This is a genomic window from Micromonospora sp. NPDC003197, assembly GCF_053590565.1.
Map to the genome: position 1 here is coordinate 1 of NZ_JBSFTE010000023.1, position 108,939 is coordinate 108,939.

Annotated in this window: 92 protein-coding genes, 1 tRNA gene and 1 pseudogene; 52 read left to right on the forward strand and 42 right to left on the reverse strand. The window is 67.7% G+C overall.

Translation table 11 applies throughout. The annotated features are described in order from the left end of the window. Positions 1-877 precede the first annotated feature (877 nt). On the reverse strand, positions 878-1,324 hold the full coding sequence (locus ACWDV4_RS22685; protein ID WP_449981962.1) for a DUF6228 family protein: 447 nt from the start codon (positions 1,322-1,324) through the stop codon (positions 878-880). Between the two features lie 282 nt (positions 1,325-1,606). Here ACWDV4_RS22685 and ACWDV4_RS22690 point away from each other — a divergent pair, with 282 nt between their 5' ends. The 4 genes from ACWDV4_RS22690 (at position 1,607) to ACWDV4_RS22705 (ending at position 7,255) form a co-directional block, all read left to right on the forward strand. Continuing rightward, on the forward strand, positions 1,607-1,918 hold the full coding sequence (locus ACWDV4_RS22690) for a hypothetical protein (RefSeq protein WP_449981963.1): 312 nt from the start codon (positions 1,607-1,609) through the stop codon (positions 1,916-1,918). 620 nt (positions 1,919-2,538) lie between these two features. Further along, positions 2,539-3,528, forward strand: coding sequence for a DNA adenine methylase (locus tag ACWDV4_RS22695; protein ID WP_449981965.1), 990 nt, complete (start codon positions 2,539-2,541; stop codon positions 3,526-3,528). A 164-nt stretch (positions 3,529-3,692) separates the two neighbouring features. Then, positions 3,693-5,792, forward strand: coding sequence for an ATP-binding protein (locus ACWDV4_RS22700; RefSeq protein WP_449982148.1), 2,100 nt, complete (start codon positions 3,693-3,695; stop codon positions 5,790-5,792). 272 nt (positions 5,793-6,064) lie between these two features. Beyond that, the gene (locus ACWDV4_RS22705) at positions 6,065-7,255 is read left to right on the forward strand and encodes a hypothetical protein (RefSeq protein ID WP_449981967.1); all 1,191 of its coding nucleotides are present in this window, start codon (positions 6,065-6,067) and stop codon (positions 7,253-7,255) included. Between the two features lie 94 nt (positions 7,256-7,349). Here the strand turns inward: ACWDV4_RS22705 and ACWDV4_RS22710 are convergent, their stop codons facing one another. Both ACWDV4_RS22710 and ACWDV4_RS22715 read right to left on the reverse strand, forming a co-directional pair. Next, positions 7,350-8,012: a YdcF family protein gene (locus tag ACWDV4_RS22710; RefSeq protein WP_449981969.1), complete on the reverse strand. Its 663-nt coding sequence runs from the start codon at positions 8,010-8,012 to the stop codon at positions 7,350-7,352. Positions 8,013-8,022: 10 nt separating this feature from the next. Then, a complete protein-coding gene (locus tag ACWDV4_RS22715) occupies positions 8,023-8,787 on the reverse strand; it encodes a GntR family transcriptional regulator (protein WP_449981971.1) in 765 nt (254 codons plus the stop codon). 522 nt (positions 8,788-9,309) lie between these two features. Between ACWDV4_RS22715 and ACWDV4_RS22720 the strand changes: the two genes are divergently transcribed. The 3 genes from ACWDV4_RS22720 (at position 9,310) to ACWDV4_RS22730 (ending at position 10,894) form a co-directional block, all read left to right on the forward strand. Then, positions 9,310-9,582, forward strand: coding sequence for a hypothetical protein (locus ACWDV4_RS22720; protein ID WP_449981973.1), 273 nt, complete (start codon positions 9,310-9,312; stop codon positions 9,580-9,582). Beyond that, positions 9,575-9,817 carry a hypothetical protein gene (locus ACWDV4_RS22725; protein ID WP_449981975.1) on the forward strand — a complete coding sequence of 81 codons (243 nt, stop codon included), beginning with the start codon at positions 9,575-9,577 and terminating at the stop codon, positions 9,815-9,817. The genes ACWDV4_RS22720 and ACWDV4_RS22725 overlap by 8 nt, the downstream gene beginning before the upstream one ends. Positions 9,818-10,168: 351 nt before the next feature. After that, entirely contained in the window at positions 10,169-10,894 is a 726-nt protein-coding gene (locus ACWDV4_RS22730) for a GntR family transcriptional regulator (RefSeq protein WP_449981977.1), read from the forward strand. 86 nt (positions 10,895-10,980) lie between these two features. Here the strand turns inward: ACWDV4_RS22730 and ACWDV4_RS22735 are convergent, their stop codons facing one another. Then, the gene (locus ACWDV4_RS22735) at positions 10,981-11,532 is read right to left on the reverse strand and encodes a hypothetical protein (RefSeq protein ID WP_449981979.1); all 552 of its coding nucleotides are present in this window, start codon (positions 11,530-11,532) and stop codon (positions 10,981-10,983) included. A 159-nt stretch (positions 11,533-11,691) separates the two neighbouring features. Between ACWDV4_RS22735 and ACWDV4_RS22740 the strand changes: the two genes are divergently transcribed. The 7 genes from ACWDV4_RS22740 to ACWDV4_RS22770 all read left to right on the forward strand — a co-directional run bounded on the left by ACWDV4_RS22740 (position 11,692) and on the right by ACWDV4_RS22770 (position 18,779). Next, positions 11,692-12,114, forward strand: coding sequence for a hypothetical protein (locus tag ACWDV4_RS22740; protein ID WP_449981981.1), 423 nt, complete (start codon positions 11,692-11,694; stop codon positions 12,112-12,114). Between the two features lie 404 nt (positions 12,115-12,518). Continuing rightward, positions 12,519-13,949 carry an FtsK/SpoIIIE domain-containing protein gene (locus ACWDV4_RS22745; protein WP_449981983.1) on the forward strand — a complete coding sequence of 477 codons (1,431 nt, stop codon included), beginning with the start codon at positions 12,519-12,521 and terminating at the stop codon, positions 13,947-13,949. Beyond that, positions 13,946-14,617 carry a DUF2637 domain-containing protein gene (locus ACWDV4_RS22750; protein ID WP_449981985.1) on the forward strand — a complete coding sequence of 224 codons (672 nt, stop codon included), beginning with the start codon at positions 13,946-13,948 and terminating at the stop codon, positions 14,615-14,617. The genes ACWDV4_RS22745 and ACWDV4_RS22750 overlap by 4 nt, the downstream gene beginning before the upstream one ends. Then, positions 14,614-16,404, forward strand: coding sequence for a replication initiator (locus tag ACWDV4_RS22755; RefSeq protein WP_449981987.1), 1,791 nt, complete (start codon positions 14,614-14,616; stop codon positions 16,402-16,404). Before ACWDV4_RS22750 ends, ACWDV4_RS22755 begins: the two co-directional genes overlap by 4 nt. 23 nt (positions 16,405-16,427) lie before the next feature. Beyond that, entirely contained in the window at positions 16,428-16,613 is a 186-nt protein-coding gene (locus tag ACWDV4_RS22760) for a helix-turn-helix transcriptional regulator (protein WP_449981989.1), read from the forward strand. Continuing rightward, the gene (locus ACWDV4_RS22765) at positions 16,610-18,007 is read left to right on the forward strand and encodes a tyrosine-type recombinase/integrase (RefSeq protein ID WP_449981991.1); all 1,398 of its coding nucleotides are present in this window, start codon (positions 16,610-16,612) and stop codon (positions 18,005-18,007) included. Before ACWDV4_RS22760 ends, ACWDV4_RS22765 begins: the two co-directional genes overlap by 4 nt. A 58-nt stretch (positions 18,008-18,065) precedes the next feature. Further along, a complete protein-coding gene (locus ACWDV4_RS22770; protein ID WP_449981993.1) occupies positions 18,066-18,779 on the forward strand; it encodes a hypothetical protein in 714 nt (237 codons plus the stop codon). 252 nt (positions 18,780-19,031) lie between these two features. Here ACWDV4_RS22770 and ACWDV4_RS22775 read toward each other — a convergent pair. Together ACWDV4_RS22775 and ACWDV4_RS22780 are read right to left on the reverse strand one after the other, a co-directional pair. Then, a tRNA-Arg gene (locus tag ACWDV4_RS22775) sits at positions 19,032-19,104 on the reverse strand. 450 nt (positions 19,105-19,554) lie between these two features. Then, on the reverse strand, positions 19,555-20,127 hold the full coding sequence (locus ACWDV4_RS22780; RefSeq protein ID WP_449981995.1) for a TetR family transcriptional regulator: 573 nt from the start codon (positions 20,125-20,127) through the stop codon (positions 19,555-19,557). A 99-nt stretch (positions 20,128-20,226) separates the two neighbouring features. On the opposite strand from ACWDV4_RS22780, the gene ACWDV4_RS22785 reads away from it, so the two are divergent. From ACWDV4_RS22785 to ACWDV4_RS22800, 4 genes are all read left to right on the forward strand, one after another. After that, complete coding sequence (locus ACWDV4_RS22785; RefSeq protein ID WP_449981996.1) at positions 20,227-21,711, forward strand: aldehyde dehydrogenase family protein; 1,485 nt, start codon at positions 20,227-20,229, stop codon at positions 21,709-21,711. Positions 21,712-22,414: 703 nt separating this feature from the next. After that, positions 22,415-23,101 carry an SDR family NAD(P)-dependent oxidoreductase gene (locus ACWDV4_RS22790; RefSeq protein ID WP_449981998.1) on the forward strand — a complete coding sequence of 229 codons (687 nt, stop codon included), beginning with the start codon at positions 22,415-22,417 and terminating at the stop codon, positions 23,099-23,101. Positions 23,102-23,291: 190 nt separating this feature from the next. Further along, on the forward strand, positions 23,292-23,684 hold the full coding sequence (locus tag ACWDV4_RS22795; RefSeq protein WP_449982000.1) for an ester cyclase: 393 nt from the start codon (positions 23,292-23,294) through the stop codon (positions 23,682-23,684). Positions 23,685-23,937: 253 nt separating this feature from the next. Beyond that, on the forward strand, positions 23,938-24,594 hold the full coding sequence (locus ACWDV4_RS22800; RefSeq protein ID WP_449982002.1) for an NADPH-dependent F420 reductase: 657 nt from the start codon (positions 23,938-23,940) through the stop codon (positions 24,592-24,594). A gap of 132 nt (positions 24,595-24,726) precedes the next feature. Here the strand turns inward: ACWDV4_RS22800 and ACWDV4_RS22805 are convergent, their stop codons facing one another. Beyond that, positions 24,727-25,584, reverse strand: a complete 858-nt coding sequence (locus ACWDV4_RS22805; RefSeq protein ID WP_449982004.1) for an ergot alkaloid biosynthesis protein — start codon at positions 25,582-25,584, stop codon at positions 24,727-24,729. Further along, positions 25,581-25,997: a nuclear transport factor 2 family protein gene (locus ACWDV4_RS22810; protein ID WP_449982006.1), complete on the reverse strand. Its 417-nt coding sequence runs from the start codon at positions 25,995-25,997 to the stop codon at positions 25,581-25,583. Before ACWDV4_RS22810 ends, ACWDV4_RS22805 begins: the two co-directional genes overlap by 4 nt. Before the next feature lie 106 nt (positions 25,998-26,103). On the opposite strand from ACWDV4_RS22810, the gene ACWDV4_RS22815 reads away from it, so the two are divergent. Beyond that, the gene (locus tag ACWDV4_RS22815; protein ID WP_449982008.1) at positions 26,104-26,664 is read left to right on the forward strand and encodes a TetR/AcrR family transcriptional regulator; all 561 of its coding nucleotides are present in this window, start codon (positions 26,104-26,106) and stop codon (positions 26,662-26,664) included. A gap of 199 nt (positions 26,665-26,863) precedes the next feature. On the opposite strand, the gene ACWDV4_RS22820 is transcribed toward ACWDV4_RS22815, so the two are convergent. Further along, positions 26,864-27,745, reverse strand: a complete 882-nt coding sequence (locus ACWDV4_RS22820; protein WP_449982010.1) for a LysR family transcriptional regulator — start codon at positions 27,743-27,745, stop codon at positions 26,864-26,866. A gap of 101 nt (positions 27,746-27,846) precedes the next feature. Between ACWDV4_RS22820 and ACWDV4_RS22825 the strand changes: the two genes are divergently transcribed. The 3 genes from ACWDV4_RS22825 to ACWDV4_RS22835 all read left to right on the forward strand — a co-directional run bounded on the left by ACWDV4_RS22825 (position 27,847) and on the right by ACWDV4_RS22835 (position 29,764). Next, complete coding sequence (locus tag ACWDV4_RS22825; protein ID WP_449982012.1) at positions 27,847-28,245, forward strand: hypothetical protein; 399 nt, start codon at positions 27,847-27,849, stop codon at positions 28,243-28,245. A 26-nt stretch (positions 28,246-28,271) separates the two neighbouring features. Then, complete coding sequence (locus tag ACWDV4_RS22830; protein WP_449982014.1) at positions 28,272-29,210, forward strand: MBL fold metallo-hydrolase; 939 nt, start codon at positions 28,272-28,274, stop codon at positions 29,208-29,210. Between the two features lie 119 nt (positions 29,211-29,329). Next, the gene (locus ACWDV4_RS22835; protein ID WP_449982016.1) at positions 29,330-29,764 is read left to right on the forward strand and encodes an MmcQ/YjbR family DNA-binding protein; all 435 of its coding nucleotides are present in this window, start codon (positions 29,330-29,332) and stop codon (positions 29,762-29,764) included. A gap of 45 nt (positions 29,765-29,809) precedes the next feature. Here the strand turns inward: ACWDV4_RS22835 and ACWDV4_RS22840 are convergent, their stop codons facing one another. Beyond that, positions 29,810-30,772, reverse strand: a complete 963-nt coding sequence (locus tag ACWDV4_RS22840) for a helix-turn-helix transcriptional regulator (RefSeq protein WP_449982018.1) — start codon at positions 30,770-30,772, stop codon at positions 29,810-29,812. Positions 30,773-30,835: 63 nt separating this feature from the next. Here ACWDV4_RS22840 and ACWDV4_RS22845 point away from each other — a divergent pair, with 63 nt between their 5' ends. After that, positions 30,836-31,984: an epoxide hydrolase family protein gene (locus ACWDV4_RS22845; protein WP_449982020.1), complete on the forward strand. Its 1,149-nt coding sequence runs from the start codon at positions 30,836-30,838 to the stop codon at positions 31,982-31,984. 1 nt (position 31,985) lies between these two features. Beyond that, positions 31,986-33,116, forward strand: coding sequence for a winged helix DNA-binding domain-containing protein (locus ACWDV4_RS22850; RefSeq protein WP_449982022.1), 1,131 nt, complete (start codon positions 31,986-31,988; stop codon positions 33,114-33,116). Positions 33,117-33,141: 25 nt separating this feature from the next. Here the strand turns inward: ACWDV4_RS22850 and ACWDV4_RS22855 are convergent, their stop codons facing one another. From ACWDV4_RS22855 to ACWDV4_RS22870, 4 genes are read right to left on the reverse strand one after another with little or no spacing between them, the layout of a single operon-like run. Continuing rightward, positions 33,142-34,380 carry an RNA polymerase sigma factor gene (locus ACWDV4_RS22855; protein ID WP_449982024.1) on the reverse strand — a complete coding sequence of 413 codons (1,239 nt, stop codon included), beginning with the start codon at positions 34,378-34,380 and terminating at the stop codon, positions 33,142-33,144. A gap of 19 nt (positions 34,381-34,399) precedes the next feature. Beyond that, positions 34,400-34,771: a YciI family protein gene (locus ACWDV4_RS22860; protein WP_449982026.1), complete on the reverse strand. Its 372-nt coding sequence runs from the start codon at positions 34,769-34,771 to the stop codon at positions 34,400-34,402. 41 nt (positions 34,772-34,812) lie between these two features. Next, the gene (locus tag ACWDV4_RS22865) at positions 34,813-35,520 is read right to left on the reverse strand and encodes a DUF998 domain-containing protein (protein WP_449982027.1); all 708 of its coding nucleotides are present in this window, start codon (positions 35,518-35,520) and stop codon (positions 34,813-34,815) included. A gap of 22 nt (positions 35,521-35,542) precedes the next feature. Beyond that, positions 35,543-35,992 carry a hypothetical protein gene (locus tag ACWDV4_RS22870; RefSeq protein ID WP_449982029.1) on the reverse strand — a complete coding sequence of 150 codons (450 nt, stop codon included), beginning with the start codon at positions 35,990-35,992 and terminating at the stop codon, positions 35,543-35,545. Between the two features lie 243 nt (positions 35,993-36,235). Between ACWDV4_RS22870 and ACWDV4_RS22875 the strand changes: the two genes are divergently transcribed. Beyond that, positions 36,236-37,921: a right-handed parallel beta-helix repeat-containing protein gene (locus ACWDV4_RS22875; RefSeq protein WP_449982031.1), complete on the forward strand. Its 1,686-nt coding sequence runs from the start codon at positions 36,236-36,238 to the stop codon at positions 37,919-37,921. A gap of 264 nt (positions 37,922-38,185) precedes the next feature. Next, the gene (locus ACWDV4_RS22880; protein WP_449982033.1) at positions 38,186-39,865 is read left to right on the forward strand and encodes a protein kinase domain-containing protein; all 1,680 of its coding nucleotides are present in this window, start codon (positions 38,186-38,188) and stop codon (positions 39,863-39,865) included. Positions 39,866-39,917: 52 nt separating this feature from the next. Here the strand turns inward: ACWDV4_RS22880 and ACWDV4_RS22885 are convergent, their stop codons facing one another. The 5 genes from ACWDV4_RS22885 to ACWDV4_RS22905 all read right to left on the reverse strand — a co-directional run bounded on the left by ACWDV4_RS22885 (position 39,918) and on the right by ACWDV4_RS22905 (position 47,964). After that, the gene (locus tag ACWDV4_RS22885) at positions 39,918-42,050 is read right to left on the reverse strand and encodes a transglutaminase family protein (protein WP_449982035.1); all 2,133 of its coding nucleotides are present in this window, start codon (positions 42,048-42,050) and stop codon (positions 39,918-39,920) included. After that, positions 42,041-43,192: a DUF58 domain-containing protein gene (locus tag ACWDV4_RS22890; RefSeq protein ID WP_449982037.1), complete on the reverse strand. Its 1,152-nt coding sequence runs from the start codon at positions 43,190-43,192 to the stop codon at positions 42,041-42,043. Before ACWDV4_RS22890 ends, ACWDV4_RS22885 begins: the two co-directional genes overlap by 10 nt. Continuing rightward, positions 43,192-44,169: an AAA family ATPase gene (locus tag ACWDV4_RS22895; RefSeq protein ID WP_449982039.1), complete on the reverse strand. Its 978-nt coding sequence runs from the start codon at positions 44,167-44,169 to the stop codon at positions 43,192-43,194. Before ACWDV4_RS22895 ends, ACWDV4_RS22890 begins: the two co-directional genes overlap by 1 nt. 79 nt (positions 44,170-44,248) lie before the next feature. Then, entirely contained in the window at positions 44,249-46,855 is a 2,607-nt protein-coding gene (locus ACWDV4_RS22900; RefSeq protein ID WP_449982041.1) for a fibronectin type III domain-containing protein, read from the reverse strand. Between the two features lie 188 nt (positions 46,856-47,043). Next, positions 47,044-47,964 (reverse strand): hypothetical protein, encoded by a 921-nt coding sequence (locus tag ACWDV4_RS22905; RefSeq protein WP_449982042.1) that lies wholly within the window; start codon positions 47,962-47,964, stop codon positions 47,044-47,046. A 146-nt stretch (positions 47,965-48,110) separates the two neighbouring features. Here ACWDV4_RS22905 and ACWDV4_RS22910 point away from each other — a divergent pair, with 146 nt between their 5' ends. Together ACWDV4_RS22910 and ACWDV4_RS22915 are read left to right on the forward strand one after the other, a co-directional pair. Next, the gene (locus tag ACWDV4_RS22910; RefSeq protein ID WP_449982044.1) at positions 48,111-49,751 is read left to right on the forward strand and encodes a DUF5722 domain-containing protein; all 1,641 of its coding nucleotides are present in this window, start codon (positions 48,111-48,113) and stop codon (positions 49,749-49,751) included. 102 nt (positions 49,752-49,853) lie between these two features. Then, complete coding sequence (locus ACWDV4_RS22915) at positions 49,854-50,561, forward strand: HD domain-containing protein (RefSeq protein WP_449982150.1); 708 nt, start codon at positions 49,854-49,856, stop codon at positions 50,559-50,561. Between the two features lie 100 nt (positions 50,562-50,661). Here the strand turns inward: ACWDV4_RS22915 and ACWDV4_RS22920 are convergent, their stop codons facing one another. Genes ACWDV4_RS22920 through ACWDV4_RS22945 form a run of 6 tightly spaced genes read right to left on the reverse strand, consistent with a single transcriptional unit; the run spans position 50,662 to position 59,621 of the window. Beyond that, complete coding sequence (locus ACWDV4_RS22920) at positions 50,662-51,840, reverse strand: VWA domain-containing protein (RefSeq protein WP_449982047.1); 1,179 nt, start codon at positions 51,838-51,840, stop codon at positions 50,662-50,664. Further along, a complete protein-coding gene (locus tag ACWDV4_RS22925; protein WP_449982050.1) occupies positions 51,837-54,158 on the reverse strand; it encodes a DUF5682 family protein in 2,322 nt (773 codons plus the stop codon). Before ACWDV4_RS22925 ends, ACWDV4_RS22920 begins: the two co-directional genes overlap by 4 nt. Then, the gene (locus tag ACWDV4_RS22930; protein ID WP_449982052.1) at positions 54,151-55,212 is read right to left on the reverse strand and encodes an ATP-binding protein; all 1,062 of its coding nucleotides are present in this window, start codon (positions 55,210-55,212) and stop codon (positions 54,151-54,153) included. The genes ACWDV4_RS22925 and ACWDV4_RS22930 overlap by 8 nt, the downstream gene beginning before the upstream one ends. Beyond that, a complete protein-coding gene (locus ACWDV4_RS22935; protein ID WP_449982054.1) occupies positions 55,209-58,148 on the reverse strand; it encodes a DUF5691 domain-containing protein in 2,940 nt (979 codons plus the stop codon). Before ACWDV4_RS22935 ends, ACWDV4_RS22930 begins: the two co-directional genes overlap by 4 nt. Positions 58,149-58,188: 40 nt before the next feature. Continuing rightward, complete coding sequence (locus tag ACWDV4_RS22940; RefSeq protein WP_449982056.1) at positions 58,189-58,416, reverse strand: ferredoxin; 228 nt, start codon at positions 58,414-58,416, stop codon at positions 58,189-58,191. Next, positions 58,413-59,621 carry a cytochrome P450 gene (locus ACWDV4_RS22945; RefSeq protein WP_449982059.1) on the reverse strand — a complete coding sequence of 403 codons (1,209 nt, stop codon included), beginning with the start codon at positions 59,619-59,621 and terminating at the stop codon, positions 58,413-58,415. The genes ACWDV4_RS22940 and ACWDV4_RS22945 overlap by 4 nt, the downstream gene beginning before the upstream one ends. Positions 59,622-59,831: 210 nt before the next feature. Here ACWDV4_RS22945 and ACWDV4_RS22950 point away from each other — a divergent pair, with 210 nt between their 5' ends. Then, positions 59,832-60,761, forward strand: coding sequence for an endonuclease/exonuclease/phosphatase family protein (locus tag ACWDV4_RS22950; protein WP_449982062.1), 930 nt, complete (start codon positions 59,832-59,834; stop codon positions 60,759-60,761). 40 nt (positions 60,762-60,801) lie between these two features. Here ACWDV4_RS22950 and ACWDV4_RS22955 read toward each other — a convergent pair whose 3' ends face one another. Both ACWDV4_RS22955 and ACWDV4_RS22960 read right to left on the reverse strand, forming a co-directional pair. Continuing rightward, on the reverse strand, positions 60,802-61,281 hold the full coding sequence (locus ACWDV4_RS22955) for an SUKH-3 domain-containing protein (protein WP_449982065.1): 480 nt from the start codon (positions 61,279-61,281) through the stop codon (positions 60,802-60,804). 33 nt (positions 61,282-61,314) lie between these two features. Beyond that, positions 61,315-64,986 (reverse strand): YwqJ-related putative deaminase, encoded by a 3,672-nt coding sequence (locus tag ACWDV4_RS22960; protein WP_449982067.1) that lies wholly within the window; start codon positions 64,984-64,986, stop codon positions 61,315-61,317. A 190-nt stretch (positions 64,987-65,176) separates the two neighbouring features. On the opposite strand from ACWDV4_RS22960, the gene ACWDV4_RS22965 reads away from it, so the two are divergent. Beyond that, the gene (locus tag ACWDV4_RS22965) at positions 65,177-65,791 is read left to right on the forward strand and encodes an NUDIX hydrolase (protein ID WP_449982152.1); all 615 of its coding nucleotides are present in this window, start codon (positions 65,177-65,179) and stop codon (positions 65,789-65,791) included. A 43-nt stretch (positions 65,792-65,834) separates the two neighbouring features. On the opposite strand, the gene ACWDV4_RS22970 is transcribed toward ACWDV4_RS22965, so the two are convergent. After that, positions 65,835-66,557, reverse strand: coding sequence for a methyltransferase domain-containing protein (locus tag ACWDV4_RS22970; RefSeq protein WP_449982070.1), 723 nt, complete (start codon positions 66,555-66,557; stop codon positions 65,835-65,837). 98 nt (positions 66,558-66,655) lie between these two features. Then, a complete protein-coding gene (locus ACWDV4_RS22975) occupies positions 66,656-68,293 on the reverse strand; it encodes an ABC-F family ATP-binding cassette domain-containing protein (RefSeq protein ID WP_449982073.1) in 1,638 nt (545 codons plus the stop codon). Positions 68,294-68,382: 89 nt separating this feature from the next. On the opposite strand from ACWDV4_RS22975, the gene ACWDV4_RS22980 reads away from it, so the two are divergent. The 5 genes from ACWDV4_RS22980 to ACWDV4_RS23000 all read left to right on the forward strand — a co-directional run bounded on the left by ACWDV4_RS22980 (position 68,383) and on the right by ACWDV4_RS23000 (position 72,246). Next, on the forward strand, positions 68,383-69,135 hold the full coding sequence (locus ACWDV4_RS22980) for an ROK family protein (protein WP_449982075.1): 753 nt from the start codon (positions 68,383-68,385) through the stop codon (positions 69,133-69,135). Between the two features lie 99 nt (positions 69,136-69,234). Further along, on the forward strand, positions 69,235-69,603 hold the full coding sequence (locus tag ACWDV4_RS22985; protein WP_449982078.1) for a tetratricopeptide repeat protein: 369 nt from the start codon (positions 69,235-69,237) through the stop codon (positions 69,601-69,603). A gap of 179 nt (positions 69,604-69,782) precedes the next feature. Next, a complete protein-coding gene (locus ACWDV4_RS22990; protein WP_184534436.1) occupies positions 69,783-70,037 on the forward strand; it encodes a Smr/MutS family protein in 255 nt (84 codons plus the stop codon). A 187-nt stretch (positions 70,038-70,224) separates the two neighbouring features. Further along, entirely contained in the window at positions 70,225-71,178 is a 954-nt protein-coding gene (locus ACWDV4_RS22995) for an FAD-dependent oxidoreductase (RefSeq protein ID WP_449982081.1), read from the forward strand. Positions 71,179-71,442: 264 nt separating this feature from the next. After that, positions 71,443-72,246: an SCO2525 family SAM-dependent methyltransferase gene (locus ACWDV4_RS23000; protein ID WP_449982084.1), complete on the forward strand. Its 804-nt coding sequence runs from the start codon at positions 71,443-71,445 to the stop codon at positions 72,244-72,246. A gap of 81 nt (positions 72,247-72,327) precedes the next feature. Here ACWDV4_RS23000 and ACWDV4_RS23005 read toward each other — a convergent pair whose 3' ends face one another. Further along, positions 72,328-73,242 (reverse strand): DUF6879 family protein, encoded by a 915-nt coding sequence (locus ACWDV4_RS23005; RefSeq protein WP_449982085.1) that lies wholly within the window; start codon positions 73,240-73,242, stop codon positions 72,328-72,330. A 609-nt stretch (positions 73,243-73,851) separates the two neighbouring features. Further along, the gene (locus tag ACWDV4_RS23010; protein WP_449982155.1) at positions 73,852-76,248 is read right to left on the reverse strand and encodes a M28 family peptidase; all 2,397 of its coding nucleotides are present in this window, start codon (positions 76,246-76,248) and stop codon (positions 73,852-73,854) included. A 101-nt stretch (positions 76,249-76,349) separates the two neighbouring features. Between ACWDV4_RS23010 and ACWDV4_RS23015 the strand changes: the two genes are divergently transcribed. From ACWDV4_RS23015 to ACWDV4_RS23050, 8 genes are all read left to right on the forward strand, one after another. Beyond that, positions 76,350-76,730, forward strand: a complete 381-nt coding sequence (locus ACWDV4_RS23015) for a hypothetical protein (protein ID WP_449982088.1) — start codon at positions 76,350-76,352, stop codon at positions 76,728-76,730. Between the two features lie 118 nt (positions 76,731-76,848). After that, the gene (locus tag ACWDV4_RS23020; RefSeq protein ID WP_449982091.1) at positions 76,849-78,075 is read left to right on the forward strand and encodes a PP2C family protein-serine/threonine phosphatase; all 1,227 of its coding nucleotides are present in this window, start codon (positions 76,849-76,851) and stop codon (positions 78,073-78,075) included. Continuing rightward, positions 78,075-79,784, forward strand: coding sequence for a sensor histidine kinase (locus tag ACWDV4_RS23025; protein ID WP_449982158.1), 1,710 nt, complete (start codon positions 78,075-78,077; stop codon positions 79,782-79,784). The genes ACWDV4_RS23020 and ACWDV4_RS23025 overlap by 1 nt, the downstream gene beginning before the upstream one ends. Beyond that, positions 79,781-80,233 (forward strand): response regulator, encoded by a 453-nt coding sequence (locus ACWDV4_RS23030; RefSeq protein ID WP_449982094.1) that lies wholly within the window; start codon positions 79,781-79,783, stop codon positions 80,231-80,233. Before ACWDV4_RS23025 ends, ACWDV4_RS23030 begins: the two co-directional genes overlap by 4 nt. Positions 80,234-80,237: 4 nt before the next feature. Beyond that, entirely contained in the window at positions 80,238-81,080 is an 843-nt protein-coding gene (locus tag ACWDV4_RS23035; protein WP_449982097.1) for an inositol monophosphatase family protein, read from the forward strand. A gap of 158 nt (positions 81,081-81,238) precedes the next feature. Continuing rightward, positions 81,239-82,213, forward strand: coding sequence for a coiled-coil domain-containing protein (locus tag ACWDV4_RS23040; RefSeq protein ID WP_449982161.1), 975 nt, complete (start codon positions 81,239-81,241; stop codon positions 82,211-82,213). A 36-nt stretch (positions 82,214-82,249) separates the two neighbouring features. Continuing rightward, a complete protein-coding gene (locus ACWDV4_RS23045) occupies positions 82,250-83,812 on the forward strand; it encodes a fused MFS/spermidine synthase (protein WP_449982099.1) in 1,563 nt (520 codons plus the stop codon). A gap of 72 nt (positions 83,813-83,884) precedes the next feature. Further along, a complete protein-coding gene (locus tag ACWDV4_RS23050; RefSeq protein ID WP_449982101.1) occupies positions 83,885-85,549 on the forward strand; it encodes a protein kinase domain-containing protein in 1,665 nt (554 codons plus the stop codon). A 113-nt stretch (positions 85,550-85,662) separates the two neighbouring features. On the opposite strand, the gene ACWDV4_RS23055 is transcribed toward ACWDV4_RS23050, so the two are convergent. Next, on the reverse strand, positions 85,663-86,337 hold the full coding sequence (locus ACWDV4_RS23055) for a potassium channel family protein (protein WP_449982104.1): 675 nt from the start codon (positions 86,335-86,337) through the stop codon (positions 85,663-85,665). Beyond that, positions 86,327-87,661 (reverse strand): TrkH family potassium uptake protein, encoded by a 1,335-nt coding sequence (locus ACWDV4_RS23060; protein WP_449982164.1) that lies wholly within the window; start codon positions 87,659-87,661, stop codon positions 86,327-86,329. The genes ACWDV4_RS23055 and ACWDV4_RS23060 overlap by 11 nt, the downstream gene beginning before the upstream one ends. A gap of 762 nt (positions 87,662-88,423) precedes the next feature. On the opposite strand from ACWDV4_RS23060, the gene ACWDV4_RS23065 reads away from it, so the two are divergent. Both ACWDV4_RS23065 and ACWDV4_RS23070 read left to right on the forward strand, forming a co-directional pair. Further along, positions 88,424-89,218, forward strand: coding sequence for a helix-turn-helix domain-containing protein (locus ACWDV4_RS23065; RefSeq protein WP_449982106.1), 795 nt, complete (start codon positions 88,424-88,426; stop codon positions 89,216-89,218). After that, positions 89,209-89,397: a DUF397 domain-containing protein gene (locus ACWDV4_RS23070; RefSeq protein WP_184534423.1), complete on the forward strand. Its 189-nt coding sequence runs from the start codon at positions 89,209-89,211 to the stop codon at positions 89,395-89,397. The genes ACWDV4_RS23065 and ACWDV4_RS23070 overlap by 10 nt, the downstream gene beginning before the upstream one ends. A gap of 245 nt (positions 89,398-89,642) precedes the next feature. On the opposite strand, the gene ACWDV4_RS23075 is transcribed toward ACWDV4_RS23070, so the two are convergent. After that, complete coding sequence (locus tag ACWDV4_RS23075) at positions 89,643-90,026, reverse strand: MmcQ/YjbR family DNA-binding protein (protein ID WP_449982109.1); 384 nt, start codon at positions 90,024-90,026, stop codon at positions 89,643-89,645. A gap of 429 nt (positions 90,027-90,455) precedes the next feature. Between ACWDV4_RS23075 and ACWDV4_RS23080 the strand changes: the two genes are divergently transcribed. Next, entirely contained in the window at positions 90,456-92,657 is a 2,202-nt protein-coding gene (locus ACWDV4_RS23080) for a DEAD/DEAH box helicase (protein ID WP_449982112.1), read from the forward strand. Between the two features lie 110 nt (positions 92,658-92,767). On the opposite strand, the gene ACWDV4_RS23085 is transcribed toward ACWDV4_RS23080, so the two are convergent. Further along, complete coding sequence (locus ACWDV4_RS23085) at positions 92,768-93,730, reverse strand: NlpC/P60 family protein (protein WP_449982114.1); 963 nt, start codon at positions 93,728-93,730, stop codon at positions 92,768-92,770. 159 nt (positions 93,731-93,889) lie between these two features. Between ACWDV4_RS23085 and ACWDV4_RS23090 the strand changes: the two genes are divergently transcribed. After that, entirely contained in the window at positions 93,890-94,834 is a 945-nt protein-coding gene (locus ACWDV4_RS23090; RefSeq protein ID WP_449982117.1) for a hypothetical protein, read from the forward strand. 9 nt (positions 94,835-94,843) lie between these two features. On the opposite strand, the gene ACWDV4_RS23095 is transcribed toward ACWDV4_RS23090, so the two are convergent. The 3 genes from ACWDV4_RS23095 to ACWDV4_RS23105 form a co-directional block, all read right to left on the reverse strand. Continuing rightward, positions 94,844-95,296 (reverse strand): helix-turn-helix domain-containing protein, encoded by a 453-nt coding sequence (locus ACWDV4_RS23095; protein ID WP_449982166.1) that lies wholly within the window; start codon positions 95,294-95,296, stop codon positions 94,844-94,846. A 256-nt stretch (positions 95,297-95,552) separates the two neighbouring features. Continuing rightward, on the reverse strand, positions 95,553-96,743 hold the full coding sequence (locus ACWDV4_RS23100) for a class I SAM-dependent methyltransferase (protein WP_449982120.1): 1,191 nt from the start codon (positions 96,741-96,743) through the stop codon (positions 95,553-95,555). 191 nt (positions 96,744-96,934) lie between these two features. Further along, positions 96,935-98,641, reverse strand: coding sequence for a DEAD/DEAH box helicase (locus tag ACWDV4_RS23105; protein ID WP_449982122.1), 1,707 nt, complete (start codon positions 98,639-98,641; stop codon positions 96,935-96,937). A 322-nt stretch (positions 98,642-98,963) separates the two neighbouring features. Between ACWDV4_RS23105 and ACWDV4_RS23110 the strand changes: the two genes are divergently transcribed. Next, positions 98,964-99,719 carry a ferritin-like fold-containing protein gene (locus tag ACWDV4_RS23110; protein ID WP_449982125.1) on the forward strand — a complete coding sequence of 252 codons (756 nt, stop codon included), beginning with the start codon at positions 98,964-98,966 and terminating at the stop codon, positions 99,717-99,719. A 110-nt stretch (positions 99,720-99,829) separates the two neighbouring features. On the opposite strand, the gene ACWDV4_RS23115 is transcribed toward ACWDV4_RS23110, so the two are convergent. Continuing rightward, a complete protein-coding gene (locus ACWDV4_RS23115) occupies positions 99,830-100,054 on the reverse strand; it encodes a DUF3107 domain-containing protein (protein WP_449982128.1) in 225 nt (74 codons plus the stop codon). Between the two features lie 65 nt (positions 100,055-100,119). Next, entirely contained in the window at positions 100,120-100,758 is a 639-nt protein-coding gene (locus ACWDV4_RS23120) for a TetR/AcrR family transcriptional regulator (RefSeq protein ID WP_449982131.1), read from the reverse strand. Positions 100,759-101,922: 1,164 nt separating this feature from the next. Here ACWDV4_RS23120 and ACWDV4_RS23125 point away from each other — a divergent pair. From ACWDV4_RS23125 to moeZ, 4 genes and pseudogenes are all read left to right on the forward strand, one after another. Continuing rightward, a pseudogene (locus ACWDV4_RS23125) lies at positions 101,923-103,404 on the forward strand (hypothetical protein); the annotation flags it as partial. A 147-nt stretch (positions 103,405-103,551) separates the two neighbouring features. Next, positions 103,552-104,412, forward strand: a complete 861-nt coding sequence (locus ACWDV4_RS23130; RefSeq protein ID WP_449982133.1) for a DUF3152 domain-containing protein — start codon at positions 103,552-103,554, stop codon at positions 104,410-104,412. A gap of 524 nt (positions 104,413-104,936) precedes the next feature. Then, positions 104,937-105,527, forward strand: a complete 591-nt coding sequence (locus ACWDV4_RS23135) for a DUF3152 domain-containing protein (protein WP_449982136.1) — start codon at positions 104,937-104,939, stop codon at positions 105,525-105,527. Between the two features lie 154 nt (positions 105,528-105,681). After that, a complete protein-coding gene (gene moeZ / locus ACWDV4_RS23140; protein ID WP_449982139.1) occupies positions 105,682-106,863 on the forward strand; it encodes an adenylyltransferase/sulfurtransferase MoeZ in 1,182 nt (393 codons plus the stop codon). Between the two features lie 51 nt (positions 106,864-106,914). Here the strand turns inward: moeZ and ACWDV4_RS23145 are convergent, their stop codons facing one another. Further along, complete coding sequence (locus ACWDV4_RS23145) at positions 106,915-107,538, reverse strand: hypothetical protein (protein ID WP_449982142.1); 624 nt, start codon at positions 107,536-107,538, stop codon at positions 106,915-106,917. Positions 107,539-107,548: 10 nt separating this feature from the next. Then, positions 107,549-108,793, reverse strand: a complete 1,245-nt coding sequence (locus ACWDV4_RS23150) for a glutamate-5-semialdehyde dehydrogenase (protein ID WP_449982145.1) — start codon at positions 108,791-108,793, stop codon at positions 107,549-107,551. Positions 108,794-108,939 lie beyond the last annotated feature (146 nt).

Consider the following 108,939-nt stretch of genomic DNA (forward strand, 5'->3'; position numbering starts at 1 on the left):
AGGACTCTCGACAAGCCCTATTTTCCCTGATCAGAAGGCACTTCTTCGTTTCCGGTCCACTCCTTGGACAGCCCTTAACGAAGGGCCGAGGTTAGCGGCCCAAAATCACTGCGTGCATTTTGCGTGACTGGCGACAAACAGCGGTTGAGGGCGGCCTGCAGCTGTCCACAAGGCCAAACCGACTGGGAAGCGTATCCGCTGTTCAGGTGGCGTTTTTGCTGATCTTCGAGGTGCCCCCGGCAGGAATCGAACCTGCGACACACGGTTTAGGAATGGAGTACGACTCAGCCGGTGTGCGGCCCTCTGACCTGCTGAAACGATTCGTGCTCAGCCGCTCGCTTACAAGATCAGTCCGTAAATAGTCCGTAGCACTCCGAGCACACGTCTTGCAGCTCAGCGATTCACGTAGCCCGGGTATGCGGCGACTTGTCCGTTGTTCCGCTCGACCAAGAGGTAGCCATCCTGGGTCCGAATGGTCTCTCCTGACCGCACGAAGACTGGCTGGTCCAAGACGAAGTGCCCCCACCGACTGATCAGCGTCAGGCGATCCGCCTGCTCGCGAGCTGTCCGCCACCTCATACAGCTGAAGATCATGCGCCTTTTCTATGTTTCGACCCCCTCTACGTCAACAGGCCAAAGGGGTCCAGTTTCAGACGCCGCAGCAGGGCCCAACTTCAGACGACGTCGACACGACTGAGGCAACGCGACGGCCATGGGCCGTGACCTGGGTGTTCGTGTTGTCCGCTTGGCCAGTCGATCAAGACTGTTGCACGTACTCTGCACGCCGTTCAGCCTGGTGAAACTGGGCAGCTTCCGGCCGTGGGCAACTCGACTTTACGGCTTTCGGCAATGCCTCGGCCCTGCCAGGCACGGTCTCCTAGCCGGGCTGTGGCCGGAGGAAGTGCGCCAGGTCGGCGGCCAGATGCGTCATCTCCTCACCGGCCTCAAGCTTGAAGACGACTCGCGCAGACCAGCGAGTGTTGTCCAGGTAGAGGCCCGACGCTCGGAGTGTCACCCCAAGCGACACGTAGCCCCGCCCGTCGTGACATGCGTCGAGCTCAAGCTCGTCTTCGAGCGACCGCCACCGGCGGACCCCGTCCCAGCCGGACCAGTCAGCCGCGAGCGTCTCGACGAACTTCGTCATGCCGACATGGTGCTGCCCGACAAACAGACGCTCGAACTGCGCGACGGTCGAGGCGGTCATGTCGCCATCGTGTAGCTCGGTCGCGGCCGTGTAGACGTACCCCTCGCCGAACAAGTCCTCAAGAGGATGGATGGCCCATCGCGGACCGCTGGGCTGTGCAAGGACGAAGGGTTCGCTCATGGCAAGGAAGTATCGCCGGTTTCTTACGCTTCCGCTTCGGGGGTTTCCCGCTCGCTGCTGGCATCTCAGGCGCTACCGCTCGCGGCTGCACGGCACGTACGGCTTCCCGCCCCGGCCCAGTCGGGGCCGGGGCGGCTTCGCGTACCGCTGGCTTACCACGTACCTCGGCCACGTACTCCGGTGGCAAGCCGCGCAGCGGCGCGGCAGCGATCGCCCCGACCACGGCGGCGGGTAACCACCCTCGCGATCGTCACGGCCGTCACTGGTTGGGATCATCGTGGGATGCGGACAGAGGGCGATGAACTCGAAGCCGTGGCGCGGCTGTGGAACGTCCACTTGCGGGCTGACTTCCCGGATCGTCTGAGGGGCGTAGACCTGCTTGGCGTCGACATGGTGATGCTCGACGCCGACATTGCGGGCTGTGTCAGCACCTGGTTGGGCAATCGAGGCCGCCTGGACAGAGGACGCCAGGAGGTTCTCGCCCGCTGCGTGGCTGACCTTGATCGCGTCTTACTGATCCTGGTCGGCCAGCAAGAGCGCGCATACTACGGCCGGTTGCGGACCATGGCCGTGGCGATGCTTGGGATGCAGTAGAGAGTGGCTCTCGCCGCTGTCGCTGAAGGACTGCCCGGAGCAGACCTGATTGTGTCGCGACGCGTGACGGTGCGGCTCGCTGCGCCGGCCGATGCCGGCCGGAGGCCGCCAGCAGGCCGAGCGCGGGCGGGCCGGTGCGCCGCGCTTGCGCGGTGCCTTGATCCTAATGAGAACGTTTCGGCAGTGCTGGAAGTAGACATGTACCAAACATGGGACCAGACAAGTAGCGCAGCCTAGAGTCTGCCTCTGACCTGGGCGATGGTCACGCCTTTGCGGACCCCGCCAGGCAGGCTACTACCTGCAACGCCTTGCGGGGATTCGCCGAGACACTGGCGACTTGGGACGAATCCTGGAGTGCCCGTTGCGTGCCCGACGCCGATCTGTGCGCATGATGACCGCTGACAGTTGAGCACGCAGGCCGGGGCGCATCCATCCGGCGCGGTGCCCCGGATATCCTGTCCGTCCCAACGGGCGCACTACGGGCGCTGCTAAGCCGAGCTGACGTGCCGAGCCGGCTCCCTGTGTCGAGCCTGCCGCTTGCCGGCGGTGTCCAACACTGCGCCGGACCGATATGATCTCGATCGTCCGCGGCAGATACCGTGCGTTGGAAGGGACGTCCAATGGATCGGGAGCGGAAGAAGCCCCTGCGGCGGAAGTCGTGGCCTCCCGACACTGTGTTGGATAAGCCAGCGCCTCTTGCAGACGAGGCTCTGTATGCCCGTTCTGTGATCAGTCCGCTCCGCTACCCCGGAGCCAAGAGGCAGCTTGTGGCTGTGATTGAAGCACTGATCAGGGCGAACGTCCCGCCACCTCGTTTAGTGATCGAGCCATTCTGTGGCGGCGCCACCACGACTCTTCGACTCCTTGGTACTGGCTTGGTGCAACACGGCGTGCTAGCTGATATCGACCCGCTAGTTACTGCTTTTTGGAAGACAGCAGCCTTCGACTCGCATTGGTTGATCGATGCCATGCAAGAGGAGCCGATAACGGTCGCGCGGTGGGACTGGTGGCGTGCTAGCGATCCGCAAACATGCAGAGACCGGGCGCTCAAGTGCCTCTTCCTCAACAGAACGACCTTCTCAGGCATCCTGCACGGACATGCTGGGCCTATCGGCGGGCGCTCACAGAAGTCTGCCTACAAGATCGATTGCCGCTTCGGCATCGAGGGCCTGAAGCGTCGAATCGAGGGGGTGGCGGACCTTGCATCGACTGGTCGCCTGCTAGACGTCTGGGAGGCAGACTGGCGTGTGGCACTAGCACGCATCCCGACCACCTTCGGGATGCTGGAACCAGACGAGATCGTGGTCTACCTCGATCCGCCTTATGTAGACAAGGCGGCGTGGCTCTATCAATGGTCATTCCGCAGCGACGAGCATGCTCGGCTGGCCGAAGCCCTTACAGCCACCTCGTCCTATCGCTGGTTACTCTCGTATGACGATACGACGACAGTGCGTGACCTGTATTGCGATAGGCCGGGCGAGACGACGCTGCACGTCTCACACCGCTACACCGCAGCCGGATCTGAGACTCGCACCGTCAAGGACGAGCTGCTCGTGACCAACTTCCCCACGATTCCCGAATCTGGCAGGTACCGCGTTCTATCGTCCTAGCGCAGGCGGAAGGCTATTTCAAGCCCTGCTTCAATGATTCGCGGCTCCTCACGTGTCGGATATTCGACATCGTAGATGGTGGTCTTCACTGGTAGACAGGTGTGGCTATGTATGTGCATGCGGCACATGTAAGCCACCACCACAGGGAGCAATGCGTGACCAACATGTCCGGCATCGCGGGGGCCGCGGTAGCTGGGGGCAATCCCCTCACGGACCTCTTGTCAGGGGCGACGCGGCTGGGCGGAATTTACCACTTGAACTATGATCGAGCTACGGTCATAACCGATGACTTCGTTAAAATATCGGCAGGCGGGGTTCCTCGAAACGGCTTCCTGTTGGCGGCAGCGACTGTGCCGACCCACGAAACAGAGCTACCGCTGGACGATGCTGAAGTGATTTTGCTTCGCGTGCGGGATACTGCTCAGCTCCCCAACGAAAGCGAGCTGATCGCAACCCGTCTAGCGGCAATGCGGGATGCAGACGTCCGTGAAATGAAGCCAGATAAGGTGGTAGACAATCTGACCTCGGGTCAAATTGAAATGTCTGCGTTCGACTGCGACGTTTTAGGAACCTTTTATAGTGACACTGTTGCGCGTCGACCTTTTATTCAGTGGGGCGCCGATATCGACAACGTTTATGCGGGAGCGCGATATTTCGTCTACGTTCCGTCTGCTGAAGTCCTGTCGCTCATTGCGTCATATCCGCTAGTGACTGAAGAGGAGGTAGAGAAGGAACTTGTCCCGGACTTGATTGAGCTGGGGGTTGTTCGGTTCGCCTCCACGCGCCGCCGGGCGATCGACGCAAAAATGGACAAGGTTCCCGTCCGTGTAAGGGTGACGGACTTTATCTCTCGCAAAACTGCCGTTCTTGGAATGACTCGTGCCGGTAAATCCAACACCAACAAAACTATTTGTACCGCGGTATTCGAGTATGCTGCCCGATCTGGAAAAAAAATCGGGCAGCTTATCTTCGACCCGCAAGGCGAGTACGCCAACGTCAATGACCAGGACAAAACGGGGCTGCGTTTGTTGGGCTTCGGCACCGATTTGGTAAAGATATATAAGATGAGGCCAGACCCCGCATCGGGGCAAGAGTTCCCCTTGGCAGTCAATTTTTACGATACTAACGAGCTGCCGACTGTCTGGGGACTAATCCAGGACGACCTCGCGGATCAGAATGCCGGATATGCTAATGCATTCAAGACGGCGAAGATTCTTGAGCCGAACCGTGCGGATTACCCGGCAGGCAAGCCCGGCGATGGTGAGTTTTACGGTGATCGCGATAGCGCATGGCGTGGCCGTTTGGCTTTCTATGGGCTCCTAAGCAAGGCGGGATTTGCGGGGCCAAGCAAGGGATTTAGCACTCGTTTCAAGATGAGCCGGCAAATTCGCGAGGCGCTTGAAGCCGACGTACCAGGCGTTGTGCGAGTTGTTAACTCCCAACAAGCAGTCTGCGCCGTTGATTCTGCTGCTGCCGCTCGCCACGTAATGATTTGGTTATCGCGACGGATAAAGGAAGTAATCACCGATGCAGTTCCTGCCCAGTATCAGGGTCTAGATTTTAGTAGTTGGCGGGACTGCGATCCGTTCAAGGCAATCCTGGACGTGTTCGACGCAGAAGTTGGCACCATTATTCTTAACCGCGTCCGGCTTCTCGTGGATTACCACGACCCTAAGGGCCGAGGAGACCTAGCCGACCGTGTCTGGGAGGACCTGGTTGCAGGGAAGCTTGTCATCATTGATCTCTCGATCGGCTCCGAGCGAGTAACCAAGATGCTCTCGGAACGTCTCGTATTTCGATTGATCGACAAGGCAAATCAGCGCTTTCGTGAGAATGAGAAAAACGTGCCCATTCAAATAATAGTTGAAGAGGCGCACAATTTGTTTGACCGCGAAAAGTCAGGCAAGTCCACCGTCCATGAGGATCCCTGGGTGAGACTTGCCAAGGAAGCAGCCAAATACGGGATGGGCCTGGTTTACGCCACTCAAGAAGTTACCAGCGTCGACAAGCGCATCCTCTCTAACACTTCGAACTGGGTCGTTGCTCATCTCAATTCCGATAACGAGACGCGCGAGCTGTCGCACTACTATGATTTCGCCGTATTCGCCGAGAGCCTCCGCAAGGTAGAAGATAAGGGTTACGCTCGCGTAAAGACATTCTCGGGAAAATACATCGTTCCAGTGCATATCGCGAAGTTCGACCACGCAATGATAAATAGAGCGCGGGCTGTGGCTGGCTTGCCTTCTGTCGAGATCAAAGCGTAAGGGACGCCACTGTGCCGTACCCTCAAGAGCGTGCATCCAGGATCGCTCATGTGCCAACTGCTATGAGCCCTGCGGTTAGCGAGGCGTTAAAGAGATGGGTCACTCCGTCGGTTACACCCCCCAAGGATCGACCGCACATCACTAGCCGATGCAAGCCAATCGAGTCGCTAGTTGGAGATCGGCGACCTGATCCGAGCTTTGCAATCGCTTTTGACGGGTCGAATCAAGAGGTTGAAGCGCGAGCCGGCTACCCCTCAGTTCGGGTAGGATTTATGCAGATTGCCGGCGTATATGTGGACATCCCGCGGTTTCTGAATGCAAACAGCACTGGTTTGATTAATGCGAGGGAGCTGGAGCGCTCTCAAAAATCGCAAACTGTCAACAGCGTTCTTCCTGGATCAAGTGTATATATCGAGGGAATGACCGGTAAAGCGAGTTGGCGAGTGGAACTCGCAAGGTCCTTTGCAGGTGCAGGGATCGAAGACTTCGGGACTAGGTTCACCCTCGCGGACGCGTTAATGACTATTCATGGCGCGCCCGGTCGCCCTGCCACCTCTTTGGTTCTGGCTAAATGCCCAAGCTGCGGCTCATCTGGCACGCCTGTCCAACGTGTGACCAAAGCGGGTGGAAATTGTAGCGAGGCGAGTTGTGGCGATCGGATGGAGCTAACTGATGTGCTCCGCCTTTACGAAGAGTATGCCGAAGAAGGCGAGAATGTTCTTCCCCTTACTCGCGCAATGAATATTGCGGAGCGATTGTTGCTTGTCTCCTACCTAGACGGCTTTTACAGAATGTCGCCTCAAAGCCTCTCCAATGGCATCTTCATCACTGATGGACCTCTAGCGGTTTATGGCCCTATAGCTCCGATGAAGACTCGATTTCGTGAGTACTGGGAGGCGCTTTGCACGGAGCTTGAGTCACGGGACATCGCCCCTCCCCTCGTGGTAGGCATCGAAAAGACCGGCAGGTTCGCCGATCACGCTCAGGCTATTCGCGATTTTATTCCTGAGGGTCATGTCATGATGCTCGACACGCCATACATCAATAAATATGTAACCATTCAGACTGAAGCTCATTACTATGGGAGAGATGAGTTCTACGGAAGGCGTTTTATTTATAGAACAAGAACAGGGGAAGTTCTAGTCGTGACCGTGCCTAGAGTTCCCGGCGGGCCTCCTTACGAAAAGCCAGAGAAGAGGCCTGATGGAACGTTCTCGTACAGGGCATCTGAAGACTTCGCCTCGTATCCGACATTGAAGGCGACTCTGGAAGTTCTTGATTTACTCCAGACGCGCCTTTACCCGAACGCGGTCATCCCGGTCGCGCTGGCACATTCCGCTTCATCGCTTCCGCTAGGCACCGGGCGGAGTGTCCTTACTTTGCTTGCGCAGCAGAGCCTCGGTGTGCCACAAAACAGCATTAGCCTCAGCCGATTTAGGGCGCAAGGGCCCCGGCATCGCTAGCTGGAGTACTCTCCCTCAATGTGCGTGGCGCATGCAAGCGGACGTCGTAGACGCCAGTGAAGGAGCAAGCGCCATGTAAGCGGTGGCAATTAACCTATTGAATGAGCCTGTTGGTGTAACCGGCGTCTGCAAGGCGGGCGTAGGCGGCTCGTACCTCGGCGGGTACGTCCTGGGGGATGGCGAAACCAAGTTCGGCGTACTTGTCTATGCGTTGGGTGTCGCCGACGAGCATGTCTATGACCTTGGTGGCGTTGCCGATGCTGGTCACGTACTCATCGAGCGTGAGCGGGTGTGACGCGCAGATGACGTCGACCTCTGGCCAGAGCTTCTTGCAGGTGGCGTAGGCGCGGCGCTGCTGGTACGGGCGGGACATCAGGATCACGGATTGTGTCTCGACCTGGTGCTCGGCCAGTAGGGCGCGGGTGAACTCGATGTTCTGGCCGGTGTTCCTGGCTGCGGTCTCGATGAGGATCGCATCGGCCGGTACGCCGTGCTCAATGGCGTACTCGCGGTAGTGGACGGCCTCGCCTTTGGGGAACTGTTCGATGGTGGTGGGCGCGTTGGCGCCGGTGAAGACGAGTAGCGGGTACATCTTCTGGTGGAAGAGGTCGGTGGCGACCTTGGCGACACCGAGGTCATGGCTGCCCAGGCCGATTCCGACATCGCATGGCCGGGTCTGGTGGTGCATGTTGTGGTAATCCCACAGGCACTCGACGTCTGCGCGGTGGGCTGACGGGATGACCGTGGGCATCGTCATGGCTTGGCTTTCAGTCAGGAATCTTGAAGGTGTACGACCAGGTGAAGCGGGATGCGGCGTGTACTCCCCGGGCGAACTCGACCGGTTGACCCTCACCCGTGAACGTGGTGCGATGCAGGATCATGACCGGCTCACCTGCAGGTAGTTGTAGCAGTTGAACCTCGTCCGGTGTGGGCATACGTGCGCGGACGGTCTCGGTGATCTGATCCGGCTCCAAGCCTCGGTCGGTGAGGATTGCGAATCCGCCACCGCGACCGGCTGGGCCGGGGGTCGGGTCGACCAGTGCTGTTCCTTCGACGTCCTCGGGTCGGTAGTAGCTGGTCAGGGTATGCGTGGGACTATCCGCTTCCTTGACGAGTCGGGCACGTTCATAGACGGGCGCTCCTGCCGGGATGCCCAAGGCTTCGGCGACCTCGGAGTCAGCTTCGGTCATCCGTACGGTTTGGGTTTGATCTCCTGGTGCCCAGGCGCGACCGGTCGCTTCCCGGTCGGCGGCGAACGCAACGAGGCCAGACTTCCACTTGCTCTTGGCGTATCGCTCGATGCCGAGCCGCTTCATAGGGACCTGTGGCCGGATGACGGTTCCCCGACGGCGGACCGGTGTCACCAGCCCTTCGGCTTCGAGAACCCGTACGGCTTGCCGCACGGTGTTGATGTTGACGCCGTGGGCTGCGGCAATCTCGTTCTGCTTGGGTAGCGTGCCGCCCTCGGGATAGTCGCCACGCTGGATGGCTTGACGCAGGAGGCCCGCCAGCTCTCGGTAGCCGATGCTCACCTGTTCCTCCTCGTCATGAGCCAGCTGAAGCTATCACCGTCAGGCTGAATGCTAGACGATCCACCATTAGAGCTAGCTCTATTGACAGAAGGATGCGCTTTGCTGTCCTATAGAGCTAGTTCTAACGCTCTGCGTCTGGGGAGAGTCTGATGCTTGTTGCTCCGGTAGCTCCGGTTATGTCTGGTCTGGCATTGACTGGTCTCGGCTCAGGCGCGTCTAGCCTTCCTGGCCCAGACGCCGTGTCGACGCCACCCACTTTGCCGGCCTGCTCCTTCTGCGCGGGTGCGGGGTGGAAGTACGTCGTGCAGCGGTTGGCGCTTCGGGTGATGGCGCAGGCTGCGCGGCCGGGGCGGGCGTTGGCTCGCCGGTCGTGTCTGGACTGTGGTGGGTCTGGCCGCCTGGCGGCCGCGTGAGCTGGCACCGGGATGGGTGCTGGAGATGCGGCCGTGAGGGGGCTCAGTGTGGCCGCAGGGGAGCCCGCCCGTCCCGGTGCCATCCAACTTTCTCGGATTGGGGTAGCGGGTGACACCGGAGCCAGGTGATGTGCTGCGGATCGACGGCGCTGCGTCTGTGCAGTTCCGTGGCGAGTGCGCGTTGATCTTTCGGGTGATCTCGGTGTGCAAGAAGGACACCTACCGGGGCTGGGCATGGATCACGGGTTACGTGCTGGATCAGGCCGGTCTCGCGGTGGAGAAGCGGGAGATCTTCGTTATGAAGTCCGGCCTTCGGCCCGTCGTCCGCAACCCTGCCGCCGGCACGCCGGCCGCGAAGGTGGTGCGGGGTCGCCGTGTTTGACATTCGGGTACGTCTTGGCGAGGTGTATCGCCTTTCCGCCACCGACAGGTACCACCCGGAGGACGGGCCGACTGCGCTGCGGGTGACCGGGGTACGTCTGGTGACCAACCGGCCGGAGTCGCACAGCTGGGTGTGGCTGGAAGGGTTCAAGGTCCTTCCCGGCGGAAAGCTCGGCGCGCAGGTGCAGGTGTTGGTGCGCGCGTCGGCCCTGTCGCCGTTGGCTGTCCAGTCGTGAGCGTCTACCTGTCCGCCGCCGTGCGTGCTGAGTTGGCGGCGGCGCAGGGCCAGCTTGACCGGCACACGCCGTCGAGCGGGGATGGCCGGTGTGCGGGCTGCGGCGAGGTCGGGCCGTGCGCGTTGCGGCGGGCGGCGTTGCGGGTGTTCGGTCGGTACGGGTGTATGCCTCGGCGGTGGCCGGGTGCTTCCCGTCCGGAGTTGATCGCGGGAGGTAGCTCCTGGTCGGGGTGGCTGAGCCCTCCGGCTGGGGATGTGCCGCCGAACGGCTGACCTGGGTTGTGCTGTCATGTTGCGAGCATCTACGCTCCTGTATTGACATTATGTGATCTTTGCTGCTGGGGGGCTTGTGATGGCGTACGAGGTTCCGACTCCGAAGTACCTGCGGGTGTTGAACACCCTGCGGGGCCGGATCGAGGACGACACGTACCCGCCTGGTGCGGCCCTGCCCTCGGAAAGTCAGCTCTGTACGGAGTTCGGGGTGTCCCGCCCGACGGTGCTCAAGGCGCTCGGCATCTTGAAGCAGGACGGGTGGATCGAGTCCCAGCAGGGCCGGGGAAGTTTCGTGCGGGGTCGCCCGCCGTCGGGCCGTACCTCGCCGCAGTACGCGCGGGACGCGGTCGAGCTGGACGAGTCAGCTGATACGGAGATCCTGCATGTCGGCCCGGTGCTGGCCTCGGCCCGGATCGCCGCCGAGTTGAACATCCCGGAAGGCACCCCGGTGTACGAGCGGCGTCGCCGTACGGTGTCGCAGTTCGGGCCGGTGGACCTGGTGGCGACGTTCGTGCCGGTGGACATCGCCGTCGGTACGGGGATCACCAAACCTGAGCCAATCGACGGTGGCCTGCTGGAACACATCGCCCGGCTCAAGAGCCTGCGGGGCGACTACGCCACCGAACGGATGACCGCCCGCCGGGTCAGCAAAGACGAAGCCGAAGCCCTCGCCGTACCCGCTGATGAGCCGGTGCTCAGCGCGGTAATCACGGTCTTTCAGGCATCCGGCGAACCCATCATGACCTCGGTGTTGGTGATGCCGGGCAGTCGGCACGAGATCGAGGACACCTACCCCCTGTCCTGATTAGTTGATCAGGCGGGGAGCCGACTACATGCGCAACTTCCGTCAGGTGAACCGCCTTCGTTCGCCGCGAATCCAGCGACGTACTTTCAGCGAGCTGCGCCGGGATCTGCATGGCCACGAGCTGGATCAACGTTCCACTGCCGGGGGAGATCGCTGTCACAGAAGGTGCAGACGAAGTCGTCTTCCTTGACCACGTTGTTTTCCTGGCATCTTGGGCAGCGGCGGAAGATGAAGGCGGCGGTGAAGGCCCTCGGCCGGCGACGAAGGCCGGCTCGGTCCAAAGCTGCTGCAACGGCTGGCCACGACTGAATATCGGGACAGTAGCCGGTGGACTGGTTGGTGACCTCACTGACGGCCCAGCCGCCCGGTTGGGCCACAAAGGTGATCTCCCCGGCGCTGAGCACGTCACGACCTCCGGCGCATGCCACGTGTTCGCTGCGCCGAGGTGCCAAACGAAGTACGCCATCGCCGTCAATCACGAACGTGAACGGCTCCGCTAAATCTCGGATGCCAACCGATCCGGCCCAGTCGTTGAACTCGCTCGGGCAGCGGATCAGGCGGCCTTCGCCAGCGGGCAGCGCTGCGGCAAGTACATCGGCAGGCCCCACATAGCGATACCGCCACGCCTGCTCAGTCACGCGTCAACCCTAGCCCTGGACCAAGGGCCCACTCCTGATGTGACAGTCCACTATCGGTGAATTCTTCTCGCAACCCTTGCTTGTGTTTACATGCTGACGTAACTTGGTAAACCAACCGGATGTCAGAAGGCATCTGGCGATGGCGCTTGGAGGTTGCACGTGGTTCCGCTGACGTTGAAGGTGCCGGTTCCGTTCGACTACGTCTTCCCGGCTGGGGCGCTGTGTCTCGGGGTGGATGCGCAGGTGGACTTTGACCGGCGTGGTGAGCCGGATAACCAGGCTCGGGACAAGGAGACGGGTGAGCGGGTGTGGGTGGTTCGGGTGCTGGATCTGGACCCGGATGCGGGGAAGTTCGGTCGGTCTACTGAGGTCAAGGTGAAGGTGATCGCGCCGCATCAGCCGGTTCCTCCGGCGTCGGCGGTGCCGGGTTACCCGCCGGCTATCCAGTTCGAGGGTCTGACGCTGACTCCGTATGTGGATTCGCAGCGGTGCAAGTCGTCGGGGCAGTGCAAGGCGCGGATGGCGTATTCGCTGCGGGCTACGGCGATCAAGCCGGCCGCTGTCGCTGCCGCTGCTGCCTGACCAGTTTCACAACGCGGGGCGGGCCGTTTCCCCGCCAAGAGTCCCGGCCCGTCCCGCGCCTGAACCCACCCCTCAGCTTGTGAAGGAGGGCCTTATGCCCACCGTAGTTCACCCTGCCCCCGATCACTCCTCTGAGCGCTTCCCGCCGCTGTCGGGCCTGTGGTCGTGATGCGCCGTACTCGTTTCGTGTGGTTGCGGCACGCGGTCCGTGAGGTCGAAGCCGTCCTACGTCGCGTGGTGGGTTTGTCGCCGGCTTCGGCTCGGGTGGTGGCGATCTACTGCCCGCACTGTGAGGAGTGGGTGAAGCCTCGCCGGTTTGATCTGCGGCGGATGGCCTGCCGTACGTGTCTGGCGACGTTGGCTCGGCCGCGCCGCTCCCGGGTCGTGTGGGGTGGTGACTGGTCGTGCCGTTGATCAATGTGATTCCGGGGGAGAAGGTCCCGGTCGCACCGATGAACGTACGGCTTCCGGCGTGGCGGATTCCGGGCTGGCTGCTGGTCTTCTGGTGGCTGCTACGGGGCCTGGTCCGCCTGTCGGTGTTGGCCGTCCGCTACTGGTGGCTGACCCTGCCAACTCTTGCCGCCGGCTGGGTCTGGGTCCGGTTCGGCTGGCCCGTGCTCGTAGGCGTGGCCTTGGCCGTGACCGGTGGGTGTGCCGCGTGGTGGCGGTGGCATCCGGTGTCATGGCTGCGGTTCGGCTGGTATCCGATCGTGGCCCGGTGGCGTCGCCTGTGGGTCTACCGACGCGGATGGGCGTCAGTGATGGCCACCTGCGGGTTGGCAACGGCGTTCGCCGGAGATCGCTACGTGCCCCAACTCCTCGCGGTGCGGTGTGACCGGTTCGGGGATCGGGTGACGGTACGGATGCTGCCCGGTCAGATTCCGGATGACTGGGGGCAGGCCGCGGAATGTCTCGCCTACGCGTTCCGGCTTCGTGAGGGCCGGGCGCAGTCGACGAGCCGGCCGGATCGGGTGGTGTTGCACTTCGTCCGCCGCGACCCCCTGGCCTCGATGGTGAAGCCGTTGCCAGTACCTGAAGTGCCAGACCTGGATGGCCTGCCCCTCGGCCGGCGGGAAGACGGGGACCTGTATCGGCTGAGGTTGGCCGGGTCGCATGTGCTGATTGCGGGGGCGACGAACTCCGGTAAGGGCTCGGTGATCTGGTCCCTGATCCGTGCCCTGGCCGGTGGGGTCCGGGCGGGCCTGGTGGAGTTGTGGGCGTTCGACCCCAAGGGCGGCATGGAACTCGCTGCTGGGGTGCCGTTGTTCGCCCGGTTTGCCTACGACGATCCGGACAGCATGGCCGGGGTCTTGGAAGAGGCCGTGAAACGGATGCGGCAACGCGCCGCCCAGTTGCGCGGGGTCACCCGCCAACACACGCCGACCGTGGATGAGCCGCTGATCGTCCTGGTCGTCGACGAGCTGGCCGCACTGACCGCGTATCTGACTGATCGGAAGGTCCGCGACCGAATCCGGGAGGCTCTTGGACTGCTGTTGTCGCAGGGCCGGGCGGTGGGTGTGCATGTGGTGGCGGCGTTGCAGGACCCGCGTAAGGACGTGCTGCCGTTCCGGGACCTGTTCCCGACCCGGATCGCGTTGCGGCTGACCGAGCCGGAACAGGTGGACATGGTCCTCGGCGACGGTGCCCGCAACCGAGGCGCGATCTGTGACCGGATTCCGGAGACCTCACCGGGGGTGGGCTACGTCGCGCTGGACGGTGTGCGGGAACCGGTGCGGGTCCGGTTCTCCTACCTCACCGACACCGATATCCGCGATCTCGGCCGCGACTATCGGCGACTGGACGACACCGACACCGGGCGGGAGGTGGCGGCGTGAAGACCACCGCGACCAGCATCGGTGACCGGTTCGAGGGCGTGGTCCTGGTCCTCATCCTCCTCATCGTCGGCGGACTCGCGGGCGCGGCGTCGTTCACCCACGTCCACGACTGGACCATGACCCACTCGCCCCCAGGTACGGGGGACTGGTTCGGCTGGGCCAACGCCGCCATCTCCGAACTCATCCCGATTGCCGCACTGCTCACCATCCGCAAACGGCGACGCACCGGCGGCCCAGTCGGCTACCCGATGTTCCTGCTCGTCGCCGCCGTGGCCCTGTCCCTGTCCGCACAACTGGCGGTAGCCAAGCCTGGCCTGTCCGGGTGGCTGCTGTCCGCCGTACCCGCCCTGGCGTTCCTCGGCCTGTCGAAACTCGTCCTCAACGTCAAACCGACGCCACCCGTCGACGCGGAACCGAACCCGGTTGATCTGGTCCCAGTCGAGGACAACGACACGGAAGAACTGCCCCCGGTACAGGTCGAGCAGGACACCAACGAGGTCGAAGAGCACGAGGGGCGGGACAGTCTGCCCGTCGACCAGGTGGTGACGCTCGATCTAGTCCGCCGGGAGCCTGACCGGCCCGGACTGGTCCCGGTCCCCGCGACCGCCTTCGCCCCGCGTAACGGCACCCGGTTCAACCCTTCGGCACCTGCGGAGGCCACCCCATGACCGAACCAACCATCGCGATCCCGGCCGGGGAACCACCTCGGCCGGGATCCCGGGCCGACCGGATGCGTATGCCCCTGGCCAAGGACGCGCTCAAACGCCTCGCTGAGGAAAACGGCGTGTGTGTCCGGCCGCTGGCGCTGCGGCGTACCGACACCGTGACCGGGGTGACCGAAGTCGTCGAGGTCCCCTGCGGCGCGACCCTGGCCGTGAAGTGCAAGCCGTGCGCGGAACGCAACCGGCGGCTACGCATCCAGCAGATCCGCGAGGGCTGGCACCTGGCCGACGAACCCGCCATCCGTCCCGATGAGCCGGGTGAGGATGTGCTCGCCCTGGTGCGGGTTAGGGCGCACATGGAGTTCGAACGCGAAGCACTCAACTACCAGCCAATGCACCCCGACCAGCGCGCCGCGCTGATCGCCGAACTCGACGCCGGCATCATCGAGCTGGATGAGGCCCTGGCCGAAACCAACCTACGCGGCCACCTCACCCCGAAAGAACGGGATGAGCGGCCTCGGCGGAAACGGTCCACGAAACGGCGGCAGGATTCACCCGACCTGCCCCGGCTGCCCGTCGACCCGCGCACCGTGGGCCGGGCCTACAGCGGGAAGGCTGGCAAGACTCACCGGCCGTCGATGCTGGTCACGCTCACCCTCGGCTCACACGGGCCGGTGCACTCCCACCTACGACGCGGTGCCTACATCGCCCCGTGCGAGTGCGGGGAACGGCACGGCCAACACGATGACGTGCTCGGCACCCCCGTCGACCCGACCAGCTACGACTACCGACGCGCGGCCCTGGACGCGATCCACTTCGCCCGGGTGCTGGATCGGTGGTGGCAGAACGTCCGCCGTGCGGCCGGCTGGAACGTCCAATACGCCGGAGCGGTCGAGCTGCAACGCCGACTGGCCCCGCACGCTCACTTCGCCATCCGGGGCACCCTCCCGCGTCGCCTGTTGAAGCAGATCGCCACCGCCACGTATCACCAGGTGTGGTGGCCCGCCTTCGACCGGCTGAAGTACCCGGTCGACAAGCCGCCCGTGTGGGACGTCGACCAACAGGCGTACGTCGACCCCAAGACGAAACAGCCGCTACCCACCTGGGCGGAAGCACTCGACGAACTGGAGGAACCCGACAGTCGCCCCGCCTACGTCGCCCGACTTGGACGGATCGACGCACGCGGCATCGAACAGGGCACCAAAGACGCCGAACGCTCCATCCGCTACGTCACCAAGTACGTCACCAAGTACGTCACCAAAGACCTGACCGACCAGGCCAAACCCCGAACCGACCCGCAGAAGGCCCACTTCGACCGGATCCACGCCGAACTCTCGATCCTGCCCTGCTCGCCGACCTGCGCGAACTGGCTTCTCTACGGCGTCCAGCCCGATGGGGTCAGGGCAGGCCTGACCCCCGGCCGCTGCACGGGGAAGGTTCACCAGCGGTCCACACTCGGCTTCACCGGCCGACGGGTCCTCGTCTCCCGACAGTGGTCCGGCAAGACCCTGGCCGACCACAGGGCGGACAACCGGGCCTGGGTCCGCGCCATCCTCGCCGGCGGCATGGCCGACACCGAAGAACACGACCAGGCCGTGACCGAACCGGACGGGCCACAGCGATACCGCTTCGAGTTGGCCCGACCCGAAGACCCCGACGTCCCACCCCTGGAACACCGCATCATGCGCGCCGTCTCCGCACGCATCCGCTGGCGCGCAGACCTCAACACCGCCCGACAACGAACATCCGCCGCTGTTTCGGCAACCGCAACACCCCTCGCCCCCGCAGCCTGATCATCCGGAGGACTCCACCCCTTATGGAAAGTGAGCTGTTGACCGTTCCGCAGGTGCTCGACGTGCTCAACGGCGTGTCCCGACCCACCTTCTACCGATGGCGTGAGCTGGGCATCGCGCCGGAGTGCATCAAGCTCCCCAATGGTGAGCTACGTATCGAGCGGCGCGACCTTCGGGCGTGGTTGGAACAGCACCGGGAGGCGGCGTGAGGTCGCGCGAGGTCCGGATTCGCGGGATTCAGGTCAACGCGCTGGCGGGCAGGAAGAAGTCGTACACGGTCCGGTGGGTTGTCGGCATCGAGCCGAAGTCGCGGACGTTCAGCACTCGGGCGCTGGCTGACAACTTCCGGTCCGACCTGATGCAGGCGGCGAATCGTGGTGAGGCGTTCGACCAGGATTCCGGGCTGCCAGAGTCGCTGCTCAAGCCGGAAGAGGCGGTGACCTGGCTTGGCTTCGTACTCCGGTATATCGACATGAAGTGGCCAGGTGCCGCCGCCAAGTCGCGGGAGAGCACGACGGACGCGCTGGCTACCGTGACCGGCGTACTGGTCCGGGACCTGGCCGACCGGCCTAATCCGGCGTTGCTGCGGCGGGCGCTTCGGGAGTACGAGTTTCCGCCGGCCGCTCGGCAACTCGATCGGCCGGCGGATATCGCGGCTGCCCTGCGTTGGCTCGGCAAAGCGTCGCTGCCGTTGCCCGCGCTGGCGGAATCCGCGGTGGTACGCCCTGCGCTGGATGCGTTGGGGCTGCGGATGGATGGGCTTTCGGCAGCCGCGACGACGACCAGGCGGCGACGCTCTGTCTTCTACAACGTGCTTCAGTACGCGGTCGAGTTGGAACTGCTCGACTTCAATCCGGTGGACAAGCTGCGGGTTCGGTCGACCAGGCGCAAGGTGGTCGGCGAGGTCGACCGGCGGGTGGTGGTGAACGTTCGGCAAGCGCGGGAGCTACTGGCGGGCGTGACGTACGTCGGTACCCGTGGGAAGGAGGGGCGTCGGGGGGAGCGGTTGCGGGCGTTCTTCGCCTGTCTCTACTTCGCGGCGTTGCGGCCGAGTGAGGCGCTGGGCCTTCGGCAGCGTGACTGTCACCTGCCCGAGCAGGGGTGGGGTCTGCTGACGGTGGAGAAGTCCCGTCCGGCGGCCGGGAAGCGGTACACCGACAGCGGGGAAGTGCACGATGACCGGGGCTTGAAGCACCGGGGCGAGACGGAAGCGCGTGAGGTGCCCATCCCGCCGGAGCTGGTGGCGATTCTGCGGGAGCACATCGACCGGTTTGGCGTCGGCTCGGACGGGCGGCTGTTTCGTAGCGGGCGCGGGAACGTGGTGGCGTCGTCGACGTACTCCCGGGTGTGGGACGAGGCACGGGCGTTGAGCCTGCCCCCGGATCGGGTGGCTTCTCCGCTGGCCGGGCGTCCGTACGACCTGCGGCATGCGGCGGTGTCGCTCTGGCTGAACTCCGGTGTTCCGGCAACCGACGTCGCCGCGCGTGCCGGTCACTCGGTCGATGTGCTGTTGAAGGTGTACGCGAAGTGCCTCGACGGGGACCGTGGCCGGATGAACGAGCGCATCGAGGGGCGGCACTCAGCGGATGACGATCACGAATAAAGTGCAGGGCGGTCGTAGCGGGTGCTGCGACCCCCTTCGCTGATCGGAAGTTAGCGCTATGGCCTCACAGGCATGGTTCTACCGGGACCATGAGTTCCCGCCTGGCAAGGAACTCTTTCGTAGTGACCGCAGGTTTCACCTGTTGGCCTATTCGGCCAGCCACAGCCAACTGCTGCTCCGAAGTAACCCTCCGTACGGCGACGACGATCGAACCGATCCTGAGACGACGATCGACGTGCTTTTCAAGCCGATCGAAGCCGTTCAACTACGGCAGTCGTGGACCGGACTGGTGATCAGATGTGCCGACGCGGACGAAGCTGAGCAGGTCAGGGCATCGTTACCCGACATCAAATGGGAAGGGCTGCACGTCCTCATCCTGCAGAGCCCAGACCAGCGGCAGAGCGGCTACGTGGTCAGCATGGCCGTCGGTTGGCACGAGGGAATTCTTCCCCGGATGCAACCGAGCTTCTATACCAGCATGCTGCCGGGCGACCGGTGGAACACCAGGCCACTCCATGGAGTAGATGTGGGCCTGAACATGGCCTCAGTGCAGGACTTACTCGACGCACTGGGAGCCGATGGCTACCCACCGTCCCGCCGAGAGCGTTCTCGCATTGTCTATGTTCTGATGGCTCGCTTCAGCGATTGGGGCGGGGAGAAAGTCTCCGGTGTAGGGGTCTTCCTGACTGAGGCCGACGCGGAGGAAGCTCGGGCGATGTTCACGCCGAAGGTCGATGACTGCTGGATCGAGACACTTCCCGTTGCCATGTGACGTGGTCTCGGGCTACTCAGCGCGGAGGAGGACGGAAGTTGATCACGGGTAGGGTGCGCGAGGTCGTGGCTGAGGCTGCGGCCTCGTTGCATTTGTGCCGTCTGACCTGCGGAAACTCGACCAAGATCATTGCACGTATTTTGCACGACTGGCGACAAACGGCGGCTGAGGGCGGCCTACGGCTGCCCACAAGGTCAACTCGACTTGGAAGCGTATCCGCTGGTCAGGCCGTGTTTTTGCTGATCTTCGAGGTGCCCCCGGCAGGAATCGAACCTGCGACACACGGTTTAGGAAACCGATGCTCTATCCCCTGAGCTACGAGGGCGCGAGGGCCTAGTCTAGCGACCTGGGGGTTCACCTGGGGTGGCAGGGAGTGGCCCAGGTTCACCCATGTTCCCCGTACCGCCGTTCTCCCAGCCCAGGACCACACCCGGAGCACACGAACCCCGGTTTGCGACCGGCGGTCGGCCGCGGTGACCCGCGTTGGCGCCGGTTGGCATCCGCTGGAGAGTACAAACCGCGCACATCATCGAAGATCATGATGCCATCGGCTCCCCGGCTGAGGAGTCAGCTGGGGAATGGGCGCTGAGGCGGCAACCCTCCGCGGCCTCGGGCGCTGACTCAGGCCACGATACGGACACAGGGCAGCGTTGGGCATGAGTCCCGCACGAGGCTCCGCGTCCGGATCAGCCACGGGCTGCGCTCGATCCGCTCTCGATCAGCGCGGCAACCCTGGGCCCCAGCACGGGATTCAAATCTGCGACACACGGATTAGCTAAGCCGGGACCAACGCGCGGCGGACCGTCTCCGCGAGAGCGCGCTTGCGCCGCTCGTGGACGGCCGGTTCTTCATCTGGCGTCGCCGTGGTCTCCAGGCTGATCGCCGACCAGGCCTGCGCGATGTTGGTGATCATGGCAAGCACATCCTCCGGGGCGACATCCGGCACGATCCGCCCGTTCGCCTGCGCGGCGCGAACGGACTCCAGCCTCGCCTCGTTGTGGTCCACCAGATGCGCGAACAGGGCACCGGTCGGCACGCGCTCAAGCCGTGCCCACGCGGCCAGCCGGGTGAGCAGCGGGCGAGAGAGGTGCGCGTCGTAGAGGCGTGCGGCGTATCCCGGCAGGTCGTCCGCGTCGAGCGGCACGGCGTTGACGATCTCGAGCACGTGCAGGTCGAGCACCGTGTCGAACAGCTTGTCCTTGCTCGTGTACCAAGCGTACATCTGGGCCTTGTTGACCTGGGCGGCCTCGACGATGCGGTCCACCCGCGCCCCCGCGACGCCATGTTCGGCGAACTCCGCCGTCGCCGCCTCGAGAAGCCTGCGCTTCGACTCATCCGCTCTTCCCATGCCCCCAACTGTACTAACAAGTTCGTTTGACGCCTGCATCGATCGGGCCTACGGTTGCAACCAACCAGTTAACAAACGAGTTGGTTTTTTGGAGTGACTGTGTCCGACATCCAGCTAGACCCCACCATCGTCCGCCCGGTTCCCGAGCTGCTCGAGCGTGGCCCACTGAAGCTGTTCATCGACGGCGAGTGGGTTGCCGCCAGCACCGGCGAGACGTTCGAGTCGATCGATCCAGCCACCGGCGAGGTCCTCACCACCATCGCGAAGGGATCGGCCGACGACGTCGACCGTGCGGTGCGCGCCGCGCGCCGCGCGTTCGAGGACCCATCGTGGTCGGAGATGGCCCCGTACCAGCGCAGCCGGATCCTGCTGCAGATCGCCGACGTGCTCGAAGCCCACACCGACGAGCTCGCCACGCTGAACTCGCGGGACATGGGCGGCCCGTTCTGGCTGACCCGCTTGGAGATCGGCCTCGCCGTCGAGGTGTTCCGCCACTACGCGGGATGGCCCACGAAGCTCTACGGGCAGGTCGCGCCCTCCGATCCCTCCTCGTTCAACTACGTGCTGCGCCAGCCGCTCGGCGTCGTCGCCGCGATCACCGCGTGGAACGGTCCCTCCCTGCAGCCCTCCTGGAAGATCGCCCCGGCACTGGCCACGGGCAACACCGTGGTGCACAAGCCCGCCGACTGGTCGTCCCTGTCGGCCGTGCGCTTCGCCGAGCTGCTCGCCGAGACCGACCTGCCCCGCGGCGTGTTCAACCTCGTCACCGGCGACGGCGCGGGAACCGGCGAGGCCCTCGTCCGGCACCCTGGTGTCAACAAGATCACCTTCACCGGCTCGACCCCCGTCGGCCGGCACATCGCGGAGGTCGCGAGCGCGGACTTCAAGCACGTCACGCTCGAGCTCGGCGGCAAGGGCCCGGTGATCGTCTTCGCCGACGCCGACCTGTCGCAGGCAGCGCGGGCCGCCGCGCTCGGCTTCTGCCTGGGATCGGGTCAGGGCTGCGTGGCCGGCAGCCGCATCTTTGTGCACTCCTCGGTAAAGGACGAGTTCCGCGCGTTGCTGCTCGAGGAGATGCGCTCCTTCACCCTCGGGGATCCGTTCGACCCCGCCAGCCAGATGGGTCCGCTCGTGAGCAGGCCGCATTACGACCGTGTGAAGGGCTACCTCGACGCCGCCCGCCAGCACGGCGCGACGGTCTCGTCGGTAGGCACTACCGACTCGGGCCTCTACCTGGCACCGACGCTGATCGAGAACACCACCAACGACGCGCTGACCTCCCGCGAGGAGATCTTCGGGCCGGTCGCGTCGCTCATGGAGTTCGCCGACTTCGACGAGGCGATCAGGGCCGGCAATGACACCGTGTACGGTCTGTCGGCGACGGTGTTCACCCGCAACCTGGAGACCGCGCACCGCGCCGCCCGGCTGCTCGACGCGGGAACCGTCTGGATCAACACCGCCAACGAGGTGACCGCGGGCGCCATGCCGTTCGGCGGGTTCAAGCAGTCCGGCATCGGCCGCGAGCACGGCACGCAGGTGCTCGACGCCTACACCGAAGTTAAGTCTGTGATAGTGCGCTACTGATCGACCGGTGTCACGGACAGCAGCGTGATCAAACTCAGAAAACGGCGGAAGCCCAGGTCGGTGACCTGGGCTTCCGTTCCGAGCTGCTGACGGAATCGAACCATCGATCTACGCATTACGAGTCGGTGGCCCGGCACTGGTCCGCCGCCTGGTCCTCGTACCCGACACGGTGTCCCGGTTTCTCCGCACCACCAGGGGCATCACCGACTGGTTCTTCGACCCCGCCGGCCGGGTCGCCGCCGGTTGGGTCGCCGCCGCCGATCGCAGCAGGGCGCGGCGTAGCTCCCGCTGAGCGCCATCACTCGGCCGGCTCATGCCCATCGCGCTGGTGAGGAACTCGGCGACGCACCTTCGTAACCGTGTCGCCAGAAGAGCCCGCCAGCTGACCTCGGCGGCCCGGTCGAGGACCGGCTGTTCGTCGAAGGCCCGCAGCCTCCCGGTGATCGGCCTGTTACTGCACGTGCGGCCAGCTTGATCGCTCGGTACGGGAGTGACCCAGGTCGCCAACTGATCGGTACAGAATGTGCTACGGTATTCCTCGAACCGAACCGATCAGTACAAAAATCGGGCGTGGGGTGACCCGCTTGCGGCGGGACTTCCCCGCTGCAAGGCCTGACAGCTGGTCGCTCGCACCGAACCCAAGCCTGTGGCCGTTCCTGGCCAGAAAGGCGGCTCGCCTGAGCCGCAACCCGAGAGGACACGTATGGCCGTCACGTTGATCACCGGCGCAAACAAGGGCATTGGTTTTGCGACCGCCGAACAGCTCCTCGAGCTGGGTCACACCGTCTACATCGGAGCACGTGACGTCCAGCGGGGCGAGGAGGCTGCGGCGGTACTGGGAGCGCGATTCCTGCAGCTTGACGTGACCGACGACGCGTCAGTGAACAAGGCGCTGGCAACTATTGATTCGGATGAGGGGCGACTCGACGTTCTGGTCCACAACGCGGGAATCTCCGAGAACGGAGTGATCGATGGACCAACTGCCCTGCGGGTGTTCGACACCAACGTGGTCGGGATCGTCCGAGTAACGGAGGCGGCACTGCCTTTGTTGCGTAGATCCGCTAATCCCACGGTGGTCACGGTTTCAAGCAGTGCTGGATCCTTCTGGGCGGTGAACAACCCCGACCGGCCGGAGTTCAATCTGCCGTTCCCGCTCTACTCGGCGTCCAAATCGGCCGCCACCATGATCACTATCCAGTACGCCAAGTCGCAGCCGGGAATCAAGTTCAACGCAATCGAGCCCGGTTTCACCGCCACCGACCTGACCGCCGGGCTTGGCGGCGGAAGGCCGCCGGCGGAAAGCGCCAGGATGGTCGTGCGCTTGGCGACGCTCGCCACGGACGGCCCGACCGGGACATTTCAAGACGATCTCGGGGACCTGAACTGGTAGGCGCGCAGGGGCCACCAATCGCCCACTGCTGGGTCTCAAAGCTCTCGTTCTGCAGGGGCTCGCACGAGTCACGGTAAGGGCAACCCCGCCGTGTCCATCAATGCGCAAACGCTCGAATTCTGGCGTGTGTCGCATGAAAACAAGATTCGACCGACCCCGTATGGGTCTGTTACCTGGGAGGAAAACCTTCATGTCTGAGAACGATCTGCGCAGTTGGTACCTACGCTACGTCGCGGCGCTCAACGCCCATGAGTTCGACGGAATGGACGAGTTCATCAATGACCAGGTCATGCTGAACGGCGAGCCGGGCACCCGAGACGACGTCCTCGCGGTTCAGAAGCACGACGTCGATGCCGTTCCGAACCTTCGCTGGGAGGTCAAGGAGCTGCTATTCGATCGTGACCGGATCGCTGTGCGCGCGATCAACACCGGCACTCCGGTGAAGGAGTGGCTCGGTGTGCCCCCTTCCGGTGCCTCATTCGAGATTGTCGAATACGCCATCTACCAGGTCAAGGATGGTCGATTCGTGCAAATGACGGCTCTGCACGACTCGGCCGAGATGCATCGGCAACTGACCGCTTGATGAGGTCGAGGGTCGGCCTCCCGGGGCACCTAGTCGGCGCACCGGGATCTCTGCCGCGTCCGCTCGACTCGATACGCGTCGAGCGGACGCGGCGCGGCTGAGTAGCAGCAAGGCTGGACGGAAGATCCTGCTGTGATCCGGTCGGGTGCGAGCGGCGCTTGCTGACCCACCGCCGCATGCTGCGCTTGAGCCAGTAAGTGCGGTAAAGAAACTCGACTGACAAACGTCCCACAATCCTTGAGGTGGAACCCCTATGACAACCATTGGCATCATCGGCGCAGGCGAGGTCGGCAGTCAGATTGCGCGTGCGGCAATTTCGGTCGGATACTCCGTCGTCATCGCCAACTCGCGGGGGCCCAGGACGCTGGAAAGCCTCATTGCCGAGTTGGGCCCGTCAGCGCGCGCGGCGTATGCTAGGGACGCCGCAGCGGCCGGCGATTTCGCCATTATCGCGGTGCCCCTCAAAGTCGTCAACAACATGCCAGTCGAGGAGCTTGCGAACAAGGTAGTGCTGGATACGAACAACTACATGGTCTGGCGCGACGGGAACATTCCGGTAATCGACTCGGGCGAAAAGACAGTCCACGAGCTGCGCCAAGAACAGCTCCCCACTTCGAAGATTGCCAAAGCATTCACCCACATCCAGGCTCCCCGACTTCTCACCTCTGGTCGACCTGCCGGGGCCCCCGACCGGCTGGCACTATCAGTCTCTAGTAATTTCCCCGAAGCTGTTGCCCTTGTCAGGCGTTTGTACGACCAGTTCGGATTCGACACCGTGGACAACAGTCCGCTCAGTGAGTCGTGGCGCTCCGGTCCCGGTACACCCGCGTGGAACCGTTCCGTGCCCGGGCAGAGCCGCGAGGAGTTGGTCCTCAATCTGAAACGAGCGAGGCCTGTAACTGTGAGGTGATGCTGCGCAGCCTTGCGGCGCGTCAAGCAGCTCCGCTGAGATGGCCGGTGCCGCCGAACAGGTCACCGGTCGGCCAGCGCGTTCATCCGTTCCCGCATTGCCGAACGATGCGGGAACGGATGAACTTCGGGGTCAGGCCCGCAGTGACGACAGGCCCTCCGGGGTCGGGAGCCCGCCGGACAGCCGGCTGCGACAGAAGTCCCGGAATGACCGGGGCTGGCGTCCGGTCACGTCCGCCACGGTGGTAGTGATCCGGTCCTCCGCGCCGTTGGCGACCGCCGTGTCCAGGCCGGCGAGGAAGCGGGCGTAGTCGGGCAGAAGGCCATGCCCCTCGTGGTACGCCGCGAGCGCATCCTCGTCGATGGCACGGTGTCGGACCGGCCATCCGCCGATTTCGGTGAGGGTGGCCGCGATGTCGGCATAGCTCAGCGGCTCGGGGCCGGTGATGACGTGCTCGGTGTTGTGGGGCGTCGGGTCCACGAGGGCGTGGACCGCCACCTCGGCGATGTCGCCCGGATCGACGAACCCGACGCGGGCGTCGCCGGTCGCACTGACGATTTCGCCACGTTCCAGGGCACTTTTCGCGTGCGGGTGGTCACCCACAAAGTTCTCCATGAACCAGGACGGTCGCAGCACCGCCCACTCGGGGATCATCTCGCCGAGCAGGGCTTGCACCTTTCCCAGCCCGGTAGTGCCGGCTTCGATCGCCGAGGCGCTGAGCAGGACTGCCCGTCGTACTCCTGCTCGCTGGGCCAGGTCCAGGAAGGGCAGCATGATCGGTGCTGGGTCAGCCTCACCGACGGGCGGGATCAGGTACAGCGCCGTCGTGCTGTCCAGCGCGGGGGCGTGGGTGCTCCGGTCGTACCAGTCGAAACGGACGTCTCCGGCGGCTGCCCGGCGGCTGGCGACGCGGGCCGGGTGGGCGGTGGCGGCAAGTTTCGCGGCGACGAGCCGGCCGGTCGTTCCGGTACCTCCGATGAGGAGGATCATGCGGGCACCAGCCCTTCGCTGAACAGCTCCCGCACGGCCAGCGGGTTCCAGTAGTCGCGGTAGTGCACGATCCGCCCGTCGCGGATGGTCAGGACGGCGATGTACCGCAGTTGGTACGACCGGCCGGTGGCGACGACAACACCAGAGGCGGTGAACTCGGTGACGATTACCGCCGGATCCGCGGTCTCGTGCAAGTTGACATCGAAGATCTCGCGAATGTCGAGGGTCTGGGGGTAGTCGATCAGGTAATCGTGCAGCGCGGCTCGGCCAGCCACCCGGCTCGGCTGCCCGTCCGACGCAAACGGAAACTCCATCACGCCGTCATCGGCGAACAGTGCGAGGAATCCCGTCATGTCCTTGGCGATCAAAAGGTCTATGGCCTGGTGGAACAGGTCGGTGGCAGGGTTCGGCATGTCATCCCTTCCTGGTCGGTGGCCGTTCCGCGCTGATCTACCATTGCGGACGGCCGGTCCGCTTCCACCATAGCGGACCGTCGGTCCGGTTGTAGGGGAGGTGGATGTGCGAGCCGACGCGGCACGTAATCGGGACGCGCTGCTGGCCGCGGCCGAGCGACTGTTCGAGGCCGCGACCGACCCCGACCAGATCTCCATGGACGACGTCGCCAACGCCGCCGGAGTGGGCAAGGGCACACTGTTTCGCCACTTCGGAGACCGGGCGAGACTGGTCCGCGCCCTCTACGACAAACGCGGCGAGCAACTGCGGGCGGCAATCGCGACGGACCGGCCGGGCGATTCGCCCGTCGAACGGGCCGTGGCACTGCTCCACGGGCTGGTCCGATTCAAGCGGGACAACCGGGTGCTCACCCTGGCCCTGGAAAACGCGGGCAACGGCAGCCCTTACCGCGCCGAGTCGTACGAGGACTGGCATGCCCTCCTGGCCTCCCTGGTATCCGAAGCCCGGGGCCCGGAATCGGCGGACTACCTCGCCCACGCCCTGCTCGCCGCCGTCCGGAGCGACCTCGTGGAGCACCTACGCGACTGGCCCGACGAGCGCTGGGAAGCGGGGCTGACCGCACTAGCCTGGTCGGTGCTCGCCGCCCCCCACTCCGCCACGAGCTGACCGCCCCCCACTCCGCCACGAACTGACCGCGCACCAAGGCCGCCGCTGTCGGTCCATCCCAGCGATCCCCACACGTACCGCATTCCATCGATGTTCCTCGCGGTGCGCATCTGGCTGTAGCCGTTCCAGGTGCTGTCCCGTGGCTCCGTTCAAGGGCAGAGCTGTGATGGCCAACTTCGAACTTCGATGACGTACGGAATCAGTCGCGGCCCTTGTGAGCCTGGCGTGCGGTGGCCGTGGCGATGTCGACAAAGCCGTGCACGAGTGACCTCCGGTCGCGACGGCGCCACGCGACGACGAGCGGACTCGGCGCGACTCCGTCGACCGGGACGACGACGATGCCGGGCACGCGGTTGATGGTCAGCGGGGCGAGCCCGATCGAGTCCGACCACAGAACGGCCTGTATGCACTCGCGTACGGTCCGCACAACGGTGTCGGCCCCGTCCGCAGGCTCGCGACCACCGGCCCAGTAGCCCGCCCACAGTGGATCGGCAGTGTCCGGGACGCGGAACCAGCGACGGTTCCGCAGGTCGTCCAGCTGCAACCGCTCCCGAGACGCGAGCGGATCCGTCTCACGCATCACAACCCCGACCGGGTCCCGGCGGATTTCGGCGACCGCGACTGCGGCGGCTTTGAACGGGCCACGGGTGAGGGCGACGTCGGCCAGGCCGCGGTCGACACCCACGGTGGGGTCGGTGAGGTCGCCTTCGACAATGCGGATCTCGACGCCCGGGTATCGGGAGCGGAACACGTCGATCAGTGCGCTGCCGGCGCGGTCCACGCTGTCAGCCAGCGTCCCGATGGTGATGGTGCGCACCTCGGCGGCCGGCGTCACCAGCGACGGCAGGGACTCGATCCGGGCGAGCAGCTCGCGAGCCTCAGGCAGCAGCGCGTGGCCGGCCTGTGTCAAGGCCATCCCGTGCACCGAACGCGTGAACAACTCGACGCCGAGTTCGATTTCGAGCTGCTGAATCGCCCTGCTCAAGGGCGGCTGCGAGATGTGCAGCCGGGCCGCCGCCCGGCCCACGTTGCGCTCCTCCGCCACCGCAACGAAGTAGCCCAGAGAGCGCATATCCACCATCCCGCGACCATACCCTGAGGGTATTGCTCTTCTCGATCAGGTGTTGGACCACGACGCGCGACCGGGGGTCCAATCAAAGAGTGATCCACACGAAGAAAGACATGTTGAACGAACGGACGGAACGCGGCATCGCGGTCTACGCCGAGACCTTTGGCGTCACCCCCGGAGAGCTGCCGGGCCTGTTCTCTGACCGGGTGGGTAGCCAGTTCGCCGCGGAGGCCATCCTCGCGGCCGGTGGCCCGGCCTGGCACGACCCGTCGCTCGACGACCGGAGCCGCAGTGTCGCGATCCTCACCGCGCTGATCTGTGAGGGCGTGCGAGGCGATCGGCTCACCACACACCTGGAGCGAGCGGTCCGGGTCGGGCTCGACCAGCCGGCCCTCGAGGTCCTCACCGTTCTCCTGTCGCTGTATGTGGGCCAGGCGCGCACATCCGTGGCGGCCGAGGAGATCCGCCACTTCTTCCTGTACCCGGATAGTTCCGAAACCGCCGCCCCGTAAGCACTGTCGGAAAGGCACGAAAGATCATGATCTACGTTTGGACCGGCGTCGCGCTCGTGGGTATCGCCGCCTCGCTCATCGCCATCCGGTCGTTTCGGCCTGCGCCCCTTCCGGCGCCGGCGCCGTGGACAGGGCCGCTGCCGGACGCGTCACCCCCGGCCGAGATGGCGATCTACCAACTTCCGACCGGAACGTACGAGAATCGGGCGTTCCTGGCGTACCGCGGAGGAGCGTTCAGCGAACGGCGCAAGTTCGCCGCCACCGCCGTACTCGTCCAGCATCCGGCCGGCGACCTGCTGATCGATGCCGGATTCGGCGCGAACGTCGACGCGCACATCGCGACCCTGCCGGCGTACCGGCGCAGCCCGCACGAACTCGGCTCCACGGTTCGAGACCAGCTGCGGGCGAAGGACTATGACATGGCCCGGCTGAAGGGCGTCGTCATCACGCACGCCCACTGGGACCACGTCAGTGGCCTGGACGAACTTGACGCCCCGATCTGGCTGAACCCGGCGGAAGGCCGATACGTCGACCGCGCCACGGACGCCGCTGTGTTCCGAGACGTGGCAAGCCATCACCAGATCCACCACTACACCTTCGACGGACCGCCGTACCTCGGCTTCCCCAGCAGCCACGACGTCCACGGCGACGGTTCGGTGGTCATCGTGGAGGCGGGGGGCCACACGGATGGCTCGGTCGTGGTCTTCGTCAACCTTCCCGATGGCCGCCGGTACGCCTTCATCGGCGACCTGACGTGGCAGATGGAGGGGGTGACGCTCCGGGCGGAGCGCCCGAAGATGCTGCGGATGCTGGCAGACGTCAATCCGGCGCAGGTGCGGGAGGGTCTCCAGCGCATCATTGCCCTGGCGGACCAGATGCATGTGGTGCCGGCCCACGACGTGCCCGCCTACGATCCGATCCCGCAGTGGATCTCCGCGTCCGCCACGCATCCGAACCAGTCCTGATCGCGAAATCGTCAGCCCCCGACACGATGCGGCTGCGTCACTCGGCTCCCGCGCCGACCGTCGCTGGCGCGGCGGCTAGCCTGTGCCGATGCAAGATTTGGTATCCGAGAGTGAAGTCGATGGCTGACGCCGACGATGTCCGCCACCTGGCACTCGCACTGCCGCACGTGGCCGAGGTCGAGAGCGACGGCTTCGACTTCCGGGTCGGGAACAAAGGCTTCGTCTGGTCCTATCCCGAGCGGGTACCGGGCGGGCCGCGTGTCATTCGGACCGACATCGCGGTGCTGTACGTCGGCGACGAGGCGGAGAAGCAGGCGCTGCTGCTCGGCGAGCCGGAGATCTTCTTCACGACGCCCGCCTACGACGGGGTGCCCCTGGTCATGCTGCGGCTCGCACAGGTGAGCTTCGATCGCCTGACCGAGCTTGTCACCGACGCGTGGCGGATGCGCGCTCCGGACACACTCGCCATCGACCTCGACGACAGCGCCGACAGCGCCGACCTCGACGACAGCGCCAAGCTGCCGAACCCGCAGTCGCGTACAGCCGATCGGTAGGCCGACGCGGCGCGGGCCTGGCGGCCTGCGGCGCGAGGGCTGCTTCTACGTCGCTTCGACAGCGTGCAGACATCGGGCAGCCTGTACGCGGAGCGCGGCGGCGAGTTCCGCCGGACCGTCGATCAGGGTGAAGTCGGCGTCGATCGAGGTGATCATCCAGACCAGTCCCTGCGGGGTGTCGGCGCCGACGTGCAGCAAACAGCTCCGGTCGTCAACGGTCTCGACGACGCCCATGCCGGGCCAGATCCGCTCGTTGACCGCCTCAGCGGACTCGTGCAGCGAGACTGTCGCCTGGTAGAGCCAGGTCCGTGACGACAGCTGGTGCGAAAGATACGTCGCCACGTCACCGTCGGGAGGTTGGCGGGGCGCAAACCGGGGGCCGGTCGGCGTACGCGGCGTCATCCGGTCTACCCGGAAGGTTCGCCAGTCGTCGCGGTCGGTATCCCAGGCGACCAGGTACCAGTGTCGGCCGAAACTGACCAGGCTGTGCGGTTCGACCGAGCGAATCGTGTCGCCCGTACGTGGGCTGGTGTAGTCGAAGCGTAGTCGCTCGTGTCGGCGGCAGGCATCGGCTATCGCCATCAGGCTGTCCGGGTTGACCTGCGGCCCGACGGTGCCGCCGACCCGTACGGTTGCCTGCTGCAATGTGTTCACCCGGTGTCGCAGCCGTGACGGCAGTACCTGTTCGAGCTTGGTGAGTGCCCGCAGCGAGGTCTCCTCGATTCCGGTGACCGAACCGCCGGCCGCCGTCCGCAGCCCCACCGCCACCGCGACAGCCTCGTCGTCGTCCAGCAGCAGCGGGGGCAGCGACGCGCCCGCGCCGAGCTGGTAGCCGGCAGTGCCCTGAACCGCGTGTACGGGGTAGCCGAGTTCGCGTAGCCGCTCCACGTCGCGGCGGACCGTGCGGGTGGTGACGCCTAACCGGTCGGCGAGTTCCGTGCCGGACCAGTCGCGATGCGTCTGCAGCAGCGCCAGCAGTTTGAGCAGCCGAGCGGACGTGTCACGCATGAGTAAGAGGTTGCCAGTTCCTTAGGACTTCAGTAGTCCTAAGGGTTTTCTAGCGTCGTACCCATGACAACCACCACCCAGGACATCCGTCCCTTCCACATTGATATTCCGCAGGCGCAGCTGGACGAACTGAAAGCGCGGCTGGCCAATGCGCGGTGGCCGGAGGAGCTGCCGGGCGTGGGCTGGAGCCGGGGCGTGCCGCTTGAGTATTTGAAGGGCCTCGCCGAATATTGGGGCACCACCTACGACTGGCGGGGGCACGAGGCGGCACTCAATGCGTACCCGCAGTATGTCGCGACCATCGACGGGCAGAACGTCCACTTCCTGCACGTACGCTCCCCCCAGCCGGATGCCACGCCGTTGCTGCTGCTGCACGGCTGGCCAGGTGGGATGGTGGACTTTCTCGACGTTATCGGGCCGCTGTCGGAGCCGAGCGCCCACGGCGGGGACCCCGCCGATGCCTTCCACCTGGTCATTCCGTCCCTGCCGGGGTTCGGGTTCTCCACACCCCTGGCCGGGCCGGGCATGGGCTCAGCCAGGATGGCTGAAGTCCTCGCGCAGCTGATGTCCCGGCTCGGATACGAGCGGTACGGCGTCCAGGGCTATGACACGGGCTCGTGGGTCGCCCCCGAGATGGGCAAGCAGAACCCGGACCAGGTCGTCGGTATCCACGTCAACGCCATGATCACCTTCCCGGTCGGTACTGAGGGCGAGATGGATGGTCTTACCGAGACCGAACAGCAGCGCTGGCAGGCAATGCAGAACTTCAACGACGGCTACCTACAGTGCAATTCCAAGCGGCCGCAGACAGTGGCGTACGCCCTGCACGATTCGCCGGTCGGTCAGCTTGCCTGGATCGTGGAGAAGTTCAAGGAGCTGACCGACCCAGCGGACGGGCTGCCCGAGGACAGCATCGACCGTGATCGCATCCTGACCGACGTCTCGCTGTACTGGCTGACCGGCACGGCCGGATCGGCGGCGCAGATCTACTACGAGGAGATCACCGCTAGCGACTGGGCGGCAAGTCAGCGTGGGACGGTGCCGACCGGCGTGCTGGTCTCCGCCCACGATGTGACCATCCGCCGCTGGGCCGAGCGAGACCACAACGTCGTGCATTGGACGGAGCTCGACCGGGGTGGCCACTTCCTCGCGATGGAGGCCCCGGACCTGCTGGTCAACGACGTGCGCGAGTTCTTCCGGAAGGTGCGCTGACATGGGCGCCCGCAGGCCGGTACGACCGGGTGTCAACGTGCTGAGCCTGCGGGCGCTCAACCGGGCGGTGCTGGCCCGGCAGCTTCTACTGCGCCGGGCGGACCTGCCGGTGGTCGCGGCCGTCGAGCGGGTGCTCGGGCTGAACGCGCAGGGCCCGAACGGGCCGTACGTCGCTTTGTGGACCCGGCTGGAGCGGTTCGCGATTCGCGACCTGACCGCGGCGATCGAAGACCGGTCGTTGGTGCGGTCGACGATGATGCGGGCCACCCAGCACCTGATGTCCGTACCGGATTTCCGGTTGGTCCGGCCGGTGCTCGCGCCGCTGCTGCGCCGGGTTCAGCGCAACGCGTTCGGTCGCCGTACCGTCGGCGTCGACCTGGCCGGGTTGGTCACCGAGGCACGGGAACTGCTCGCGGACGGACGGGTGTTGACCCGACCCGAGCTGGGTCGGCTGCTCGTGGCCCAGCGGCCCGGGGCCGATGCGGCCGCGCTCGGCTGGAGCGTGCAATATCTCGAACCCCTGATACACCCCGCTCCGAGCGGCACCTGGCGCACCTACGGCGCGACGCCCTTTGTCCGCGCCGACTGGACCGGCGTACGACCGGAGACCACAGCCGAGGAAAGGCGTCAGATGGTGCGGCGCTACCTGGCGGCGTTCGGGCCGGCGACCGTTGCCGACGCCCGGGCCTGGTCCGGCGTGAGCGGGTTGCGTGAGGTGTTCGAGCAACTGCGGCCAGAGCTGCGGGTATACGCCGACGAGTCGGGCCGCGAGCTGTTCGACCTGCCGGACGCGCCAATGCCCGCCGCCGACCTACCGGTACCGGTGCGGTTTCTACCCGAGTTCGACGCGCCAGTGTTGGCCTACGCGGATCGGAACCGGATGATGACCGATCAGGTACGCAGCCAGGTCTGTGTCGGCGCTGGAGTCTCGCCCAGCGTTCTCGTCGACGGTACGGTCGCCGCCACCTGGTCGGTGTCCGGCTCGGTCGACACCGCCACGCTGACCGTTGAGCTGCTCCGCCCGTTGTCGATGGCGGATCGCGTCGAGGTCGAGGCCGAAGCCGACCGGTTGCTTACCTTCACCAACCCGGAGGCCACCCAGCGCGACATCCGGATAACGCAGCCGCAATGACCGCCCGGGATCGGAACGACGCTGCCTATGGTTCGTTGCCGAGACGGTCGGCGCGGTGCAGAAGATGACGACGTTCGGGCATGCTCAGGGTCAACCGGGCGGCCTGCCGGTAGGCGCTTCGGGCCGCCACCTGATCCCCGGCGAGGTCCAGCAGGTGTGCGCGGACGGCATGAAGACGATGGTGGTTGCCGAGACCGTCGAGATCCCGGAGCTGGTCGAGCCCCGCCCGGGGGCCCTGCACCATGGCCACCGCAACGGCCCGGTTCAGGGTGACCATCGGGCTGTCGTCGTACCGCTGGAGCAGGGTGTAGAGCGCGAGGATCTGCGGCCAGTCGGTGTCCGCGGGGCGTGCGGCGGCGTCGTGCAGGGCGGCGATCGCCGCCTGGATCTGGTACGGCCCCAGCCGTGTCCTGCCCATCGAACTGTCGAGCAGGGCGGTGCCCTCCTCGATGAGTCGGCGGTCCCACCGTTCCCGGTCCTGCTCGGCGATGGGAACGGCCGTCCCGTCGGCGGCGACCCGGGCCGGTCGGCGGGCCTCGGTGAGCAGCAGCAGTGCGGTAAGCCCGGCGACCTCGCCATCGTCGGGCAGGGCGTGCCGCAGCAGGCGGGCCAGCCGGATGGCCTCGCCACTGAGGTCGACGCGGGTCAGCTCCTCGCCGGCCGTGGCCACGTACCCCTCGTTGAAGATCAGGTAGATCACCCGCAGGACCGCGCGAAGCCGGGCCTCGACCTCGCTGCCGGCGGGCATCCGGAACGCGGCGCCGGACTTCGCCACGGTGGCCTTGGCCCGGCTGATCCGCTGCCCCATGGTGGCGGCGGGTACGAGGAACCCCCGCGCGATCTCCTCGGTGGTGAGTCCGCCCACGGCGCGCAACGTCAATGCGACCTGCGACGCCGCCGACAGCGACGGATGGCAACAGAGGAAGAGCAGCAGCAGGCTGTCGTCCTCGGGTTGCCGGACCGCGTCCGCAGCGGGGGCCAGGAACCGGTCCGGCGGGATGGCGACGTGTAGCTGTTCCTCCCGGCGCTGCCGGGCGAGCTGGCTGTGCAGCATGTCGGTCATGGCCCGGGAGGCGACCCGGATCAGCCAGCCACGCGGCTTCTCCGGCACCCCGTCGACCGGCCACTGCCTGGCGGCGGCCAGCAGCGCCTCCTGGACGGCGTCCTCGGCGACGTCGAATCGGCCGTAGCGCCGTACCAACGCACCGAGGACCTGCGGCGCCTCCCGACGTAACAGGTCCTCGGTGGGTGGATCCAGGTGCATCAGTTGATCCCCAGGTGCATCAGTCGTCGCCGCCGAAGTCGACCTGCATGACTGGCCGGACCTCGATCGTCTCACCGGTGAAGTCGACGACCCGCGCGGCGATCTCCACCGCCCGGTCGTAGCTGGCCACGTCGACGATGCTGAAGCTGACCAGGGTCTCCTTCGCCTCGACGTACGGGCCGTCGGTGGCCACCGGCGACCCACCGACCTTGCGTACGGTCCGGGTGTGCGACGGGTCCGCCAAGCCCTCCGAGCCGACCCACTCCCCGGACGCGGTCAACTCCTTCTCGAACTGGGCGTAGAAGTCGCAGATCCGCTGGACCTCCTCGGCGCTGACGTCTTCCTCGGTCCAGGTGCTGGCGCTGGTGTACGCCATCAGCAGGTACTTCATCGCAGCTCTCCTCTCCGTACCCAAGGGTGGCAGGACCCTGGTTACCGGGGGTGACGGGGCTCGCCGGACCGGGGGACCCGGCCGGAACGGAGGGATCCACACAGCGCGGCCAGCCAGCCGAAGGCCACGACACCTCCGATCGCCATTCGGATGCTCACCCCGTCGGCCATGGGTAGGGACAGCAGCACCAACAACGTCAGTGCGACTGCGGCGTTACCCACCGCCCAGCCGTGTCTCTGCAGGGTGGCCAGACGTACCGCGAACACCACCATTGCGATGATCAGGGCGTTGTAGCCGATCGCGGCGCTGGCGGAGTGGGCGATCCCGTGCCAGCTCATTGTCGCGACGGGCCCGTCGGGGGTGCCGGCCGGATACCCGTTCTCGGCATCGGGCACGAAGCTGCCCGCAGCGATCAGACCGATCCCGAACAGGGCGATCAGTCGAGGCACCCAGACCCGGCCCCGCCCAGACGGGAGCCGGTGGCGCACGCCACGAGAGGCGGCCACGACCAGCAGCCCGGTCAGGGCGAAGGTGGCCACCTGTACCCAACCGTGGTCTCCGGTGGCGAGCATGCTGATCGGGTGCCGGCCGAGGTCGAAGTCTGGGTGGGCTACCAGTTGAACCGCTACCAGGGTGGCGAACAGCGGCCCGGCGAGCAGGCCGGCGGCGAGCAGCCGGTCGGGCCGGAGCGAGCGTGTGCGGGGTGCGTCGTCGGCCCCCGCTGCTCGCTGGCTCGTTTCTGTCGTCATCGTCGGACGCCTTCGGTGTGGCTCAGGCGTCGGTACGGGTCATGGTCGACGGGTAGCCGCCACCACCGGGGTAGACCCACGCGCCGTCCATCACGCGGTCGCCATCGGTGAACGTTCCGGTGAACTTCGCTGGCGAGCCCTTCTCCCCGCCCCAGATGTGCAGGGTGTCCCCGTCGAGTTCGTACACGTAGTCCAGCGTGTTGCCGGTGCTGTCGTAGAACCGCGAGTACACGTCCGCGCTGGGCTGCTCGCCGAACGGGCGCAGGTGGCCGATCATCTCGACCCCGTGGATCCGCTGCCCGTACTGCTCCAGTTCCACCCGCTGGATCAGGAAGTAGCCACCCGCCATCCACTCGTAGCTGACCGTCCCGACCGCCCCACCGGTGACCGTCCAGGTGCCCACCAGGCGGTCGAGGGCCCGTACCTGGGTGCTGGGCTCCGGGGTGGCCTGGACGTACTGCTCATCCGACATGGTCTGCTCCATCCGCGTCACTTGCCTCTTACGCGGATACATCCGAGCCGGCCACGCCGTTTCGACATGCACGGAGAAGTTTTTTGGAATCCACCCCGACGGTGGGCGGCAAGACCGTGCCCGTGGGGAGGAACACGATGCGTCGATGCGGGCCGGCACAGTCTACTCGCGACAGTGAATGCTCGGCGGCACTATGCTGGCGGGCAAGACGTCGTAGGGTCCCAGCTGATACCGGTCGGAGCGATGGCGCGCACTCTTCTCGTGGCCCCCCAGCAGCGCGGCGCGTACGCCACTCTGGGCGCGGCGCTGGCCGCCGCGTCGTCGGGGGTGACGATCCTGGTCACCCCGGGCACGTACCACGAGGCCCTGTTCGTGGTCGACATGTCAGTCCGGGTGGCGGTGGCTGACGACTCCGGCACGGTCGAACTCGACGCACGCGGCCTGCCACATCCGGCGTTCGACGTCCGCAACGGCGAGCTCTCGATCGAAGGGCTGACCATCCGGGCCGGGGACCATCCAGCGATTGCCGGTAGGCGCTCCACGATCTCGATCAAGCAGTGCGAGGTCTCCAGCGGATACGACGCGGCGATCGACGTCCGGGACCGCAGCCGATGCGACGCGCTCCGGACGAGGATCACCGGGGGCCAGTTCGGGTTCCTCTTCGAGGACTCCGGCGGCACCGTGCAGGACTGCGAAGTGAGCGACGTCGACGACGGCGTGATCGCCCGACTCGGTGCCGACCCGCACATCCGGGCCAGCACGATCAGCCGCTGCCAGCGTCGTGGCATCTACGTCTACCAACTGGGCCGACCGGTGATCGAGGGCTGTGAGATCTCCCAGGTCGGTGCCGTCGGGGTGGAGATCGCGCACGAAAGCGCGCCGGTCCTGCGGCGGTGCTGGATCCACGACACCCAGGGGGTGGCGATCCAGGTGGGCCGGGGCTGCGCGGGTGAGATCGACAGCTGCCGGGTGGAGAACGTCCGGTCGCCCGGCATCGAGGTCGCGCCGGACGCCAGTACCCGGGTCACCGGCACCGGCGATGATCGGGCCGGTCGGCCGGACGCCGGCGAGGACAGCCGCGACCAGGCAGTGTTGGGCTCGTTGCTGGCCGAGTTGGACGCAATGGTCGGGCTGGCCGCAGTCAAGGCCCAGGTCCGAGGGCTGATCGACGAGTTGCAGGTGAACGAGTGGCGGCGCGGTGCCGGCCTGGCCGTGGAGCAGACCGGCCACCATCTCATCTTCGCGGGCGCACCGGGCACCGGAAAGACCACAGTGGCTCGGCTGTATGGCCGCCTGCTCGCCGTGCTGGGGGTGCTGCCCAGCGGCGCCTTCCGGGAAGTCGCCCGGCGTGACCTGGTCGGCCAGTACCTCGGCCAGACTGCGATCAAGACGGCGGCGGCCTTCGAGGAGGCGGCCGGCGGCGTGCTCTTCATCGACGAGGCGTACACGTTGTCCCGGGCCGGTCTACGCGGTGACTTCGGCCAGGAGTCGATCGACACGCTGGTCAAGTTGATGGAGGACCACCGGGACAACGTGGCGGTGATTGCCGCCGGCTACACCGTGGAGATGACCGACTTCCTCTCCACCAATCCGGGACTCGCCTCCCGGTTCTCCAAGACCATCGAGTTCGAGAACTACCACTCCGAGGAACTGGTCCTGATCATTACCCGGCTCGCCCGGGCCGCCGACTACGAGTTCGTCGTCGAGACGCAGCCGCTGCTGCGCGAGCACTTCGAGCGGCTCCGGCACGAACCGAACTTTGGCAACGCACGCGAGGCCCGTCGGCTGTTTGAGGCGGTACGCCAGGCACAGGCCCAACGGTTGCGGGGGAGCGGGCAGCGGCCGACGATCGAGGCACTGCGCCAGCTCACCGTCGCCGACCTCACCGTGGCGATAGAGGAGAGTCAGCAGGCCGGTCCGTCATCCTGAATGATTACGCGGTTTGTCAGCCTGCGTGGCTGAGCGGCTCGTCGGTGTCGAGCAGGGTGAGGTAGACCCCGAAGAGTGCTCCTAATGGGACCTTGAGTAAACCGGTGGGACCACTACCATCGGATCAGCGCGTGCGCTCGGGCAGCCGATGGCCGGCCCGGGTGGTTCCGATGACAGGAGCGTCAACGTGTCGGATGGCGAGGGCGGACCCATGGGCCCAGCGGTAGCGGCGACCACCGGTGACCGCAGGTCGGGCCGAGCCTGATGAGCGTCGGCCCGCCCCGGAACGCCCCGACGATATCCGGCTACCGGATCCAGGAACGCATCCGCCGAGGGCCGGACGCGACGGTGTACCGGGCACTTACCGAGGACGGCGACGAACCGGTGGCGCTCAAGGTGCTCCGTACCGAGACCGCACAGGTCACCGAACTGGCCCTGCTGCCCCGGCTACCCGCGCACCCACACCTGGTACGTGTCCTCGACACCGGTCGTACCGACGATGGGCGACCGTATCTGGCGATGGCGTACCACCCGGATGGCTCGTACGCCGACGTGCTCGCCCGGCGCGGTCCGCTGCCGGTGGCCGAGGCGGTACGGGTCGCCGTCGCCGTCGCGGAGGCGCTCCAGGTGATCCACGACGCGGGGCTGATCCACCGCGACGTGACCCCGGACAACATCCTGTCTGGGGCGACCGGTCCGGTGCTGGCCGACTTCGGCATCGCGGCCGATCCCGACGAACTGGCCGGCACCGTCGCCCTCGACCGGCTCACCCCGCCACACGCCGCCCCGGAGGCGCTGCGCCGGCAGCGGCAGGACACCCGATCCGACATCTACAGCCTCGCCTCCACCCTCTGGACCCTGCTCGCCGGGCATCCGCCGTTCGCAGTGGCGGGTGACCGGACCCCGGATCCGTTCGCCTATCGGGAGGACACCCTGCACCGGCCGGTGCCGCCGGTGCCCCGAGGGGATGTGCCGGCCGGGTTGCAGACGTTGTTGGCCCGGGGGATGGCCAAGGAACCGGAGGCACGGTTCGGCAGCGCCGCCGAGTTTGCCGTTGCCCTGGCGGACCCGGCTACCCTGGCGGACCCCGCTACCCTGGCAGACCCCGCGAGTCTGTCGGACCACTCGGCTCCGGTGGCCCCGGTGGCGCGTACCGGATCGCTGCCACGTACCGGACCGGTCATCGAGGTGCCAGCCGCTGGCAGTACGCCCACCGGCAGCACCGGGGGCGGCCGGCAGGGATCGATCCGCCCACCGGATCGGGGCGACCCAAGCCGGCCGCTGGTTCCGGCGGAACCTTCCCCCGCACCTGCCGTATCCACACCGGCCGCATCCGCACCTGCCGTACCTGCACCGGCCGCATCCGCACCTGCCGTACCTGCACCGGCTGCACCCGTACCTGCCGTAGCCACACCTGCCGAACCGGAAACGGGTATGGCTGACAGCGGCGGGGTACCGATGCGGGAGGCGGTAGTCGTACCACCGGCCCGGTCGGCCAGCCGCGCCCCACGGTGGCCCAGCCGCTGGGCCACCCACCGTGCTGTTGCCACCATGATCGGGCTCGCCCTCGGTGCGGCCACCGTGCTGCTGGTCATTCGGCCTGGCACCGCGCCCCAGGCCGATCCGGAGCCGACCCCCTCGGCGTCGCAGAATCCGCTGGCCGCGCCCCGGCAGGTCGGGCTCAGCGACGAGCGGATCGCGGTGACCCTGACCTGGCAGGACGGCAGTGGCGGACAGGCACCGTCCTATGTGGTCGGCGGCCCGGTTGGTCGGCCACCGTCGACCCTAGCCAACGGTGCCGCCGGGGTCACCTCGGTCCGGGTCAACGGGCTGAACCCGACCGTCGACTACTGCTTCGTGGTCGTCGCGGTGCTCTCGGTCGACGAGGTGGCGCACTCCGAGGAGGTATGCACCCGCCGGTCCGCGCCGGGGCCGAGCCGCTGACCCGTACTCCCAGACACCGGTCCGGCAGCACTGAAAGCGCGGAGACGTCGACCTAGCGCCACCAGAGCGGTCGCGGATCGAGCCACCAAATCCACCGCCGGAGCCCACCCGCCCGGCGGCGCAGGATCCGCAGGTAGGCGCGTACCTCGGCGGTTGCCCGGAAGGCGGTCTCCCGGTCCGGTTCGACGCCCGCGAACGCCACCGCGTTCACGGTGCCGGCGAGCGCAGCGAGCCGACCCGGCGGGGCAGCCCACCCACCCGGCCCGCTCGCAACAGCAGCGACGGCCAGGTCGGCGACCTCGTCCGCGACCAGCGCGGGGTCGGGTGCCCGGCCGGCCAGGCGCAGCCCGTCGCAGAGTTCGGCCCAGGCGCCGAGGACCCGGCGGCCGGGATCGGCGTGGCCGAACCGCCGGGCGGTACGCCGTAGCCGTAACGCGACGACCAGGCCCGCCAGCACCACCGGTACGGCGAAACCACCGATGAACGGTACGAACGGCGACCCGGATCCGGCGGGTACGGGCCCAGCCCGTACCTCGTCGCGAGGCTCCTCGTCGGGTAACGTGGCGGCCTCGTCCGGCCCTCGGCTCGGCTCGGTCAGCGGAGCCGGCTGCTCCTCGACGACCTGGTTCCCGGTCGTGGACGCCACCGGGGTCGGGTCGAAGCCGATCCAGCCCACCCCGGCGAAATAGACCTCTGGCCAGGCCAGCGCGTCGCCGGTGTGCACCAGGTAGCGGTCGCCGCCGAGCGGCTGGCCAGGCTGGAAACCCACCACCACCCGGGTCGGTAGTCCCAGTGCCCGACCGAGTACGGCGAACGCCGTGGCGAACTGTTCGGAGGTGCCCCGGCCGCCGCCGGCTGACACGGGCCGGGTCAGGAACCGGTCGAGGCTCGGATATCCGTTGCCGCCCGGGGCCTGGGGATCGAAGCGGTACTGCCTACGCAGGTAGTCGGCGAGCCGTACCGCCTGCTGGTGGGGTGCCCCGGTGCCGGCCGCGAGCTGGGCCAGCTCGAACAGGCGGGCGGGCCAGCCCGGGGGCAGCAGACGGTACCGGTCGTAGTCGGGGTCGGAAGGGAGCCGGGCTGCGGCCAACTCGTCGGGAGTCCACACCGGAACTTTCGCCTCGACCGTGTAGTGGGCCCCGGTGGTGAGCCCGTCCGGCAGCGCCACCGTCGCCGAGTCCCGGTCCACGGCGATCCGTACCCCGTGTATCTCGCGGGCACCGTCGGGGACCGGTAGCCATCCTCCGGTGAGGGCGGCGACGGTCACCTCCTGCCGTACCGGGGTGGTGCGGGGTGCCGGATCCGGTGCGGCGGGCAGCCGCGTCCCCGCCGCCCGGTAGCTGGGTGCGGGCAGCCAGGTGATGCCGGTGAAGTCGGGCAGGGTGACCCAGCGGAGGCGGTACGGGTGGCTGGTGCGTACCTCCAGCAGCGGGCGCTGCGGGTCGGCTGCCCAGCCGGAGAGCAGGCTGAGCGGGTTGACCTGTTCGGCATGTCGGAACGGCGGCTGGACGTATGTTCGCAGGTCGGGGGGCTGCCGGACGCCGGCCAGCAGCGGCGATCCGACGAGGACCACGGCCACGGCCAGCAGGGCGGCGAGCCCGGTCGTGCCGAGCAGGGCACTCCGGGGGCCGGCGTATCCGCTGGCCACACCGAGGAGAAGGGCCAGCGCGCCGACCAGGAGCACGGCGGGCCCGTACGCCGGCCGGGGCTCGGGGCCGACCATGATCAGCATGCCGAGGAAGAGCACGACCGGGGGCAGCGTGGCGGTGGCCGGCCTTTGGCTGCGCAGCAGACTGACGGCGGTGGCCGCAGCCAGCCAGGTGGCGCAGAGCGGCAGCGCGACCGTGTCCATGGTGGATTCGAGCGGGGTGGCGTTGGTGAGGATCCGTGCCCCCGAGCCCCGTACGGCGGTGAGCGTGGCGACGAGTAGCGCTCCGTCAGGGCGGGGCAGCCAGACGGCCAACGCCAGCAGCCCGGCGGCGAGCCCGGCGAGCCCCGCCAGCAGCGCGGCAGCGGGCGGCATCCGTAGCGCACGCGCCCCGGCCACCAGGGCGGCCCCGCCCGCTGCGGCGAGCGGCAACAGGATTGGCAGCGGTCCCGGCGCGTAGCTGGCCGTGATCGGCAGGGCCGCCGTCGCGCACGCCGTGGCCGCCGCCACGGTGGCGACCAGCTCTCTCACGCCCATCGCACCGGCCGATCCCATCGACTCGCGAACTCCACCGCGTTGCTGGCGCTGACCAGGGCGACGTCGCGCGGTGGTGCTGGCCGAACGGTGGTCGGGCCGAGCGCCACCACCATCACCTGCGGATATCCGTCGGCTGCGGCGACGGCCGGTGCCAGATCCACGTCCGAGCCGGTGACCAGGATGAACGCATCCCGGCGCGGCCCGTCACTGCGGGTACGGCGTACCGCCCCGGCCAGATCCACCCCGGCCACCGGTCGTACCTGGGCCAGCAGGTCCAGCCCGGTGCTGGTCGTCGCGGCCACGCCCCGGGCCGACGCCAGGTGCAGGCTCACCGGCGTGCCGGAGTCCAGGGTGCTGACCAGCAGCGATGCGGCCACCTCGATGGCCTCCTCGATCAGCTCCGGGTGCCCCTGGTACGCCTCGGCCCGGTCGTCGAGCAGCAGTACGACCTGGGGCAGCGCAGTGTCCACGTACTCCCGGACCATCAGCTCACCCACCCTGGCGCTGGTGCGCCAGTGCACATGCCGCAGGTCGTCGCCGGTGCGGTATTCCCGCAGCGCGTGGAACGCGATGCTGCCGTGCCGGGCACCGTCCACCGTGCCGTCGAGGTTGGGCGCGATCCCGGCCGGCAGGGCGCGTAGCCGATGCCAGCGCGGTCGTACCACCAGCTGGTCGCTGGGGCCGACCCGCTGCTGAATCCGGCAGAGCCCCAGCGGGTCGGTACGGGCGATCCGTAGCGGGCCCACGGTGAACACCCCACGCCGATCGGTGGGCAGCGGATAGGTCAACCGGGTCGGCATGCCGCCCCGCACCCGGATGGCTGGTATCGGGACGATCCGATCCCGCCCCTGCTGACCTGCCGGCCCGTCGAGCACATCGGTGGCCGTGAACCGGCGGGTCCGGCCGGAGACGGTGTGGACGTCCAACACCACCTGGCAACCTCCGCCCCGGTGCGTCCGGGCCGGGCGCAGGGTGCGATCCACCGACAGTCGGGGCGGCCAGCCGACCCAGCCGGCAGCGACACCGACGGCCACCAGTCCCACACCACCCAGCACGGGCAACTCCCGGTAGCCGACGACCAGGCCGAGGACGAGCAGCAGCGTGCTGACCGCGAGCACCGTCCAACCGCGTACGGTCGGCATCAACGGGCGGCCGACACCGGGTGGGGTGCGGCCACCTCGGCGACGATCCCAGCCATTACGTCGGTGCCGGTCTGCCCGCGTAGTGCGGCGTCGGGGGTGATCAGCAACCGGTGTGCGCACACGGTCGGGGCCAGGGCCTTGACGTCCTCGGGCAGCACATAGCCCCGGCCAGCGCCGAGCGCATAGGCGCGGGCACCACGGGCCAGTGCCACGCACGCCCGGGGGGAGAGGCCGACCCGGATGTCGGAATGACGCCGGCTGGCGACCGCGATTCGCCGGATGTAACCGTAGATCTCGTCGTGTACGTCGACCCGTTGTGCGAGCTCCGCCAACCGGGCCACCGCAGCGGTGTCGAGGACCGGCTCGATCCGTTCCGGAGAGCGCTCCGCGTCGCCCCGCATCACCTCCAGCTCGGCTGCCTCGTCCGGATATCCGATCGACAGCTTCATCAGGAACCGGTCCAGTTGGGCCTCGGGAAGCCGGTAGGTGCCGTCCATCTCGACCGGGTTCTGTGTGGCGACCACCAGGAACGGTCGGGGCACCGGGTGACGTACCCCGTCGACGGTGACGAACCGTTCCTCCATCACCTCCAGCAGTGCCGACTGGGTCTTCGGGGACGCCCGGTTGATCTCGTCAGCGATGACGATGTTGGCGAACACCGGGCCAGGGTGGAACTCGAAGCCGCCACTGGCCTGGTGGTAGATGGTCACCCCGGAGACGTCCGACGGCAGCAGGTCCGGGGTGAACTGGATCCGCCGCCACTGCCCGGTCACGGCGGCAGCCATCGCCCGGGCCAGGGTCGTCTTACCCACCCCGGGTACGTCCTCGATCAGCAGGTGCCCCTGCGCGACGAGCGCGGTCACCGCCAACCGGATCGTCTCCGTCTTACCGAGCAGCACGGTGGCGATGGCGTCGGTGAGGCCGGCGAGCGCCGTGGCGGCCTCACCGACCTCGTCAGGGTTGGGGGGTGGCGGCACGGTGCTCCTCGAATCGGTCAGAAACAGGTCGGTCGGTCGCTGGGTCGGTCAGAAACAGGTCGGTCGGACGCTGGGTCGGTCAGCAACGGGGCAGGGCATTGACGTCGTCACCGTTGTCGAGGGTCACCCAGACCCAGGCGATGTATCCGCCGGTGGTCAGCCGTAGCCACTGGTCGCTCGCCTTGTGGCGGTTGTAGACCCCGGCCGCCAGGTGCTCCCCGGTGACCCGGCAGGTCGCCACGATCCGGCTGCCCGGCATCAGCCGCCGCAGCTCGGTGCCGGGCAGCCAACGGGCGCGGGGGAAGACCCGGATGCCCCCGGTCGAGGTGCAGTAGCCCGGGTCCGGATTGGTCGGCGCATCCTGGCAGGTGACCACCCCACCCAACTGTGGGTAGTCGGTGGTCACCGTGGCGGTGGCCTCGCCGGTTCCCATCGGGTTACGCGCCTGGACCGTCACCTTGTAGCGGGTGCGGGCGGCCAGCCCGGTCACCGTGGCGGTGCCGCAGCCGGTCGCGGAGCGCCCGCCCGCTGTGGTGGTGCAGGTGGCGGTGATGCCGCCGTTGGAGACGGTGAACCGGACCCGCACCGACGAGGCGGTGACCGACACGTCGGTGATCTGGACGACCGGTGCGGTCGCGGCGGTCACCGCCCCGGAGCCGGCAGCACCTTCACCGGCCGCGTTGACCGCGGACACCGTCACCCGGGTCAGCCCGGTGGCCGCCACGGTCAGCCGGCGCGCCCCGCCGGCCGTACTGCCCAGCGGCTGACCGTCGCCGGTCCGTACCTGGTATTGCTGTACCGGTCGGCCGTTGGCTGCAGCCGCTGTCCAGGTGATCTCGTAACGGTCCGGGCCGACCTGCCGCCCGGCCACCGCACCGGGCCGCCCCGGTACGGCGTACGGCACCACCTCGTTGCTGAGTGGACTGGCCGGAGCGGCTCCGCCCGCGTCGTTGCGTGCGGTCACCGTGAACCGGTAGCGGTGGCCGGCAGCCAGGCCGGCGAACTCGGCCGACGTGCCGGTGACCGTCTGCGGCGGATCGCTGCCCGCGTCGCCGTTGCGCAGCGGAACGACCACGTAGTCCCGGGCACCGGGGACTGCGGCCCAGGTCACGGTGACCCGCCCGGGAGCGGCCGACGCGGTGGGCGTACCGGCCGATGCCGGCACCCGGTCGACCGGGACGACCGGCCCGGAGAGCGCGGGCGGCCCCCAGCCGTGCCGGTTGTGCGCGGTCACCCGGAACCGGTACGTCTGACCGTTGCGCAGGCCACCGATGGTGGTGGACAGGGTGCGGCCGGCCACTCGGGTGCTGCCACCCGCCCACTCGACGCGGTAGCCGTCGACGGGTGCGGAACCGGCGGCGGCTCGTCCCCACTGCAGGTCGATCCGCCCGTCGCCGGCCAGTGCGGTCACCGGCACCGGTGGGCCCGGTGGTTCGGTGCCCGGCTCACCGGATTCGCCCGGCGGGTCGCTCCCGCTCGGTGTCGGCCGTGGGCTCGGGGTGCCCGTACCGGTGTCCGGGGTGGGGGTGGGGCTGGCGGTCGGATCACCCGGCCCGGGGACGGTCGCCTTCGGCCCGTACTTGTCGACGACCTTCACCGCGCCGCGACTGTCCACCACACAGGCGACCGGGGCGTCCGCCGAGTTGATGAAGAGGTGCTGCTCGCGTACCTGCAACTCCAGGTCGCCCTGCGCTTGCGGCATCCGTACCGGTGTGGCTTCGGTGCCGGCCAGGTCGAGCACCCGAACCGTGCCCGACGGCTGGTCGGGGACGTAGACCCGACCGGAGAACGGCAGCGCTGGCTGGTCCGTACGTTGCCCGGTGGGCAGTGGCAGTCGGTGTACCGGGCCACCCCGGTCGGTGTTCTCGACCGCGACGATGGCCCCGGCCTGCGGGACGGTCACGGCGGCGAGCGCGCCGACCGTGCGCTCCGGGACCAGCGCGCCACGAAGCTGTACCGGTGCGGTCACCCGGTGGATCTGCGGGCCGGATACCACCACGAGTTGGTCACCGCCCCGGTCGACCGCCAGCACACCGCGATCGAGCACGCTGATCGCCAGCTCCTGACCGGGAGCGGCGACCGGCACAGTACGCCGTATCTCGACCTTTCCCCCGCTGGCCGCATCGATCGCGACCACGGTGCCCTGCTCGGGTAGCCCGAGCCAGAGCGTGCCCGAGGCGTCGAACGCACCCCCCACCAGCGGTGCGGGTAGTTGCAGGGGCTCGCCGCGCGCCTGGAGGTTGGCTGGGTCGACTGAGCGGACCAGCCCCCGGGTGCGGTCGACGATCACCGCAAGCCCCTGGGACAGCAGCATCGCCACGTCGGCCCCCGGGGCCAGGGCCAGGGAGCCGGAGAAACCCATCCGGGTGAGGTCCATCGAGGTGACCCGTCCGGTCTTCAGGTCGTGCAGTAGGAGGTTCTGCTCGTCCTGGGTCACCCGCACCGGATGGCCGCGTGAGTCGAGCAGTGGGGTACGCAGGTCGACGGTGCCGGAGTTGGCGTTGACTCGGGCCAGTTCGCCGGCCTGCCGGCTCCACAGCCAGGCGTTGCCGTCGAAGACCTCCGGTGCGTGACCGGTTGCCCCGAGGGTGAGGACACTGCCCAGCAGTGCTGCCGTGACCACCGTGACGATCGCCCCGGAGGAGCCGTGACGAATTCGAGCGCCAATCGAGCGGAGCCAACTCACGGCCACACCTCCGGGCCTCGCCGGATCACCGACAGACAGCTGTGCATACCGGCTCTCGCCGGTAACAGGGCGCGTGTCGTCAGCCTAACCGAGCTTGTCGATGCGCCCAATGGCCCGAGGACGTCGAATATCAACCACAGTGGACGTTCGGCGGTACCCGTCCTCAGTCGGCACACCCACGGGGTGACTCAGTCGGCACATCCGACAGCGGCCAGGCGCAGGAGTGCGGCGCGGCTACGACGGTGCATCCGGTGCAGGTCGACCGGTACGCCAGCGGCCAACGTCGGCTCCCATGGCACGTCGATGACTGCTGCCTGGTCCACGTCGGCGATGCGTGGCTGCGCCCGGCCCCGCCGGTGCCGCCAACCCCGCCCCGGTACGTCGACCAGCGCGACGACGACGTTCCGGACCCGGTCCTGGTCCAATGCGCGTACCCGGTGCAGCATGAGCCCAGCGGCGGCGACCGCGTCCGGTGCTGGTGTCGTGACGACCACGATCCGATCAGCGCGAGCCAGTGCGCCGTGGCCGATGTCGCTGGCGTCGTCGCCGACGTCCAGCAGTGTGTAGTGGTGTTCCTCGCGCAGGTCGGTGACGATGCGGGCCAGCGCGGGTCGGGACAGCGGGGTTTCCCACGGTGCACCATCCACCACGGTCACCCCGGCCACCACGGTCGGTTCGCTGCCCCGCGATGCGACCGCCATCGAATCCACACCGGTGGAGCCGCCGAGTCGGACCGCGAGGGATGCCGTCGCCGTTCCGGTGTCCGCCAGGGCTACCTGCCCAGGTAGCAGGGTGGCGAGCGTGAGCGCGACGGCCGTTGCCGTGCTCGTGGTGCCGACACCTCCTTTACCCGCGACGAACGCGACCACCCGGGGCGGCCCGCTCGGACTCCCAGCGGTCATCGAGAACGCCCGTTCATCGGTGATCCGCGCGGACCCGGTCCCCGGTGTCAGCGAGGCGATTCCCCTGACCCGGGGTACCGTACGTCGCTGCGGTGTCGGTCCGGCCAGCGGTGGTGTCGGTTCGGCCACGGTCCTCCCTGCGGTCGCATGGGTGGTCCGGACGTCCGGCGCGATGTGATCCGCGACGGCATGCCGGGGTGTCATCACGATGCCAGATCACCTGCCCATGGCGCCGACCCGGATCGACTGTTATCTTCGCCGCGCTGGTGACGTGACCGGTGGGTAGCGTCGACACGGCGGATCTGGCATGGTGCCCCCACCGGTAGACCTTCGTCGATTGATGGGGTGGTGGCGTGCGCGTGCGGAGACGACTACTCGCGGCCGGAATGAGCCTGGTGTTGGGATTCGGCGTGGTGACCCTCGCCGGGCCGGCGAGCGGATCGCCAGGCGGATCAACGAGCGGATCAACGAGCGGATCGCCGGCCAGCTCGGCGAGCGGCCCGACGGCCACCGCCGCCGCGCTGCCGTACCCCACCCGGTCGGACTACCGGATCAAGGGCATCCAGCCCGACTTCTGGCCCAACAAGGACGAGATCGTCGGAAACAACACCGGTGGTGTCTCGATGAACCTGATCTGGGCGCACTGGCAGCCGACCCGGCAGGCCACGCCGTGCGGAGCCGGCCAGGAGGCGTACGACGGTCAGTGTTTCCAGATCAGTACGGCCGTTGACGCGGCGATTCGGGACTACACCGCCCGAGGACTCGTGGTCACCGCGATCGTCTACGGCGTACCGGCCTGGGCCCGGACCGGCAAGACCTGCTCGCCGGCCGCCGCCGGCTTCGAGATCTTCTGTACGCCGAACAACGCCGCGGACTACGCCCGCTTCACCGGCTACCTGGCCCGGCGCTACAACGGCCAGCTCGGCAACGGCCGGATCGCCGACTTCGTCATCCACAACGAGGTCAACTCGAACACCTGGTTCGACATCGGCTGCGGCCAGGGTGTCACCTGCGACATCGGGCGCTGGGTCACCGAATACTCCGCCAACTACAACGCCGCGTACGACCGGATCATCGCCGAGCAGTCCACCGCGAAGGTGCTCATCTCGCTGGACCACCACTTCGGCCCGGCGTACGACCAGCCGGGCATCAACCAGCCGCTGCTCGCCGGTCAGCGGATCATTCGCGAGGTGGCCGCCCGTGCCCAGGGTCGAGCCTGGCGGGTGGCGTTCCACCCGTACCCGCCGAACCTGCTGGCCCCCGGGTTCGGTGCCGACGACTATCCGAAGGTGACCTTCGGCAACATCGGGGTGCTGGTGGGCTGGCTGCACGCCACCTTCCCGAACACCCCGTCGGCCTGGCAGGTGCAGCTCACCGAGCAGGGGGTCAACTCCAGCTCTCCCTCCAGCGAGACCGCACAGGCGAACGGGATCTGTCAGAGCTTCCGCAACATCCTCGGCACGCCCGGCATCGAGAGCTACCTCTACCACCGAATGCAGGACAACCCCGATGAGGGGCAGCTCCGGCTGGGCCTGCGTCGGGCCGACGGTAGCGCCAAACCAGCCTGGTCGACCTGGGCACTGGCCAACCGCAGCGACCTCAACCCGCCGCGACTCTCCTGCGGGTTCGAGCAGCTGCCGTACACCCTGCTGATCAGGGGCTACAAGGCCAGCGCCGGACATGTCGCCACCACCCGGCAACTGCCGACCGGATTCGCCGAGGAGCGACGGTGGCGGCTGCTGCGTAGCCCGGCTGCCGGGACGGTTCTGCTCTACGAGTGCAAGGTCGGTCAGCATTCGTTGCTGAGCCGGGAGCGGGGGTGTGAGGGACAGTTCCCGCTCGGCCCGGTCGGCTACGCCTACACCGCTGCCACGACCGGCACGGTTCCGCTGTACCGGTGCTACCTGCCGAGCAACGGGGACCACTTCGTCAGCACCGACCCGGGCTGCGAAGGGCAGCGCACCGAGCAACTGCTCGGCTACGTACATCCCTGACCCACGGTGGGGCAGCAGGTGATCGACACCGGGACACCGCAGCTGTTCGACACCGGGACACCGCCGGTGCGCGGTATCCGGTAGACATGCAACGTGGAGGAGCTGATCCCGACGTACCTGCTGTCCCTGCCGTTGCACGCGGTCACCGAGGTCTACGGCGAGGAGGGGCTACGGAAACGGTTCGCGCTGGAGATCGCCCGATTCGACGAGGCCGACCGGGCCAAGCTGGATCGGGCGCTCATCCTCGCGGCCCGGCTGCACCGTGACGACCGGCGGGTACGCGAGCCGTACCTCAACCATCTGCTCCGGGTCGCGATTCGGATCATCTGCTACTACCGGGTGCACGACGTCGACGTCATCGTCGCCGCGTTGCTGCACGACGCGGTCGAGGACCATCCCGAGGCCCTGGCCGGTGGGCAGCCCGCCGACCCGACCGAGGCGGCGCTGCGGGTGTTGGCCCGCGACTTCGGCCCCCGGGTGGCGGACCTGGTCCGGTCGGTGACCAACCCGGCGTACGACCCGGACCGGGACCGGGACGAGCAGTACCGCGAACATGTGGCGGAGAGCCTGAGCCGGGACCCGTGGGCTCGGGTGATCAAGGTGTCGGACTTCACCGACAACGGTGTCGGCGTGATCCACACGACCGGCTCGAAGGTCCACCGGGCGGCGACGAAGTATCGCCCGCTGGTGCCGATCCTGCGTGACCTGGTCGTCCGGCCGGACACTCCGCTCGACGACGAGGCGAAGCAGCACATCCTGGACCAGTTCGACCTTGCCGAGCAGCGGTTCGCCGCCATCCTCCAGTCCTGAAGGCACTGTCTGAGTGCTGGCAGCCACCGTTGCCTGCCTGCCCGCCCGTCCCGGCAGCAACGGACGGGCAGACAGACGGGCAGACAGGCAACGGAAGGGGCTACCGGTCGGCGAACTGCTCGGCGAAGGCTTGCAGGTCGCGGCGTTCGATGGCGGCGGCCATCAGATCCGGGAAGGCGTCCGGTGTGCAGGCGAACGCGGGCACGCCGAGCGCGGCCAGCGCCGCCGCGTTCTGTCGGTCGTACGCCGGTGCCCCCTCGTCGGACAGGGCCAGCAGCACCACCACCTGCACCCCGGCCCCGACGAGCGCACTGACCCGGCGCAGCATCTCCGCCCGTACCCCGCCCTCGTAGAGGTCGCTGATCAGCACGAAGATGCTGTCCCGGGGCCGGGTGATCAGGCCCTGGCAGTAGCCGATCGCCCGGTTGATGTCGGTGCCGCCACCCAACTGGGTGCCGAACAGCACCTCCACCGGATCGTGGAGTTCCGGGGTCAGGTCCACGACGGCGGTGTCGAAGACGACCAGCGACGTACGCAGCGACCGCATCGAGGCCAGCACCGCGGAGAAGATGCCCGAGTAGACGACGGACGCCGCCATCGAGCCGGACTGGTCGACGCAGAGCACCACGTCCCGCTGCACCGCACTGGTACGCCGGCCATAGCCGATCAGGCGTTCCGGCACGATCGTGCGGTATTCGGGTTGATAGTGCTGGAGGTTGGCCCGAATGGTGCGATCCCAGTCGATGTCACTGTGCCGGGGGCGGTTGATTCGGGTGGCCCGGTTGAGAGCGCCGGTCACCGCGGCCCGGGTCTTCTGGGCGATTCGACGCTCCAACTCCTCCACCACACGCCGGACGACCTGCCGGGCCGCATCCTTGCTCTTGGCCGGCATGACCCGGTTGAGGGAGATCAGGGTGCCGACGAGGTGCACATCCGGCTCGACCGCGCCGAGCATCTCCGGCTCCAACAGCAGCCGGCTCAGGTTGAGCCGTTCGATCGCGTCGGCCTGCATGACCTGCACGACCGTACTGGGGAAGTATTCCCGGATGTCGCCGAGCCAGCGGGCCACCCGGGGCGCGGAGCCACCCAACCCGCCCGTGCGCTTCCGGCCACCGTCGCTGGCTTCGGTGCTGTCGTAGAGGGCGGCGAGCGCGGCGTCCATGGTGGCGTCCGCGCCGGTCACCTTTCCGCAGGGGGAGTCGGCGGCGTCGCCGAGCACCAACCGCCAGCGCCGTAGCCGTTCCTGGTCGACGTCGGCATCGGCGACGTGCGCGCTCATGCGGTCACCTCGCTTCGCTCGATCATTTGAATCTCCCGTCCGAGCAGGGTGGTCAGGACAGGCAGGACCAGAGCTGCCCGGTCGTGGTCGATCGGGGGCAGTTTGCCCGCGTCGTCGTCGAGCGCGACACCGCCCGCGATCCGCTCGCCGATCGAGCGGCGTTCCGGCGCGGCGAACGTGCCGAACGTACGACGCAACAACGGCAACACGTCGATGAACGAGTCCGGGTCGACGCTGGTCAACCATTCGTCCAGTACGGACAGCAGGGACGCGTCGTGGACGAGTAGCAGGCCACCACCGGCGAGGAAGCCCTCGATCCAGTTGGCCGCCTGTGGGGCGGGTGTTCCGATGGTGAGTACCAGGCCCATCCGGCGTCGGGTCTCGGTCGGGTCGAGCCGGTCGGCGTCGTGCAGCAATCTGGTCAACCGGCCGGCCAGCAGACCGTGGATGGGATGCTGCGGGGTGGTGTCGGCCTCGGTGCCCCGCCTGGCCAGCGCGGCCAGGGTGTCCAGCCAGCGGTTACGTAGTTCCGGATCGTCCAGCAGCCCGAGCGCGGAGTGGACGGCGTCGATGTGGTCGCGTAGCGCCCGAGCGGCGTCGTCGGAGAGCGACACGACCGCAGCGGGCAGGCCCACACAGATGCGGACCAGCAGACTCTCCGCCACGTGCCGCAGTGCCCCGAGGTCGGAGCCACGTACGTCGCCGTAACGCAGGGTACGGGCCAGCGCCGGCAGCGCCGCCATCAGATGCGCCACATCGGCGTCGAGCGCCGCCCGGGTCTGGACCGCCTGTAGTACGGCCGGATAGGCGTTGGTCAGGTCGCCCAGCAGGCACAGCTCGACCAGCGGGGTGAGCTCGGCCAGGGAATCCGCCTCCCGGGCCGCCTCGGCGATCTTCGCCGTCGCGGCGGAATCGACGGTGGTGCCGTACCGGCCGGCCTCGACCAGGGATACCGCGAATTCCGGCTGCCAGCGCAGCCGCCACCCTTCGCGGAAGGTGCCCTTACCCCGTCGGGAGGCGTCCGGCTCGCCCCAGCCGACGCCGAGCAGTCGCAGCCGGTGCAGCAGTCGGCTGCGACCCAGGTCGGTGTCCTTGCGCAGGTCCAGGTCGAGCTGCCGGTCCAGGGCCTCCGGCTTGAGCCGCAGGCTGCGCTGCAGGGCGGCCAGGTCCTGGGCCAGCGGCACCATCGGCACACCGTCGGGCACGGCACCGAGGCGTTCCCCGACCACCAGCCGCTGGTCGATCAGATCGAGGCGCAGGTCCTCCCCGTCGCAGAGGACCGCCCGGGTGGCCTCGGTCAGCTCGGCGAGACCGGCGAGTGGCCGACCACGCAGGGCAGCCAGTGACTCGGCGAGCCGTACCGCTTCGATGACGTGCGCAGACGAGGTCGGTATCCCCTCGTCCCGCAGCACCCCGGCGGCGGAGACCAGCCAGCGGGTGAGCACCTCGTCCGGTGCGGTGAACAGGTGGTGGTACCAGCCGGGGGAGCGGACGCCGGCCCCGTACCCCTGCCAGGAGGTGAGTCGGCCGTACGTCCAGGGTGCCCAGGTGAAGGTGACCTTGCTCTTCTTGAGCCCCTTGAGTAGGGCGTTGTCCCGGGCCGCCGGCACGTTGGTGGTCAGCGCGGGCACGTGCCACGCGCCGCACACCACGGCGATGTTGTCGTGCGTCTTGCGCACCTCCCGCAGCACCCCACGCATGTACGCCTCGCGGAGCAGGTCCTGCGGATCCTCCGGCGCTTCGGCGCGGATCGCGGTCATCGCCTCTTCGATCGCCTCGAAGACCGGCATGCCCCGGTGTTCGACGACGTCCTCCCACCAGCGCTCGGGATCGTCGTAGCCGGCAGCGGCGGCGAGTTCTCCGATCGGGTCGGTCGGCCGGTAGGGCGTGGCCCCGTCGGGTGCCGCGTCCCCGGTCGCGTCCTCGGCCGGCGTTTCCCCGGCCAACGTGGCCTCCGCCGATGGCTCCTCGGTCTTGTCCCCGGTCGCGTCGGCTGGCTTCAGGCCGACGCGGTACGCGTACGGCAGGTCGAAGAACCGCACCGGTACGTCGTGCGCCACCGCCCAGCGGATCGCCTGCCACTCCGGGGAGAAGACCGCGAACGGCCAGTATGCGGCCTTCCGGGGATCGTCGGTGGCGTAGCCGAGCAGGGCCACCGGTGGTTCCAGCCCCTCGTCGGCGACCCAGTGGACCAGATCGTCCGCTTCGGGCGGGCCCTCGATCAGCAGCAGGTCGGGTTGCTGTTCGGTCAGCGCCCGCATCACGGCCCGCGCCGAACCCGGGCCGTGATGGCGTACCCCGTAGAAGCGTTCAGACATCGCGGGCGGCGCGGTAGAAGGGCAGCCAACCGTCCCGTTCGCGGACCACGGTCTCCAGGTATTCCCGCCAGACGACCGGGTCGGAGCCGGGGTCCTTGATGACCGCGCCGACGATGCCGGCGGCCACATCGGAGGGCCGCAGCACCCCGTCGCCGAAGTGGGCGGCCAGCGCCCAGCCGTTGGTGACCACGGAGATCGCCTCGGCGGTCGAGAGGGTTCCGGTCGGCGACTTCAGCTTGGTACGACCATCCTCGGTCAACCCGGTGCGCAGCTCCCGGAAGACCGTCACCACCCGACGGATCTCCTCCATGGCCGGTGGCACCTCGGGCAGTTCCAGGGACCGGCCGAGTTGCGCCACCCGGCGGGCGACGATGTCGACCTCCTCGTCGGCGGAGCCGGGTACCGGCAGCACGACCGTGTTGAACCGGCGGCGCAACGCGCTGGAGAGCTCGTTGACCCCTCGGTCCCGGTCGTTGGCGGTGGCGATGATGTTGAAGCCCTTGGCGGCCTGCACCTCGCTACCCAGTTCCGGTACGGGAAGGGTCTTCTCCGACAGGATCGTGATCAGGGTGTCCTGCACGTCGGAGGGCACCCGGGTCAGCTCCTCGAACCGGGCGATCGCACCGGTCTGCATCGCCCGCATCACCGGGCTGGGCACCAGCGCCGCCTCCGACGGTCCCTCGGCCAGCAGCCGGGCGTAGTTCCAGCCGTACCGGATCGCCTCCTCGGCGGTGCCGGCTGTGCCCTGCACCAGCAGCGTCGAGTCACCGGAGATCGCCGCCGCGAGATGCTCGGAGACCCAGGTCTTGGCGGTACCCGGCACGCCGAGCAGCAGCAGCGCCCGGTCGGTGGCCAGGGTCGCCACCGCGACCTCCATCAGTCGGCGCGGTCCGACGTACTTCGGCGAGACCTTGCCACCGTCACCCAGCAGGTAGGTGACCACGGCCTGCGGCGACAGTTTCCAGCCGGGCGGGCGGGCCCGGTCGTCGTCGGCGGCCAGCAACGCCAACTCCTCGGCGAACTGCTGTTCGGCGTGCTGACGGATCACTGTCATGGAAGCTCCTCGTACATCTTGCGGCGGTAGGTGAGGTTGGCGGCGAGTTGGGTGAGGTTGCTGGCCCCACCACGGTCGGGATGGTCGGCAGCCAGGGTCTTGGCGAGGGCAGTGACCGGCTCGTCGTACGTGACGGGCATAGCCGCGCCCGCTTGCCGGCATAGATTCCTGATGTACCAGCTGTGTCGGTCGCTGTGGGCCAGGGTTTCGAGGGCGACCAGCATGGCGTCGGCCACCTCGTCGGGCCACGGGGTCGGCAACATGGAGACCAGGTCCTGCGCACGCTCAGGCTCGGAGCGCAGACCATGTGCGATCCGTTTCGCCAGTTCGGCCGGTGGCAGCACCTCGTACAGTTTTTCGATGGTGTAATGGTGGAGGTGGAAGCGGAGTTGCCGATCCTCCGACCCGGCCAGGCGCTCGACGAGGGCGACCGCCCATGCCGGATTCCGCTGCGCCAACACGGCCCGGGCCATGCCCTTGTAGAGCGTCGAACCCCAGTCGTCAGCCACCGGCAGTTGCAGGATCGCCTCAGCGGGGCGTCCGAAGGCGGAGGTCCAGGCGTCGAGTGGGGTCCCGGCGACGACCTCCTCGAACAACCATGACCGGAGCCCGGCCTTGTCGGTCGGCACCGTCTGGGTGGTGTCGCGACGCAGGCCGGCGTCGGCCTCGGTCGGCGGGGTGACGACCAACTGGTCCTGGCCCGTCTCGTCCGGTTCCAGCCGTACACAGGGCAGTGCGCGTTGCACCATCCGCCCACACCAGGCCGACTCGGGGAGTGTGGCCAACAGGTTGGCGGCGGTGATGCGTACCTTCTTGTGTCGGTCGCGAAGCGCCCGTTCCAGCAGCTCCTCGTCGGCCAGGGACAGGCCGTCGGCCAGCGCCTCGACGAATTCCGCCCGGTCCTTGGGCGGCTCGGTGTCGAAGGTCGAGGCCAGCAGGTCAAGGCCGGCGGCCGGGTCGACGCGGCGTACGGCGCAGAGGTGGTCCAGCCGTTCCTCCCGGCTACCGGTGCCCCAGAGACCCGGGTCGGCGGCGGCCGGGACGGCCTCCGCTTCGGCCGGCAGGTACTGCCAGCGGGCGGATTGCGCCGCCAGCCAGTTGCCCCGCTGACCGGTGACAGCGGAGATTACGGAATGAAGTTCGCCCCTCGGCCGGCCGAATTCCAGCACCTTGGGCACCAACTCCGCCGGCACCCGGTAGCCGCGATCGGCCGCATAACGCAGCCAGTCCGCGATGGGATCATCGGGCAGTTCGTTGCCGTCGTCGTCCCGGTGGATGCCCGTCATCAGTCCGTTCAGGCGGCGGGCTGCTGCCTCCGGCACCACCGGTCGGGTCTCCTCAAGGGCGGTGACCACCGGCACCCGCCCACCTACCACAGTGACTCCCGCCCTGCGGTAGGTCAACGCGACCGCAGCGGTTTCCAGCAGCGCTGCCGCCGGTTCGGCGGGACCGCTGGACTGCGTACCAGGGCCGCTGGCGTGTGCGCTGGTGCCACTGGAATTCAGCCGGTGACCGTCCACTGCCACGCTTGCCGGAAGATCGGGCCGACGCTTGGTGCCGACCAGCGCGGTGGCGACCAGCTCCGGCGGCAGCTGCGGCGTCGGGCGGCTCGGCCCGGCTCCGGGTACGGCAGCCAGGTAACGGTCCTGTGGCCAGGCGGCGAGCGGGCGGAAACCGGTCGGGTTGTATTCGCCGATTACGGTGACCGGCTGGCCACCGGTAGCGGCCAGCAGCCACCACGGATCCTCGTCGCCAGGGTGCAGCGGCAGGGCATCGCCGACGCAGTCGACCAGATGCCCGTCCGAACTGGGCACCACGTCGGCCAGCAACATCGGAACTCGTTCACACCATGGGTCTGCGGCGAGCGCAGCGGACCAGCCGGCCAACGCCTCCCGTACCGGTGACGCCCCGGCCGGGGACCCCATCGGCTCGACCTGGCCGTGCCGGCGGGCGACGAGTGCCCGTAGCGGCAGCCCGCCCGGGTACCAGCACAGCTCGGCGTCGAGCATGGTTCCCGGCACCAGGTCGGCCGGAAGTGCCTGACCGGGCGCGGAGAAGGCCAGCACCAGCGCAAACCGTCCCGAGTTCACCCCGCGCAGCCAGGTACGGCGAACCGTCAGCCGCTCCTCGTCCTCGTCGATCTGCCCGAGCACCTGCCAGTGGTCACGCAGCGGTGTGCCGGCCAGCACCTCGTCGGTGGAGACCGGGACGCCGATCCGGGCGCGGACCGTGGCGGCCAGATCGTCGGGCAGCTCGCCGATTCGGTCATGACTGGTCACCAGCAGGCGCAGCATGGCCAACTCGCCGAGCAGCCGGTCCGTCCAGTACGTGCCGACGCCCGGAATGTCGCCGAGACGTCGTACGACACCGGCGACTGTCGGGGCCTGCGCGTCGACCAGTCGGGCGGCCATCTTCTGGTAGGCCTTGCTGTCGACCTGCGCCGCGTCGGCCAGGCCCTGGCCAACCTGGTCCAGCAGCCACTGGTCAAGTTCGGCCAGGCCGGCGGTGATCCGGCCGGTGCGCTGTTCGGCCCGTTTGCGGGCGGCGGCCTCGTCCACCGGGCCGTCTGCCGCCGCCGCCCGTCGGGCGCTTACCTTGGCCGCTCGGGCGGCCCGCGACTCACGCCATTCGTCGACCCAGTCCGGGGCAATCTGCTCCGCGACATCACTGCCGGACCAGAGCAGCAACAGGCCCAGCGCATGCTTGCAGGGGAACTTGCGGCTCGGGCAGGAGCAGCGGTACGCCGGCTCGCTCAGGTCGACGCATGCCTGGTACGGATTCTTTCCGCTGCCCTGGCAAAGTCCCCACAGCACACCGTCGCTGAGGCCAGTCGCCGTCCACTTGGCCGCACCGCTGAGTCGATGGGCAGTCGTCATGGAGCTGGCGTCGGGAGCCAGGGCACGAATCTGTTCGGTGGTCCACCGTTCGATTGGCACGGCGTCACGATAGGGAGTCGGTGCGACAACACCGCACTCACTACGGTTCCGGTGCGATTATCCGACCATCGGTGCCGTCCCGTACGGCGATCGCCTCGGCCGGGCAGGACTCGGCCGCGTCGGTCACCACCTCCGCCGGTGGGGTCATCTCCATGTTGGGGCGGGACTTTCCGTCGGCGAGGGTGAAGTGCCCCGGTGCCATCCCGGCGCAGATGCCCGATCCGATGCAGCGGTCCCGGTCGACGGTGACCTGCCAGGCCCCGCTCACCAGGCCACCGGCAGTGCCGTCAGGCCGCGCACCAGCATGCCGCTCTTCCAGCCCAGCTCCGGTTCCGGTACGGCGAGCCGCAGCTTGGGGAAGCGGCTGATCAGTGAGCCGAGTGCCACCTGTAGTTCCATTCGGGCCAGTTGTGCTCCGACGCAGTGGTGTACGCCGTGCCCGAAGCCGACGTGCGGGTTGATCGGCCGGGTCAGGTCGAGCCGGTCCGGGTCGGCGAAGACCCGCTCGTCACGGTTGGCCGACGACAGTGCACCCAGCACCGGCTCGCCGGCCCGGACGGTGCTGCCGCCGAGTTCCACGTCCTCCTTGGCGTATCGGGCGAATGCCGAGGCCGCGCCGAGCGGTACGTAGCGCAGCAGTTCCTCCACCGCGGTCGGGATCAGCTTCGGGTCGGCCCGCAGCCGGTCCAGTTCGGTCGGGTGGGTGAGCAGGACGTAGACGAAGTTGGAGATCTGGGTGACCGTGGTTTCGTGGCCGGCGGCCAGCAGCCCGGCGGCGAGTCGTACCAGCTCGTCCTCGGTGAGTCGGTCCTCGTCCTCGGCGCGGGCCCGGACCAGCGCGCTGATCAGGTCGTCGGTCGGCTCCTCACGGCGCTGTGCGACCAAGTCCGCTATGTAGGCGAAGAGGTTGCCGAGGTAGTTCTCGACCTGTTCGGGGGTCAGCGAGGTGGTCGAGACGATCGCCTCCGACCAGGTGTGGAAGCGGTCCTGGTCAGCGAAGGGGACGCCGAGTAGTTCGCAGATGACCCGGATCGGCAGTGGGGTGGAGAAGTGTTCGACCAGGTCGGCGGGGGGACCAGCGGCAACCATGGCGTCGAGTAGCTCGTTGGCGATCTGCTGGGTACGCGGCCGAAGTTGCTCCACCCGACGGGCGGTGAACGCCTTCGCCACGAGTTTGCGGAGTCGGGTGTGGTCGGGTGGGTCCATCGTGAGGATGCCCTCCTGGATGGACCGAGGCATGCTGCGTGGCTCGTCCCGGCCGAGTGCGGCGGCCCGGCTGAACCGCAGGTCGCCGAGGACGGTCTTCACGTCCTCGTGTCGGGTGGCGAGCCAGGCTTCCTCGCCGTACGGCAGTCGTACCCGGAGCAGCGGTTGCTTTTCGCGTAGCTCGGCGTAGGTCGGGTCCAGGTGGAGCCGGTCGGGGGCGGTGAACGGGTAGCTGCAAGCATCGGTGATCTGTTGGTGGTCGGTCATTTTCTGACTCCCCTCGTCGCCACGGGCCGAACGGGTTTGCGCACGTCAACCCGGCGACATTGACTTTGAGTGATGCACCAACTGCGGATAGTAGCCAAGCTTTTTGGATAAATCCACCGCTGGAGTTCCGTGGATCTTCAGTGCTATCTGTGTGAAGATCAGCTGACCCGGGGCTGCGCCTGGGGCGATCAACAATCCATAGGGGACGCGATGCGACTTGGCCGGACGCTGGCCGTGCTGGTGGCCGCGATGCTGGGCGTACTGGCCGGCCCGGTGCCGGCGCAGGCGGCAACGGTGAACGCCACCTACAACGTCTGGGCCTGGAACGCTGCCGGCTGGACGATGCATCGGGGCTCCACCACCGACGGTCTGATCCCAGCGCTGAGCAACGCGATCCGCAACCGCTCGGCGCACTTCGCCGCCCTCAACGAGCTGTGCCTGAGTCAGTACCGGGCGGTGCTGGTCAACCTGCGTGACTCCGGCTGGCCGCAGGACGTGGAGAACTTCACCCGCTTCGAGCCGCACAGCGACACCGCCTGCGGGGGCGAGCCGTTCGGGGTGGCCATCTTCAGCAAGGCGCCCCTCGGCACCGCCAACCGATACGCCCTAGCCGCCGACGGCACCAACGAGACGCGCAAGCTGCTCTGCGCGCCGCTGTCGGCCCGGCCGCATCTGCGCTTCTGCACCACCCACGTCACCCCGTCCAACGCGGTGATCAACGGCGAGAACATCAACGTGACCCAGCTGAAGCAGGTGCTGACTCGGATCGAGGCGTTCCACGCCGCCGGGGACACCGTCATCATCGGCGGCGACTTCAACGCGCAGCCGAACTTCGTGCGGATGAACTCGTGGTATTCGTCGAGCCTGGACGTCCCCAACAACTCCGGCAACACCGGCGCGTACCGCGAACTCGACGACACCGACTCCCGTTGCCTCGGCTATGGCGAAACCACGGTGTACGACGGCAACACCGAAGGGCCGTGCGGCCTGGGCAAGAAGATCGACATGATCTTCGTACGGGAGAACAAGATCGTCGGAACGTACGACGGTGACTCGCTCGCCATCTCGACCAGTTGCGGCGGTGCCTGCTCGGACCACCGCATCCTGACCGGCACCGTCACCGTCTCGATCACCACCTGAGGCGTGGACGGCGCAGCCGCTGCCTTGGATGCCAAGCCGGTCAGTCACTGTCGAAGTAAGGCAGGTCGACGCCTTCGACCATGTTGTTCAGGGCTTCGTTGATGTCGTTGCCGACCAGGAAGTATCCGTTGGGACCGAACAGAACAACCCTGCCTCGCTCGGTGATCAAGAGCTTTCCGGGCACATCTGGAACGTCACCTAACGGGAAGACCTTTTCCTCGGCCACTTCTGCGATCTCGTCTAGTCCGTCGCGCCAGACGAATCCCTTGATGGGGATGAGGTTGAAGTCCTCGCGGTACGCGGTCCGGCCGGTGCCCGAGTTTGCCACGCGTAGACCACCGTAGGTGGCGAGCACCTTGACCAGGGCCGGGAAAGACGGAGCTGGCTCTTCCCCGCCACGTTGGTGTCTCTTGCGGACCTGCTCTATCAGTTTGTGAGCTTGTTCTTCGTCGTGAGTCCCGACCTGCCAGCCCGAATTTTCGAGTACGCGTTGCGTGGTCGCCGCCAGTCTGGTTTCCAAGGTGTGTCCTTTGAGTCTGTCTGCGCGAGGATTCTATTGTTTCACCACTCTGATGCCAAGCGCTGGCAACACCTTGCGGCAGGTTCTGCACGGCTTGATATGGCTTACCGTGAAGCGATTCTTGCTCGTCTTGCTCGCGAGGACCTGTTGGGCCGTCATCAGGGAGTTTCCCGAGGTGAACAGGTCTATCGCCTCAGTCAGGCTGCTGACTCCCCTGGTCCACAGGAGATCGGAGATTAGAGCGATCTCGCCGCAGTTGCCGTGGCCCGCTCCCATCGCGGAACTGCCCTGTCGGGCGATATCGTCCAGGATTTCCTGTAGGACTGGATGGACATTTGGGTTCAGGGACGGCTTGTTCATGCGCATGCTGCTGTGTGTGTATATCTTGCCCGCGTGATAGAAGGCAGCGGCGACCTGGAGATCGACGTCTGGGACAAGATTCTTCTCCCGCGCGCGTATCATCTCCTCGGCCAGCTTGACGGCCATCCTCACCAACTTTCGCGCGGTCATCTCCAATTCCCGATCAGAGGGCTGTCGGCGAAGTGTTTTCGCCTTCTCCGGTGGGATGGAATATCGTCCGTACTTCTGCCTGAACTCGCTTTCGACGGTTTTCTCGATCTGCTCCTCGATGCGGATTCGCTGCTCGGACGTTAGGTTGTGGTTCGACAGCTCCTTCTTGTATAGCTCCCTGGCTTTGTTGCGAAGTGTGTCGAATGCGGCCTTTCGGTCCTCCTCCGACCCCATGGCGGTCTTGCCTATGGAGCGGCCGACGATCAGATTTGGGTCGATCTCCTTGAAAGGGTTGACCTTGCCGAAGACTATCCACTTCTCGTTCCGGCGTTCGGCGCTCAATTGGGTGAGTCGATACTTGTGCCTAATTGGATCGAGGAGCTCCTGGATTGCCTCTCTCGTCGTGGGCTTCCCCGACAGCGTCCTGGTTTTCGCGTCGGCCTGCCGCATCGCGGCATCGAGGGTCGCTTCCTTCGACTTTCCTGCGCCTCCCCTTAGCTTTGCCCAGAGTTTTTTCCCGATTCCGACGATTTTGTCGGTGATCCAGTCGACGGCTTTGCGGATGGGTTTGGTGAGGGTTTGGAAGAAGGATTTGACTTTGTTGGCGATGCCGCCGATGCCGAGGATGGCGGCGAGTGCGCCGATGAGGACGGGGATGGAGTTGGCGAGGGCTTTTTCGATCAATGCGGGGACGCCGCCTGCGCCGCCGCCGGCGATGGCGATGATGGCGTCGAGGACGCTGTTGACGAATTGGATGATTTGGGCGCCCTGGTTGACGATGAACATGACGAAGTCGATGATCATTTTGCAGGCGCGGATGAACGCGGATGCGGGGTTGAGCAGGCTGATGATCCAGGTGATGCCGGCCATGAGGACGGTGGGGATCAAGTATTCGGCGATCTTGCCGAGGAGGTTGCCTTTCAGGTCGCCGACCTGCTGACTGATTTCGTCGGTGACTCCGGCGACGCCTTGGGACTGGAGTTTTTGGGCGACGGGGACGGTTTGTTCGACGGCGGTCATGGCTGGTTCGGGGACGCCGCGGGACACGATCCTGGCCCGCAACGCGGCCCAGGTGAGTCCGAGCAGGCTGGCGATCATGGTGATGATGCCGCGTAGGTCGAACTTGGCGGGTAGTTCCAGTCCGGCGCCGGCCATGGTGCCGAGGAGCCAGCCGATCAGGCCCTTCTTCAGGTGGGTGCCGATGTTGGCGATGAACGCCTTCAGGCCTGCGCCGACCGCCGTGACGAGGTTGCCGAGGAACCCGATAGGGTCCTTGATGATTGCCATGACGGCCTGGGCGGCTTTGGCGAGGACACCGAGGAGCATGTCCTTGAGTTGCATGATCGTTTTGATGGCCCCGGCGACGGCGTCGATGGCCTTGGCGACCAGGCCCTTGTTTTTCTCCTTCTCGGCGGCGATCTCCGCGTCAACGGCCTTGAGTGCCTCGTTGTACTTCGACGCGAGGGTGTTGACGAGTTCTTTGCCTTTGGCGTCGACCGACTCGGTCAGTTCGTCGAACTTGCCCGCGAACTGGCCGGCGGCCTGTTTCCCGATGGCCTGTAGATCGGCGGGGAGTTTCTTCACCTCGGCTTGGAGCTGGTCACGGCCGGTGGCGATCCGCTGCTTCGCCCGGCCCAGTTCGGCTCCGATGATGTCCGCCACCCCGGAGATGACCTGCTGCATCCGGTCGACGTAACCCTTGCGGGCCGCCACGAAGATCTCGTCGGCTTCCTTCGGCAGACCAACAAACTTGTCCTTGATCCACTTCGCGCCGCCGAACGGCCCCGAATACCGTTTGTCCTTGTAGTCGTCCATCCGCCGCTTGTGATCAGCGGTGAACGCATCCCGCGCCGCCTTCTCACCCTTGCTGAAGGCGTCGTCGACCTTCTTGTCCAAACCGGTGAGGATGCCCTCAACGTCCTTCTTCGTCGCGTCGAACACCTTCTGCAGGATCGCGGTGACCTGCGCCCGCTTCGACTCGTCCGAGCCCTTCGCAGACTCCTTACCCTCACCGACCGCCTGCCCGGCCTGCTTCCGGTCTGCCGCCAGGGCAGTCATCGCCGCCGCACCCGCCGCCCCCGCCGAAGCTTTCGCCCCCGCCAAAGTTTGGGCCTCAGCCGCCCGTACCTGACCGGGCGCGGTCGCGGCATGCTGTTCGCCGGCTTTCTTCTCCTTCAACGCCCCGGTGAACTCCGGCTCATTCGACTTCGCCAACTGCTCTTCGGTGACCTGCGCATCCGCCATCTGCTGATCGACCTGCGCCGGCCCATCAGAGAAATCAGTCGCCGCAGCCGGGGCCTTGTCCGGCACCGCCTTACCCGGATCCGGGGTACCCGGCACACCCGGTGGCCGATCCGCCACCAACGGCGTGACTGGTTTGTCTTTCGCCGCCGACGTGTCCGGGGGTGCCTTCGTCGCGGTGTCGATCGCCTCCGCCGACGCCTTCTTCCCGTCGGTGACCTGCCCCTGCACCTGCCCCTTGACCTGGTCGGCCTTACCCGACTCCCCGAACTTGTCCGCCTCATCCAAATTCTTCGGCGCCTGCGCGGCGATCGCCTCGTTCACCGCCGTAACGAACGCCGCCTTGTCGAACCCGCCAGGCTTGGCCGCGTTCATCTTCTCCGCGTTCGCGGTCTTTCCCTGGGCTTCCTTGTCGTCCGAGGGAGGTTTCGCCGCACCCTGGGCCTTCGCCGCCTCCGCCGAGGCGGGCGGATGCGCCGACATCTGCTTCTGCTTACCGCGCACATCTCCGGCCAACACGGCGAACTTCGGATCCCCCGAGGCCGGCGGCCGGGCCACCGGCCCGCCATCCGCGCCCGGAGCCAACCGCTGCACCGCCGGCAACGACACCGCCTCGGCACCCGCCGACTCCACTGCGGACGCCGAATCCGAGGGGCTGACACCTTGTGGTGTCGACTGCGGAGCAGCGGCGGCAGCCGCTGGGGTCGTACCAGGTGGTTTTGCCGAACGCGTCGAAGCCGCCCGCCGCTGGGCGATCAGACCCGACACGGCACGGTTGCCGGCTGCCGCTTGTAGGCGCTGCGCCACCGCCGGATTCAGCGCCCGTACGGGTGCCCGTCCTGGCGCGGCGGCCGACACTTCAGGATCGCTGTCGGCGCGCACTCCTTCAGGCGACGCAGTGGGACGGCGTACCGGCTGGTGTTCGGCCTCCCCATAGTCGGCCGATGCTTTCATGCGGCACCCCCGAATTGGGACACGTCACCACAACTCAGCGTTCTGTCGAGTCTTTGCCGGATCCGCTGATCGAACGGTAAACACGGAGGCACAGCTATGGGCATTGATCTATGCCCGCAAGGGCAAACATCACTGTTTCGGAAACCGGTTGGGCGATGTCGTAGGGCGCTGGCAAGATGCCGCAGTGATCATGACTCGTGGCCGTACGCCAGACACTGCCGAGCAGTTGCGCCGGATGCGCCTGCTGGAGCTGCTGTCCGGGATCGAGCCGTGGGACGACGTGGAACGGGCCGACATCGTCAACACGGCCGAGTGGATCGCCGACGGCAGCCCGCTCTATCGCATCCGTAAGCCGGACGTACCGGCGAAACACCTGGTCAGCTATTTCGTGCTGGTCGACGAGCGGCGCGGTGAGCTGTTGCTCGTCGCGCATCGCAAGGCCGGGCTGTGGCTACCGGCCGGCGGGCACGTGGAACCGGCGGAACACCCGTGGGAGACCGTACGGCGGGAGTGCCAGGAGGAGTTGGCGGTCAACGCCGTACCGTCCCCGCTGATCGGGGAGCGGCCATTTTTCCTTACCGTCACCACCACCCGTGGCATCGGGCAACATGTCGACGTCTCGTTTTGGTACGTCCTGCAAGCCGACGCCGAAACAGTCACCTGGTACGACGATGAGGAGTTCTCGGCGATCCGCTGGGTGACCCCACGCGAACTGCTCAGCGAGCCGATCGACACTCTCGACCCGCAGCTGCACCGGTTCACGGAGAAGCTGCTCGCAGCCCTCGACGTGGCGGCCACCTCGTAGAAGGAGCGGCGGCCACCTCGTAGCAGGAACAGCCAACAGCCGGCTAGTCGAAGAACCGGGCCATATGACTGGCCGACGGATCCGGATCGTCCCCGCCCAACGGGGTGAGGTCGGCGAAGATCGACGCACCGTCACAGCCGGCGTGCAGCGGATACCAGCGGGGCGTGCCGGGAGGCCGCTGACAGATCCCCTTGATCGTCTGGACGTCCAGCAGTCGTACGTGGGTCGGGTCGGCGACCGCGTTGACATGCCCCCACCAGGGGCTCATCACGTGCAGGACACCACCGGGCCGGAGTATCCGATGGCACTCGTCCACCAGGCTCAAGAAGTCGATCAGGTGTTCCAGGATGTGCACCGTGAAGATCACGTCCACCGAGTCGTCGGCGACCGGTAGCGACCGGGACAGGTCGGCCTGGGCGTGCACCCCGGGCGCGACCCGCAGGTCGAACCCCAGGTTGTCCGGGTACTGCTTGGCCGGGCCGCAGCCCAGGTCCAGCACGATCGGCGCCCGGCCGCCGACTCGTACCCGGGACCAGACGGCGAACACCCCGTCGAGCCGGCCGACGAGCTGCCGTACCAGGAACAGTTCCGCAGCGTCGGCGACGTCGCCGGTGAGGTGCGCGACCCCGCGATCGAACCGGACCTCGACCGCGGTGTCGCGTAGCCGGTCGTCGTGTTTGACCAGGTCGGCGTACGCGTCGCTGAGAAAGTCGTCCACCGCCCGGAGTCGGGTGGCGGAGGGTGACGATTGCGTCAGCACGACCATTGGCGGTCACCTCCCGGCCGGGGCTACCCGGATTCGGCCCGGTTACGCCTACCGCTGGTCGCTGACCGGCGACACCCCGCTTGCCGCCAGCTAGCCGGTCACTCCTCGGTGACCTGCCCGGATTCGACCCGGATCCGCCGGTTGGTTTGCACCGCGTCGAGCATTCGCCGGTCGTGAGTGACCAGCAGCAGGGTGCCTGGGTAGGACGCCAGCGCCGACTCCAGTTGCTCGATCGCGGCCAGGTCGAGGTGGTTGGTCGGCTCGTCCAGGACCAGCAGGTTGACCCCGCGCGCCTGGAGCAGGGCGAGCGCCGCCCGGGTGCGCTCGCCGGGGGAGAGGGTGACCGCGGGCCGCAGCACGTGCGCCGACCGTAGGCCGAACTTCGCCAGCAGGGTCCGTACATCGGCCGGTGTCAACTCCGGTACGGCGGCACCGAAAGCGTCCAACAGTGGCTGGTCGCCGAAGAAGAGCCCCCGGGCCTGGTCGACCTCGCCGACCACTACCCCGGGACCGAGCGAGGCGTGTCCCGAGTCCAGGGGGAGCCGGCCGAGCAGCGCGGCCAGCAGCGTCGTTTTGCCCGATCCGTTCGCGCCGGTGATCGCGATCCGGTCGGCCCAGTCCACCTGGAGGTTGACCAGCCCAAGGGTGAAGTCGCCCCGGCGTACGGTGGCGTCCCGCAGCGCCGCGACGACCGCTCCGGCGCGGGGTGCGGCGGCGATCTCCATCCGCAGCTCCCACTCCTTGCGGGGCTCCTCGACCACATCCAGCCGCTCGATGAGCCGCTCGGTCTGCCGGGCCTTCGCCGCCTGCTTCTCGCTCGACTCGCCCCGGAAGTGGGGGATGAACTTGTCGTTGTCGGTGGCCTTACGGCGGGCGTTGCGTACGCCCTTCTCCATCCAGGCCCGCTGCATCCGCGCCCGCGCCTCCAGATTCGCCTTCGTGTCGGCGTACTCCTCGAAGTCGGCGCGTGCCTGGCGGCGGGCGATCTCCCGCTCCTCCAGGTAGGCGGTGTAACCGCCGCCGTACTGCCGTACCTGCTGCTGCGCCAGGTCCAGCTCGACGATTCGGTTCACGGTACGAGTGAGGAACTCCCGGTCGTGGCTGACCAGCACCGTCCCGGCGCGCAGGCCGGTGACGAACTGCTCCAGCCGGGCCAGGCCGGCCAGGTCGAGGTCGTTGGTGGGCTCGTCGAGCAGGAAGATGTCGTATCGGCTGAGCAGCAGCGAAGCCATGCTGGCCCGGGCCGCTTGGCCGCCGGAGAGAGTGGTCATCGGCTGGTCGAGGTCGACCGCCAGCCCCAACTCCGCAGCTATCTGCTCGGCCCGTTCCGGCAGGTCCGCGCCGCCGAGGGTCAGCCAGCGTTCCAAGGCGACCGAGTACGCGTCGTCCGCCCCCGGTGTGCCGACCGTCAGGGCTTCGGTCGCCGTGTCCAGCGCCGCCTGGGCGGCGGTGACCCCGGTACGGCGGGCCAGGAACGCACGTACCGTCTCGCCTGGTCGACGTTCCGGTTCCTGCGGTAGGTGTCCGACGGTTGCGGTCGGCGGGCTGAGTTGCACCGTGCCCTGCTCGGCGGGGTGCAGGCCCGCCAGGATGCGCAGCAGTGTCGACTTCCCGGCGCCGTTGACGCCGACCAGGCCGATCACGTCACCCGGGGCGACGACCAGGTCCAGCCCGGAGAAGAGGAGACGATCGCCGTGCCCGGCGGTGAGGTCTTTGGCGATCAATGTGGCACTCATGGCCTGTCGATGCTAGCGGGACCTGGGGAGATGTCGAGCGAATTGCTGCCGGCCCGATGGGGTGCGGGCGCTGCGGGCAGACTGTGCCTGTGGTGACCACTCTTGCCATCGACTGCGGTGGCGGCGGGATCAAGGGCTCGGTACTGGACGAGGCGGGGACGATGCGCGCCCGCCCGATCCGGGTGCCCACGCCGTACCCGTTGCCCCCGGCCCACTTCATCAAGACCCTGCTCGATCTGGGCAGTGAGCTGCCCCGGGCCGATCGGGTGACGGTGGGGATGCCCGGGATGATCCGGCACGGTGTGGTGGTGTCCACGCCGCACTACGTAACCCGGGCCGGGCCGCGTACCAGGGTTGAGCCGGATCTGGTCGCCGAGTGGGCCGGGTTCGACGTGCAGAGTGGGTTGGCCGACGCGTTTGGCGTACCGGTGCTGGTGCTCAACGACGCGGAGGTGCACGGTGCCGGGGTGGTGGCCGGGACCGGGCTGGAACTGGTCCTCACCCTCGGCACCGGACTGGGCTGCGCGCTCTTCGACGGGGGTGCGCTCGCGCCGCATCTGGAGCTGTCCCAGGCGTCGTTTCGGTGGGGGACGAGTTACGACACCTATGTCGGTGAGCCGGAACGGCGCCGGCTGGGCGATGGGTTCTGGTCCCGGCGGGTACGCGGGGTCGTCGAGGGCCTGCGGCCAGTCTTCCTGTGGGACCGGCTCTATCTGGGCGGGGGCAACTCGCGACTGCTCCGACCGGACCAGGTGGCCCGGATGGGCGACGACGTGGTGGTCGTACCCAACACCGCCGGCATCCTCGGCGGCGTACGTGCCTGGACGATCCGCCCCAGCTGACCGAGCGGGTGGGGGAACGAGGAACCGGGAAGATCTGCGGGGCTGGCGGGGTTGTGTCAGCGTCGGATGAAGGCGGTGGCGCGAACGAGGAGGTGCGGCGTGGATCTTCTGGAGGAGTACCGGCGAGCGACCATGTTCTTCGAGGCCGGGGACCCGACCGGGGCGGCCAGGCTGCTGGAACCCATCATCGCGGCGGAACCGGACAATTCCGCCGTACGGCAACTGCTGGCTCGGGCCTACTTCCAGTCGGCCCAGCTCGGTCGGGCCGAGGAGCAACTGCGGGTTCTGCTGGATCGGGACCCCAGCGACCACTACGCACACCACGTGCTGGGCCGCACCCTGGAGCGGGTCGGCCGCCCCAACGAGGCGCTGAGTCACCTCCGTATCGCCGCCGCCATGCGGGCGGGCGACGAGGACTACCTGACCGCGTTGCGTCGGGTGGAGGACCGGGTTGGTTCCCGGCGCTGACCGCCGATCGTCCGGCGGTCGGCGTACGGCAGGACAGCAGGCAGGGACGGCCAGCAGGGCAGGTCGGCAGGGCAGGTCGGCAGGACAGCGGGGCGGGGCAGTCGAATGGCTGCCCCGCCCCGCTGTCAGGTCGGCATACGATTGGTCGCCATGGGAGCTGACCAGGTGGCGGGTATGCGATGAAGCTCAAGCTCGACCTGCACGACATCTTCAATCGGGGCCACGACATCGACCGGGCGCTGCGCGGGATCATCGATGAGGCGGTGGCGAAGAAGGCGACCCTGGTAGAGATCATTCCAGGTAAGGGCTCCGGGCAGCTCAAGAAGCGGGTGCTGCGCTTCCTGGACCAGAAGGACGTCAAGCAGCTCTATCACCGGGTGGAGAAGGACTCGAAGAACTTCGGCCGACTCTTTGTGCATTTCCGGTGGAAATGACGAGTTAGCGCTGGGCTGCGCGTGGAAGTTGTTGGTTATCTATTGATCGTATCGGCTCGAAGCTGATCGTCCTGGAAACCCTCATCTGTCAGACTGTCGTCATCCCGACAGCCTGCTGTTCATTTGTAGGGCAGTTAGAGCGAAACTGATCTGCTGATGAGCATCGATCTGGCGATAGCATTAGCGAATGGCGACCTCTGGAGAGTCTGACGCTCTGGTAGTCGGAGCGGGTGTAGCCGGCCTCACCGCCGCGATTCGTCTCGCCGAAGCGGGATTCTCCGTTCGGGTCCGGGCAGAGCGTCCGCCGCTGGAGACCACCTCCGCCACCGCTGGCGCGAGCTGGGGTCCGTACATGGTCAGCGACCCGCGGGTACTGCACTGGAGCGAACAGACCCGGCTCACCCTGGAGAAACTCGCGGCGGACGCCAGTTCCGGCGTTCGCCTGGTACGAGGGCTGGAGGCGGCGCCCTATCCGATGGATCCGCCGCAGTGGGCGCTCGGGGTCAGTGACTTCGAGTTGTGTCGGGCCGACGAGTTGCCGCCCCGGTACGTCAGCGGCTGGCGCTACACGATTCCACTGGTGGAGATGCCGCGTTATCTCGCCTACCTGACCCGGCGGCTGGCGGCACTGGGGGTGGTCGTCGAGATCGGCGCGATCGGTTCCCTGCGCGAGGTTGCCGGCAGCGCTGGACTACTGGTCAACTGCACGGGGTTGGGCTCCCGGTTCCTGGTCCCCGACGATGAGGTCTATCCGACCCGGGGGCAGCTGGTCGTCGTCGACAACCCCGGTGTGGATACCTTCTTTCAGGACAATGCCGAGAACGAGGATCTGACCTACTTTCTGCCGCACGGCGATCACGTCGTGCTCGGTGGGTGCGCGTTGCGACGGTCGGACAGTCTCGAACCGGATCGGGCCTCCGCCATTGCCATCCTGGAACGGTGTGCCGAAGTGGAGCCACGGTTCCGGAACGCCACCATCCGCAAGATCCTGGTGGGGCTGCGCCCCAGTCGGCCCCGGGTACGGGTCGAGCGTGACTCGGTGGCAGGTGTCCCGGTCATCCACAACTACGGGCACGGTGGTGCGGGACTGACCCTCTCCTGGGGATGCGCGGACGAGGTGGTGACCCTGGTCGGCAGGTAGTGCCACGAGAAGGTCGCGGCCGGTGCGCCATCCACTCGGAGTGTCGACGATCCACCAAAGAGCGACACAAAGCAGACGTTTCGCCGATTTCACTCCATCGTCCGGCGAATTGTGTCCCTTGCTTGCTGCGCGTATCGTCATTTCAGACTTCGGGATTGAAGTCTGAAAAGATCCCGCATTTTTCTGGTGATCGTGACTGCCAGGGTGCTTGCCGATTGCTGGGTGTTCACCGGTGATCGGGCAACGTGAAGGGGGAATAATCGGATGAGTGCCGTGAGGCCGTACCCCGAGAGCGTTGAAGGGGTTACTGAAGGTCGTTTAGGGGCAGCTGATCAGGGCTTCAATGATCAGTTCGACTGGGATCATTTCGATTCCGACGCCTATTTCGATCACAACTATCGCGCGGTGCGGGACGACGATCGCGAGATAATGAAGATCGTTCGGGATTTCTTCGCTGGAGCGGATATCGATTCCCGGGGGCGGGCGGTCGACGTGGGGGCCGGCGCGAACCTCTACCCGTCGTTGGCGATGCTGCCATTCTGTAGTCAGCTGGATCTCTGGGAGTTCAGCGCGTCCAACGTCGCCTGGCTCAAGCGCCAGGTCACGAGGTTCGGTGACAACTGGGACGCCTTCTGGGACGTCTACCGCGAGCAGCCTGCCTACGCCGCGTTGACCGACCCGCGAGCGGCGCTCGCCGAACGTACCGAGGTGCACCAGGCCAGCGTCTTCGACCTGCCCGGTCGCCGGTGGGACCTGGGCACGATGTTCTTCGTCGCCTGCTCTCTCTCGACCGACCTGGCCGAGTTCCGTCGGGCGGTGCACGCCTTCGTCGGGGCACTCAAGCCGGATGCGCCGTTCGCCACCGCGTTCATGGCGAAGTCGCAGGGATACTTCGTCGGCGACGACTGGTTTCCCGCCGTCGCCATTGACGCCACCGAGGTGGAGAACTGTCTGGCGACGGTCGCCACCGGCGTCACGGTTACGTTGATCGAGGTCGGTGCCCCGCTCCGGGATGGCTACAGCGGCATGATCGTCGCCACTGGCCGGGCGGCTGCCGGCCCGCAGTGACACCCGTCGGTGCGCGCTCGGGCAAGCTGGAGCGCGCACCGACCGTGCCCTACCCCACTCTGCGCGGAGTGCGCAGCGGAGTCAGGGTCGGAACTCCCGAGCGTCGTCGGCGTTCCAAAGATCCGCGAATTCGAGGATGCGCTTGTTTACCCGCTCCTGGTCGGTGACCAGGGTCGTGTTGACGATGCTGGGATTCAGCTGCCCCAGGGTGGTTGCCGCCGTGGACTGGTAGCTGAGCACCTCGTCGAAGAGGATGAAGTCGCGCAACTGGGAGTGGAAGGCCGCTGCCGCACTGGTGCCCAGAGTCCGGACCTCGACGCCGATTTTGTGGTGGATCTGTAGGACCTGGTTGAGGTCTTCGACCTGTAGGCCCTCCCGGTCGATGATGAAGATTCGTTGGATCCGTACGCCTCGCTTGATCGCCAGTCGTTGCAGGGCGAGGTAGCGCTGACCCAGATCGCTCTGCCAGAGGCTACCGTCCATGAAGCCCTGGCCACCGGCGTCCAGCGTGCTCAGACTGGTGGCCTTGATGCTTGACTTGGCGGCCTTCGTCAGGCCGAGGATCCAGTCCCGGTCCTCCCCTTCGTACGTCAGGTCGCTGCCGTCGCCGATCTGCTTGAGGTATTCGGCCAGCCGGGTGATCTCGGTCTGGGCGAACTCCTGCACCAGCGGACTCGTTGCCGAGGTGATTTTCGTGCGGTTGCGTACGAGCTTGGTCAGTTGGGCCATCTCGCCGGGCTTCAGTTGTGACGCCTCGACCAGGCCGAACAGTTCGGTGGCCAGGTGGATCTTCGAGAATCCCTCGGACAGGTGTCGTTCAGTGGCCTCCGCGTGCCGGGCCAGCTCGGTCTGCGTCCGTTGCTGGTAGTCGTCGAACCTCTGCTCCAGCGAGTAGAGCCGCTTCTCGACCTCGAACAGGTATTGCGCGATGAACACCACCGCCGCGACGAAGAGGGAGACGCCGAGATTCCACAGCAAGTCGGACCGATTGCCCAACGGTAGGAATGTGGAAATGCTGAATGCCACGAGGAAGCCGGCGAGGCTAATGAGGATCTTGGCGATCAGTCGTCGATGGGCCTTGGGTGGTCGCTGCTCTTCGGATCGACCTATCTGCACTATCGTCTCCCATGATGAATGGTTCCGATATAGCGGTGATTTGTCGTGAATCCGGTACGGTGGCGCGGTGATCAATCGGTCGTAGTCGACAGTTCGACAGGACGTCGGTGGTGATGTTGTGATGGTGATCGGGAGAACTTCCATTATGTGCTCGCCTCGCAATAGGCGGCACCCGCCGACTGTTCATCCGCAATGTCTGATATCGATGGCAGTCCGGCCGGGTGGCGGTCCAGAGCCTCGGCAGAGTCGGGCGGGTCTTCGGCCTGGGTGGTGGGCGGAGACATGGGAGATGTTGGAGCCAAATGGCCCCTGGAGGGGCTGTTTCCCTCCAACATCTTCAGTCGTTCCAAGCAGTGGAACGTAAGTCCCGTGACCTGGACGGCTGCGGGCAGGTTCGGCGGTGGCGGGTCGGCCCAGGCCGACCCGCCACCGTTCACCTGGGCCGACCCGCCACCACGAGCAGGTCAGGTCACGTCAGGCCGGGTCAGGTCACAACGCGAAGGTACGGGCGACCGCGACCATCTCCGAACTGTGTGAGCCGACGATGCCCACGTCCGGCGGACGAGGCTGGAAACCGGGCAGGCCGGTAAGCCCGTCGCTGGCGTCCATAGCCCGCAATTGCACCTGACCGCCGATCGGCCGTACCACCAGGGTGACCTCGATGCCGTCGCTGGGCGGGGCGTGGAAGACCAGACCGAAACTCCAGCGCTCGGCCGGGCCGGGCGGTACCGGAACACTCTGACCGGCCACGGTCGCCTGTTCCACCGTCGCCGTCGTCGCGTCGACGTGCAGCGTCACCAGACGTACCGGCCGCTGGGGGCGCAACCGCAGGCGCAGCGTACGCAGTCCACCAGCGGTGGTGTCGGCCAGCTTTTCGACCGTCGGGGCGGGCAGATCAGCCACCTGGGCCGGGCCGCTACGCAGCTTGCCGCCGTTGGCGGCCGGCAGCCCGATCCCTGGGAAGTCGTCGCTGATCGGGGCGGACGCCTCGACGTACTGGGCGGTCCACGGTTGCGGATCCGTCTCGCGGCTCAACCAGCGGGCGGTGCCGGCGCTGGCGTCCAACGCGTACATCAGGTGGGTGGGCGCGGGATGCGCGGCGTCGAACCGGTCGACGGCCAGGCCGACCCCGGCGAACACCACCGCCGCGAGGGTCGCGGCGAGCGCCGGCACGGCGCCGGCTCGCCGGGCCCGGACCGCGACCATGGCCCGCTGCCCGCCGGCCTGCGGATGCAGCAGGTCGACCACCGGCAGTGCGGCCAGCCCGAGCAGTACGGCGACCAGCGCGGCCACCCCGCCCTGTTTCATGCCCAGCGCGGGGAAGAGCAGTACCACGGTCGGCAACAGGATGACCACGCCGACCGCCGCACCGGCTACCCCGGCGACCACCGCCCCCGGGTTGGTGGGTCGGAGCAGGAGCGCGACCACACCCGCCACCGCCCCAGCCAGCGCCGGCAACGTCGCGAGGTACGACCCGCCGGGGGTCAGCCCGGCGAACACCACTCCGAGTACGGCCAGCCAGCCGAGCCCGCCGATGGCCAGTGCCGCCGGACCGGTGCGTCGCCGGGTCAGGGCGTACCAGGCGAGCAGGACCGCCGTGGCCAGCGCGACCACCGAGAGGCGGAACCACCACGGCCGGTACGGGTCGAGCAGTTGGGCATAGCCGGGGCGGATCGTGGTGATGCCCCACCACAGCAGTTGCGCGGTCAGCGGTGCGACCACCAGGGGCACCAGGGTCAGTCCGAACCCGGCGGCGAGCCGAGGCCACGAGGTGCGGCCCCGCCGCCGGGCCAACCAGCCCAGCACACCGACCGCGCCGACCGCGAGCACCGCCAGTGGCCAGGTCAACCAGCCCGGGTAGCGGACCAGTCCGCCGGGGACCGGGAAGTAGGTGGCGTCGGTGGACGACTCCAGCCCGTTCAGGTTCGTCCGGCCGAACTCGCGGGCCAGGGCCAGCGCGTTGTCGCCATGCTGTTGCAGGCTGCCCCGGTCCACTGACTCGGGTGTGTCCAACGGGGTGTGGTAGATCGCGCCCCCGTCGATGTAGGCGGAGTTGAGACCGGTGAAGTCGTTGTCCAGGAAGGCAGTGAAGTCGGTGTCGTTGGGTAGCAGCCGGTAGACCTCGACCGCGAAGGACGTACCCACCGGGTGCGGTGCGGCCCGGCCGAAGACATCCACCAGGGCGGCGTTGCGTTCCGAGGTCTGGAACATGATGACCGGTCCGGTGCTGCCCCGGGCCTCAAGGTTGATGACCACGCCGCCGTCGGCGGCGAGCGGATGACTGGAGGCGAACGCCGCTGCACCGCAGAGGCACGCCTCCTCGGCGTCGGTAAGTACGAAGACGATGTCGTTGCGCGGCCGGGGCCCGGCGGTCAGCGCCCGGGCCACTTCGAGGATGGTCGAGGTGCCGACGGCGTTGTCGTTGCCGCCGGGACCGACCTGTACCGAGTCGTAGTGCGCGACCAGGAAGATCCGGCCGGTGGAGTCGGTTCCGGGCAGTCGGGCCACCACGTTGCGGACGTGGGCCAGGGTGCTGCCTCCCGCGCCGCCGCTGAGTTCGCCCGCCTCCGCGCCGATGGTGTCCTGCACCTCGGTCTCCAGACCGAGACCGCGCAGCACCCCCTCGACGTGGGTGCGGACCTGATCGTTGGCCGGGCTGCCGGCGACATGCGGCCGGTCGGCGACGACTCGCAGGTTGCCGTACGCCCGTTCGGCGCTGAACCGGTCGGCGGCGGCGTCCACGCCCAACGGGGCCGGGGTGCGGATGTCGAAGAGGACGGCGGCGCCGACGGCGAGTAGCGCGGCGAGCGCCGCCACGGCGGCTAGTGGGCGGCGCGCGGGCCGGGCCAGCGCCCGGTCGGCCGGGGGTGTGAGAGGTGGGCCCACCACGGGTTTCCTCCTGGAATGGTGTCGGGGGTCACCATCCTGCCCCGCACGCGGGCGCGGTGGGTTACCGGTCATCCGGCCGGTCGCATAGCGTGGAACGTATGGCATCAGCACATGTGTCTGATCCGCTCACCGCGCTGCGGGAGTTCATCGAGCGGATCACGCCGTACGACCCGGAGCCGGCCGCCACCGCCGGCACGGTCGGAATCCGCTACGGGCACGAGTCGGGGGAGTTCCGACTCACACCGCACCTGGCCCGAGCGCTGGTCGAGGCGTTGTCCAGCTACCGTGACCCGGCGGACCGGGGCACCTGTGCGGGCTGCGGTGGTCGGCGACTGGACGACAACCTGCACTGCCAGGACTGCGGTCGACTACACGGAGTGCTCGGCGCAGTAATCTTCGAGCAGGCGGAACGCATCTTCGAGCAGGCCGAACGGGTCCGGCGGGAGGCTGGAACGGACGCGGAGAGACCCGTCGGATGACGGCTCGCATGGTGTCATCGGGCCCGGGTGCCACCTGTGTTGTGTGGCTACGCCGTGTAAGGCAGGATCAGCGAACGCTCGGGAAGATTCCATACATCGGCAGGAGCGAGGTGGCGACGTGACCGGCTCCTCCACCGTCCCGCGAGCGGCCCAGGTGCCCGGTGGTCCCGGTGACACCCAACGCCTGTCCCAGGGGGCACGGCTCCGGGTCCTACTCGTCGAGGATGACGAGGGAGACGCCTTCCTGGTCCGCGAACTGCTGGCCGAGGCCGACGCGGCGGTCGACCTGGTTGTCGCGAACAGCCTGACCCAGGCCCGGCAGCGCATCGGTGGAGTCGACTGTGTGCTGCTCGACCTCGGCCTGCCCGACGCCGAGGGGCTCGACGGACTGCGCCAGGTCCTGGACATGTCCAGTCGGGCGGCGGTGTGCGTGCTCACCGGCCGCAAGGACGAGCACCTGGGCATCGGCGCGGTGGCCGAAGGAGCACAGGACTACCTGGTCAAGGGCCAGGTTGACGGGGTGCTGCTGAGCCGGGCGCTGTACTACGCCGTGGAGCGCAAGCGGGCCGACGAGAACGCCCGCCGGCTGCGCGAGGTGGAGTTGCGGCAGATGGAGTCCGCTCGGCTGGAGCGTGGACTGCTGCCGCAACCGCTGATGGACACCGACCAGGTGGCGGTGCACACCTTCTATCGTCCGGGTCGACATGAAGCGTTGATCGGTGGCGACTTCTTCGACGTGGTGCAGACCGCGCCGGACCGGATCGACCTGATCATCGGGGACGTCTGTGGTCACGGGGTCGACGAGGCGGCGCTCGGTGTCGAGCTGCGGGTGGCCTGGCGGGCGCTGACGTTGGCCGGTGTCGCCGACGACGAGGTGCTGCCCGCCGTGGAGCAGGTGCTGATCAGTGAGCGATCGGCGCGGGAGATCTTCGCGACCGTGGCCGCTGTCCGGCTCGACCTGGCCCGTAATCGGGCCACGGTACGGCTCGCCGGTCATCCGCCGCCGCTGTTCCTCTCCGCCGGGACGGTCCTGCCGGTGCCGGCCCCGAGTGGTCTGTTGCTCGGCGTACAGCCCCGCCGGCCGGTCGCCTTCGAGTTGGACTTCGACACAGCGGACTGGTCTCTGCTGCTGTACACCGACGGCCTGATCGAGGGTCGGGTCGGCAAGGGGAACGAGCGGCTCGATGTGCCGGGTTTGAGCGCCCTGCTCGGGGCGGGCGATGCGCACCATGTGCCGTTGCCCCAGCTGCCGGGGTGGCTTGTCGGCCGGGCCGAGGAACTCAACGGTGGCCCGCTCGCCGACGATGTGGCGATGTTGCTGGTGAGTCGGGGAGGCGGTCGGTGATGGGCCGGACAGCTGCCGTGTCGGGACAGAACCGCTGGACCCTGCGTCGTCGGGTCGGTGTGCTGGTGGTCGTGGTCGGCCTGCTGCTCTCCGGGTTGGCCGCCGGTGAGGCGGTGGTGGCGGCCAAGAACCGGGAGTACCTGGACGTCCTGCTCAACAAGACGGGCCCGCTGCGGATTGATGTGCAGGGGCTGCTCAATGCGGTGGTCGACCAGCAGAACGGGGTCCGTGGCTACGCGGTCACCGGGGACCAGCAGGAGCTGGTGACGTACCGCAACGGTGTCGAGAACGAGCGGAAGCTGATCGCGTCGATCGACGCTCTGCTCGACGGCCAGCCCGCCATCCGCCGTCAGTTGTTTGTCGTCCGGGACCAGGCCGAGCAGTGGCGGGCCACGATTGCCGTACCGGCCATCGATGCGACCACCGCCATCGGTACGGAGGCCGGGCAGGCCCTGCTCACGGCGCAGCGTACGCAGCTCTTCGACCAGCTGCGCGCCTCGGTGGACGTACTCGGGGAACAGATTCTGGAGTTGCGCAACCAGGTCGCCGAGGACGCCAAGCAGAGCGGTAACGCGCTGGTCCTGCTGCTCATCATCGCGGCGGTCGTCGTACTCATCGCCGGGACCGCCCTGCTGACCTCGCTGAACCGGCTCGTCATCGGTCCGGTGACCGCACTCGCCGCGCAGGTCCGGCACATCGCGCAGGGGAACTACGAACAGAGCATCGAACGCGTCGGGCCGCCGGAGTTGTCCCGGCTCGCCGACGACATCGATGCGATGCGCCGGAAGATCGCCGAGGACCTGGCCGAGGTACGCGAGGCGCGTACCCGGATCGAGTGGGTCAACAGCCAGCTGGAGAAGCAGGCGGAGGAACTGGTCCGGTCCAACCGGGATCTGGAGCAGTTCGCCTACGTGGCCTCACACGACCTACAGGAACCGTTGCGCAAGGTGGCCAGCTTCTGTCAGTTGCTGCAACGCCGCTACGCGGGTCAACTCGACGAGCGGGCCGACCAGTACATCGCCTTCGCGGTGGATGGGGCCCAGCGAATGCAGCGGCTGATCAACGACCTGCTTGCCTTCTCCCGGATCGGCCGGCTGACCAGCGGTTTCTCCGACATTGACCTGAATCAGCTGATGGCAGAGGTGTCGTCGCAGACCGAGACGGCCCAACGCAATGCCGACGGTGAGCTGACCTGGTCGGAACTGCCGGTCGTCCGGGGCGAAGAGGCGTTGTTGACCAACCTGTTGGTCAACTTGGTGAGCAACTCACTGAAGTTCCGCCGGCCCGACGTGCCAGCCCGGGTGCATGTCACGGCCCGCCGGTTGGGCGACGAGTGGGAGATCACCTGCCGGGACAACGGCATCGGCATCGAGCCTGAGTTCGCCGACAAGATCTTCGTTATCTTCCAGCGGCTGCACTCGAAGGACGCCTATCCGGGCACCGGCATCGGCCTGGCGATCGCCAAGAAGATCATCGAGTATCACGATGGCCGGATCTGGGCCGTTCCCGCCGAGGGCGGCGGTACGGAGATTAAGTTCACCCTGCCGGCGATCGCTACCCAGGATGAGGCGGCGGAGCAGCCCTCGACCGAGGCAGCCGCAGAGCAGCGTACGGCCGAGACGGCCGCAGAGCTGTCCGATGACCAGCCGAACGCCAACGGCAACGAAGAAGACCCCAAGAGAAACCAGCGGGACGAGGTGACGACATGACGGCCCCAGCAGATGGCAAGAGCCCCATCGAGGTGCTGCTCGTCGAGGACGATCCTGGCGATGTGCTCATGACGCAGGAGGCGTTCGAGGAGCACAAGCTGCGTAACCGGTTGACGGTGGTGTCCGACGGTGCGGAGGCCCTGGCCTACCTGCGTCGGGAGGGCGAGTACGCCGACGTGGTGCTGCCGGACCTGATCCTGCTCGACCTCAACCTGCCCAAGCGGGACGGGCGAGAGGTGCTCGCTGAGATCAAGAAGGACGAGCAGCTCTGTCGGATCCCGGTGGTGGTGCTGACCACGTCCCAGGCCGACGAGGACATCCTGCGCAGCTACCAACTGCACGCCAACGCGTACGTCACCAAGCCGGTCGACTTCGAGCGGTTCATCACCGTGGTGCGGCAGATCGACGAGTTCTTCGTCAGCGTGGTCAAACTGCCGCCGCGTAACTGACGCCATGATCGAAGAAGTGGGGTCGCTGCTGCGAGCAGCCGCTGCCACCGCGATCCTGCCCCGGTTCCGGCGGCTGGACGAGGCGGAGATCGAGGAGAAGTCACCGGGCGAACTGGTGACCGTGGCCGACCGTGAGGCCGAGCGGATCATCTCCGATGGGCTGCGGCGGCTACTGCCCGGTTCCGTCGTCGTCGGTGAGGAGCAGGTCGCCGCCGACGCGGAGCTGCTCGACCACCTGCGTGGTACGGCGCCGGTGTGGCTGGTCGACCCACTCGACGGTACGGCCAACTTCGCCGCCGGCCAGCGTCCCTTCGCCGTGATGGTGGCGCTGCTGCGGGACGGGGTCACCGAAACGAGCTGGATCCTCGATCCGGTAGCCGACCGGCTGGCGGTGGCTCGGGCGGGCAGCGGGGCGTACCTGGATGGGGCGCGGGTGCGCTGCGTGGACCTGGCGCTGCCCGGCTCGGCCCTGCGTGGCGCGGTGTCGACCCGGTTCCTACCGACAGCACTACAGGTCCGGGTACGGACCGGGGCGAAAGGGCTGGGCGAACTGCTGCCCGGACAGCACTGCGCCGGTCAGGAATACCCGGACGTCGTGCTCGGCGTACAGCAGTTCGCGCTCTTCTGGCGGACGCTGCCATGGGACCACGCCCCCGGCGCACTGCTGGTACAGGAGGCGGGCGGGGTGGTCCGCCGACTGGACGGTAACCCCTACGACCCGACCGACGAGCAGTCCGGACTCCTGGTGGCCGCCAACGAACGTGTCTGGTCGCAGGTGTACGAGGCGCTGCTCGCCGGAGCGGACGGGTTGGCGGATCCAGGGCACAGCAGGGGTCCGGTAGGCTGACCCGCGGTCGCCGCCCTGGTGTCCATCCGGGTGCCGGCGGTGGCTGCCGCCGACTGGCCAGCTGGCCATACCCGGGGGTGGGCGGCCGACGGAAGGATTTGTGCTTCGTGCCCAGGACGGCAGTCAACCGGCATCGCACATTGTGGCTGATCGTGGTTATGGTCGCCGCGACGATCTTATCCCTCGGCGGCCCGGTGACACCGGCGTTCGCCGTACCGGGCCTCGGCGACGAGGGGGGCAGCAAGAAGCTGCGGGACGCCCTCGAAGCGGCCGCCAAGGGACACATCGAGGCCAAGGCCAAGCTGGAGAGTTCACAGAAGCAGCAGGCGGCGCTGGCCGTTGAGCTCCAGAAAATCGAACTGCGGCTGGTGGAACTCAGCGCCGCGGTGGGCGTGGTCGCCGCCCGCTCCTACCGGATGGGGCGACTGACCCCGACGAGCATGCTGCTCAACAGCGCCTCCCCGGACGCGTTCCTGGAACGGGCCGCGATGCTGGAGATGATGGCGCAGCGTGACGACCGGCAGTTGAACGCGCTTACCGCGGCCCGGGAACAGGCGACCCGGGCGAAGGCAGCGATCGACAACGAGGTACGCGAACAGGCCAAGCAGGTCGCCATCATCGCCAAGCAGAAGCAGGAGGCGGAACGGGCGTTGGCCGCCGTCGGTGGCGGGAGCAGCGGCGGCTATGTCAACGCCAACTCCGCAGCGGCCAAGCCGGCCCCCCGCAACTCGGACGGCTCCTGGCCCAAGGAGTCCTGCACCGTCAACGACCCGACCACCAGCGGCTGCATCAGCCCGCGCACCCTGCACGCGATGAACCAGGCCAAGGCCGCCGGCTTCACCTGGTACGTCTCCTGCTACCGCAGCGGTGGCGGTGGTGAACACCCCAAGGGCAAGGCGTGCGACTTCGCCTCGGCCCGCAACGGCTTCAAGGACGCCAACGCGACCGGGGCGGAACGGACCTACGGCAACAACCTGGCCGCCTACTACGTCAAGAACGCCGACCGGCTCGGCGTGCTCTATGTGATTTGGTATCGGCAGATCTGGATGCCGGGTACCGGCTGGCGGGCCTACAACGGCAGCGGCACCCCGGCCAGCGATCACACGAACCATGTTCATTTATCGATGCTTTGACCCGCAGCGGGGATGACGCTGCGTACCATCTCAGCGATGGAAACTCCACCGTCGGACGTCGCCGCCACCCACCCCGTACCGGACGGGCAGGTGGCGGCACCCCGCCCGTTGCCCTCCGCCCTGGCCGCCATCCTGGTCTTTCTGTCCAGCGGCGCGGTGCTCGTACTGGAGACCGCCTCGTTACGCCTGGTCGGCCCGTACGTCGGAGTGACCCTCCAGGTCACCAGTGCGGTGATCGGGGTGGCGTTGGCCGCCATCGCGTACGGGGCCTGGCTCGGCGGGTGGACCGCCGACCGGCGTGACCCGCGCCCACTGCTGGCCCCCGCGTTGGTGCTCGCCGGGATCGCCACGGCGGTGACCCTGCCGCTGGTGCGCTACGCCGGTGAGCTGCTTCGCGGCGGGGCGACCGCCGGGATCCTGCTGCTGACCGCGCTGGCGGTGTTCCTGCCCGCGGCCCTGCTGTCCGCGATCACCCCACTGGTGGTCAAGTTGCAGCTCGGTGACCTGCGTAAGACCGGTCAGGTGGTGGGGCGGCTCTCCAGCATCGGCACGCTCGGCGGCATCACCGCCACCCTGGGCACCGGATTCGTGCTGGTCGCGGCCCTGCCGAGCAGCGCCATCATGCTCGGACTCGCCGGGGTGCTCGGGGTCACCGGCATCGCCCTCGGCATCTATCTGCGTCGGCAGGATCGGACCACGGTCCCCGGCAAGCCCCGGATCAAGGCGGTCGTGGCGGTACTCGGCCTGGTCGGCGCGGGGCTGGCCACCATCGCCCCGAACCCGTGCGACGTGGAGACGGCGTACCACTGTGCCCGGGTGGCCACCGACCCGGCCAAGCCGAGCGGTCGGATGCTGCTGCTCAACTCGGCACAGCACTCGTACGTCGACCTCGCCGATCCGACCCACCTGGAGTTCGCCTACACCCAGTGGTTCGGTGCGGTCGCCGACGTGCTGGCCCCGCCCGGCGTACGACTCGACGCCCTGCACCTCGGCGGCGGCGGGTTCACCATGCCGCGCTACCTGACCGCGACCCGACCCGGCACCGACAACGTGGTCTACGAGATCGACGGTGAGCTGGTGAAGTTGGCCGAGCGGGAGTTGGCGGCCCGCCCCGGGCCGGACCTGCGAGCGGTGGTCGGCGACGCCCGGATGCTGGTGGCCGCGCGGCCCGACCACAGCGCGGACCTGGTGGTGGGGGATGCCTTCGGGCACATCGCGGTGCCCTGGCACCTGGCCACCCGGGAGATGGCCGCCGAGGTTCGGCGGGTCGTCCGGCCGAACGGAATCTACGTGCAGAACGTGATCGACTATCCGCCGCTGCGGTTCATCCGAGCCGAGTTGGCCACCGTCGCCGCCGAGTTCTCGCACGTCGCGTTGATCGCCGAGCCGGATGCGCTGACCGGTACGCAGGGGGCCAACTTCGTGATCGTCGCGGCCCAGACGCCGCTACCGCTCACCGCCCTGCGGGCGCGCCTCGACGTGGTGAGCGACGAGCCGGTCACCCTGCTCAACGGCTCCGCCCTGACCGACTTCATCGACGGGGCGTTGGTGCTCACCGACGAGTACGCCCCGGTCGACCAGTTGCTCGCCACCTCCTGATCCGAGAACGATTCACCGGCAACCGCGCCGGCAAGGTGTAAGTGGTGCATGCGACGGGCATAAACCCTGGTCATGGGAGGCACGGGCAGTTACGTTGGGCAATCGCTCGGCGGGCGTTACCGGCTCGTCGACCGACTTGGCGTGGGCGGGATGTCGGTGGTGTGGCGAGCCCACGACGAGGTTCTGGGCCGCGAGGTCGCAGTGAAGATGCTCGTTCCCCGGCTGGCCGGCGACCGGACCTTCCGACATCGGCTTCGGATGGAGGCCAAGGCGGCGGCCCGGCTGTGTCACCCCCACATCACCAACGTGTACGACTACGGAGAGTCCCGCCATGACGGCCTGACCATCCCGTACGTCGTGATGGAACTAGTCGATGGCCACTCGCTGGCGACCCGGCTAGCCGAGCAGGAGCGGCTGCCCTGGTGCGATGCCGTGCTCGTCTGCGCTGAGGTGGCCGCCGCGCTGGCCGGCGCGCACGCCCGGGGCGTGGTGCACCGGGACATCACCCCGAACAACGTCATGCTCACCTCGACCGGCGCGAAGGTGGTGGACTTCGGTATCTCCGCGCTGATCGGGGAGCGCGACGTCAGCCAGGACGGCAGCCTGCTCGGTACTCCCGCGTACCTGGCACCGGAGCGGCTGGACGGCGGGCAGGTCTCCCCGGCCGCCGATGTCTATGCCCTCGGGTTGCTGCTCTATCGCACCCTCAGCGGTCGCCTACCGTGGCGGGTCAGCACGACCACCCAGGTGCTCCGGGCGCACCGTCGTCGGGAGCCGGAGCCGATGCCCGCGCTGGATGGCCTTCCCGACGAGGTGGTAGAGCTGTGCAGCCGCTGCCTGGCGAAGGCTCCGGGCGATCGGCCGAGCAGTGCCGAGGTGGCCGCCGTGCTGATGGCCGCCGCCGGTCCGGCGACACTGACCCGGCCATTGATCCACCCGCCGACCGGTCCGGCGGCTGCGGCCGGGGTGGACGAAGATCCACAGGCAACCGGTCGCCTACTCGACGTGGACTCCTGGTCGACCGAGTCGTGGCGGGTCGACGATTCTCCCCGCGCGCGAATTGGGACCTTGCTGGCGGGACGGGGCGGCGTCGCCGCAGTCGGTGTCGGGCTGCTGGCAGTGACCGGTCTGCTCTGGGGTGTCACCGCTCAACCACCGGCCAGCGGCGGTGCCCCGCCGGCCGCGCAGGCTTCGACGTCGACCTGCCAGGTCGAGTACGCGTTGCGCCAAGACTCCGGCAGCGGCTTCGACGCCGACCTGACGGTGACCAACACCGGGGTCGAGGCGGTGCGGGACTGGTCGTTGACCTTCTCGTTCCCAGGCAACCAGGCGATCACAAAGGGAGACTCGGGTCGGTGGGAGCAGCGGGGGAGGCAGGTGGTGATCCGGCCGACCGCAGGTCAGTTCGAACTCGCCCCTGGTGACTCCACTGCCCTCGGCTTGACCGGTGAGTATGCCGGGGGTAATCCGCTTCCGGTGGAGTTCCGCCTTGGCGACACGACTTGCGGGGTCCAGGTGTTGGGCGTTGCCGGTCGTACCGGAACCTCTGGTGGGACCGCCGCGTCAGCCGATCCGCCTGGCGCCCGGATACCTGTCGCGGGTTCGGAATCCGGTAATCGGAAGAGTCCTGGCCGGGACGCGGAAACCGATCAGTCCAACGAAAGCGACAAAAGCGAAAAAGGGCAGGGAAAAGGTAAGGGTGCCAAGAAGTCAAACGACGAGGACGATGACGACTGACCTGGTTGTTTGACCCGGTTCGACCTGACTCGGCTGGCCTGACCCGGCTGGCCTGACCCGGGCTGGCCTGACCCGGGCTGGGCTGGCGCGGGCTGGGCTGGCGCGGCGATGGGTCAGGACAGGGTGGCGAAAGCCTGGACGTGATCGATCGTTCCCTCCACGATGAGGATGCTGTCCGGCGGCAGCACCGTTTCGGGGCCGGCGTGGGTGAAGGTCTCCTCAGGGCCCTGGATTCCGATCAGCGAGACCCGATATCGCCCCCAGAGATCGAGTTCCGCCACGGACTTGCCGACCATGTCGCCCGGCACCCGGGTCTTGGCCAGTGCGAAGTCGTCGTTGATCTCAACGAAGTCGATCATCCGGCTAACCAGTAGATGGCCGATCCGCTCGCCCATCGAAGCTTCGGGAAATATCACGTGTGCGACACCCATCGCGTTGAGCATCTTGGCGTGCGCATGGGAAGACGCCCGCGCCCAGATCTCCAAACTGCCGATCTCGGTCAGGGCCAGGACGGTCAGCATGCTCGCCTCGACCGCGGTGCCCAGGGCCACCATTACGCGCTCAAAATCCGGTACGCCGAGCTGCCGCAGTGCCGTCTCGTCGGTGGAGTCGGTCTGTACGACATGGGTGAGCTGATGGGACAGGCTCTGCACCACCTTCGGGTCGTTGTCGATGGCGAGTACCTCGTGTCCGAGCTGGGTCAACGTGATGGCCACCTGCCTACCGACCCGGCCCAGGCCGATCACCACGAAACCCCCGGCAGCCGTAGCCCTTTTTCTAGCCGACAATTGGTCGCTCCTCTGGGTATCGGTAGAGCCGGTGTCGGGTGTTCAGCGCGAGCGCCGAGGCGGCGAGGATGGTGCCGAGCCGGCCGACGTACATCAGGACGATCAACAGGACTTGCCCCTCGGCCGGCAGCTTCCCGGTGACGCCGCTGGTCAGGCCGGTGGTGGAGAAGGCCGCGACCACCTCGAACATCGCCCAGCGAAAGAGCAGGTCCTTGGTGAACGCCATCATCAGCAGTGTCCCGACCGCCGTCGCCGCCACCCCGAGTAGCGCGATCGTGATGGCCTGCCGCTGGGTCGCGGTCGCGATCCGCCGCCGACCGACCACCACGTCCGGCTCGCCCCGGATCTCGGCCCAGAGTACGAAGGCGAGCAGGAAGAACGTGGTCACCTTGATGCCTCCGGCGGTGCTGGCGCTGCCGCCGCCGATGAACATCAGCCCGATGGTGATTGCGATCGACTCGTCATGGAGTTGGCCGTAGTCGACGCTGTTGAAGCCACCGGATCTTGGCATCGTGCCCTGTACGAAGGCGGCGAGCAGTTTGGTGGGCACATCGAACGGACCGAGCGTGTCGGGATTGGCCCATTCGGCGGCGAGCATGACCAGGAAGCCCACCACCAGTAGCGTGATCGACCCGCCGATGGTCAGTCGGGTCTGCACCGACCAGTGGCGCGGCTGACGCCACCACCGTTGCAGGTCGAACAGCACCGGGAACCCGATCGATCCGGCGATCACCCCGAATGTGATCGGTAGGCAGATCCACGCGTCGCCGACGAACTTCGTCAGGCTGCCCTCGAAGAGCGCGAACCCGCAATTGTTGAACGCCTGCACCGCGTGGAACACGCCGTACCAGAGGGCCCGGCCCGGCGAGTAGGCGTATTCGAGCCAGAGCCGACCGGCCAGCACCACCGCGATGATCGACTCGCAGAAGAGGATGATCAGCGCGCCGCGCAGGAGCACCCACCGTACGTCGCCGAGGGAAAGCCCGCCGCTCTCCGTTTGCAGCAGCAGCCGGTTGCGTAAGCCGAGTCGTTGGGACACGACGAGTGCCAGCAGCATCGCCACGGTCATGATGCCGTAGCCACCGACCTGGGTGGCCACGGTGATGATCACGTGACCGAAGGTGGACCAGTACTCCAGGGTGTCGGCGACGTTGAGGCCGGTGACGCAGACCGTGGAGGTGGCGGTGAAGAGGGCGGGCAGGAACGGGGCACTACCCGGACCGGCCCGAGCGGCAGGCAGCATCAGCAGGGCGGTCACCACCGCGATCGCCCCGAGGAAGGCCAGCGGTACGGCCCGGACCGGGTAGCGCAGGGCGGACGCCATCAATCCCCGAGCCCTCACCCGCCCTTGGATATCACGGGAGCAGCCCGGCATTTTGCGCAAGCTGAATGATTCACCCGTACGCCTCGGGTGGTTGCCGCCCTGTGTCAGGTCACGGTCTTTCCGGCCGAGCACGCGACGCAGGTACGGCAGAGCCAGAAGAGCAGGCTCGCCGGGTGGCGGGACCCATCCCCGTGGTAGTACGGGGACGGGCCAACCAGACAGAGGTACGCCTTGACGCGGCTCTCCTCGCCCGGGAGTAGCAGCCTCTCGGCCGGCTGCTCTCTCTATCAGATAGAGCGGCGATTTGGCATACGTTGGCGAAGCGCCAATTCGGTGGGAGCGTTTGACTGCGGCTGCGATTCCGGCTCGGAATTCGAACCGGAATCCGTTCCGATTAGTGGATCGTGAACCGTGTCGCCATCGGTGGCGGGTGCTGCGTCTTGATCGCGCAACGGTCGGGGCGGCCGGTGGTGTGGAATCGGTTCGTAGTCGCCGCTGTAGGTCATGGTGGGTCACCTCCAGAAAGTGGCTGGGGCGGGGCCATCGCGTTGATCGTGTGGGAAGGCCGCGATGGCCCCGCGCCGGATGCGTTCCCTGACGTGGCCTTGCCGGACCACCACATCCGATAGAGACATGTTGGTATCCGAACCGCTACTCTCGGAATACCTCATTGCCGTTCGCGCAGTTCTGGTGCCTATGCGTGTGCGCTCAGATTTCGGCACGGCAAATCCGGGGAGAATTTGAGTAGAGTCTGGGGGATCGATGAGCGTAGCAATGGAGTACATCCTGGAGGAGTTACGGCATGCGCGTGCCTCGCGAGGTCTCAGTCAGGAGGAGTTCGGCAAACTGATTCGATTTTCGGCGTCCCATGTCAGCAGTGTGGAAACCGGACAGCGGTCGCCCACCGTCTCCTACATGGAGGCCGTGGACGCGGGCCTGCAGACCGGTGGGCTCTTCCTGCGGATGCTCAAGAAACTGGGGGCGTTGGAGGCTACGCCGATCTGGTTGCGTGAGTGGATCATCTTCGAGCGTCAGGCGACCACCCTGCGCTGGTTCGAGCCGCTAGTCATTCCAGGGCTGTTTCAGACCGAGGCCTACGCGCGGGCAACCCTAGCCGGCGGCCGGTTCACCGCCGAGGAGGCGGAGCAGCAGCTTGCGGCCCGGCTGGAACGCCAGGCGATCCTGGACCGGGACAACCCGCCGCATTTCATCGCCGTTATCGACGAGGCGATCTTGCGTCGGCCAGTGCCGGATCACCCGGGGCTGATGGCCGAGCAGTTGGAACGGCTGGTGACAGACGCGGAGCGGGAGAACGTCCAATTGCATGTCGTGCCGGCCGAGGGGATCTATCTCGGGTTTGCTGGCCAGTTCATCATCGCCGAACTGCCCGATGGTGGCCGAGTCGCCTATGCGGACAACCAGCTCCGCGCACAGATCATGGACGATTCGATGGACATTGCTAGGCTCACCAAGACGTGGGAGGCGATCCGCTCCATCGCGCTTCCCCGCCGCCAGTCAATCGACTTGATCAAGGATGTGGCGAAGACATGGACATGACCGTCGCCAAGTGGCGCAAGTCGACCCGATCCAGCGGCAACGGCGGGGCGTGCGTGGAGGTCGCCGACAACCTGCCCGGCGTGGTCCTGGTGCGGGACACCAAGGACCGGGACGGCGGCACCCTGACCTTCGGTCCGGCCGCCTGGCGGGCCTTCGTCGGCTTCGCCAAGCAGTCCTGACGACAGACTTCCGACGCGCCCCCGCATCACCATGATGCGGGGGCGTTGTCGTTGCTGCTCCGGTCGACACCCGGATCGCTGGTGTCCAGCGCGGTCGCTCGCTTAGCACGGTCGCCCGCTCGGCGGCACGAGCGCGCATCGGCCGACGATCCAAGGGCGCCGGGGCGGCGCACGGCGAGTGAAGATCATCGGCTAGCGCCGCCCACGACTCGCGGCGACTGAGCTGCCGAGCAGCTGCGGGGTGCTCAGGGCCGTCGGGAGTCGAGCAGCGCGATCCTGCGTGCCCCGGCTGTACGTCGGTAGCTGGCGTCGAGTAGCTCGCCGACCTCATCCCAGTCGATGTCATCGGTCAGGTCCACCCCGACCCACCCATAGGCACCCAGGTAGGCCGGTACGAAGCAACGGTTTTCCGCCAGCAGCGCCGCGCGCTCTTCGGGGTCAACCAGCACGATTACCGACTGTTCGTGCTGTTGGTAGACGCCGTCGACCTTTATCGATCCCCCGTAGTAGGCGAAGACCTTGGTGGTGTAGAAGGCAGGACGCCCATGAGAGACCTTTTCGGCTGTGTCGGGGAAGGTCAGGGCGAGCGCCCGCAGCCGGCCCAGGAGCGGGTCTGCCTCGTCAAACATGATGGGATGCGGCATGTCAGAAGGTAAGCACATCCTGGGCGGCCACGGTGCCTTCGACTAGTTGCCGCCTGACGACGAGGTATTCGCGGGCACCTTTTGTTGGAGACGCACGCGGCTGACCAGACCTCGCCCGGCCCGACCTGCCTGCAGCCTCCCAGAACACGGGAGCTACGTTCCGCAAGTTGGGATGCGTGAAGACCTTGGAGGAAACCGGCCCCTCCAGGGGCCACTTGGCTCCAAGGTCTCGGTTCCAGAACTCTGACGATCTTCTTGAACGGTTCCCGCCTGCGCCGCTCCCACCAGCAAAGGCGACAGCACCGCCACGGCTCGCAGCACCATCTCCGGCAAGGACGGGTCCACGTCGACGACCAGCACCTCATCTGCACCGGCCGGCGGTGATGCCCTGTCCGATCCTGGTAGAAATGCCGGATGGATGTCGACCGGGTGGCGGTACGGGAACAGGCCGAGGCGGTGCTGCGCCAGTTGGCCGGTGAGCGGGCACGGCTGCGGGAGGACCAGTGGCGGGCCATCGAGGCGCTGGTGGTCGACAAGCGGCGGGTGCTCTGCGTGCAACGTACCGGTTGGGGGAAGTCGGCGGTCTACTTCGTGGCCACCGCCCTGCTCCGTGCCCTCGACGCCGGTCCGGACAACCGGTCCGCCGGAACCGGACCGACCGTCATCGTCTCGCCGCTGCTGGCGCTCATGCGTAACCAGGTGGAATCGGCGGCGCGGGCCGGCATCCGGGCCCGCACCATCAACTCGGCGAACCTGGATGAGTGGGACGAAATCACCGGTGAGATCCGTGCCGGCACGGTCGACGTACTGCTGATCAGCCCGGAACGGCTCAACAACCCGGACTTCCGGGACACCGTCCTGCCGCAACTGGCGGCCACCACCGGGCTGCTCGTGGTCGACGAGGCGCACTGCGTATCCGACTGGGGACACGACTTCCGGCCGGACTACCGCCGGCTGCGGACGTTTCTGGCGAACCTCCCGGTTGGTACCCCGGTGCTGGCCACCACTGCCACCGCCAACAGCCGGGTCACCGCCGACGTCGCCGAACAACTCAGCGTCGAACCCCGCAACGTCGGAACTCCGGCCGACGATCCGGCGACCCAGCTGAGCGACGCTCTGGTGCTGCGTGGCCCGCTCGACCGCGAGTCGTTGCGGCTGGCCGTACTCGATCTGCCCAGCCCGGCCCACCGGCTCGGCTGGCTCGCCGACCACCTCGACCAGCTTCCCGGCTCGGGCATCATCTACACCCTCACCGTCGCGGCGGCGGGCGAGACGGCCGAATTCCTGCGCTCCCGGGGCTACAGCGTGGCCTCCTACACCGGCCAGGCCGACGACGCCGACCGGCGGGCCGCCGAGCAGGACCTGCTCGACAACAAGATCAAGGCGCTGGTGGCCACCTCAGCACTGGGGATGGGATTCGACAAGCCCGACCTGGGTTTCGTGGTGCACCTTGGCGCACCACCCTCGCCGATCGCGTACTACCAGCAGGTCGGCCGGGCCGGCCGGGCAGTCGAGCATGCCGAGGTGCTGCTCCTGCCCGCGGTCGAGGACCAGGCAATCTGGCGCTACTTCGCCTCGCTGGCGTTCCCGCCGGAGCACCAGGTGCGGGCCGTACTCGACGCGCTTCCGACAGATCGTCCACTGTCGACAGCAGCCCTCGAACCGATCGTCGACCTGCGGCGTACCCGGCTTGAACTGATGCTCAAGGTCCTCGACGTCGACGGCGCGGTCCGTCGGGTGCGCGGCGGCTGGCTCGCCACCGGCGAGCCGTGGCACTACGACGTCGAGCGGTTGCGGCGCGTCGCCCAGGCGCGCACCGCCGAGCAACAGGCCATGCGGGAGTACGCCGAAACGGCCGGCTGCCGGATGGAGTTTCTGCGCCGATGCCTGGACGACGACGGGGCGACCCGCTGCGGTCGATGCGATCGCTGTGCCGGGCCGCAGTACGACGCCGACGTCTCGGCCCCGGCGCTCGCCGCCGCACAGGCGTTCCTCGGTCGCCCCGGGGCCGAGATCACGCCGAAGAAGATGTGGCCCACCGGCCTGGCGGCGGTCGGGGTGCCATTACGCGGGAAGATCAGCCCGGATGAGCAGGCCCTGTCCGGTCGGGCGGTCGGGCGGCTTTCCGACCTTGGCTGGGGTGGGCGGCTGCGTACGCTGGTCGGCCCGGATTCGCCCGACGGACCGATGCCGGACGATGTGGCCGGCGCGGTGATCGAGGTGCTGAAGGCGTGGTCCCACGGCGACGACCCGTGGGCGCAGCGGCCAGTCGGCGTGGTCGCGGTCGGTTCGGCCCACCGGCCCCGGCTGGTACGCAGCCTCGCCGAGCGGATCGCCACCGTGGGTCGGCTACCGCTGCTCGGGGAGGTGCCGGCTCGGGATTCGGCGACAGGGGACGGCGGGGCGCGGGGCAACAGCGCCCAGCGGGTACGCGCGCTACACGACGCCTTCGTGATCCCCGACGAGTTGGCGGCAGTCCTGTCCGGGGTGACCGGGCCGGTGTTGCTCGTCGACGACCTGGTCGATTCGGGCTGGACCATGACCATGGTGTCCCGGCTGCTGCGTCAGGCTGGCGCACCGGGCGTACTGCCGCTGGCCCTGGCGATCGCCGGCTGACCGGGGCGACCGCCTCCCGCTGACCCGCTGACCGGCACGACCGAGTGCCAGGTCAAAGACAACGTCGAAGGGGCTGTCCAGCGCTGGACAGCCCCTTCGATGCAGCTCGGTCAGCGAGGTCGGCCGTAACCGTGTACGGGTTGGAAGTCGGTCTTGTCGACTCGGATCTGCCTGCCGGGTCGGGGGGCGTGGATCACCTTGTCGTTACCCACGTAGATCCCGACATGGCCGATGTGACGGTAGTAGAAGACCAGGTCACCCGGCCGGAGTGCGGCCCGGTTGATCCGGGTCACCACCCGCCACTGCTGTGCGGCGTTGTGTGGCAGTTTCACCCCGACCGTTGCCCAGGCCGCCAGGGTCAGCCCGGAGCAGTCGTAACCGTTCGGGCCCGATCCGGCCCAGCGGTAGTTCTTGCCGAGTTGCGCGTAGGCGAACCGGACCACCCGTAGGCCGGCCGGGGGTGGGGCGGGGGCCCGTTCGGCTCCCGACTCGGTGCTCGGTGGTGCGCCCCCCTGCTCCGTGCGGAGCCGGTTCAGCCGGTTGATTTCGGCCTCGATCTGCTTGTTTCGTCCGGATAGTTGCTGCTCGCGAGCGTGTTGCAGGACGATCTCGTCCCGTACCACCCGGTGGTCGGCGAGCAGTCGTTCGGTAGACCGGGACAGGTCCGAGACGACTTCGTCCGGCCGGCGGTCCAGTCGTTCCAGGGTCAGCAGTGGGTCCACCCGGCTGGTGCTCGACCGAGTCCCAGCCAGGGCGGCCATCGGATTGGTGCCCCGGGTGCGGTGGGTCGCTGCGACGAGCCCGATCTGGTCACGTTGCGCCTTCAGTCGGCGCTCCAGCGCGACCAGTTGATCGGTGAGGGCCGCGATGCGGGCGCGGGTGTAGCGCAGTTCCTCCTGTAGGTCGGTGTGCTCCTCGACGAGTTTCTCCAGGCCGTCCGCGGATGCGGCGACCCGTTCCGGACCCGGTTCGTCCGGTGGTTCGGCGAGAGCGGGGACAGGTACGAGCGCGAGGGCCACGGTCACCCCGGCTGCCAGAGTGGCAGCACGGCGCGGCAAGGTGGTTGTCGGCACGATCGGTACAACGATTTACGTCTGTCAAAGGCTACGTAAGCTAGACATGAATGAATGTCAATACGGCAGGGGGGTATCCTCGACGTGATGGTGGCGGTTTGCCAGGGTCGTCAGGGTTCGTCATTCCGCGAACTCGGTCATTCAGGGAGTTTGTGCTAAATGTCCGCTAAGCAGATCCGGTCTGGCTTGGATCTCGGCTCGCTCCGCCTGGCGTTGGTGCTGGGTGGCCTGGTGCTTGCCCTGCTCGCGGGCTTCGCTATCGGCCGGATCGACACCGGAACCGCCCCGGTCGCCGGCAGTTCGGTGGGCGGCACCGCTGACGACGGCCATCTGCACCCGCCCGGCACCGCACCGCACGAGCATGCCGGCAGCGGCACGACCGGCAGCGGGACCGGTACCACGGTGGGCGGACTGTCGCTGAGTGCGGGCGGATTCACCCTGGTGCCCAGCGCGACATCGTTCCCGGTCGGCCGTCAACAGGACCTTCGCTTTCAGGTCCAGGGTGCCGACCGTACGGCGGTGACCGACTTCGCGGTCGTACACGAGAAGCCGATGCACCTGATCGTCGTACGCCGGGATCTCTCCGGCTTCCAGCACCTGCACCCGAGCATGGCCCCCGATGGCACCTGGAGCATTCCGCTGACCCTGCCCGAGGCGGGCATCTGGCGGGCGTACGCCGATTTCACCGCCCAGGATGCCGCCGGCCGGCAGACGGCGTTGACCCTCGGCGTCGACATGGTGGCCGCCGGCGCGTACGCGCCCCGGACCCTGCCCGTTGTCGCCCGGGAAGCGGCCGTCGACGGCTTCACCATCACCTACGAGGGCACCCCGCAGGTCGACGCGACCCAGCCGCTGCTGTTCCGGGTCTTCCAGGACGGCAGTCCGGTCGCCGGGATCGAGCGCTATCTCGGCGCGTACGGGCACCTGGTGGCGCTGCGGGAAGGCGACCTTGGCTACGTGCACATCCATCCGGAGGAGCAACTGGTCGGCGGTGCGGTGAAGTTCTGGCTGTCCGTGCCGAGCCCGGGCAACTACCGCCTCTACTTCGACTTCCAGGTGGCCGGCGTTGTCCGGACCGCCGAGTTCACACTGACGGTGTCCTGACCGCCGAGTTCACGCTGACGGTGTTCGGGCCGTCCGCGTCGAGCCGGGCCGGCGGGCCAGATGACGCAACATGTCCCGGATCAGCCGCTTCTCTGCGGATGGTACGACCGGGTCGGCCAGCCGAGCCAGGATCTTTCGTACGTCGGCCGCCACTGTGCTGTCGTCCTCGACGGTGGCCGGGCGGCGGTCCGGCTGGTCGGCCGGTAGCGCGTCGGGCAGGCCCAGCGCCCAGAAGGCGGCGGCAACGGGCACGTCCAGGGCCGCGCAGAAACCGCGTACCTTGGCCAACTCCGGATAGTCGTGCCAGTCGCCAGCCAGCCACCGGAACACGGTGGAGCGGCCCATCCGGGTGTGCGCGGCCAGGTCGGTGACAGTCCAGCCGCGCTCGTCCCGAGCCTGGTCGACGACCTGTCGTACGAATCGGGAAAACGCCGCCTGCGGTGACTCGTCGGCGGCCTCCAGCGCACTCAGGGGACGACCTCTTCCTGGCAGATCACGGCGGGCTGGGGTAGAGCGTAGTCCGGTGCGATGAATTCGGCTGGCTAACTCTGTTGGTCCCGTAGAAGAGACTGACTACTGTGGATGTCACCGTTGGGGGCGTCGCCCATGCTCGGCCCCTCCCTGTCGACCCCGACGGCGCACGGGCCGGTCCTCCGGGCGCGGCTACGGTGTCCCGCTGGCGAGGGGGCAGCGGGACACCGGCAACTCAGGGTGGGCCTTAAGCGGGCCGCGCCGGCTCCTCGGCCGCACCCAGCAGAGTCAGCAGTCGCGGTGTGACCTGCCATTGCGTCACCAGCTGCCGATATTCGTCCCGTTGCTGCCCGGTCGGTGGCGAGCCGGTGTGCCGGGCCCGGAGCAGCAGGTTGCGGGGCGTGTGCTGGGAGTCGACGAACTCGACCACCTCGACCCGGTAGCCGTGCAACCGCAGCAGCGCCGCGCGTAGTGCGTCGGTGAGTACGTCGGCGAAGCGCTCGCGCAGGATGCCCTGCCGGGTGAGCAGCTGGTACGGCTCCGGCGGCGGCCGATCGCGCAGCTGCGCCGCGAGATCGTGGTGGCAGCACGGGGCGGCCAACACCCAGCGGGCACCCCAGCGCACCGCTCGGGCCAGTGCCTCGTCGGTGGCCGTGTCACAGGCGTGCAACGCGAGTACCAGGTCGGGGGCCGGATCGACCTCGGCATCCAGGATGGTGCCGGCCACGAACCGTACCCGGTCGGCGTAGCCCAGTTCCGTGGCCAGTTCGGTGTTACGCCGCCGCTGGTCCTCGCGTACGTCCACCCCGACCAGGTCCACTTCGATGCCCCGGTCGGTCAGGTAGCGGAAGGCCGCGAACGTCAGGTAGGCGTTTCCGCAGCCCAGGTCCACTACTCGCAGCGGGCGGGTCGCGGCGCCGGGAAGCTGACCAGTCAGGTCGTCGGGCAGCGTGGCCGCCAACGCCCGCAGGAACGCATCGACCTGGCGGCGCTTCGCGGCGCTGCCGCCGATCGCGGCGAAGAGTGGATCACCCGGGTCGAGTAGATAGTCCTTCTCCCGGTCGTGCCCAGTTGGCGGTGTCGTCGGCCGGGTTGCCGCCGCCCGGTGCACCTGCGCGTCACCCTTCTTGGTCACCCGTACCTGCACGGTGGCGTCGGCGGTTTCCACGTGCCAGTTGCCGAACGGCTCGGCCAGCAGGGCGTCGACCGCCGCCTCCGTCTCCGGCCCCGGCATCACGTTACGGGTGTACGGCCGGTGGCCGTCCGAGGTGACGATCTGAAGTCGGGAACCGCCCTTGAGGGCTACCGGCCGCAGTTCGGCGCGTACGACCGAGGGGGTCTGCCCCCGGCGTCGGCCGGCGGCCACGGCTCGGGTCAGACCCGGATCGACGAGTAGGCCCCGCACCTCGGCGAGCACCACGTCCAGCGGTTCCGGCATGTCGACATTCTGCTCCGCCGCAGATCAGTGGCGGTCGTCGGGGCATCGCGATCTCGCCGGAGACGTACCGGTTGGCGAGCGTGAGGAGAACCTCGTGCGCCGTCTGCATGCGCGACACGCTGTCACGAATGATCAAGCTGTTTGGTTCCCCACCGGCCGCCAACCGGTCCTGATCCTGAGCCCGTCGGGGGTCAGGCGTCGGATGCCGGTACGTCCGAGGTAGCGGCGGTGGACTCGCTGCGGGATCCGCGACCGCCGCGACGGCGGCGACGCCGGGTCCGAGGCTTCGCCTCCGCCATGGTCTCGCCGGGCTCGTCGCCGGTCGTCCGGCTGAGCTCGGCGGTTGCCTGGCTGGCCTCGGTGGACGCTGCTTCACCAGAGTCCGTCTCGACGGTCTCGGTGCCGCTGACGAGTTGACCGGCCCGGCGACGACGCCGTTGGCGCGGCGGACGGCTGACCTCCGACGACTCTTCGGTGCCGGTGTCGGAGTCCGTGGTGGCGCCGGTGGCACCGTCCGGGCCCCGGCGGCGACGGGACTGTCGGCCCCGGCCGGGACCCTCCGTACGCCGTCCGCTGCCCCGGGATCGTCCGCCCAGGTCCTCCTCGACCTCGGCAGCGAGCCCGGCGCGGGTGCGCTCGGCGGTCGGCAGGGTGCCGGCGGCGTCGGTCGGAATGTCCAGGTCGGTGTAGAGGTGCGCGGAGGTGTGGTACGTCTCCGGCGGCTCGGGCATCTCCAGCCCCAGCGTCTTGTCGATGATCCGCCAGCGCGGCATGTCGTCCCAGTCGACGAAGGTCACCGCCACGCCGCTCGCGCCGGCCCGACCGGTCCGGCCGATCCGGTGCGTGTAGGTGTCCTGATCCTCGGGGCAGTCGTAGTTGACGACGTGGGTGACGCCGGTGACGTCCAGCCCCCGGGCCGCCACGTCGGTGGCGACCAGGATGTCGATCTTGCCGGCCCGGAAGGCGCGCAGCGCCCGCTCCCGCGCACCCTGACCAAGATCCCCGTGTACGGCCGCCACGGCGAAGCCACGGAAGTCGAGGTCCTCGGCGACCCGGTCGGCGGCCCGCTTGGTACGCGTGAAGATCATCGTCAGGCCGCGACCCTCTGCCTGCATGATGCGGGCGACGATCTCGATCTTGTTCAGTGAGTGGGTGCGGTAGACCAGTTGCTGCGTCTGCGGCGACGGTCCGGTCTCGGCGGTGTGCCCGGCGTGGATCGTCACCGGCTGACGCAGGAAGCGCCGGGACAGGGCGACGATCGGATCGGGCATCGTGGCCGAGAAGAGCATGGTCTGCCGGTCCTCGGGCAGCATCGCCAGAATCTTCTCGACGTCGTCCAGGAAGCCCAGATCGAGCATCCGGTCGGCCTCGTCCAGGACCAGCGCGTGCACTCGGTCGAGGCGCAGCTGCTTCTGCTTGGCCAGGTCCATCAGCCGGCCGGGCGTACCGACCAGGATCTCCACCCCTCGGCGGAGCGCTTCGACCTGTGGCTCATAGGCCACGCCGCCGTAGATCGGCAGGACCCGTACTCCTCGGGTCTTACCAGCGGCGGCAAGGTCCTTGGCGACCTGGAGACCCAGTTCGCGGGTGGGTACGACGACCAGCGCCTGGGGCAGGCCGTCCCCGCCCTCGCCCGGGGCGAAGACCCGCTCCAGCAGCGGAATGCCGAAGCCGAGGGTCTTGCCGGTGCCGGTCGGTGCCTGGCCGATCAGGTCGGTGCCCCGCAGCGCGATCGGCAGGGCGTACTCCTGGATGGCGAAGGCGCGGGTGATGCCCACCGCGGCGAGCGCGTCTACGGTCTCCTGGCGCGCGCCGAGGGCGGCGAAAGTGGGAGCCTCGGGGCGTACCGGCGCGATGGCGGCCAATTCCTGGCCTGCCGTTTCGTGGTTATTGTCCATTTGATTGTGGGGGTGCCCTCTCGTGGTGCGCCCCGCTAGTGGAGTAGGGCGCGGTTTTCGGTGTGGCGCGGGCCACACGGGTCGACGGCTGTTTCTGCCGAGGTCGAACCGGGCCGCACGCGCATCGCAGGCAGGAAGTGTGATCAGTTCGTTGGCCTGCGGTAACTGCTCCATGTTACCTGAGCCGGGCAAACGTCGCCCAAGCCTTGGTGGAACATGATGCGGCGGGGTCCCCTGGAGTGGCATTGGCCACATCTTGGCGGGACATCTCCCAGAACGCCGACGGACGGCCCTCGTCCGGTCCGGGGAGTAATCTGCGGACGTGTCCGCCCCCACAGAACCCGCCGGATCAGCGCCCGTCGAGCGTGCTCCGGGTGCGACGATCAGCCCGAGAACCGCACTGACACCCCAGGCCGACGTGTCCCTCGCAGCCCCAGAGGCGGCCGATGCCGTTGTCGACCTGCTCGGTCTGGTCGCCTATGGCGAACTGTTGGCCTTCGACCGGATGGCAGCCGATGCCCGACTCGCACCTGATCTGCGGCGGCGGGCCGCCCTCAGCGAGATGGCGGCAGTGGAGATCACCAACTACCGGTGTCTCGCCGACCGATTGGTGCAGTTGGGGGTCTCCCCAGATGACGCGATGACGCCATACGTGGCGGCGCTCCAGGCGTACCACGACTCGACCGAGCCAAAGGACTGGCTGGAGGCGGTGACCAAGGCGTACGTCGGAGACGCGATCGCGGACGACTTCTTCCGGGAGGTGGCCGGGTTCCTCGCCGGCCCCGACCGGCAACTGGTCCTCGATGTCCTGCACGACACCCAGTACGACGACTTCGCCGGACAGGAGATTCGGGCGGCGATCGCGGCCGATCCGAAGGTGGCCAACCGGCTGTCCATGTGGGCCCGACGTCTGGTCGGTGAAGGACTGTCGCAGGCGGGACGGGTGGCCGGTGACCGGACTGCCCTGGCCACGCTGATCGTGGCCGGCTCCGGCGACCAGACCGGCGTGCAGGAACTCTTCCGGCGGCTCACCGCCGCACATACCACCCGGATGACGGCGGTGGGCCTGAACAACTGATCAGGCCCACCGGCTGTCTGATCCGGCCGGCCGGAGGTTGTCCGGTCCGGCTGGTCAGCGTTCTCTGATCCGGTTGGCTGGAGCCGTCTGGTCCGGCTGGCCGGAGTCGTTCAGCGAGCGGTGAAGCCGACCGCGCGCGGGGATGCCTCGGCGATTTCGACGTAGGCCAGCTTGTCGACCGGCACAATCACCCGCCGGCCCTTCTCGTCGGTCAGCATCAGGGTGCTGGCGCCGGAGAGTGCCTCGGTCACGATCTGCTCGATCTCAGCTGGTGACTGCGCGCTCTCCACAACCAGCTCGCGGGGCGCGTACTGAACGCCGATCTTGACCTCCACGGGGCCTCCTCAATCTGGACGGAAAACTGCGCCGTTGAAGGCTAGCCGATCAGTGGAGGCGACCGTCAGGCTGACTCGCCCTGCAGCGGGAAGCCCGCTATGCCGCGCCAGGCGAGCGCGGTCAGCAACTCCTCCGCCTCAGCCTTCGGGACCTTACGGCCTCCAGCGAGCCAGAACTGGGCGGCCGTCTCCGCCGCGCCGACCAACCCGGAGGCCAGCAGTTCGGCACTGGGCCGATTTACTCCGGTGTCCGAAATGATGGTATCCGTGATGGCGGCGATGCATCCCTGTTCGACGCGTTCCACCCGCTCCCGTACCGCCGGCTCGTTTCGCAGGTCCGATTCGAAGACCAGCCGGAACGCCTCGCTCTTGTGATCTACGAAGTCGAAGTAGGCGCGGACCGCCCCGCTGACACGTTCCTTGTTGTCGGCCGTCGCCTGCATCGCCTCGTGCACCTTGCCGACGATGGCGTCGCAGTGGGTGTCCAGCAGGGCCAGATACAGTTCCAGCTTGCCGGGAAAATGCTGGTAGAGGACTGGCTTGGAGACTCCGGCTCGCTCGGCGATGTCATCCATCGCAGCGGCATGATAACCCTGTGCGACGAACACCTCCTGCGCTGCGGCCAGCAGCTGCTTACGCCGTGCCGATCGAGGCAGGCGAGTGGGTCGGCCGGCCGTCTGCGCGCCGCTGCCCGCTGCCGTCATGGGCACCTCCAAGTTCGCTTACCCGCGACCGACCTTCCACCAGCACCGATCGTGCGGATCATCCGGTCGCCGAAATAGCCCGCTGCTGTAACTTATCGCCACTGTCCCCACACGGTAGCCTCAGCGGGGGCGACCAAGGAGCGCACGGTGGACGAAACAGGGCAACCCGGGGTTGCCGGATCCGGTGAGAATGGCAACGGGGCAGAACCGAACGGGGATCCGACCCGGCTGTCCAACGGTTGGGCTCCGAGCAACACAGCATGGGCTGATCCGGCCAATGCTGAGGGTTCCGACGCCGATCTGACGCGGTCCCAGCGGCGGGAGACGGGCGAGTCTCAGTCCGTACCGGCCTGGGCGGAGCGGTCGATGCACTATTCCCACCTGCCGACACTGCCAACGGTTGCTCAGCGGCCGGCCACCAACGGCCACCAACCGAACAACGGTGCTGGCCATGATGGCCACCAACCGAGCACAAACGTGAGCCACGGCGAGCGGTATGTAGACGCCCCCGCCGTGGCGCTCCGGGAACCGGTCAGCGCTCCGCCACGTGCGTATGAGGAACCCGTCGCGAGTCCCGCCCCTGCCCCGATTCTCGCCCCCGCCCCCGCCCACGAGCGGTTGGCCGTACCAGCCCAGCGCCCAGCGCTGGCGCCCGACCGTACCGGCCTGCCCGAGCCACAGCCCACGATGGAGATGACGGACGAGGCTGAGTCGGCCCGGCACGCCGTGGACGACGATCCGGGATCGCGGGGCACCGGATCTGGAGGTGCCGGATCTCGGGGCAACATCGGATCGGGGGGACAGCCCACCCAGTGGGCGGCCAATCCAGTTTCGGCAGCCGGGGAAGCAGCGGGATACCGGCAGTCGAGTTACGAGACCACGCCGCCCCCGCCGCAGCCGTCGTACGAGGCTCCGCCGGGCTTTCGGCCTTCGGGCGGGTACGGACAGCCGACCACCCCGCCGAACCCGATGGGCAGGCCGGATGGGACAGGCGGGGAGCCCGATCAGGTTGAGCCCGAGGCAGTCCCCAGGCAACGTCTCCCAGAGCAGACCTGGCAGTCGGATCGCCCGTACCAGCCGTCCGAGCCCTCCGGTTGGGAACCGAGGGCAATGAGCGGGCCGCAGCCCGGGGCGGCGGCCGACGGACCGCCTCCGGGGTGGGTGCCGCCTTGGGCACCGGCCTTTCCGCAGGCCGCTGCGCCGCAGCCTGATCCCCGTGGGATGACCGCGCCGCAGCCTGATCCCCCTGGGATGACCGCTGCGCAGCAGCCCGAGGCCACCCAGTTTTCGCAGTCTGCCCGTCGTGCCCAGGACGAATGGGCACCCCGGTGGTCCGAGCCCGCGCCCTCAGCCCCCGAGCCCGCACCCCCGGCTCCCGTCCCGCCCCGGTCGGCTCATCCGCTCAACGAGCCGTCAACGGCGTCCTTGCCACAACGGGTTCCCGCCGAGCCGGACGTACCCACAGTGCCCGAGCCGCCAGCGGTGGAGCCCTCGACCGAAGCCCCGGAACTGGCTCGGATCGCCACCCACCTGCGGCGGGAGGACGAACCGTCGCAGCTGGAGCGTCCCGAGGGCTTTGACGTCGATGCGATTCTCGATGCCGTACGCGATGTCGCCGGAGTGCGGGGAGCATCGCTGCGGACCACTCCCGCCGGTGCGCACAGTCTGCGGCTGGACCTTGCCGATGGTGCCGACGCGGCCGAAGTGAGCCGCCAGGTTGCCCGACTGCTCCAAGAACGGATGGGGCTCGCGGCGGCACCACAGAACCTGCCCGGGCTCTCCGCACCCGCACCCGCGCCCTATCGGTCCGCGCCGGAGCCACCGGCCACGCCGTACCGTCCCGGCGGGATGGAGCGAGCCGCCGCACCGTACCGGTCAGCATCGGGTGAACCGCCCGCCCAAGCGACCAGCTATCGGGCCGCGGGGTCCACCCCGGACCGCCGGGAATCGGTGCCGGCCAACGCTCCGATCGACCCACTAGCGGACGTACCGCGTCGCCGTCGCCAGGCCGCGACTCCGCCCCAGACCACGGCCTCGCCCCAGACCGCGGCCCCACCCCGGGGGCGTGCCACTGTCGGAGAGCCCCCCGCCAATACCGCCGTCCCGGACCGGGCGACCGTGTCGGGTTCCGCTGGGACGCTTCCTGGCGGGTCGCTCACCGCTGGCACGTCGTACTCGGGCGGGCAGGTCACCACCACCGAGACGGCCCCCTCGCGTCCGCTGAATCCTCATGGCCCTCCGGGGCCCCGGGTCGTCATCGACCACGTCCAGGTAAGCACCTTCGGCCTCGACGCCACGGTGGAGGTTCGGCTCGCCGCCGGCAGCCGCCAGGCGGCCGGGCTGGCCACCGGGCCGGCAGTCGACGGGTACGTGCTACGGCTGTGCGCGAGCGCGGCCGGCACCGCGGTCGACGAACTGCTGGAGGGGTCGACCAAGGTCACCGAGCGGGGACGATGCTTCGTGGAGCATGTCGCGGTCGTACCCTTCGGCAACTGCGAGGTGGCCATCGTGGTCGTCCTGCTGGTCTGTAACGGCTGGGTCGAGCAGCTTGCCGGCTCGGCGCTTGTCTCCGGCGATCCCCGGCAGGCGGTCGTCCGGGCCACCCTGGCGGCAGTCAATCGACGATTGGAGGCTCTGCTCGCCTGACAATCGACGGTTGGCGGATCTGCTCGCCTGACCTGGCGTGATCCGGGTCACGCCGTCAACCGTGTGGCGATCACGCAACGTCAGCCACTATGCGGAGCGTCTAACCAAGCGATGCAGAACTCACCTCTCGCCGATTCTCGCCCCCAGGTGACCTTGTCATCTCAGCCTGGCGGCCGGCGACACCTCCGGTGGAGCGGACTGCTGGCCGTGGTCGTACTGCTCCTGGGCAGTGGTGTGGTCCTGACCTCGCTGACTACCCGACTTCCGGCCGGAAATGACCAAGCGCATGGTGCGACGCACCCGGACGACCGCAGCGCGTCGCCCGATTTCACCCCCACCCCGTCCACTGTCGCCACTCCCACGGTCGCCGCTCCGACGCCGACACCAAGTCCCGAGCTGATACTTCAGATTCCCGGAGCGGTGCCCGGCACCGGAACCGGCAAATTCGACTACGCCCGGACCGGCGGATCGGTGTGGGGCCGCTCCGGGACGCTGAAGCGGTTTCGGGTCGCCGTGGAACGGGACGCGAACGAGGACGTCGAGGAGTTCGCTGCGGCGGTCGACCGGGCGCTGCGTGATCCGGCCAGCTGGATCGGCAGCGGCCGGCTACGCCTCCAGCGGGTACCCGCCGGAGCCAGCCACGACTTCACCGTCTACCTGGCCACAGCCAGTACCGCTGGCCGGATGTGCCAGGCCGGGAACGTGGACATTCGGCTGAACGGGAAGCCGTACACATCCTGCCGGGCACCGGGCAAGGTGATCCTCAACCTGGACCGGTGGCGCAAGTCGGTGCCGCACTTCGTCGCCGCCAAGGTGCCGTTGGACCGCTACCGGCTCTACGTGGTGAACCACGAGGTCGGCCACGAGTTGGGTCATGGGCATGAGCGCTGCCCGGGAGCGGGCCGGACCGCGCCGGTGATGATGCAACAGACCCTTTTCCTCCGGGGCTGCATCGCCAACCCGTGGCCGTACTTGAAGGGGAAGAGGTACGCCGGCCCGCCGCTGTGACGGTAGGCGATTTCCGGCATTAACCGGATAATCGGCGCGTCGTAGCGGGTCGTCACTACCTTCCGTGACACTCTGTGTGCGCCATGGTGACGCAGCCGCATCATCCCGCTCCCAGTCGTTCCGGGGCCGAACCACAGGCCACCCCGGTGCCGGCTTTCAGCTGGTGGCTGCCGATCGGCCCGGACTTGGCCCGGGCTCGTCGGATGCGCCGTCGCCGTCGCCGTACAGCAGTGCTGGCCGTCTTGCTCATCGCCGCAGGCCTGGTCGGGGCGGACCTTGCCCGAGGCGGGCCCCCGACCCAAGCCCCGAATGGGGTGACCGGCAGTCCCACCCCGCTGGGCGGGCCCAGCCCGCTACCGGGCCTTTCGCAGTTCAGGGCGGATCTCGGGATCGCTCCGGACCGCTGGACCAGCCCGAGCACCCCACCCGATACCGGTTCCGGTGAAACGCCCGCCGGCCCTGCTGCCGGGCCATCGGATTCCGGAACCGCCACCGAGGTCGGTGCGCCGACACCGGGACGACCGGTGAGTGTTCCCACCGCCGACTATCCGGAGACCGGGCCAGGCACCTTCCAGTACGCCACCGGCCAGTCGCGAGCCCGCGGCGTCGCTGGGCCGATACGCCGTTACCGGGTGGCGGTCGAAGACGGGACCGGCCAGCGGGCCGCCACCTTCGCAGCTGCCGTCGACGTGATCCTTGGCGATGCCCAGAGCTGGACCGCCTCCCGAGAGCTACGGCTGCGCCGGGTTTCCGGTACTGCCGACGCCGACTTCACCGTCTACCTCGCCACCCCGGCCACCTCGGAACGGATGTGTCTAGCCGGTGGCTTGCAGACCGAGCGATTTGCCTCGTGTCAGCTGCCGGGCAAGGTGATCATCAACCTCGCCCGGTGGCTGACCGGCGTGCCGGAGTACGGTGCCTCGCTGGACGTCTACCGGGCCTACGCGGTCAACCACGAGGTGGGGCACGAACTCGGTGCGGGGCACGAGGCGTGCCCGGGTGAGGGCCGGCTGGCACCGGTGATGCAACAACAGACGTACGGGTTGTCGGGGTGCCGGGCCAACGGCTGGCCGTACCCGAACGGCCGGCGATACGCGGGCCCGCCGGTGCGGTGACCGACGGTGGATCGGATTATTCCCGGATCCCGGATGGCGGGCAGGTGTTTCGCCTCATGGTCGATGTGCCGGATGGCGAGCGACAATGGCCCGACATGCCACATCGTCATGCTCAGCTTGCCGCTGAGCGAGGACCGCACCCGGGGAGTCCACCGTGTCGCTGCCCCCACTCGTAGAGCCAGCCGCCGAGTTGACCGTTGACGAGATTCGCCGCTACTCACGCCACCTGATCATCCCCGATGTCGGGGTCGAGGGGCAGAAGCGGCTGAAGAACGCCCGGGTGCTCTGTGTGGGTGCCGGCGGTCTCGGCTCGCCAGCGCTGATGTATCTTGCCGCTGCCGGGGTCGGCACCCTCGGCATCATCGACTTCGACACCGTCGACGAGTCCAACCTCCAGCGCCAGGTCATCCACGGCCAGTCCGACGTCGGCCGGCCGAAGGCCGAATCGGCGGCGGCGACCGTACGGGAGATCAACCCGTTGGTGAACGTGGTGATTCACAACACCGCGCTGGACCGGGACAACGTCCGGGACATCTTCGCCCAGTACGACCTGATCGTCGACGGGACGGACAACTTCGCCACCCGGTACATGGTCAACGACGCGGCGGTGCTGCTCGGCAAGCCGTACGTCTGGGGGTCGATCTACCGGTTCGACGGCCAGGCGTCGGTGTTCTGGGCCGAGCACGGCCCCTGCTACCGCTGCCTCTACCCGGAGCCCCCGCCGCCGGGGATGGTGCCCTCCTGCGCCGAGGGTGGCGTGCTCGGCGTGCTCTGTGCCTCGGTCGGCTCGATCCAGGTCACCGAGGCGATCAAGCTGCTCACCGGCATCGGCGAGCCCCTGGTGGGCCGGCTGATGGTCTACGACGCACTGGAGATGTCGTACCGGAAGATCAAGGTCCGGAAGGACCCCGCCTGCGCGCTGTGCGGGGAGAACCCCACGGTCACCGATCTGCTGGAGGACTACGAGGACTTCTGCGGCGCGGTGTCGCCGGAGGCCGAGGCGGCGGTGGTCGACGCCACCATCACCGCAGTGGAGCTCAAGGAGTGGCAGGACAGTGGCAAGGACCACTTCCTGGTGGACGTCCGGGAGCCGGCCGAGTACGAGATCGTCCGTATCCCCGGCTCGACGCTGATCCCCAAGGGGGAGATCATCTCCGGGGAGGCGCTGGCCAAGTTGCCCCAGGATCGGCAGATCGTGCTGCACTGCAAGTCGGGTGTGCGGTCGGCTGAGGCGTTGGCGGCGCTCAAGGCCGCCGGCTTCAAGGACGCCGTACACGTCCAGGGCGGTGTGCTCTCCTGGATCAAGCACATCGATCCGTCGCTGCCCGCGTACTGATGGTTAGGAAGGGCCCCTTCTTATCGCATTCTGCCTAGGAAGGGGCCCTTCCTAACCATCAACCAGCCCGGCGGTCGTCAGCAGGCGTAGCCAGGTGTCCTCGTACTGCCCTCGGAACCGGCCCTTACGCACCCGACGCTCCCGGGCTCCTGGCCACAGGATCGTGTCGACCAGTTCGGTATACCGGGGGCCCAGCACGAACTCGTCGAAGAAGGTGACGAGGTCGGGCGCGAGGATCTTGACCTCCAGCTCCTCGTCTGGATGCTCATAGCAGAATACGTACTCATCCGGGTCAAAGTGGTAGACATCGCCATCAGTAAGGTCGAGGTAGATGCCCTCGCCCCTGAGTTCGCCGCGCAGCCACTCGGGCAGGCTGAACAGCTCACAGCCGATGGACAGATACGGGCCCATCGGGTCGTACGGATCGTGGGGTTTGGCGTGGAAGGCCGCTGCGCTGGCCAGCGCCGGGGGCGGTTCGAACCGAAAGTAGCTTCCCTCGATCGTGCCGATGATCCGGAACACCTCGAAGGCGGCTTCGGGGATGCCGGGGATCGACTCCAGGGGCGTTCCGTCGACGAGGCGCACGCCGAAGTCGTACTCGGCTTCCACCGCCTTGAGCTGCGCGAAGGTCGCGCGAATGCGGTCGATCCGGTTCGGCGAATGATGATCGTCCATCCCGGACAGACTACGTGCGGAGGTGCCCGTCGCCGGTGACCACGTACTTGGTGGAGGTCAGCTCCGGCAGCCCCATCGGTCCCCGGGCGTGCAGCTTCTGGGTGGAGATGCCAATCTCCGCGCCGAACCCGAACTCGCCACCATCGGTGAACCGGGTGGACGCGTTCACCATCACCGCTGCCGCGTCAACCCGGGCCACGAACTCCCGGGCAGCCGTCGTCGAGTCGGTGACGATCGCCTCGGTGTGCCCTGATCCGTACCGCCGGATGTGCCCGACCGCGTCGGAGAGCGAGTCGACGACGGCGGCCGAGATGTCCGCAGACAGGTATTCGGTCGCGAAGTCCTCCTCGGTGGCCGGCACCACCGCGTCGGAGTAGGCCCGCACCCGCTCGTCACCGTGCACGGTGACGCCGGCCTCGGCGAACGCCGCCAGCATGGTCGGCAGGAACGCGTCGGCGACGTCGGCGTGTACCAGCAGCGACTCGGCGGTGTTGCAGGTCGACAGGCGCTGGGTCTTGGCGTTGAGGGTGACCGCCACCGCCTTCTGTAGGTCGGCGGCAGCGTCCACATAGACGTGGCAGTTGCCCACCCCGGTCTCGATCACCGGCACGGTCGACTCCTCGACCACCGTCTTGATCAGCGACGCGCCGCCGCGCGGGATCAGCACGTCGACCAGACCCCGGGCCCGCATCAGCTCCTTGACCGAGTCGCGGGACGTGGTGTCCAGCAGTTGGACGGCGTCGGCGGGCAGTCCGGCCCCGGCCACCGCGTCCCGGAGCACCGCCACCAGTGCCGCGTTGGACTGGGCCGCCGACGACGAGCCCCGCAGCAACGCCGCGTTACCCGACTTGAGGCAGATGCCGGCCGCGTCCACGGTCACGTTCGGCCGGGCCTCGTAGATGATCCCGACCACCCCGAACGGCACCCGGATCTGCCGCAGCTCCAGGCCGTTGGGCAGCGTGCTGCCACGTACCACCTCGCCGACCGGGTCGGGCAGCGCCGCCATCTGCCGCAGCGCGTCGGCGATCCCGGCGACCCGCTCGGTGCTCAGCGCCAGCCGGTCCAGGATCGCCGTCGACAGGCCGGCTTCGCGCCCGGCCGCCAGGTCCGCCTCGTTCGCGGTCAAAATCTCCGGGGTACGGGCGACCAGCGCGTCGGCCATCGCGTGCAGCGCGCCATCCTTGACGGTACGGGTGGCCGTGGCGAGCATGGTCGCCGCCTCGCGGGCCCGCCGCGCCTGCTCTGTGACGCTCATCGTGCTCTCCTTCTCCGGTTCTCCGGGGGTGTTAGGAAGGGCCCCTTCTTAGAGAGACCGTCAGTAGGGCGTGTGCAGCCCAAGTAGCTGTTCAGGGGTAGCAAACAGGCACGGGATTGTCGATCATGTGAGTTCTCTACGCTCCG

Excerpts from the sequence above, each read along its gene's own strand:
- ACWDV4_RS23040 (WP_449982161.1), top strand. The coding sequence starts at position 81,239 with ATGGTCGCCGCGACGATCTTATCCCTCGGCGGCCCGGTGACACCGGCG.
- ACWDV4_RS22875 (WP_449982031.1), top strand. The coding sequence starts at position 36,236 with ATGGCGCGCACTCTTCTCGTGGCCCCCCAGCAGCGCGGCGCGTACGCC.
- ACWDV4_RS22970 (WP_449982070.1), bottom strand. The coding sequence starts at position 66,557 with ATGGTCGTGCTGACGCAATCGTCACCCTCCGCCACCCGACTCCGGGCG.
- ACWDV4_RS22755 (WP_449981987.1), top strand. The coding sequence starts at position 14,614 with ATGACCGAACCAACCATCGCGATCCCGGCCGGGGAACCACCTCGGCCG.
- ACWDV4_RS22855 (WP_449982024.1), bottom strand. The coding sequence starts at position 34,380 with ATGCACCTGGATCCACCCACCGAGGACCTGTTACGTCGGGAGGCGCCG.
- ACWDV4_RS22760 (WP_449981989.1), top strand. The coding sequence starts at position 16,428 with ATGGAAAGTGAGCTGTTGACCGTTCCGCAGGTGCTCGACGTGCTCAAC.
- ACWDV4_RS22805 (WP_449982004.1), bottom strand. The coding sequence starts at position 25,584 with ATGATCCTCCTCATCGGAGGTACCGGAACGACCGGCCGGCTCGTCGCC.
- ACWDV4_RS22730 (WP_449981977.1), top strand. The coding sequence starts at position 10,169 with ATGGCGTACGAGGTTCCGACTCCGAAGTACCTGCGGGTGTTGAACACC.
- ACWDV4_RS23105 (WP_449982122.1), bottom strand. The coding sequence starts at position 98,641 with ATGGACAATAACCACGAAACGGCAGGCCAGGAATTGGCCGCCATCGCG.
- ACWDV4_RS23045 (WP_449982099.1), top strand. The coding sequence starts at position 82,250 with ATGGAAACTCCACCGTCGGACGTCGCCGCCACCCACCCCGTACCGGAC.
- ACWDV4_RS23025 (WP_449982158.1), top strand. The coding sequence starts at position 78,075 with ATGGGCCGGACAGCTGCCGTGTCGGGACAGAACCGCTGGACCCTGCGT.
- ACWDV4_RS23090 (WP_449982117.1), top strand. The coding sequence starts at position 93,890 with ATGTCCGCTAAGCAGATCCGGTCTGGCTTGGATCTCGGCTCGCTCCGC.
- ACWDV4_RS22710 (WP_449981969.1), bottom strand. The coding sequence starts at position 8,012 with ATGACGATGCCCACGGTCATCCCGTCAGCCCACCGCGCAGACGTCGAG.
- ACWDV4_RS22920 (WP_449982047.1), bottom strand. The coding sequence starts at position 51,840 with ATGAGCGCGCACGTCGCCGATGCCGACGTCGACCAGGAACGGCTACGG.
- ACWDV4_RS22845 (WP_449982020.1), top strand. The coding sequence starts at position 30,836 with ATGACAACCACCACCCAGGACATCCGTCCCTTCCACATTGATATTCCG.
- ACWDV4_RS22860 (WP_449982026.1), bottom strand. The coding sequence starts at position 34,771 with ATGAAGTACCTGCTGATGGCGTACACCAGCGCCAGCACCTGGACCGAG.
- ACWDV4_RS22690 (WP_449981963.1), top strand. The coding sequence starts at position 1,607 with ATGCGGACAGAGGGCGATGAACTCGAAGCCGTGGCGCGGCTGTGGAAC.
- ACWDV4_RS22780 (WP_449981995.1), bottom strand. The coding sequence starts at position 20,127 with ATGGGAAGAGCGGATGAGTCGAAGCGCAGGCTTCTCGAGGCGGCGACG.
- ACWDV4_RS22995 (WP_449982081.1), top strand. The coding sequence starts at position 70,225 with ATGGCGACCTCTGGAGAGTCTGACGCTCTGGTAGTCGGAGCGGGTGTA.
- ACWDV4_RS23035 (WP_449982097.1), top strand. The coding sequence starts at position 80,238 with ATGATCGAAGAAGTGGGGTCGCTGCTGCGAGCAGCCGCTGCCACCGCG.
- ACWDV4_RS22885 (WP_449982035.1), bottom strand. The coding sequence starts at position 42,050 with ATGGGCGTGAGAGAGCTGGTCGCCACCGTGGCGGCGGCCACGGCGTGC.
- ACWDV4_RS22945 (WP_449982059.1), bottom strand. The coding sequence starts at position 59,621 with ATGACCGACCACCAACAGATCACCGATGCTTGCAGCTACCCGTTCACC.
- ACWDV4_RS23015 (WP_449982088.1), top strand. The coding sequence starts at position 76,350 with ATGGCATCAGCACATGTGTCTGATCCGCTCACCGCGCTGCGGGAGTTC.
- ACWDV4_RS23150 (WP_449982145.1), bottom strand. The coding sequence starts at position 108,793 with ATGAGCGTCACAGAGCAGGCGCGGCGGGCCCGCGAGGCGGCGACCATG.
- ACWDV4_RS23120 (WP_449982131.1), bottom strand. The coding sequence starts at position 100,758 with ATGACGGCAGCGGGCAGCGGCGCGCAGACGGCCGGCCGACCCACTCGC.
- ACWDV4_RS22820 (WP_449982010.1), bottom strand. The coding sequence starts at position 27,745 with ATGGTGGATATGCGCTCTCTGGGCTACTTCGTTGCGGTGGCGGAGGAG.
- ACWDV4_RS22975 (WP_449982073.1), bottom strand. The coding sequence starts at position 68,293 with ATGAGTGCCACATTGATCGCCAAAGACCTCACCGCCGGGCACGGCGAT.
- ACWDV4_RS23065 (WP_449982106.1), top strand. The coding sequence starts at position 88,424 with ATGAGCGTAGCAATGGAGTACATCCTGGAGGAGTTACGGCATGCGCGT.
- ACWDV4_RS23050 (WP_449982101.1), top strand. The coding sequence starts at position 83,885 with ATGGGAGGCACGGGCAGTTACGTTGGGCAATCGCTCGGCGGGCGTTAC.
- ACWDV4_RS22840 (WP_449982018.1), bottom strand. The coding sequence starts at position 30,772 with ATGCGTGACACGTCCGCTCGGCTGCTCAAACTGCTGGCGCTGCTGCAG.
- ACWDV4_RS22795 (WP_449982000.1), top strand. The coding sequence starts at position 23,292 with ATGTCTGAGAACGATCTGCGCAGTTGGTACCTACGCTACGTCGCGGCG.
- ACWDV4_RS23060 (WP_449982164.1), bottom strand. The coding sequence starts at position 87,661 with ATGGCGTCCGCCCTGCGCTACCCGGTCCGGGCCGTACCGCTGGCCTTC.
- ACWDV4_RS22810 (WP_449982006.1), bottom strand. The coding sequence starts at position 25,997 with ATGCCGAACCCTGCCACCGACCTGTTCCACCAGGCCATAGACCTTTTG.
- ACWDV4_RS22965 (WP_449982152.1), top strand. The coding sequence starts at position 65,177 with ATGACTCGTGGCCGTACGCCAGACACTGCCGAGCAGTTGCGCCGGATG.
- ACWDV4_RS22825 (WP_449982012.1), top strand. The coding sequence starts at position 27,847 with ATGTTGAACGAACGGACGGAACGCGGCATCGCGGTCTACGCCGAGACC.
- ACWDV4_RS22925 (WP_449982050.1), bottom strand. The coding sequence starts at position 54,158 with ATGTCTGAACGCTTCTACGGGGTACGCCATCACGGCCCGGGTTCGGCG.
- ACWDV4_RS22990 (WP_184534436.1), top strand. The coding sequence starts at position 69,783 with ATGAAGCTCAAGCTCGACCTGCACGACATCTTCAATCGGGGCCACGAC.
- ACWDV4_RS22705 (WP_449981967.1), top strand. The coding sequence starts at position 6,065 with ATGCAGATTGCCGGCGTATATGTGGACATCCCGCGGTTTCTGAATGCA.
- ACWDV4_RS22700 (WP_449982148.1), top strand. The coding sequence starts at position 3,693 with ATGTCCGGCATCGCGGGGGCCGCGGTAGCTGGGGGCAATCCCCTCACG.
- ACWDV4_RS23080 (WP_449982112.1), top strand. The coding sequence starts at position 90,456 with ATGGATGTCGACCGGGTGGCGGTACGGGAACAGGCCGAGGCGGTGCTG.
- ACWDV4_RS23070 (WP_184534423.1), top strand. The coding sequence starts at position 89,209 with ATGGACATGACCGTCGCCAAGTGGCGCAAGTCGACCCGATCCAGCGGC.
- ACWDV4_RS23000 (WP_449982084.1), top strand. The coding sequence starts at position 71,443 with ATGAGTGCCGTGAGGCCGTACCCCGAGAGCGTTGAAGGGGTTACTGAA.
- ACWDV4_RS23100 (WP_449982120.1), bottom strand. The coding sequence starts at position 96,743 with ATGCCGGAACCGCTGGACGTGGTGCTCGCCGAGGTGCGGGGCCTACTC.
- ACWDV4_RS23075 (WP_449982109.1), bottom strand. The coding sequence starts at position 90,026 with ATGTTTGACGAGGCAGACCCGCTCCTGGGCCGGCTGCGGGCGCTCGCC.
- ACWDV4_RS22850 (WP_449982022.1), top strand. The coding sequence starts at position 31,986 with ATGGGCGCCCGCAGGCCGGTACGACCGGGTGTCAACGTGCTGAGCCTG.
- ACWDV4_RS22830 (WP_449982014.1), top strand. The coding sequence starts at position 28,272 with ATGATCTACGTTTGGACCGGCGTCGCGCTCGTGGGTATCGCCGCCTCG.
- ACWDV4_RS22790 (WP_449981998.1), top strand. The coding sequence starts at position 22,415 with ATGGCCGTCACGTTGATCACCGGCGCAAACAAGGGCATTGGTTTTGCG.
- ACWDV4_RS22685 (WP_449981962.1), bottom strand. The coding sequence starts at position 1,324 with ATGAGCGAACCCTTCGTCCTTGCACAGCCCAGCGGTCCGCGATGGGCC.
- ACWDV4_RS22770 (WP_449981993.1), top strand. The coding sequence starts at position 18,066 with ATGGCCTCACAGGCATGGTTCTACCGGGACCATGAGTTCCCGCCTGGC.
- ACWDV4_RS22835 (WP_449982016.1), top strand. The coding sequence starts at position 29,330 with ATGGCTGACGCCGACGATGTCCGCCACCTGGCACTCGCACTGCCGCAC.
- ACWDV4_RS22930 (WP_449982052.1), bottom strand. The coding sequence starts at position 55,212 with ATGACAGTGATCCGTCAGCACGCCGAACAGCAGTTCGCCGAGGAGTTG.
- ACWDV4_RS22695 (WP_449981965.1), top strand. The coding sequence starts at position 2,539 with ATGGATCGGGAGCGGAAGAAGCCCCTGCGGCGGAAGTCGTGGCCTCCC.
- ACWDV4_RS22950 (WP_449982062.1), top strand. The coding sequence starts at position 59,832 with ATGCGACTTGGCCGGACGCTGGCCGTGCTGGTGGCCGCGATGCTGGGC.
- ACWDV4_RS23030 (WP_449982094.1), top strand. The coding sequence starts at position 79,781 with ATGACGGCCCCAGCAGATGGCAAGAGCCCCATCGAGGTGCTGCTCGTC.
- ACWDV4_RS22890 (WP_449982037.1), bottom strand. The coding sequence starts at position 43,192 with ATGCCGACCGTACGCGGTTGGACGGTGCTCGCGGTCAGCACGCTGCTG.
- ACWDV4_RS23145 (WP_449982142.1), bottom strand. The coding sequence starts at position 107,538 with ATGGACGATCATCATTCGCCGAACCGGATCGACCGCATTCGCGCGACC.
- ACWDV4_RS22800 (WP_449982002.1), top strand. The coding sequence starts at position 23,938 with ATGACAACCATTGGCATCATCGGCGCAGGCGAGGTCGGCAGTCAGATT.
- ACWDV4_RS22865 (WP_449982027.1), bottom strand. The coding sequence starts at position 35,520 with ATGACGACAGAAACGAGCCAGCGAGCAGCGGGGGCCGACGACGCACCC.
- ACWDV4_RS22870 (WP_449982029.1), bottom strand. The coding sequence starts at position 35,992 with ATGTCGGATGAGCAGTACGTCCAGGCCACCCCGGAGCCCAGCACCCAG.
- ACWDV4_RS22960 (WP_449982067.1), bottom strand. The coding sequence starts at position 64,986 with ATGAAAGCATCGGCCGACTATGGGGAGGCCGAACACCAGCCGGTACGC.
- ACWDV4_RS22880 (WP_449982033.1), top strand. The coding sequence starts at position 38,186 with ATGAGCGTCGGCCCGCCCCGGAACGCCCCGACGATATCCGGCTACCGG.